The sequence below is a fragment of the Bacillus pacificus genome, assembly GCF_020861345.1.
GTDB lineage: Bacteria > Bacillota > Bacilli > Bacillales > Bacillaceae_G > Bacillus_A > Bacillus_A pacificus.
Window position 1 is genome coordinate 2,704,102 of record NZ_CP086328.1, and the last position, 115,343, is coordinate 2,819,444.

Annotated in this window: 110 protein-coding genes and 11 pseudogenes (2 of these 121 only partly in view); 28 read left to right on the plus strand and 93 right to left on the minus strand. The window is 33.0% G+C overall.

The genetic code is table 11. From position 1 onward, the window contains the following. On the minus strand, window positions 1-106 hold the beginning of the coding sequence (locus tag LMD38_RS14230) for a serine/threonine protein kinase (RefSeq protein ID WP_016717548.1). Its footprint begins 758 nt before the window's first position; only the first 106 of its 864 coding nucleotides appear in the window; its start codon is at window positions 104-106; its stop codon lies off the left edge, out of view. A 449-nt stretch (window positions 107-555) separates the two neighbouring features. Here LMD38_RS14230 and LMD38_RS14235 point away from each other — a divergent pair, with 449 nt between their 5' ends. Then, on the plus strand, window positions 556-1,782 hold the full coding sequence (locus LMD38_RS14235) for an MFS transporter (RefSeq protein ID WP_016717547.1): 1,227 nt from the start codon (window positions 556-558) through the stop codon (window positions 1,780-1,782). A 380-nt stretch (window positions 1,783-2,162) separates the two neighbouring features. Here the strand turns inward: LMD38_RS14235 and LMD38_RS14240 are convergent, their stop codons facing one another. From LMD38_RS14240 to yqeK, 11 genes and pseudogenes are all read right to left on the minus strand, one after another. Then, entirely contained in the window at window positions 2,163-5,333 is a 3,171-nt protein-coding gene (locus LMD38_RS14240) for an ATP-binding cassette domain-containing protein (protein ID WP_061182909.1), read from the minus strand. A gap of 79 nt (window positions 5,334-5,412) precedes the next feature. Beyond that, complete coding sequence (locus tag LMD38_RS14245) at window positions 5,413-5,892, minus strand: SRPBCC family protein (RefSeq protein WP_016717545.1); 480 nt, start codon at window positions 5,890-5,892, stop codon at window positions 5,413-5,415. Between the two features lie 93 nt (window positions 5,893-5,985). After that, window positions 5,986-6,723, minus strand: coding sequence for a hypothetical protein (locus LMD38_RS14250; protein WP_062822436.1), 738 nt, complete (start codon window positions 6,721-6,723; stop codon window positions 5,986-5,988). Between the two features lie 221 nt (window positions 6,724-6,944). Continuing rightward, entirely contained in the window at window positions 6,945-7,505 is a 561-nt protein-coding gene (locus tag LMD38_RS14255; protein ID WP_016717543.1) for a class I SAM-dependent methyltransferase, read from the minus strand. Window positions 7,506-7,687: 182 nt separating this feature from the next. Beyond that, window positions 7,688-10,354: a M4 family metallopeptidase gene (locus LMD38_RS14260; RefSeq protein ID WP_016717542.1), complete on the minus strand. Its 2,667-nt coding sequence runs from the start codon at window positions 10,352-10,354 to the stop codon at window positions 7,688-7,690. A 170-nt stretch (window positions 10,355-10,524) separates the two neighbouring features. Then, window positions 10,525-10,899 carry a hypothetical protein gene (locus LMD38_RS14265; protein WP_016717541.1) on the minus strand — a complete coding sequence of 125 codons (375 nt, stop codon included), beginning with the start codon at window positions 10,897-10,899 and terminating at the stop codon, window positions 10,525-10,527. Window positions 10,900-11,002: 103 nt separating this feature from the next. Further along, window positions 11,003-11,851 carry a GNAT family N-acetyltransferase gene (locus tag LMD38_RS14270; RefSeq protein WP_062822437.1) on the minus strand — a complete coding sequence of 283 codons (849 nt, stop codon included), beginning with the start codon at window positions 11,849-11,851 and terminating at the stop codon, window positions 11,003-11,005. A 102-nt stretch (window positions 11,852-11,953) separates the two neighbouring features. Beyond that, window positions 11,954-12,589: an SDR family oxidoreductase gene (locus tag LMD38_RS14275; RefSeq protein ID WP_062822438.1), complete on the minus strand. Its 636-nt coding sequence runs from the start codon at window positions 12,587-12,589 to the stop codon at window positions 11,954-11,956. 16 nt (window positions 12,590-12,605) lie between these two features. After that, on the minus strand, window positions 12,606-13,346 hold the full coding sequence (gene mtnN, locus LMD38_RS14280) for a 5'-methylthioadenosine/S-adenosylhomocysteine nucleosidase (RefSeq protein ID WP_153019397.1): 741 nt from the start codon (window positions 13,344-13,346) through the stop codon (window positions 12,606-12,608). Further along, window positions 13,343-13,999, minus strand: a pseudogene (locus tag LMD38_RS14285) (DUF3885 domain-containing protein). The gene mtnN and the pseudogene LMD38_RS14285 overlap by 4 nt, the downstream one beginning before the upstream one ends. Before the next feature lie 31 nt (window positions 14,000-14,030). After that, window positions 14,031-14,639, minus strand: a complete 609-nt coding sequence (gene yqeK / locus LMD38_RS14290) for a bis(5'-nucleosyl)-tetraphosphatase (symmetrical) YqeK (RefSeq protein ID WP_062822441.1) — start codon at window positions 14,637-14,639, stop codon at window positions 14,031-14,033. A 192-nt stretch (window positions 14,640-14,831) separates the two neighbouring features. Here yqeK and LMD38_RS14295 point away from each other — a divergent pair, with 192 nt between their 5' ends. From LMD38_RS14295 to LMD38_RS14305, 3 genes are all read left to right on the plus strand, one after another. After that, window positions 14,832-15,527 carry a response regulator transcription factor gene (locus LMD38_RS14295; protein WP_062822442.1) on the plus strand — a complete coding sequence of 232 codons (696 nt, stop codon included), beginning with the start codon at window positions 14,832-14,834 and terminating at the stop codon, window positions 15,525-15,527. Further along, entirely contained in the window at window positions 15,517-16,674 is a 1,158-nt protein-coding gene (locus LMD38_RS14300) for a sensor histidine kinase (RefSeq protein ID WP_001243301.1), read from the plus strand. The genes LMD38_RS14295 and LMD38_RS14300 overlap by 11 nt, the downstream gene beginning before the upstream one ends. A 181-nt stretch (window positions 16,675-16,855) precedes the next feature. After that, window positions 16,856-17,872, plus strand: coding sequence for a D-alanyl-D-alanine carboxypeptidase family protein (locus tag LMD38_RS14305; protein WP_016717536.1), 1,017 nt, complete (start codon window positions 16,856-16,858; stop codon window positions 17,870-17,872). A gap of 58 nt (window positions 17,873-17,930) precedes the next feature. Here LMD38_RS14305 and LMD38_RS14310 read toward each other — a convergent pair whose 3' ends face one another. The 13 genes from LMD38_RS14310 to LMD38_RS14370 all read right to left on the minus strand — a co-directional run bounded on the left by LMD38_RS14310 (window position 17,931) and on the right by LMD38_RS14370 (window position 30,065). Next, a complete protein-coding gene (locus LMD38_RS14310; protein WP_061182905.1) occupies window positions 17,931-18,389 on the minus strand; it encodes a DinB family protein in 459 nt (152 codons plus the stop codon). A 2-nt stretch (window positions 18,390-18,391) separates the two neighbouring features. After that, complete coding sequence (locus LMD38_RS14315) at window positions 18,392-19,132, minus strand: alpha/beta hydrolase (RefSeq protein ID WP_061182904.1); 741 nt, start codon at window positions 19,130-19,132, stop codon at window positions 18,392-18,394. After that, complete coding sequence (locus LMD38_RS14320) at window positions 19,125-19,685, minus strand: nucleoside/nucleotide kinase family protein (RefSeq protein WP_061182903.1); 561 nt, start codon at window positions 19,683-19,685, stop codon at window positions 19,125-19,127. The genes LMD38_RS14315 and LMD38_RS14320 overlap by 8 nt, the downstream gene beginning before the upstream one ends. Before the next feature lie 51 nt (window positions 19,686-19,736). Then, window positions 19,737-20,276 (minus strand): GNAT family N-acetyltransferase, encoded by a 540-nt coding sequence (locus LMD38_RS14325; RefSeq protein ID WP_062822443.1) that lies wholly within the window; start codon window positions 20,274-20,276, stop codon window positions 19,737-19,739. 119 nt (window positions 20,277-20,395) lie between these two features. Further along, complete coding sequence (gene exsK / locus LMD38_RS14330; RefSeq protein WP_000535567.1) at window positions 20,396-20,710, minus strand: exosporium protein ExsK; 315 nt, start codon at window positions 20,708-20,710, stop codon at window positions 20,396-20,398. Window positions 20,711-20,879: 169 nt separating this feature from the next. After that, complete coding sequence (locus LMD38_RS14335) at window positions 20,880-22,820, minus strand: AMP-binding protein (protein WP_000806485.1); 1,941 nt, start codon at window positions 22,818-22,820, stop codon at window positions 20,880-20,882. Window positions 22,821-22,869: 49 nt separating this feature from the next. Next, on the minus strand, window positions 22,870-24,411 hold the full coding sequence (locus LMD38_RS14340; RefSeq protein ID WP_000886752.1) for an acyl-CoA carboxylase subunit beta: 1,542 nt from the start codon (window positions 24,409-24,411) through the stop codon (window positions 22,870-22,872). Window positions 24,412-24,413: 2 nt separating this feature from the next. Further along, the gene (locus LMD38_RS14345; protein WP_000939803.1) at window positions 24,414-25,202 is read right to left on the minus strand and encodes an enoyl-CoA hydratase; all 789 of its coding nucleotides are present in this window, start codon (window positions 25,200-25,202) and stop codon (window positions 24,414-24,416) included. A 4-nt stretch (window positions 25,203-25,206) separates the two neighbouring features. After that, window positions 25,207-26,118 carry a hydroxymethylglutaryl-CoA lyase gene (mvaB, locus tag LMD38_RS14350; protein ID WP_016717531.1) on the minus strand — a complete coding sequence of 304 codons (912 nt, stop codon included), beginning with the start codon at window positions 26,116-26,118 and terminating at the stop codon, window positions 25,207-25,209. A gap of 21 nt (window positions 26,119-26,139) precedes the next feature. Further along, entirely contained in the window at window positions 26,140-26,355 is a 216-nt protein-coding gene (locus tag LMD38_RS14355; RefSeq protein ID WP_001985297.1) for an acetyl-CoA carboxylase biotin carboxyl carrier protein subunit, read from the minus strand. A gap of 26 nt (window positions 26,356-26,381) precedes the next feature. Further along, window positions 26,382-27,719, minus strand: a complete 1,338-nt coding sequence (locus LMD38_RS14360) for an acetyl-CoA carboxylase biotin carboxylase subunit (protein ID WP_016717530.1) — start codon at window positions 27,717-27,719, stop codon at window positions 26,382-26,384. 15 nt (window positions 27,720-27,734) lie between these two features. Then, the gene (locus LMD38_RS14365; protein WP_000397274.1) at window positions 27,735-28,880 is read right to left on the minus strand and encodes an acyl-CoA dehydrogenase; all 1,146 of its coding nucleotides are present in this window, start codon (window positions 28,878-28,880) and stop codon (window positions 27,735-27,737) included. Between the two features lie 216 nt (window positions 28,881-29,096). Beyond that, window positions 29,097-30,065: a YbgA family protein gene (locus tag LMD38_RS14370; protein WP_016717529.1), complete on the minus strand. Its 969-nt coding sequence runs from the start codon at window positions 30,063-30,065 to the stop codon at window positions 29,097-29,099. Window positions 30,066-30,297: 232 nt separating this feature from the next. Between LMD38_RS14370 and LMD38_RS14375 the strand changes: the two genes are divergently transcribed. After that, the gene (locus tag LMD38_RS14375) at window positions 30,298-30,597 is read left to right on the plus strand and encodes a WGxxGxxG family protein (RefSeq protein ID WP_016717528.1); all 300 of its coding nucleotides are present in this window, start codon (window positions 30,298-30,300) and stop codon (window positions 30,595-30,597) included. 135 nt (window positions 30,598-30,732) lie between these two features. Here LMD38_RS14375 and LMD38_RS14380 read toward each other — a convergent pair whose 3' ends face one another. From LMD38_RS14380 to LMD38_RS14410, 7 genes are all read right to left on the minus strand, one after another. Beyond that, the gene (locus LMD38_RS14380; protein ID WP_016717527.1) at window positions 30,733-31,386 is read right to left on the minus strand and encodes a TetR/AcrR family transcriptional regulator; all 654 of its coding nucleotides are present in this window, start codon (window positions 31,384-31,386) and stop codon (window positions 30,733-30,735) included. A 24-nt stretch (window positions 31,387-31,410) separates the two neighbouring features. Next, entirely contained in the window at window positions 31,411-32,430 is a 1,020-nt protein-coding gene (locus LMD38_RS14385; RefSeq protein ID WP_001266750.1) for an ABC transporter permease, read from the minus strand. Further along, a complete protein-coding gene (locus LMD38_RS14390) occupies window positions 32,427-33,152 on the minus strand; it encodes an ABC transporter ATP-binding protein (protein WP_001186989.1) in 726 nt (241 codons plus the stop codon). Before LMD38_RS14390 ends, LMD38_RS14385 begins: the two co-directional genes overlap by 4 nt. A 184-nt stretch (window positions 33,153-33,336) precedes the next feature. Further along, window positions 33,337-33,588, minus strand: coding sequence for a hypothetical protein (locus LMD38_RS14395; protein WP_000548621.1), 252 nt, complete (start codon window positions 33,586-33,588; stop codon window positions 33,337-33,339). Between the two features lie 217 nt (window positions 33,589-33,805). Continuing rightward, a complete protein-coding gene (locus LMD38_RS14400) occupies window positions 33,806-34,648 on the minus strand; it encodes a metallophosphoesterase (RefSeq protein ID WP_062822444.1) in 843 nt (280 codons plus the stop codon). Between the two features lie 247 nt (window positions 34,649-34,895). After that, entirely contained in the window at window positions 34,896-35,843 is a 948-nt protein-coding gene (gene bla, locus LMD38_RS14405) for a class A beta-lactamase Bla1 (RefSeq protein ID WP_373925895.1), read from the minus strand. A 212-nt stretch (window positions 35,844-36,055) separates the two neighbouring features. Then, entirely contained in the window at window positions 36,056-38,182 is a 2,127-nt protein-coding gene (locus LMD38_RS14410; RefSeq protein ID WP_016717524.1) for a peptidoglycan D,D-transpeptidase FtsI family protein, read from the minus strand. A 380-nt stretch (window positions 38,183-38,562) separates the two neighbouring features. Between LMD38_RS14410 and LMD38_RS14415 the strand changes: the two genes are divergently transcribed. Next, entirely contained in the window at window positions 38,563-40,326 is a 1,764-nt protein-coding gene (locus LMD38_RS14415) for a peptidoglycan D,D-transpeptidase FtsI family protein (RefSeq protein WP_062822445.1), read from the plus strand. 14 nt (window positions 40,327-40,340) lie between these two features. Here the strand turns inward: LMD38_RS14415 and LMD38_RS14420 are convergent, their stop codons facing one another. The 5 genes and pseudogenes from LMD38_RS14420 to pepD form a co-directional block, all read right to left on the minus strand. Continuing rightward, window positions 40,341-41,168, minus strand: a complete 828-nt coding sequence (locus tag LMD38_RS14420; RefSeq protein WP_016717522.1) for a hypothetical protein — start codon at window positions 41,166-41,168, stop codon at window positions 40,341-40,343. Further along, window positions 41,158-41,691: an RNA polymerase sigma factor gene (locus LMD38_RS14425; RefSeq protein ID WP_016717521.1), complete on the minus strand. Its 534-nt coding sequence runs from the start codon at window positions 41,689-41,691 to the stop codon at window positions 41,158-41,160. The genes LMD38_RS14420 and LMD38_RS14425 overlap by 11 nt, the downstream gene beginning before the upstream one ends. A gap of 590 nt (window positions 41,692-42,281) precedes the next feature. Then, a complete protein-coding gene (locus tag LMD38_RS14430) occupies window positions 42,282-44,249 on the minus strand; it encodes a penicillin-binding transpeptidase domain-containing protein (RefSeq protein WP_061182467.1) in 1,968 nt (655 codons plus the stop codon). Between the two features lie 295 nt (window positions 44,250-44,544). Then, window positions 44,545-45,150, minus strand: a pseudogene (locus LMD38_RS14435) (CatB-related O-acetyltransferase). Between the two features lie 200 nt (window positions 45,151-45,350). Beyond that, window positions 45,351-46,820 carry a beta-Ala-His dipeptidase gene (gene pepD / locus LMD38_RS14440; protein ID WP_016717520.1) on the minus strand — a complete coding sequence of 490 codons (1,470 nt, stop codon included), beginning with the start codon at window positions 46,818-46,820 and terminating at the stop codon, window positions 45,351-45,353. Between the two features lie 216 nt (window positions 46,821-47,036). Here pepD and LMD38_RS14445 point away from each other — a divergent pair, with 216 nt between their 5' ends. After that, complete coding sequence (locus LMD38_RS14445) at window positions 47,037-47,426, plus strand: YxeA family protein (RefSeq protein ID WP_016717519.1); 390 nt, start codon at window positions 47,037-47,039, stop codon at window positions 47,424-47,426. A gap of 18 nt (window positions 47,427-47,444) precedes the next feature. Here LMD38_RS14445 and spoIISB read toward each other — a convergent pair whose 3' ends face one another. The 5 genes from spoIISB to LMD38_RS14470 form a co-directional block, all read right to left on the minus strand. Further along, a complete protein-coding gene (spoIISB, locus tag LMD38_RS14450) occupies window positions 47,445-47,621 on the minus strand; it encodes a stage II sporulation protein SB (RefSeq protein ID WP_000852590.1) in 177 nt (58 codons plus the stop codon). Window positions 47,622-47,693: 72 nt separating this feature from the next. Further along, on the minus strand, window positions 47,694-47,822 hold the full coding sequence (locus LMD38_RS14455; RefSeq protein WP_000588714.1) for a hypothetical protein: 129 nt from the start codon (window positions 47,820-47,822) through the stop codon (window positions 47,694-47,696). A gap of 107 nt (window positions 47,823-47,929) precedes the next feature. Then, the gene (locus tag LMD38_RS14460) at window positions 47,930-48,667 is read right to left on the minus strand and encodes a type II toxin-antitoxin system SpoIISA family toxin (protein ID WP_014893739.1); all 738 of its coding nucleotides are present in this window, start codon (window positions 48,665-48,667) and stop codon (window positions 47,930-47,932) included. A gap of 337 nt (window positions 48,668-49,004) precedes the next feature. After that, on the minus strand, window positions 49,005-49,742 hold the full coding sequence (gpmA, locus tag LMD38_RS14465; RefSeq protein WP_000594137.1) for a 2,3-diphosphoglycerate-dependent phosphoglycerate mutase: 738 nt from the start codon (window positions 49,740-49,742) through the stop codon (window positions 49,005-49,007). Window positions 49,743-49,908: 166 nt separating this feature from the next. After that, window positions 49,909-50,391 (minus strand): MarR family winged helix-turn-helix transcriptional regulator, encoded by a 483-nt coding sequence (locus LMD38_RS14470; protein WP_016717517.1) that lies wholly within the window; start codon window positions 50,389-50,391, stop codon window positions 49,909-49,911. Between the two features lie 107 nt (window positions 50,392-50,498). Between LMD38_RS14470 and LMD38_RS14475 the strand changes: the two genes are divergently transcribed. After that, complete coding sequence (locus LMD38_RS14475) at window positions 50,499-52,184, plus strand: alpha-keto acid decarboxylase family protein (protein WP_062822446.1); 1,686 nt, start codon at window positions 50,499-50,501, stop codon at window positions 52,182-52,184. 177 nt (window positions 52,185-52,361) lie between these two features. Here the strand turns inward: LMD38_RS14475 and LMD38_RS14480 are convergent, their stop codons facing one another. The 9 genes from LMD38_RS14480 to LMD38_RS14520 form a co-directional block, all read right to left on the minus strand. Beyond that, entirely contained in the window at window positions 52,362-53,144 is a 783-nt protein-coding gene (locus LMD38_RS14480) for a class I SAM-dependent methyltransferase (protein ID WP_000381776.1), read from the minus strand. Window positions 53,145-53,432: 288 nt separating this feature from the next. Further along, a complete protein-coding gene (locus LMD38_RS14485; protein ID WP_000072497.1) occupies window positions 53,433-53,840 on the minus strand; it encodes a VOC family protein in 408 nt (135 codons plus the stop codon). 119 nt (window positions 53,841-53,959) lie between these two features. Continuing rightward, window positions 53,960-54,670, minus strand: coding sequence for a class I SAM-dependent methyltransferase (locus LMD38_RS14490; RefSeq protein WP_061182525.1), 711 nt, complete (start codon window positions 54,668-54,670; stop codon window positions 53,960-53,962). 100 nt (window positions 54,671-54,770) lie between these two features. Next, window positions 54,771-55,532: an ABC transporter ATP-binding protein gene (locus LMD38_RS14495; protein WP_000724598.1), complete on the minus strand. Its 762-nt coding sequence runs from the start codon at window positions 55,530-55,532 to the stop codon at window positions 54,771-54,773. 11 nt (window positions 55,533-55,543) lie between these two features. Next, on the minus strand, window positions 55,544-57,883 hold the full coding sequence (locus tag LMD38_RS14500; RefSeq protein WP_062822448.1) for an ABC transporter permease: 2,340 nt from the start codon (window positions 57,881-57,883) through the stop codon (window positions 55,544-55,546). 6 nt (window positions 57,884-57,889) lie between these two features. Further along, a complete protein-coding gene (locus LMD38_RS14505) occupies window positions 57,890-59,137 on the minus strand; it encodes an MFS transporter (protein WP_116733357.1) in 1,248 nt (415 codons plus the stop codon). A 61-nt stretch (window positions 59,138-59,198) separates the two neighbouring features. Continuing rightward, window positions 59,199-59,834, minus strand: a complete 636-nt coding sequence (locus LMD38_RS14510; protein WP_016717511.1) for a TetR/AcrR family transcriptional regulator — start codon at window positions 59,832-59,834, stop codon at window positions 59,199-59,201. A 253-nt stretch (window positions 59,835-60,087) separates the two neighbouring features. Then, on the minus strand, window positions 60,088-61,440 hold the full coding sequence (locus LMD38_RS14515; protein ID WP_016717510.1) for a DEAD/DEAH box helicase: 1,353 nt from the start codon (window positions 61,438-61,440) through the stop codon (window positions 60,088-60,090). A gap of 73 nt (window positions 61,441-61,513) precedes the next feature. Next, window positions 61,514-61,783, minus strand: a complete 270-nt coding sequence (locus LMD38_RS14520) for a hypothetical protein (RefSeq protein ID WP_000054532.1) — start codon at window positions 61,781-61,783, stop codon at window positions 61,514-61,516. Between the two features lie 29 nt (window positions 61,784-61,812). On the opposite strand from LMD38_RS14520, the pseudogene LMD38_RS14525 reads away from it, so the two are divergent. Next, a pseudogene (locus tag LMD38_RS14525) lies at window positions 61,813-62,025 on the plus strand (hypothetical protein); the annotation flags it as partial. Here the strand turns inward: LMD38_RS14525 and LMD38_RS14530 are convergent. Continuing rightward, a pseudogene (locus tag LMD38_RS14530) lies at window positions 62,026-62,313 on the minus strand (MBL fold metallo-hydrolase); the annotation flags it as partial. 244 nt (window positions 62,314-62,557) lie between these two features. On the opposite strand from LMD38_RS14530, the gene LMD38_RS14535 reads away from it, so the two are divergent. After that, window positions 62,558-62,875 carry a YkvA family protein gene (locus tag LMD38_RS14535; RefSeq protein ID WP_061182755.1) on the plus strand — a complete coding sequence of 106 codons (318 nt, stop codon included), beginning with the start codon at window positions 62,558-62,560 and terminating at the stop codon, window positions 62,873-62,875. 232 nt (window positions 62,876-63,107) lie between these two features. Here LMD38_RS14535 and LMD38_RS14540 read toward each other — a convergent pair whose 3' ends face one another. The 10 genes from LMD38_RS14540 to LMD38_RS14585 all read right to left on the minus strand — a co-directional run bounded on the left by LMD38_RS14540 (window position 63,108) and on the right by LMD38_RS14585 (window position 72,643). Continuing rightward, the gene (locus LMD38_RS14540) at window positions 63,108-64,343 is read right to left on the minus strand and encodes an MFS transporter (RefSeq protein ID WP_061182754.1); all 1,236 of its coding nucleotides are present in this window, start codon (window positions 64,341-64,343) and stop codon (window positions 63,108-63,110) included. Between the two features lie 138 nt (window positions 64,344-64,481). Then, complete coding sequence (locus tag LMD38_RS14545; protein ID WP_001030893.1) at window positions 64,482-64,952, minus strand: MarR family transcriptional regulator; 471 nt, start codon at window positions 64,950-64,952, stop codon at window positions 64,482-64,484. A gap of 232 nt (window positions 64,953-65,184) precedes the next feature. After that, window positions 65,185-66,186 carry a bifunctional threonine ammonia-lyase/L-serine ammonia-lyase TdcB gene (gene tdcB, locus LMD38_RS14550; RefSeq protein ID WP_000628902.1) on the minus strand — a complete coding sequence of 334 codons (1,002 nt, stop codon included), beginning with the start codon at window positions 66,184-66,186 and terminating at the stop codon, window positions 65,185-65,187. A gap of 86 nt (window positions 66,187-66,272) precedes the next feature. Then, a complete protein-coding gene (locus LMD38_RS14555; RefSeq protein ID WP_062822449.1) occupies window positions 66,273-67,856 on the minus strand; it encodes an aminotransferase class V-fold PLP-dependent enzyme in 1,584 nt (527 codons plus the stop codon). Between the two features lie 69 nt (window positions 67,857-67,925). Further along, window positions 67,926-68,474 carry a glycerol-3-phosphate 1-O-acyltransferase PlsY gene (gene plsY / locus LMD38_RS14560; protein ID WP_000610849.1) on the minus strand — a complete coding sequence of 183 codons (549 nt, stop codon included), beginning with the start codon at window positions 68,472-68,474 and terminating at the stop codon, window positions 67,926-67,928. 131 nt (window positions 68,475-68,605) lie between these two features. Beyond that, window positions 68,606-69,505, minus strand: coding sequence for a BadF/BadG/BcrA/BcrD ATPase family protein (locus LMD38_RS14565; RefSeq protein WP_061182752.1), 900 nt, complete (start codon window positions 69,503-69,505; stop codon window positions 68,606-68,608). Window positions 69,506-69,525: 20 nt separating this feature from the next. After that, window positions 69,526-70,674, minus strand: coding sequence for an anhydro-N-acetylmuramic acid kinase AnmK (gene anmK / locus LMD38_RS14570; RefSeq protein WP_061182751.1), 1,149 nt, complete (start codon window positions 70,672-70,674; stop codon window positions 69,526-69,528). A 22-nt stretch (window positions 70,675-70,696) separates the two neighbouring features. Beyond that, complete coding sequence (locus LMD38_RS14575) at window positions 70,697-70,963, minus strand: hypothetical protein (protein ID WP_016717502.1); 267 nt, start codon at window positions 70,961-70,963, stop codon at window positions 70,697-70,699. Window positions 70,964-71,042: 79 nt separating this feature from the next. Then, entirely contained in the window at window positions 71,043-72,326 is a 1,284-nt protein-coding gene (locus LMD38_RS14580) for a PTS sugar transporter subunit IIC (RefSeq protein WP_001032281.1), read from the minus strand. An 11-nt stretch (window positions 72,327-72,337) separates the two neighbouring features. Beyond that, window positions 72,338-72,643: a PTS sugar transporter subunit IIB gene (locus LMD38_RS14585; protein WP_000865885.1), complete on the minus strand. Its 306-nt coding sequence runs from the start codon at window positions 72,641-72,643 to the stop codon at window positions 72,338-72,340. Between the two features lie 227 nt (window positions 72,644-72,870). Here LMD38_RS14585 and LMD38_RS14590 point away from each other — a divergent pair, with 227 nt between their 5' ends. Then, a complete protein-coding gene (locus LMD38_RS14590; protein ID WP_061182750.1) occupies window positions 72,871-74,430 on the plus strand; it encodes a glycoside hydrolase family 10-like protein in 1,560 nt (519 codons plus the stop codon). 67 nt (window positions 74,431-74,497) lie between these two features. On the opposite strand, the gene LMD38_RS14595 is transcribed toward LMD38_RS14590, so the two are convergent. From LMD38_RS14595 to LMD38_RS14610, 4 genes are all read right to left on the minus strand, one after another. Beyond that, complete coding sequence (locus LMD38_RS14595) at window positions 74,498-75,460, minus strand: hypothetical protein (RefSeq protein WP_227585512.1); 963 nt, start codon at window positions 75,458-75,460, stop codon at window positions 74,498-74,500. A 278-nt stretch (window positions 75,461-75,738) separates the two neighbouring features. Further along, the gene (locus tag LMD38_RS14600) at window positions 75,739-76,572 is read right to left on the minus strand and encodes a DUF3974 domain-containing protein (RefSeq protein WP_016717498.1); all 834 of its coding nucleotides are present in this window, start codon (window positions 76,570-76,572) and stop codon (window positions 75,739-75,741) included. Between the two features lie 24 nt (window positions 76,573-76,596). After that, complete coding sequence (locus tag LMD38_RS14605; RefSeq protein ID WP_000137402.1) at window positions 76,597-77,709, minus strand: toxic anion resistance protein; 1,113 nt, start codon at window positions 77,707-77,709, stop codon at window positions 76,597-76,599. A gap of 313 nt (window positions 77,710-78,022) precedes the next feature. Beyond that, on the minus strand, window positions 78,023-78,616 hold the full coding sequence (locus tag LMD38_RS14610; protein WP_029141122.1) for an O-methyltransferase: 594 nt from the start codon (window positions 78,614-78,616) through the stop codon (window positions 78,023-78,025). A 303-nt stretch (window positions 78,617-78,919) separates the two neighbouring features. On the opposite strand from LMD38_RS14610, the gene LMD38_RS14615 reads away from it, so the two are divergent. From LMD38_RS14615 to LMD38_RS14625, 3 genes and pseudogenes are all read left to right on the plus strand, one after another. Further along, window positions 78,920-79,078 carry a hypothetical protein gene (locus tag LMD38_RS14615; protein ID WP_001100983.1) on the plus strand — a complete coding sequence of 53 codons (159 nt, stop codon included), beginning with the start codon at window positions 78,920-78,922 and terminating at the stop codon, window positions 79,076-79,078. Window positions 79,079-79,158: 80 nt separating this feature from the next. Further along, window positions 79,159-79,467 (plus strand): annotated as a pseudogene (locus tag LMD38_RS28725) (HD domain-containing protein); the annotation flags it as partial. Window positions 79,468-79,647: 180 nt separating this feature from the next. Next, on the plus strand, window positions 79,648-80,280 hold the full coding sequence (locus LMD38_RS14625) for a cupin domain-containing protein (RefSeq protein WP_016717495.1): 633 nt from the start codon (window positions 79,648-79,650) through the stop codon (window positions 80,278-80,280). Between the two features lie 580 nt (window positions 80,281-80,860). Here LMD38_RS14625 and LMD38_RS14630 read toward each other — a convergent pair. Beyond that, the gene (locus LMD38_RS14630; RefSeq protein ID WP_228919790.1) at window positions 80,861-82,297 is read right to left on the minus strand and encodes an exosporium glycoprotein BclB-related protein; all 1,437 of its coding nucleotides are present in this window, start codon (window positions 82,295-82,297) and stop codon (window positions 80,861-80,863) included. A 604-nt stretch (window positions 82,298-82,901) separates the two neighbouring features. Here LMD38_RS14630 and LMD38_RS14635 point away from each other — a divergent pair. Further along, a complete protein-coding gene (locus LMD38_RS14635; RefSeq protein ID WP_001121647.1) occupies window positions 82,902-83,192 on the plus strand; it encodes a DUF4183 domain-containing protein in 291 nt (96 codons plus the stop codon). A gap of 61 nt (window positions 83,193-83,253) precedes the next feature. On the opposite strand, the gene LMD38_RS14640 is transcribed toward LMD38_RS14635, so the two are convergent. Continuing rightward, window positions 83,254-83,733: a DUF4183 domain-containing protein gene (locus LMD38_RS14640; protein ID WP_228919792.1), complete on the minus strand. Its 480-nt coding sequence runs from the start codon at window positions 83,731-83,733 to the stop codon at window positions 83,254-83,256. Window positions 83,734-83,916: 183 nt separating this feature from the next. Here LMD38_RS14640 and LMD38_RS14645 point away from each other — a divergent pair. Then, window positions 83,917-84,117: pseudogene (locus tag LMD38_RS14645) on the plus strand (BclA C-terminal domain-containing protein); the annotation flags it as partial. A 403-nt stretch (window positions 84,118-84,520) separates the two neighbouring features. On the opposite strand, the gene LMD38_RS14650 reads toward LMD38_RS14645, so the two are convergent. Then, on the minus strand, window positions 84,521-85,135 hold the full coding sequence (locus tag LMD38_RS14650) for a helix-turn-helix domain-containing protein (RefSeq protein WP_141114937.1): 615 nt from the start codon (window positions 85,133-85,135) through the stop codon (window positions 84,521-84,523). Window positions 85,136-85,192: 57 nt separating this feature from the next. Between LMD38_RS14650 and LMD38_RS14655 the strand changes: the two genes are divergently transcribed. Next, complete coding sequence (locus LMD38_RS14655) at window positions 85,193-85,777, plus strand: LysE family translocator (protein WP_016717491.1); 585 nt, start codon at window positions 85,193-85,195, stop codon at window positions 85,775-85,777. A gap of 89 nt (window positions 85,778-85,866) precedes the next feature. Here the strand turns inward: LMD38_RS14655 and LMD38_RS28835 are convergent, their stop codons facing one another. Next, entirely contained in the window at window positions 85,867-85,914 is a 48-nt protein-coding gene (locus tag LMD38_RS28835) for an N-acetylmuramoyl-L-alanine amidase C-terminal domain-containing protein (protein WP_116777251.1), read from the minus strand. Between the two features lie 107 nt (window positions 85,915-86,021). Here LMD38_RS28835 and LMD38_RS14660 point away from each other — a divergent pair, with 107 nt between their 5' ends. Beyond that, complete coding sequence (locus LMD38_RS14660) at window positions 86,022-86,282, plus strand: hypothetical protein (RefSeq protein ID WP_016717490.1); 261 nt, start codon at window positions 86,022-86,024, stop codon at window positions 86,280-86,282. Between the two features lie 338 nt (window positions 86,283-86,620). Here LMD38_RS14660 and LMD38_RS14665 read toward each other — a convergent pair whose 3' ends face one another. The 7 genes and pseudogenes from LMD38_RS14665 to LMD38_RS14695 form a co-directional block, all read right to left on the minus strand. Beyond that, window positions 86,621-87,694 (minus strand): RNA-guided endonuclease TnpB family protein, encoded by a 1,074-nt coding sequence (locus tag LMD38_RS14665; protein WP_016717489.1) that lies wholly within the window; start codon window positions 87,692-87,694, stop codon window positions 86,621-86,623. 402 nt (window positions 87,695-88,096) lie between these two features. Further along, window positions 88,097-89,893, minus strand: a complete 1,797-nt coding sequence (locus tag LMD38_RS14670) for an ABC transporter ATP-binding protein (RefSeq protein WP_016717487.1) — start codon at window positions 89,891-89,893, stop codon at window positions 88,097-88,099. Next, a complete protein-coding gene (locus tag LMD38_RS14675; protein WP_016717486.1) occupies window positions 89,886-91,640 on the minus strand; it encodes an ABC transporter ATP-binding protein in 1,755 nt (584 codons plus the stop codon). Before LMD38_RS14675 ends, LMD38_RS14670 begins: the two co-directional genes overlap by 8 nt. Before the next feature lie 221 nt (window positions 91,641-91,861). Next, window positions 91,862-92,458 carry a DUF1349 domain-containing protein gene (locus LMD38_RS14680; protein ID WP_000703152.1) on the minus strand — a complete coding sequence of 199 codons (597 nt, stop codon included), beginning with the start codon at window positions 92,456-92,458 and terminating at the stop codon, window positions 91,862-91,864. Between the two features lie 33 nt (window positions 92,459-92,491). Continuing rightward, window positions 92,492-93,376, minus strand: a complete 885-nt coding sequence (locus LMD38_RS14685; RefSeq protein ID WP_016717485.1) for a GNAT family N-acetyltransferase — start codon at window positions 93,374-93,376, stop codon at window positions 92,492-92,494. Window positions 93,377-93,637: 261 nt separating this feature from the next. Continuing rightward, window positions 93,638-93,712: pseudogene (locus LMD38_RS14690) on the minus strand (MOSC domain-containing protein); the annotation flags it as partial. Between the two features lie 139 nt (window positions 93,713-93,851). After that, window positions 93,852-94,895: an aspartate-semialdehyde dehydrogenase gene (locus LMD38_RS14695; RefSeq protein WP_016717484.1), complete on the minus strand. Its 1,044-nt coding sequence runs from the start codon at window positions 94,893-94,895 to the stop codon at window positions 93,852-93,854. Window positions 94,896-95,024: 129 nt separating this feature from the next. Here LMD38_RS14695 and LMD38_RS14700 point away from each other — a divergent pair, with 129 nt between their 5' ends. Further along, the gene (locus tag LMD38_RS14700) at window positions 95,025-95,897 is read left to right on the plus strand and encodes a LysR family transcriptional regulator (protein WP_016717483.1); all 873 of its coding nucleotides are present in this window, start codon (window positions 95,025-95,027) and stop codon (window positions 95,895-95,897) included. Window positions 95,898-95,967: 70 nt separating this feature from the next. Here the strand turns inward: LMD38_RS14700 and LMD38_RS28730 are convergent. Both LMD38_RS28730 and LMD38_RS14705 read right to left on the minus strand, forming a co-directional pair. After that, window positions 95,968-96,090: pseudogene (locus LMD38_RS28730) on the minus strand (MFS transporter); the annotation flags it as partial. Between the two features lie 69 nt (window positions 96,091-96,159). After that, window positions 96,160-96,765, minus strand: coding sequence for a PRK06770 family protein (locus LMD38_RS14705; RefSeq protein ID WP_016717482.1), 606 nt, complete (start codon window positions 96,763-96,765; stop codon window positions 96,160-96,162). Between the two features lie 210 nt (window positions 96,766-96,975). Here LMD38_RS14705 and LMD38_RS14710 point away from each other — a divergent pair, with 210 nt between their 5' ends. Beyond that, window positions 96,976-97,758, plus strand: coding sequence for an arginase family protein (locus LMD38_RS14710; protein ID WP_016717481.1), 783 nt, complete (start codon window positions 96,976-96,978; stop codon window positions 97,756-97,758). 34 nt (window positions 97,759-97,792) lie between these two features. Here LMD38_RS14710 and LMD38_RS14715 read toward each other — a convergent pair whose 3' ends face one another. Both LMD38_RS14715 and LMD38_RS14720 read right to left on the minus strand, forming a co-directional pair. Further along, the gene (locus LMD38_RS14715) at window positions 97,793-98,452 is read right to left on the minus strand and encodes a nucleoside/nucleotide kinase family protein (RefSeq protein ID WP_141114919.1); all 660 of its coding nucleotides are present in this window, start codon (window positions 98,450-98,452) and stop codon (window positions 97,793-97,795) included. Further along, entirely contained in the window at window positions 98,452-99,348 is an 897-nt protein-coding gene (locus tag LMD38_RS14720; protein WP_061182555.1) for a CPBP family intramembrane glutamic endopeptidase, read from the minus strand. Before LMD38_RS14720 ends, LMD38_RS14715 begins: the two co-directional genes overlap by 1 nt. 375 nt (window positions 99,349-99,723) lie before the next feature. On the opposite strand from LMD38_RS14720, the gene cspD reads away from it, so the two are divergent. Then, a complete protein-coding gene (gene cspD, locus LMD38_RS14725) occupies window positions 99,724-99,927 on the plus strand; it encodes a cold-shock protein CspD (protein WP_000176368.1) in 204 nt (67 codons plus the stop codon). 86 nt (window positions 99,928-100,013) lie between these two features. Continuing rightward, window positions 100,014-100,199 (plus strand): cold-shock protein, encoded by a 186-nt coding sequence (locus LMD38_RS14730; protein ID WP_000286198.1) that lies wholly within the window; start codon window positions 100,014-100,016, stop codon window positions 100,197-100,199. Window positions 100,200-100,238: 39 nt separating this feature from the next. On the opposite strand, the gene LMD38_RS14735 is transcribed toward LMD38_RS14730, so the two are convergent. Then, window positions 100,239-100,790, minus strand: coding sequence for a GNAT family N-acetyltransferase (locus tag LMD38_RS14735; RefSeq protein ID WP_061182365.1), 552 nt, complete (start codon window positions 100,788-100,790; stop codon window positions 100,239-100,241). Between the two features lie 202 nt (window positions 100,791-100,992). Then, window positions 100,993-101,619 (minus strand): class I SAM-dependent methyltransferase, encoded by a 627-nt coding sequence (locus LMD38_RS14740; protein ID WP_000946614.1) that lies wholly within the window; start codon window positions 101,617-101,619, stop codon window positions 100,993-100,995. A 205-nt stretch (window positions 101,620-101,824) separates the two neighbouring features. Between LMD38_RS14740 and LMD38_RS14745 the strand changes: the two genes are divergently transcribed. Then, window positions 101,825-102,373 carry a hypothetical protein gene (locus tag LMD38_RS14745; protein ID WP_062822452.1) on the plus strand — a complete coding sequence of 183 codons (549 nt, stop codon included), beginning with the start codon at window positions 101,825-101,827 and terminating at the stop codon, window positions 102,371-102,373. A gap of 52 nt (window positions 102,374-102,425) precedes the next feature. On the opposite strand, the gene LMD38_RS14750 is transcribed toward LMD38_RS14745, so the two are convergent. The 4 genes from LMD38_RS14750 to LMD38_RS14765 form a co-directional block, all read right to left on the minus strand. Beyond that, window positions 102,426-103,826, minus strand: a complete 1,401-nt coding sequence (locus LMD38_RS14750; RefSeq protein WP_062822453.1) for a protoporphyrinogen oxidase — start codon at window positions 103,824-103,826, stop codon at window positions 102,426-102,428. Between the two features lie 60 nt (window positions 103,827-103,886). After that, window positions 103,887-104,615, minus strand: a complete 729-nt coding sequence (locus LMD38_RS14755; protein WP_062822454.1) for an alpha/beta fold hydrolase — start codon at window positions 104,613-104,615, stop codon at window positions 103,887-103,889. Window positions 104,616-104,727: 112 nt separating this feature from the next. Next, window positions 104,728-104,877, minus strand: a complete 150-nt coding sequence (locus tag LMD38_RS14760; RefSeq protein ID WP_000424361.1) for an aspartyl-phosphate phosphatase Spo0E family protein — start codon at window positions 104,875-104,877, stop codon at window positions 104,728-104,730. A 207-nt stretch (window positions 104,878-105,084) separates the two neighbouring features. Beyond that, window positions 105,085-105,645 (minus strand): helix-turn-helix domain-containing protein, encoded by a 561-nt coding sequence (locus LMD38_RS14765; RefSeq protein WP_000581029.1) that lies wholly within the window; start codon window positions 105,643-105,645, stop codon window positions 105,085-105,087. A gap of 170 nt (window positions 105,646-105,815) precedes the next feature. Between LMD38_RS14765 and LMD38_RS14770 the strand changes: the two genes are divergently transcribed. Next, the gene (locus LMD38_RS14770) at window positions 105,816-106,703 is read left to right on the plus strand and encodes a DMT family transporter (RefSeq protein WP_062822455.1); all 888 of its coding nucleotides are present in this window, start codon (window positions 105,816-105,818) and stop codon (window positions 106,701-106,703) included. 21 nt (window positions 106,704-106,724) lie between these two features. Here the strand turns inward: LMD38_RS14770 and LMD38_RS14775 are convergent, their stop codons facing one another. From LMD38_RS14775 to LMD38_RS14790, 4 genes and pseudogenes are all read right to left on the minus strand, one after another. Continuing rightward, window positions 106,725-107,237, minus strand: a complete 513-nt coding sequence (locus LMD38_RS14775) for a GNAT family N-acetyltransferase (protein WP_062822456.1) — start codon at window positions 107,235-107,237, stop codon at window positions 106,725-106,727. Between the two features lie 141 nt (window positions 107,238-107,378). Then, entirely contained in the window at window positions 107,379-108,323 is a 945-nt protein-coding gene (locus LMD38_RS14780; RefSeq protein ID WP_140168732.1) for a GNAT family N-acetyltransferase, read from the minus strand. 37 nt (window positions 108,324-108,360) lie between these two features. Beyond that, window positions 108,361-108,885, minus strand: a pseudogene (locus tag LMD38_RS14785) (GNAT family N-acetyltransferase). A 207-nt stretch (window positions 108,886-109,092) separates the two neighbouring features. Beyond that, window positions 109,093-109,615, minus strand: a pseudogene (locus tag LMD38_RS14790) (CatA-like O-acetyltransferase). Between the two features lie 200 nt (window positions 109,616-109,815). Here LMD38_RS14790 and LMD38_RS14795 point away from each other — a divergent pair. Continuing rightward, entirely contained in the window at window positions 109,816-109,998 is a 183-nt protein-coding gene (locus tag LMD38_RS14795) for a DUF4021 domain-containing protein (RefSeq protein WP_062822458.1), read from the plus strand. Between the two features lie 42 nt (window positions 109,999-110,040). Here the strand turns inward: LMD38_RS14795 and LMD38_RS14800 are convergent, their stop codons facing one another. Further along, window positions 110,041-112,272 carry an MMPL family transporter gene (locus LMD38_RS14800; protein ID WP_062822459.1) on the minus strand — a complete coding sequence of 744 codons (2,232 nt, stop codon included), beginning with the start codon at window positions 112,270-112,272 and terminating at the stop codon, window positions 110,041-110,043. 116 nt (window positions 112,273-112,388) lie between these two features. Here LMD38_RS14800 and LMD38_RS14805 point away from each other — a divergent pair, with 116 nt between their 5' ends. Beyond that, entirely contained in the window at window positions 112,389-113,012 is a 624-nt protein-coding gene (locus tag LMD38_RS14805; protein ID WP_080444053.1) for a TetR/AcrR family transcriptional regulator, read from the plus strand. A 187-nt stretch (window positions 113,013-113,199) separates the two neighbouring features. Here the strand turns inward: LMD38_RS14805 and LMD38_RS14810 are convergent. Further along, a pseudogene (locus LMD38_RS14810) lies at window positions 113,200-113,592 on the minus strand (GNAT family N-acetyltransferase). 662 nt (window positions 113,593-114,254) lie between these two features. Here LMD38_RS14810 and LMD38_RS14815 point away from each other — a divergent pair. Next, window positions 114,255-114,695, plus strand: a complete 441-nt coding sequence (locus tag LMD38_RS14815) for a MarR family winged helix-turn-helix transcriptional regulator (RefSeq protein ID WP_062822460.1) — start codon at window positions 114,255-114,257, stop codon at window positions 114,693-114,695. Window positions 114,696-114,728: 33 nt separating this feature from the next. After that, window positions 114,729-115,343: the 5' portion of a class I SAM-dependent methyltransferase gene (locus LMD38_RS14820; protein ID WP_061182508.1), read on the plus strand. 207 nt of this gene lie beyond the right edge of the window; 615 of the gene's 822 nt are visible here — the first part of the coding sequence; it begins with the start codon at window positions 114,729-114,731; its stop codon lies off the right edge, out of view.

Here is a 115,343-nt window from a genome sequence, read left to right on the forward strand (position 1 = left end):
GCTGATCAAAAACAGTAAATACTTCTACCCCCTTTAACCAATCAAAATTATGTTCCTCAGCTAATGTTATTGGGTATTGATTTTTTCCTATTGTAATTTTTATCATGCGCTGCTCCTAGCTTTGAGCGAACGTAGTTTATAGAGGTATGATACGCATACTCAAATTATTTTTACCTCATGCTTGATTTTCTTCTGTTTGTTCATAAAACATCACTCCTTTCAAATACAGGCTCTTAATTTCATTCAATAACTACCAAAATGTTCTTACTTTCTATTATATATTATAAAATACAAATTATAAGGAAAATATATTTCATATGCACAAATAGTTTACATAACATTTTTATGGTTTATTTACATGTATAATCTACATCTCTTCCCAACCATACATACTATATAAAACAGTACAGACTCCTTTTATATTCTTCATTTTTATTTCCTCCTTAAAATACATGCAAAAAATAGGATTCACCAAAAAATTACAGAATTATATATATAACAAGTATTGGACGGATGATTTTCAAATTCCTCTATCATAAAGGTGGTATAAACAGTGTGAAACCTATACAAGGACGTAGCCTTACCGTAAAGACAACTTTTTCTAAAGAATATAAGATTTTTATTTTTGGTTTACTCATTTCACGAATTGGGGACTCATTGTATACTTTTGCGTTACCTTGGATTGCCTATCAATTAACCGGTTCAGCTGTCATTATGAGTTCTTTATTTGCTATTAACGTATTGCCAATCGTTTTATTTGGTCCTTTAGTTGGTGTAATAATTGATCGTTATGATCGAAAAAAGTTACTTTTGGTAGCGGATATTACCAATATTATTTTAGTAAGTCTTGTTCCAATACTACATTCATTACATCTATTAGAAATTTGGCATTTATACATAATTACTTTTATGTTAGCAGTTATGTCCATGCTTTTTGATGTAACAACTGTTACAGTCATTCCGCAAATTGCTGGAGCATCCTTAACGAAGGCCAATTCTTTCTATCAAATGGTCAATCAATTGGCTAGTTTATTTGGTCCAATGATAGCTGGGGTCTTCATTTCTTTTATTGGCGGCTTTCAGTTGCTTTGGATTAATGTTCTTTCATTTATTGCAACATTAGTTGCTGTGATGTTATTACCGTCTATGAAAACCACAAATAAAAAATGTGAAGATAAAAATACACTTCAAAATATACTATCTGATTTGGTTAATGGATTTAAATGGCTCAAAAATGACCACTTAAATTTAGCTTTATCTTTTCAAGCTATGATAGGAAACTTTGGAGCAAGTGCAGTTTTAGGTATATTCATGTATTATTTATTATCCACATTACAACTTACCCCAGAACAAAGTGGGGTTAATTATTCATTAATTGGAATAGGTGGTCTTTTAGGAAGCTTTATTGCAGTTCCTTTAGAAAAAAGGTTGCAGCGCGGCATACTAATTCCTTTACTCCTATTTGTTGGAGCAATTGGCTTAACTTTTGCACTTTGGAATACATATTGGTTCGTTCCTGGAATTGCTTTCGGTATTGCAATGACTTGCAATATTGCATGGAATACAATTGTAGCCACAGTTCGCCAGGAAACCGTTCCATCAAATATGCAAGGAAGGGTTTTAGGGTTTTCACGTGTACTTACACGATTAGCTATGCCACTCGGGGCATTAGTAGGAGGTATTATTTCAGCCTATAATCCAGTACTTGTATTTGCTTTAGCTGCTTTCACGAAGCTAGTTGAAGTTTTTATTGCACTATATAGTCCAATACGAAAACTATAATAGAAGGAGAGATAATTATGTATGATTGGTTAATTGTAATTACGGATAAGTTGATAAAGAAAACAATATAACCTAAGAACTATTTTTATGCTTATTAATCGATTTTATAATATAATAATTACATAATTATATCACCTGTTTATTCTGTTTATTCTTTTTAGTTTTCCATCTCTCCTCCTTTCCCTTTCCATAATTCTTTTCTTAGTAAAAAACATTGTATGCGGAACATAAAAATAATAAAAGATCCAATTTCTTAATTTTAACATTAAGAAATTGAATCTTCTTTCATTACCTTGTATTAATCATACTGTGTTAATATATATTATAAAGAATATACATTTTATATAAGTTATGTTAATAACACATAAGCTAATAAAACTTTACTGATTACGCTCAAGACATTCATAAACCGCCATCATATCTCGTTTATCCAATTCACGAATACGATTAAAAATTGGTATTTGCTCAACAGCCTCTGTTAATAAGCTCTCATCCACAACATCACTAACTTTTCCAGTTAACCATGTTTGTACATCCACACCCTCAACAACTTTTTTTAGTCCTTCGTCATTAATACCACTTGCATTACAAGTTACACATGGAATTGTTAATTTAAAGACACCATCATGCAAATTATCTTCCGTTATAACTTTCTTTCCTTTACAGAATGGACATGGATAACCTTTTTTAATTTTATTAATTTGGGTAACTAACTTTTTATATCCAAATGCTTCGTATACATACGTAAGTTTTTTATATTTACCATTTGTGAAATACTTATCTATCATGTTTTCTCTCGTTTCATAAACATTAGGGAAATCACAAACAGTTACTTGATTATTACCACTAATGAATTCGATATTTCCTTTTATTTTATCCCAGAATGGTAAGACATTTTGTAACACTATTTCATAGTTTGAAAAGCTTGCCTGTTCTAATTCAAACATTTTCAATGCAACTTGTACTTTTCTTGGCAATAAAGAAACATCTTCTGTCAATCTCATATCGCCACCAACTATATCCTTCAATTTATGAAGTGCAGGTAAATCACCGACTATTTTCAACACTTCATCAACTGGCTGATTGATAATTTCACGAATATCTGAGTTGCCAAATTTAAGTGGTTTATGATGATTTAAAACCGTCCCTTCACAAATTGGACATGTCACCATTTCTTTAGAAGTCTTAATTTCTTCTTTAATAGGTGCTTTTGAAATAACAATATATCCACCAATAATCGTATTAAAACCTACCCATGTTCTGCGTGTCTTTCCTTTTTTATCATAAAATGATTTTTCAAAATACCCGTACCAAAACGTATGCTTTTCTTCTTCGGACATTTCATTATAGCTCTTTGACAAATCTTGACCAAGCTCATGTTTAATTTCATCAAATAGAAATTCTATTTTTTCATATTGATAAAATTTTAATACTTTCATGATTTCCGGATCGAATAAACCATCCCAAAATGGAACGTTTTTATTTTGAATTGTAATATCTTTATCGAAAACTTCAATTTGAAGACGTCCAGAGCAAGATGGACAATGGTTGTCCTGTGAATAGAAATCAAAACTTCTCGTATCTTTATTAGTTGGATGAGCAGCTACAATATGATTAATTAGTCCACCAACCTCATATAAAAAACTATATTGACTATATAAATGCCTCTCAAAATCAATAGCAATAACCGGTGCAATTGTATCAGATTCATATTCACCATAAATTAAACGCGCCATTGATGATAAGCTTTTTAAGATACCACCCTTATAAATGTTTTCAGCATTTTTAAAATAGTTAATATGATCTTCTTCTAAATAATGAACGCCTTCCTTCTGCTTAAGGGCTGAAGAAATATGTATTTGTTCAGCATTATTCACACTGCTTTTTTGACGATAATAATCTTCATGACTTACTACATCAAGATGATTGATAGATTCAAGCTGTCTTTTCCCAAAATCTACAATATAATCAGAGCTTTCTAACATGTAACTATTATGTTCAATCATGATGATAGAGACTGATTCATCTTGCAATATCCCTCTAACACTATCTATAAATTGATTTAAAATATTTTGTGATAAACCTTTTGAAGGCTCATCAAAAATAAATAATGTGTGTGGATTTCTAGTGTTTGCAAATAACTCCGAAACTAAATGAACACATTGAAACTCACCTGTTGATAATGTTTGTGTTTTTCGTTCTAACGTTAAATAACCAAGTCCTAATTTAATGAGTAGACTCAAGCGTTTATACGCAATATCTTCATTTGGAAGTTCACCAATAATATCTTCAATCGAACGCTCAAAAATATTATCAATTTCTTCACTATACTTTGTTAGTTTCTTTTTAATATCTAGAAAAGTTGCTACAGTTGATCGACTTGTAATGGATTGATTTCGATCTTGCCCTACCATAACTAGTTTATCTTTTGGATATCGTTTCAAGAAATCTGTAGCTAAACATTCATTGACAAGAGTAGATTTCCCACAACCAGATTCTCCTGTAACTGTTACAAGCCTATTTTTAGGAATCTGAAACTCCACCATTTGGATATTACGGCAATATAATTCTTGGAATGTATAATATTCTGTTGGTACTTCTTTATTTAGATCGCACAGTATTGATTTTGGTCTTGGTGATTCTTTCACAATTTGTCCACCATATTTTCCGCTACCAGGTCCAAAGAACAATTGCTCATCTGTTGTATCCAGTACTGTATCTGAATGATCTATAAGCCAAATTTGATTTTTACACCCTAATTTCTTGATCTCTTCTAATATTTGTAATAATGTTCCATGATCAAGTCCAACTGAAATCTCATCAATAATAATTACAGCATTTTCACTTACTGCCATGAATTCAGCTAAATATAGTCGTGTTAACTCTCCACCTGACAACGTACCCATTATTCGATTTAATGTTAAATAACCAATGTTCATATTTATTATGTTTTGTAATATATGTTGCTTTGCTTCACTAATATTTAACACTTCCGCTAGCGAAAGAATAGACTCAACACTTAAATCATTAATATTTGAAATGGTATGTGGTTTAGCAAATAAATCTATAGTATGTTGTTCAATTTCTTCACTATAACGTTTTCCCTTACATTTTTTACACTCAATATTTTTATTAGTACCTCGGCCTTTACAACCAGAACACCAACCTAACTGGTTATTAAATGAAAAAACCTCAGGGGAAAGATGAAATACGTCAGCAAGTTTTTCGCGAATTTCAGTGAAAACACCAGTATGAGTACCTAGCGTTGAACGTGGATTAGAAGAAATTGATGATTTCCCCAGAAAAAGTACTAAAGGCATATCCTCCATCTTAATAGCACTAAAATTCGTTTCCATGATATTAGGAAATAAATATTGATATTCAGCCTTTGGTAATAAAGAAACTAATCGTTTTTTTGATTCTTCACCAATTGTTTGACAAAAAGTTGTTTTACCTGATCCTGATAAACCAGCGATTCCAAAAGACTTATTAAATGGAATGACTGTATCTAATTTGTTTATGTTATTAGCAATTAATTGGTTTACCTTCATATTAACCTCTATTCTTATTTCTCATTAAAATCATATTTGCAATATAATAATTACACAATGAATATAACCTTTAAGTTGATTACACTCTTAATTCAAGAACCTTATCTTTATATATTTCAAACCACTGTTGCCATTCATCTTTAGAAAATTCTTTTTCTTTCCCTTCTAGTACGGAGGAAAAAAGATCTAAACAAATATGCCAACCCGCTATATCTTTCGGAGTATGATCTGTTAACTCATGAATGTATTCTTTAAGAAGTAAAAGAGTACCATTTTCCTCTTTATGTATTTCAAATCGTACACAGTCTTTATCCCAAGTAAATTCAAGCACTGCGTTTACTTGACACTCTAAAATATCGATATTTATAAATGAACCGTCCATCATATCAAACTTGATTATTCCACCTGTTTTAAGGCTTTCGATTTGTAAATTAGACATCCATTTTTTCAAATTACTGTTTTCTGTTAAAACAGACCAAACTTCTTCTATTGAATATGAAAAATAACGCTCAAATTGCACTACATATTCATTACCTTGTTTCTCTATTACTGCTAACATTATTAATTAACCCCCTTTTCGTCAAAACGAATGTATGTTCTTTATTTTACATGATTTCAATTAAAAAAGAAATCACTATTACACCCCATTAATTTAAGAGGTTTTTGTTAGCTCCAAAATGGATTGACTTATTATATATGAGAGCTCTAATCTAGTTGACCATGCTTTTATCGGATCAACTAGATTATCTTGGTTAAGCTTGTTCACGTATTTTAAACCTTCTACTGCAATGTAACCAATATTAAAATCTGTAAAAGTATTTATAATCATCGGCCATTCTCCATCAGTCATTCTGCATTTAGAATATTTTATTATGTAATCAATTGCTCGTTTTGATAACGCACATGAACCAGCTGTAATATCTACTTGTTTCTCTAATTGTAATGACATAATTTTATTTGATACTGATTCTGTAACTTGCCATTCTTCAGGATGTGTCTGAAAAGCTTTTTCTGTTCTGACAATGATTAAGTAATCTACATCTACTATATTCTGAATGAAGGAATTAAGTTCAGCTGGATATTCTTTAATCCAAGTTAGCAAACGATCAAAGTCACAATAGTGATAGTAATCATAATCATAGTTACTAACAAACTTTAAAGAATCCCTACGCGCATTCCCTACACCTAATTTTTCTACTATATTTATATGGAAGTTACTTTCCTCTAGTTCTTTTACAATCTCTTTTGGTGTTACATTACTAATTGTTATATATTTCTCATCATAATTTAAGTTTGACAATTCCTCTTTTAATTCTTTTATTGCAGATAATAAGCTCCCTGTTGGATCATGAGTAATACATGTTAATGCCACTTGTTTTATAGGTTGCATAGTATATTCATCCCCTTTGCAAAATAAAAAGCAGAAAGACTACTTTCTGCCAATTTTATAATTAGTATTATATTTCTTATGCTCAATTTAATTCATATTATGCAACTTTAAGGAATTCCCCTTATGTTGCGTTCTCATTTTCATCGAACATAGAATTACAGCATATAAAGAAACGCTATGACTCATGAAATTATTATACTAAATCTACTTACTTGAAAAACTTATCGTTTAATCGCATCAACAATTAACGATGGAAAACCAAGTTTATCACCTTTATTTCTAGAATCATACCTTTTCGAACGGAAAATAACACCGTCGTTTGCATCCCATTCATTATAATAAAACTGACCATTTTCATCACAATATTCAAGTAAAACTACCTCAAATCCAGCAGTTTCAAACATTTTCATTAGTGTTTTATAGGTATGGACAATTTTATGACTTGCTGCTGGGTGATCTTTTGGGCCAGGTCCACCTATTTGAACTATCTTTTGGTACGCCTCATCTCGGAAAAATGCATCAGGAACACCGCACCGAATATGCCCCTCTTGCTTTAAAAATTCATAGCAAATTTCAGCAGCTCTTACACCTTCTTCAAACGTAAGGTGTTCCCATACATGCTCAGCTAAGATAGCTGAAATAGAATTGTATTCAAATCTTTCTTCCCACGTAGCTTTATCTAGTAAATTAAGTTCATTTTCTTGCGTTTGTATCCATCCAGGATTATTATTAAACACCCCTGCTCCGACTACTACTTTAATTTCGTCTTGTTTTATTGCCATCACCTTCACCTCGTAAACATTTTAATTATTAATATATTCTATGTTTACTATTATTCTACCTTCTAAAATAAATTAAGAAAAAATGGTGATTGCTTTAACAAAAATGAGTTATGAAAACAGTTCATGATGCACAATTATTTTTGTACTCTATTCTTCAAACGAATAAGCTGTACTATCTACTTTTATATTTTTCTAAATTTGCGAACTAAAGTGAACACTATACCTGCAAAAACCATCCATAAGCCCATTGTTGTACTGTTAGTTGTACTGCCCCCCGTGTTTGGAAGCTCTTTATATGTAGATTCTTTTTTATCGAAATTACTGTTGTTTTGGATATTACCGTTATTAGTACTACCTTTAGCTTTGCTAGCGTCTGTATCCTTCACTAATACTTTTTGTATTGCATGTACCTTATTACCTACAGAATCTGTCACACTATATATTATTTCAAAAGTACCAGCTTTAGTGGTATCTCCAATATCTTTATATACTACTTTAGAAGTAAGATCACCGTCTTCTTTATCCGTAGCTGATACACCTACCATCGGATTGAATTCATCTCCCTTAGTAATTGTAGTTGTAGAAGGTACTTTTAGTATTGGTATGTCATTCTTAACTTCTTCTCTACCTGTGACTGTTACAGTTTGTTTCGCAATTTCTTCATGGCCTTTAGAATTTGTAACTATATACGTTACTATGTAAGTACCGACTTTAGAGGTATCTACTTCCCCCTCAACTTTTACTTTAGAAGTAAGATCGCCGTCTTCTTTATCAATAGCTTTTACTTTTGCCATCGGATCGAATGATTCTCCTACAGTAATTGTCGCTGCAATAGGAACTGTTAATGTAGGTTTTAGATCTGATGTTTCTCCATCTCCCTCTACAATTACAGTCCGTGTTACCGTTGCTTTCCCACCTTGAGAATCAACGACAGAGTACTCCACAATGTATTTGCCTGGTTTAGAAGTGTCTACATCACCTTTATGTTCTACTCGAGTTGTTAAATCACCATCTTCTTTATCAATAGCTTTTATATTGCTCATTGGGTCAAACTTATCACCGACACGTAGTGTAATTGTTGGCGGTACTGTTAGCTCTGGGACTTGGTTTGCCTCAGTTTTTTCGTTTTCTTTCACTGGTCCTTTAATTTTTGCTGCATCAAAAGCTTTTTGGACCGTTTCAACCTCAATGGAATTTGCCCCATATTTATTTGTTGCAACTTTAAGACACGCTAATCTTAATTCAGAGAAATTAGAAGTCATGTTCAATTCATCAGTATTTGCATAATAGAAAATATCAAACATTTTATCTTCACCAATACCATTTACAGTTACACCGTTATGAGTACCACCTTGTGCAATTAAATATGCGACTTTATTAATAATACTTGAATTAAAATGAACGCCCTCATTATCCTCTCCGTTTAAATCACTGAATTTACTATAATCATCCGGATACGGTACTCCATCAAAAAATTTGACTGAAGATGGATCTTTCATATTACGGAGAACGGATCCACTTTGTTCTCCTATTGTCCAATTAAATTCTCCATTATTTACATATTTCTCAATAGCCGTTCCCATAATATCAGATAATGCCTCGTTAATTGCCCCGGATTCTCCAAAAAATTCAAGATTAGATTCACTAGATGTAACCGCATGTGTAAATTCATGGCCCGCTATGTCAAACGCTCTAACCATTGGATCACCATATATAAGCATACTAACATTGTTAATATTAGCGCTAAATGCATTCCCCCAATTTTTAGGATCATTTGTTTCTCCTGAATCCCATGCATGTACAACTGAAACTACTTTTTTTCCGTTATTATCAAAACTATTACGCTTATATTTGTCTTTATAAAAATCATATACGTTTGTCGCTAAGAAATGAGCACTTACCGCTTTTGGGTCATTAAATGTTGTTGATGTGCTAGTTGCTAATATACCAGGATAATATTTATCTTCAAAAGTAATATCTCTATAATTTACATCGTACGTCTCAATTCCTTGCCCTCTTGTATAATCGGCAAGCGCATACTTCCCGTTACTTTGTTCAGAAATACCAAATGTACGAGTTATTCCTAAATCATCTTTTCCAGTCCCGGTTAATGATTTAAAATTACTTTTTTTACTCTCCTGAATAGCTTCAACACGCTCTTCACTTACTTTTAAATCTGACTCTTGCACCATATTTTTCAACATATCACCACTATGAGCATCCACTAAATAAGTTCCAGATACATAGTTTGGTGTGGCAGCTGCAAATGTAACTTGATATGCATTTGTAGCCTGCCCACGATTTTCATCAACAAAAATAACTTCCTTAACTTCTGCCTCAGAAATAAATTGAATATCCTTTCCATACTTCGTATAAATATATTGTTTTGCTTCTTCTTTTGATAAATTAATAGGATTCTTTAAATCTTCTTTTGCTAAATTTTGTGCGCTGTCTCCTGAAACACTTTTAATAACACCTTTTTTATCTACATGAGCAGTCAATTGATGTCCATATACTTCTTTTCCTTCATATATTTGTTGCATACGCAAAAGTGTCGTCCCATCATATGAACTACGTTTTTGAAGAACCTTGTAATCTACCCCTTTGTCTCCACTAACTTGTTTTGGAGACAAAGCATGCTCTGTCTTTTCCTTAAGTGCATCTTTCACTACATTCTCTGGCGTCTTTTGTGATGGTTGTGTAAGTTCACCGGTACGAAACGAATCCTCTTGAACATCAACTTGCATTTGAACCATTTCCTCTGCATAACCTACCCCATATGGTGTTACACTTGCTAAAGCTAATCCTGTTGTTAATGCAACTATAGCTATTTCTTTTTTATTTTTCATGTTATTTTCCTCGTATAATTTTCTAAAATATGAAACTGCTAAAATCCATACAATTTATTCCTATCATAAAAAGATGACTTTTGTAATCAACAAAAGTCATCCCTTCAATATGTAATATCCCTAATATATTTTTAATGCATAATTTCTATATAAACAGAAAAAAGCATTCATTAACGAGCATTTTGCAATACTTTTATTAGGTCATTTATATTTTCAACTTTCTGCTGAAACTGATCAAATCTACTATGTAACAATGAAGGATTCTTATCTTCAGTTGAAATAACTTTTTTTAACTCCTGTTCTAATATATCATATGTATGAAAGAAATTATCAAATTCTACACTTACAAGTTCTTCATTTTCACGATAAAATCTTCTTGCTTCTATATAAGTCATATATGATTTATTTAAAAATCCTAATGAAACTAAATATTTAGAAGTGTTTTCTTGATAAATAGCAATATCACATGCTATTTTCATATCAGAATAAGTCTTTTGAACGAAACAATGCAACTCAACAATCTTAAGCTTTAATCCGTTATTCATTTTATCCCCTCCTATCTATTCTACATAAAAAAAGAATATTATACAAAGTAAAATATCAGTATAGTACAAAAATAAAAAGCGAAAGAATAACTTCTTTCGCTTTTTACAGTAATACATACATTTCATATTGTGCTAAAGAATTCTTTTCAAATCCAGTTTTCTTTAAAAACCCTTCCAGTAAACTGTTGTTTGGAAAACTAATTAATAAGCTTTCTAAATTCAACTCATCTCTTGCTACTTGTAATAATTTTGATCCAATACCACGATTTCTATACTCTTTGTCTACGAAAATAAAACTAATTTTACCTTGTTCATTTATACATATAGAACCTTTTAAATCATTATCGACATATGCGCCATAAAATGTATGATTTGTTTTTTCGATATAATCCATATCATTTTGCCAGTTTATATGGAAGTGTAACCATTTCTGAATTTCAACTTTAAAAGCAGGGAATTCTAATTGTTTTACTTCAATTCCCTTACATTCTTTATGTATTATTTTAGTCATATCTTTTAAATTATAATAAGATAGATCGTACACTTTTTCATAGCCTAATTTATTATAAAAACGAATCGCCCGGTCATTGCCTACAATGACTTCAAGGAAAAGTTGCTTACACTCATTTTGAATCGCCTCTTCTTTATGTAATTCAAATAACTTTTGGCTCACACCAATACCACGGTAATTCGGATGAACTGCTAATGTTCCGCAGCGCATTGTTTTTATACTTTCATAAACCTTAATACCACTAAGTATTACACCAACTGGCTTGTCACCATCTAAAGCAAGAAACGAGTGTTCTAACGAATTCCCTTCTGCTCCAAAAAACCTTTTTATAAAATCTTCTTTTGAAACTTCCATCTTAATAATATAATCTGAAAACCCATCCCTAAAAGCCCCATACACTAAATCTATATTTACTTCACTGCATCTTTTGTATTGAATCATATAAAATTATCCCCCACTTACTCGTGTTAAACTTAACATACAAATACATAAAATGTACTAATTCCACTTTCCCCATCATTCTTTAACTTTTAATTCTATCCCTTAATTTGAAATGAACGGACACTTCCCTACATATCTATCACTATTAATTTGTTTTATAACAAACGGTGCAATATCGCCATTTTGTATTTTAATTCCTGGCATATCAAATAAACTCTCTTTTATACTTCCAATACCATTTCCCTCTATAACAAATGGTAATCTAACAATTGTCCAATCTACCTCACTATTTTGGATAATTTGTAATTCTTTATATTTATCTTGCATCATCTTTGGTAAAAACAATTTAAATAAGGTAGCTCCTATTTTATTTACCATTCCCTTCTGATCTCCCGTAACATTTAAAGAACCTCCGGAAATTAGAATATATCTTTTAATTTCAAACTCCTTCATCGCTTCTAAAACATGCTTCGTTACTGCACTAAAAATGTAAGGTTCATTTTTCGGTTGACCTACCGCATTAACTACAACTTGGCACCCTTTAAGTAATTCGCGTATTGAGGAAAAATCACGTGCATCCCCAGTAATAGGCTCTATACTTTCATTAGTTATCGTCATATTATTAGAATTTCTCGTTAATATTTTTACTTCATATCCCTTTTTTAAAGCTTCGTTTACAAGGTATTTCCCAGCTTTTCCGTTTGCACCCAAAATAGCTATTTTATTTGTACTTTCCAATATTAAACCCCTCTTACTATCTATGATTTACTACATTAATCTCATACACACGTAAAAAAGCAATTAAATGCTCGCAAGCCCGTTCACATGCTAACATTTTAAATATTTTTTGTTCCTCTTTTGTTTTATCATTTGCTTGATCTGAAGCAGCTTTTAAACATAAAAAAGGCTTCTTATTGATTTGACATACATAAGCAAAAGCTGCGACCTCTTGATCAACCGCCAATGCTCCGTATACAGTATGAAGTAAATATCTCATTTCTGAACTACGAATACGTTGATCTCCAGATAAAAATGTACCGAAATGGATTGAATCATAAGATCGTATTTTTTTTATTCTCCTTACAAGCGATTTTGTTGTTTCAATAGGTGCTGTTCTACCATTATATAAGTTAAAAACATCTTCGCCTGAACCAGCAGCAGTAACGTCGTGTTGTATTGCATTAAGGGCTACTACAATATGACCATTTTTCACCTTATTTGATAAACTTCCGCATATCCCTGTCATAAACAACTCATCAGGCTGAAACTCACTTATTAATAATTGTACACAACTTGCACAGCTTACTTTCCCAACTCCAGTTATAACTGAAATAATTTCCAGATCATTTATAGTATGAAAATGAAATTCCCAAGCTGCTCTTTTTTCAATACGTTTACTTGGATAATATTGATGCAAATACGTAAGTTCTGGTTCCCATGCGGATACGATTGCAATACGTTTCATTACACGTTTCACTTCCCCCATTGTTGTCATTTAAATAAGGTATCTATACTTTCTCGTTCATAATCTAGAATCCACTTTTTATATTTCTCATATAAATTTCATATTGTTTCTTTATTCTTCGCAATTACTTTACATCCTCTATCATCGTAAATACACATGATAATATCTTTTGTTGCATATATGAGAAATACATCTGAATAAGAAATTTCTTTTTTTGCGTCCAAACGAGGATAAAAACCTGGAAAATCTTCATGATTTGCAACTTGAATAAGCTGGTTATACTTTATATCGCTAGCAAAACATTTTAATGAAAATTGATATGTACAATATAAATCAGCTTCTTCATCTTCAAATAGAAAAGGTAATGTTTCTTGTCTTAACTTGAAATTTAAATCCCTCTTTTTAATAAAACTATTGTATACATTTATTTTCTGCAGATTTTTCACATTTTCCTTTTTAAATCGATAAACATTTGTTACTAAAAACACTTCATCTTCTTTTGAAAATATATTTTCAAATAAGTATTTATTATATGTATAAAGTTGAGTGAAGTATTTCATATTTACATCGTCGGTTCGTTCTACATATAGGCCTTTCCCTTTCCAAAAATAAAAATGTAAATGATTTTCCCACTGAATGTATATATGTGGTACTAATGTAACTCCAGGAAATATTTGATTCATATATTCTTTTAACTATATTTTTATATTCTTTCTACTTTACAATTTCTTTTAACTGCCAATATGCATCTTTTAGCCAAGGATGTATAACTTTCAACGTTTCTTTTCTTTCCCACAAAAATGAAATATATGCAAAAGCAGCATGTTCTAAAGATTTTTCTAATTCTTTTTTTACTTCTACTAAATAAGGTGGTGTCCCATTATGATCCCATTCTATTTTATCAGCAACAAATAACACTAAATCCATCTTCGTTGCATGTTTACGCAGTGTAGTATGACAACTAATGGCATTTAAAATTTCTTCATCTTCCACTTTAAATATCTCTTTTGCAATTATTCTCGACAGCTTTTGATGAATAATCATCGGGAATTCTCGTTCCTCTTGTAATATCTCTATTCCAAATTCTTCAGCAACTTCAACCCGCTCTTCATTCGGAAAGATTGCACTAATATCATGTAAATATGCTGCCATTGCTGCCTTTTCCTCGTTTTCATGATACTTAATCGCAATTTTTCGCGCTTCATTTGCCACCCGAATTGAATGTTTGTATGTAAGTTCTTTTTTGTATTTTAATAGAAAAACTTTTAAATCATTTTCAATTTTTCCAGTCGGAGTAAATGAATAAATATCTTTATATAACATCTTAAGTCCCCCCTTCTTCCAAACTTTCAATATAACGTTTCATTTAGATATCCTTTTTATTTGTATTCGTTATGAATGTTTTAATCCCTTTTTATACGTTACATGAAATTTTATGTGGAATCATTGCTACAAAACACATAAATGTTTGATATTATAGTAATGTTAATGATTTGTAAGGAAAGGAACTACATAATGAATAAAAATATATTAATTATTGATGATGATAAAGAGATTGTTGAATTACTTGCTGTTTATTTGCGAAATGAAGGCTATAACATTTATAAAGCATATGATGGCGATGAAGCATTACAAATGATTTCTACATATGAAGTTGACCTTATGATTTTGGATATTATGATGCCAAAACGAAATGGATTAGAAGTTTGCCAAGAAGTTCGTGAAAATAATACTGTACCTATTCTTATGCTGAGTGCAAAAGCAGAAGATATGGATAAAATATTAGGACTTATGACAGGCGCCGATGATTATATGATTAAACCATTTAATCCATTAGAATTAGTAGCTAGAGTGAAAGCTTTACTACGAAGATCATCTTTCCAAAATGCTACTTCTCCAAAAAATGAAGATGGTATGATTCGCATTCGTTCTGCTGAAATTCACAAACATAATCATACTGTTAAAGTAAATGGAGAATATATTAAACTTACATCTATTGAATTTGATATTTTATATTTACTTGCGAGTAATACAGGAAGAGTATTTAGTTCTGAAGAAATATTTGAACGTGTTTGGAATGAAGATGGTTATGGTTCAAATAAAACTGTAATGGTCCACATTAGTAATTTACGAGATAAGCTTGAAACAGGAATGAATGGAGAAAAATTTATTCATACTGTTTGGGGAGTAGGCTATAAAATTGAGAAATGAAGCATTTGATATATTAAAAGATATCCCGAAATGGAAACTTATTTTTTGGCTCTTATTAGCTATCACACTCACCCCTATTACTGAATTAATTATATATCGCCTCGTTACGAGTGTAATTGAGAGTTCGCTTACGTTAAGTGAACTTGGCAAAGAATTCATTAGAATTTTTGGTTATGAAAAATATAAGGGAATAAAAGAATCTCTATGGATGATGATTGTCTCTTATTTATTTTTATTTTCTATTTTCTCATCCTACCTATACATTTTTTATCGTCATGAAAGAAAGCTTTACTATGAAACTTGTATTAAAAAAATGATAGAAGAGATTCGCTATATTGCAAATGGAAACTTCAATCATAAAGTTTCTATCGTAAACCATAATTATCTAGAAGAGTTAGCAAGCGGGGTTAATCAAATTGTTGAACAATTGAAAGTCTCGATTGATGAAGAAAGACAGGCAGAACAAGCAAAAAGCGAACTTATTACAAATGTATCGCATGATTTACGCACTCCTCTAACCTCTATAGTTGGATACGTGAACTTAATCCACCATGATAATTATAGAGATGAAGTAGAATTACGACATTATATACAAGTCATTTACGATAAAGTAACTCGTCTTAATGCATTAATGAATGATTTGTTTGAATATACACGTGTTCAAAATAAAGAATTAAGTTTATATTCTGTCCCTATTGATATTGTAGAACTTCTTGGACAATTAACCGTTCAATTTCGAATACAGCTTCAAGAGGCTAATATTGATTGTCGCCCCTTTTTCCCATCAAAGAAGTTAATGGTATTAGCTGATGGAGACAAATTAGTGCGCGTATTTGAAAATCTAATTATTAATGCTATCGCTTACGGTAACGATGGTGATTATATTGATATTACTGCTTATGAAAGTAATAATATGATCGCAATCGATATAACCAATTACGGCCAACCTATTCCTAGTACCGATTTACCTCATATTTTTGAACGTTTTTATCGCGTTGAGAAATCGCGCTCTACAAACACTGGTGGATCTGGACTCGGATTGGCAATTGCAAAAAGTATTGTCGAATTGCATAAAGGAACAATTGAAGTGTATAGTGATGACAAAAAAACAACATTCACTGTAAAACTACAACCATATAAATGTTAATACAGCTTAATTTTAGGTCCAATTTCTTACGATATAAGAAATTGGACCTTTCATTTTCCAGCAACATCCAAATTTTAATAATCCTTTATAATTCTTTAGAAATTCTTTACCTTTTCTTTCTTCCTAATTAAGCATTCCTTTTTACAATATTATTATCGATGTCATAATAGGAGGATCGCTTATGCAATTCTTAAAAAAATTCGCTATTTTATTATTATCTTTTTTTATTACCGCACTTATCGTTTTATATTTTTACCTTTATGTAAATGGCCCAATTATTCAAGCTAAATCAGCTATTTTAATAGATGCTCATTCTGGTGAAGTTGTTTATAAAAAAAATGAAGAAACTCCTATACAATCAGCTACTTTATCTAAATTAATGACTGAATATATCACACTGGAACAACTAAATGAAGGAACTATACAGTTAGATGAAGTAGTAAAAATAAGTAACGAAGTTTTCCGAGCAGAAACGAGTCCTATACAAGTAACTTCGAAAGATAAAACGACGGTTCGTGATTTACTTCATACACTGTTATTGACAGGAAATAATCGTTCCGCACTTGCTCTTGCAGAACACATCGCTGGAAACGAAGATAAATTCACACAGTTAATGAATGAAAAAGCAAAACACCTAAAGTTATCACAATCATCTCCGTTTCTAAACGCTACTGGAATGAATAACGATACAAATAAACTTTCAACTACAACAGCAATTGAAGTTGCTAAACTAGCAACACAATTAGTAACAGACTTTCCAGATGTACTGAACGTTACAAAACTAACCTCTTACCAGTTCACCTTCAAAGATACGAAAGTTTTCAACACCAATAAAATGATTTATTCCCTTAATAAAAACATTAAACACCAAGGTGTTGATGGCTTACAAACTAGTTTTTCAACTAATGGTAATTATAGTTTTGTCAGTACAGCAAAACGAGGAGATACTAGACTTATTTCAGTAATATTAGACGCCGAAAATGAAAACAGTACTTTTATTGAAACAAAAAAGTTACTTCAGTACGGCTTTGATCCTTCTTCATACTCTGCACTCCAAGCGTTTAAAGATGCTGTTACATCTTGGGCAGTTTTGCTTCAGTTTAAAAATTTGATTATACAAACATTGTTAATTTTCTTCATTATAACAATTTTAATGTTCTTACATATACGTCAGAAAAAATCCGAGGATTTCAACTAGGAAATCTTCTTATATATATAAAACAGCTTGCATTTTCAGTGCAAGCTGTTTTATAAATCTATAGTCCTCTCCCAATTAAACTCGCTGAAACAGGCTGAAGATTTAACTCCCTCGCCCATATAGATAACTGACCGATATGGTGAATTTCATGTACAATTACGTGCCTTAAGACCTCACCATATGTATATGTTTTATCTGTCCATGAAGCTTTTAATATTTTACCTTCTAAGTTAGCTGACCATACTTGTAAAAAATCTTCTATTTCTCTTTTATATAAATCAGATAACGCTTTCACTTTTTGGATAGATTGATACTCTTTAAACTGCGGTGCCCGATCTTCTTTTTCTTGAAGCGCATTAATCCAGCTATACTCAACATCAACAATATGAAATAATGTTTCTAAAATACTTCCAACACCACCAACACGTTTGCGGAGTAATTCTTCCTCTGAAAGTTGCTCACACCACTTAAACCAATCATCTCTTACTTGCCAATTGTATCGAAATAAAGTGTACACGTTTATCCCTCCCCTACCTCAATTATCCACTTAATAGCATCTATCATATAATGTGGTTCATCTTTTTGAATATAATGACCACTTTGTTCTGCAATTATTAGTTTATTTTTGTTTGATAATCTTAATAATTCTTCTTGCAATTGTAACCATTTTATTTGTGCATCTTGCGAATAAAAAGCTTTTTTACCAGCAGCTAACACGACGAGTGGAATATCTCTCGTCGACTGACAATGTTTATCTGCTTCACCTAGACTAAACATAAACTCTTCATAAGAACTTTCATGTACAAATTGTTTATAGTAAGCTTCTTGAAATTCAGGAGACATGATCGGCAAAAAAGCTTCTTTATAATTTTCTGGTGTCGAATCAACTAAAACTACTCCCATCATATTCTCGGGATAAAAAGTCGTAAATAAACGTGCATTTATACCGCCAAAAGAATGTCCTATGAAAATATAAGGCGGTTTCAGTTGCAATTTCTCTAAGCAACTTCTTAATTCTTTTATCATTTCAGAACTAATACGTCGTTTGGAACTAACCCCACTTTTCCCCAATCCCGCTCGATCATATGTAAGTACAGTCCCAAATTCAGTCAGTTCTTCAGCAATATGCTCCCATGCCTTTGAATAATCGCCATAACCTGCATCCATTATAATAACTGGCTGCAACTTCTTTCCTTGAAATACTCTTGAATACATTCTAAAATCATCAACTTGTACATATTTTTCTATACTTTTAACCATCGACGATCACTTCTCTTCGATTAAGTTCCTCTTCAATTTGATTAATTATTTCATCTACAGATAAAGATCCATCCAAAACAATATCTGAATTTGGCTTTACAGTATGAAGCGCCTCCAAATAAGCTTTTCTAGCATATGTTATATAATGCTTTAAATCATTATGTATTTCACTCCTTGTATCTTCCTTAAAATCTCGCAAAATTCTTCTAGCCATCGCAATATCTAAAGGCGTATCTATAAATATAGTTACATCAATAAATTGCCGCATTTCACTATTTAAGTATGCAAAAGGATAATCTACAATAATATAATCTACATTACTATCTCGTATAAAATGCTGAATATCCTTAATTAATGGTTTGAGTACCCATTCATCATAATTTGCTCCATCATCAATCCATTTACAAATATCTGCAGGACAGTTATCAAAGTGGTAGCTATCAAAATATAGAGCTTTTGAATTTATTAACTTATAAGTTAATCTTTCTGTAACAGTAGTTTTACCTCCCCCTGAAACAGCTGCAATTGTAATGATTTTCGTCTTTTTATTCATAATTTTCCCCCAACCCTCTTTTAATTAACATAATATAATTATAGGAAATGATTATTTTTTAGCTCTCCATTCATATTCTAACATACTCATTTCCCATAAATTCCAATACGTTTCGCCTACTTTTTTCGACTCTCTTAATAAGCCTTCTTTTACAAATCCTATTTTTTCGTAACATGAAATGGCTGACGTATTAAAATCATAGACACCAAGCGTTACTCTATGTAGTTTTAATTCTTCAAATGCAATATGAAGTACTGCTTTCATCATATGCTTCCCCATAGAACGTCCTCTCATTTTCGTATCACCAACTAGTACTTTACCAATCCTTGCAGATTTATTTATATTGTCTATTTTCCCAAGTGAAATATGACCAACTACTTCTTGAGTCTCTTCATCTATTACTTTGAATGCAAGTGTATTTTCACTTTCTATATATTTTTCTAATTGCTGTTCATTTAAAGGATATGTAAATGCATTTCCCGACCATTGTATTAAAAAATCCTCGGAATCAATCCAGTTTATTAATTGTTTGAAATCGAATTGTTTAAAAGGTTCTAATTTAATCAACTTCATTCTCCTTTCATACACCATTCTATATATCCTCAAACTTATTTCTATATATAGAATATATTCTCCTTTTATACGAAATGAAAATAAAGCCATTCATAAGAATGGCTTTACAAAAACATAGCTCAGTTATGCCATGTTTCTTATGTTAGCAATGGTTCAATTGCTTCAATTTTACAAACTGAAATAATTACTGTAACTACCCCAGCACTATTAGCAAGCTTTACAACATCACAAGTGACAGAAGAAACAGTTCCTGCATAATTATTAGTTCCTGTTGTAATGCGCACTGATCTGTTTACTAACTTTCTCAGCTCATCTCTAATTCCTTGTACACAGCAACAATCGCATTTTTTATTTTGCTCTTCATGTTCTTTTTTACACTCTTCGAAAACATCCCAACAATCATCCTGTTTACATGTACACTTCTTTTTACAATTATTAAATCGAGAACCCAAAATCTCACCCCCTAATCATTTCTATTAATATAGTATGTCCACTAACTTTAAAGTGTACGAGGCAAAAACATAGAAAGGAAAAAACAAACACATGTACTAAATTATCCTGTATATATAAAAACTGACCTCTAACAATTAGAGGTCAGTTCACCTTATACATGCTTTAATTTTATAATTTACTAGACTGCAATCCCTGAATAAACGGAACTACCTCAGGATTTACAAGTGATGATAAATCGCCTAATTCTTTTCCTAAATAAGCGGCTTTAATGACGCGTCGCATTACTTTAGAATTACGTGTTTTCGGTAAATCTTCTACAACGTGAATATCTTTTGGACATAATGCTTTTCCAATATGAGAGTTTACTAAACTCATTAATTCTTTCTTTAATTCTTCAGTAAATGTTACATTATCTCTTAATACTACAAAACAATGACAGACTTCACCTTTTACATCATCTGGTACACCAATCGCGGCAGCTTCTATGACATCATTATGCTTTACAAGAATTGATTCATATTCAGCAGGTCCAATACGTTTCCCAGCAATGTTTAACGTATCATCCGAGCGTCCTGTAATAATATATTGCTCACCATCGTAAACAACCCAGTCACCATGAACCCATTTATTTTCAAAACGTGACCAATATGTGTTCACATAACGCTCATCGTCTTCCCAGAAACTTTTCGTCATACCAACCCAAGGTTTCTCTAAACATAATTCTCCAACTTCATCACGAATCGGATTGCCTTGATCATCGAGCACAACCGCTGCCATTCCTGGTAAAGAAGCGTTAAAGCTAATCGGTGCAATTGGTTTAATAAGGACGTTCCCGAAAATCCCACCAGAAATTTCAGTCCCGCCTGAATAGTTACAAATTGGTACATTACTTTTTCCAACTGTTTCAAATAGCCACATCCAAGGATCTGGATTCCAAGGCTCACCTGTTGAAGCAAATACTTCTAAACTCTTGAGTGAATGTTTATTTACATACTTATCACCTTTTGCCATTAACGCACGAATTAATGTTGGTGATATACCGAGATGTGTAATTTCATATTTATCAACTGTCTCCCATAAACGATCTGCTTCTGGAAAGTCCGGAACACCTTCATACATAACCATCGTTGCTCCATTAATGAGAGAGCCAAATAATAAAAATGGTCCCATCATCCATCCCATATCAGTTACCCATAATACGCGGTCACCTTGTTTGATATTCATTCCAAATCCCGCATCAAAAGCTGCTTTTAAAGGAAATCCAGCATGAGTGTGTACTGTCCCTTTCGGTTTTCCAGTAGTACCTGATGTATAAATGAGCATTAATGGATCATCACTATGCATTTCTTCAGCATGTACAAATGGTTTTTCTTTTTCTAACGTACTCCATGAGAAATCATAATTATGCGGTGTAAAATCATTTCCTGCATGACGCACGATAACAACTTTTTCAACAGTTGGACAATGCTCACAAGCTTTATCTACTTCATCTTTTAATGAAACAATTTTACCTCGGCGTGAAAAACCATCTGCAGTAATAATCATTTTAGACCCTGCCGCTTGTACACGTGTCATGACTGCATCAGATGCAAATCCTGAGAATATTGGTGAAATAATTGCTCCGATCTTCATAACCGCTAGCATCGCAACAACGGTTTCTGGAATCATCGGCATATAAATTGTGACACGATCACCTTTTTCAATACCCGCATGTTTCAAACCGTTTGCAACGCGACTTACCCAGCTATCAAGCTCCTCATATGTAAATGATTTTGAAGTTCCATTTTCCCCTTCATACTGAAGTGCTGGTTGTGTCCTCGTTTCATCATCTGCAAGCCAGCGTGATAAAACCGATTCTACAACATTACATGTTCCGCCATTATACCACTGTGCAAATGGCGTACCATTTTCTAAATCTAGCACTTCTGTATAAGGTTTCATCCATTGATAGCCAACTGCTTTCTCAGCTTCTCCCCAAAACCAAGCTGTTTCTTCAATTGACTTATTATAAAACGTTTCATAATCTTCATAGCCCAATGATTTCATCCAACCATATAAACGCGTTTTTTCTTTATACTCTTCTGTTGGAAACCAAACTGCTTGTTTCAATGTTTTCCCCTCCTTGACTTTTTGAGCAAGAAAGCCCTAAATAGGGCTTTTAAACTGGATAAACAGGATGTTTACGATCCGTAAACACTTGATATTTACTCATATACATTTCGAATCGTCCTTTTAACTCTTCTCTTAAATTGTTCGGATGAACAATACCATCAATGACCATCTCTGATGCTAAATGGTAAATATCAATATCTTTCTTATACTCTTCGCGTTTTTCAGCAATGAAGCTATCACGCTCTTCTTCAGGTAAAGCTGCAATCTTATTTGCATATACAGCATTGACCGCGGCTTCTGGACCCATTACCGCAATAGAAGCTGTTGGTAATGCTAGGCAGCAATCTGGTTCAAAAGCTGGACCTGCCATCGCATATAAACCAGCACCATATGCTTTACGAACAACGATAGAAATTTTCGGTACAGTTGCTTCACTCATTGCGGAAATCATTTTTGCACCGTGACGAATAATACCAGCACGTTCTACTTTTGTACCAATCATAAATCCAGGTACATCTGCAAGGAATAGTAACGGAATATGATATGCATCGCATAAATTAATAAATTTCGCTGCTTTATCAGCTGAATCGTGGAATAATACGCCGCCTTTCATACGCGGTTGATTTGCAATAATACCAACTGGCTTACCATCAATACGTGCTAAACCTGTAATGAGTTCTTGAGCAAATAATTTTTTCACTTCATAGAAAGAACCTTCATCAATAACTCTATTAATAAGATCTTTCATATTGAAAGGAGCATTTTGATTTTCTGGAATGATTTCTTCTAACGTTTTATCGAATTGTTTCGGTTCTTGAGGTGTAACTAATGGAGTCTTTTCTAAGTAGTTGTTTGGAAAATATGAAATGTATTGTCTTGCTTGTGTAATTGCATCTTCTTCTGTCTTACATAAAACATCTCCGCATCCTGATACAGAGCAATGCATACGAGCTCCGCCCATCTCTTCTAACGTTACCTTCTCACCGATAACCATCTCAGCCATACGAGGAGATCCTAAATACATAGATGCATTTCCCTCAACCATCATTACAACGTCACAAAAGGCTGGAATATAAGCACCACCAGCTGCAGAAGGTCCAAATAACAAGCATACTTGAGGAACTTTACCTGATAATTTCACTTGATTATAGAAGATTCTTCCTGCACCGCGGCGCCCTGGGAACATTTCAACTTGATCAGTAATACGTGCTCCAGCAGAGTCAACTAAATAAAATAACGGAACACGTAATTTTTCTGCCGTTTCTTGAATACGTAAAATCTTTTCGACTGTACGTGCACCCCATGATCCAGCCTTTACTGTTGAATCATTCGCCATTACGCATGCTGTACGACCATGTATTTTACCCGTTGCTGTTATAACACCATCAGCGGGTAACCCTGTTTGTTCACAATTTGCAAATAATGCATCTTCTACATATTCACCATTATCAAATAAAAGAGCTAAGCGATCTCGAACGAATAGTTTACCTTTCGCTTTGTTTTGTTCATGATATTTTGGTGCGCCGCCTTGTTTAATCGTTTCAACTCGTTCTTCAAATGTATTCGATTGTTGTTTTTGATCTAACATATTTACTCCCCCTTATACATTGGTGTGCGTTTTTCCTTGAATGCCTGTAATCCTTCTAATCTATCTTTCGTATGGATTACACCTTCATACGCTTGTTTTTCCATTTGTAATCCGGTATGTAAATCAACTTGAATACCGTTTGAAATTGCTTCTTTCGCTAATCGAACAGCAATAGGGCCATTACTAGCAATTTTCTCTGCTATTTCAATTGCTTTTTCTTCAAGTAAATGAGCTGGTACAACAAATTCTACTAGACCATATTCTTTCGCTTCTTTTGCTGAAATACGTCTTCCTGTATAAATTAATTCTTTCGCTCTACCAACACCAATTAATCTTGGCAATCGCTGCGTACCACCCGCTCCTGGTATAATTGCAAGTGTAGTTTCAGTAAGACCAAGACTTGCAGATTCAGCCGCAATTCTAAAATCACAAGCTAAACTTAATTCCGTACCACCACCAAGTGCGATGCCATTTATAGCAGCAATAACTGGCTGTGGTAATTGTTCAACCATTTCCATAGTAGTACGAATCATACTAACAGCATGGCGAACTTGTTCTTCATTCATACCAGCGCGTTCTTTTAAATCAGCACCAGCACAAAACGCTTTTTCACCAGCACCTGTTAGAATAACTACACGAGTATTTGCCTCTTCATTTATTTGAGTTAATATGTTTTGTAACTCTTCTAATAACGCTAAAGATAATGAGTTTGCTTGTCTTTCACGATTTAATGAAATCTTTACAACGTGCGGTGTTACATAATCAACTGAAATATTTTGTAATTGTAGCATCTTCTCACCTACTTATCGTTTTATGTTGAAGCGCTCTATACACATGACTCGGTAATTGGATATTTAATTTACTTTGAATAAATTGACTCGCTCTCAATAACTTCTCTTCATCAATATTCGTTTGGACCCCTAACTTATGGAGCATATGAACTAAGTCATCAGTTGCAACATTGCCCGATGCTCCTGGTGCATATGGACAGCCGCCAAGACCACCACAAGAACTATCAAATGTTGTAATACCATATTCTAAAGACTTTACTACATTCGCAAGAGCCATTCCGTACGTATTATGGAAGTGCATTGCAAACTGTGAAGCATTATATTTCTTTAATAAATGCTCTAATACTCGCTCTACTTGTAACGGATTCGCTACTCCGATTGTGTCACCAAGAGACACTTCATAAATGCCGTATGAAAATAGTTGATCACATAATTCGTCAACTGCTATGACGCTTATATCGCCTTCATAAGGACATCCAAATACAGTAGAAACATAGCCTCTTACTTTTTTCCCTTCGAATAATGCCTGTTTTGTTATATCTTCAATTACAACTAATGCTTCTTGAATTGATTTATTAATATTGCTTTTATTATGAGATTCACTTGCTGATAAAAAAACATTCACCTCATCTACATTTTGCAAAAAAGCTCGCTCCAAACCATTTTGATTTGGAACAAGCGCTGCATATGTAACATTTGGATCCCTTTTCAGCTCAGAAAACACATCATTTGCATCTGCTAATGCAGGGACCCATTTAGGGTGAACGAATGAGGAAACTTCAACGTACGATAATCCAGCCTCTGTAAGTAGTTGAATCCATTTTACTTTATCTTTTGTGCCAACAATCTTTTTTTCATTTTGTAAGCCATCACGTGGCCCGACTTCTTTAATGACAGCAAAATTAGGTAGTTTCAATTCGCTTCCCCCTATATCTCCCTATTCAATTTCTAGTAATACATCTCCTTCATTTACAAAATCGCCTTCTTGCACATTAATTTTCATAACTGTGCCAGCTTCTTCTGAAACGATTGGAATTTCCATTTTCATAGATTCCAAAATGACGACATCCTGTTCTTCCTCTACTGTATCCCCTACTCCTACAACAATCTTCCAAACGTTTCCTGCCATCGATGCATATACTTTCGTCATCATTTTTTCCCCCTTAGTATTGTTAAATCTTATTTTTTAACAAGTTGTTTCGTTACAAAACCTGTTGTATAAATGCCCTCTTTAAACACTTCGTCCTCTAATACTTGAAGTAGCATTGGCGTGTTCGTTTTAATACCTTCTACTTTTAATTCTTCTAATGCATCGTGTAATTTGGAAATTGCTTCTTCACGCGTTTCACCATGAGCAATGACTTTCGCAATCATTGGATCATAGAAAGGTGTAATCGTTACTTGATTCTCCAAAAAGTGATCAATACGTACATTTGTTGGAAGCGTTAAATCTGTAATTTTCCCAGGTGATGGGAAGAAGGTTTTCGGATCTTCTGCATAAATACGTGCCTCGATGGCATGACCACTACGTTTTACATCATTTTGTGTAAACGATAATTTTTCACCATATGCAATTAGAAGTTGTTGTTCTACAAGATCTAAACCAGTAATTTCTTCTGTAACTGGATGCTCTACTTGTAATCTCGTATTCATCTCTAAAAAATAGAAGTTTTTCTGATCATCTACAAGAAACTCAACTGTACCTGCATTTGTATAACCAAGTGCTTTAGCAGCTTGTACAGCAACTTCACCCATCGCTTTTCGTGTACCTTCATCTAAAAATGGTGAAGGTGCTTCTTCAATTACTTTCTGATTTCGGCGCTGTACTGAACATTCACGCTCCCATAAATACACTGTGTTACCATGTGTATCTGCTAAAAGCTGAATTTCAATATGATGTGCATCTGCAATATAGCGCTCTAAATACATTTCTCCGTTACCGAAGAAGTTTTGTGCTCTTGTTTTGTTGCTTTCAAATGCTTTGGTGAGCGTTTGCTCAGTTTCCATCAACTGCATTCCAATGCCTCCGCCGCCTGCGGATGCCTTCAACATTAATGGGTAACCAATTTGTTTAGCAATTTCAATTGCTTCTTCAGCAGTTTCAATATTTGTAGTAATACCTGGAACTACTGGGACATCTGCAGCTTGCATCGCAATACGTGATTCGATTTTACTTCCCATCTTCGTAATGATTTCTTCTGATGGACCGATAAATACGATTCCTTCTTCTTTACAACGAACCGGAAAAGATGGATTCTCAGATAATAATCCATACCCCGGATGGATTGCTTCAGCATTTGTCTTCTTAGCTATTTCAATAATTTTTTCAAGGTTTAAATAGCTTTCTTGGACACGCGGCCCACCTACTAAGTAAGCTTCATTTGCCATTTTTACATGCAAGGCATTTTCATCTGCCTCAGAATAAATAGCAACAGTGCGAATGCCAAGTTTTTGACAAGTTTTCATAATACGAACTGCGATTTCCCCGCGATTAGCAATTAATATTTTTTGAAACATAGTGATTCCTCCTTTTTATCTACATCCTAAATGTCTAGCAATTACAAGACGTTGAATTTCAGAAGTTCCTTCACCAATTTCTAATAGTTTTGCATCACGAATATGTCGTTCTACTTCATATTCACGCATATAGCCGTATCCACCGTGAATTTGTACCGCTTGATTGGCAATACGACTAGCAGCCTCAGATGCGAAAAGTTTTGCCATAGCCGCTTCTTTACCGAAAGGTTTATCGTTATCTTTTAACCAAGCTGCTTTATGTACTAAATTACGCGCTAGCTCTACTTCAGTCGCCATATCAGCTAATTTAAATTGAATCGCTTGGAAATTAGAAATTGACTTTCCAAATTGTTGACGTTCTTTCGCATATTGCAGTGCACGTTCAAATGCAGATTGCGCAATACCAACAGCTAATGCTGCGATTGAAATACGTCCTCCATCAAGTGTATATAAGAATTGTTTAAACCCTTTATTTACATCACCAAGTATATTTTCTTTCGGTACACGTACACCATCAAGTACGATTTCACATGTATTAGAAGCACGTACGCCCATCTTATCGTAAGGGCTTGAAATCGTTAACCCTTCACTAGTAGTCGGTACGATAAATGCAGAAATACGTTTTCTACCATTCTCTTCAACACCGTTGACAGCGGTTACAATAATTGTGTTTGCATACTCTGCATTTGTAATCCAACACTTCTCACCACTAATAACATACTCGTCTCCATCTAATATAGCTTTCGTTTGTGTACCGCCTGCATCAGATCCAGCATTCGGCTCAGTTAGTCCGAATGCACCTAACGTTTTGCCTGATGCCATTGGAACTAAATATTTCTGTTTTTGTTCTTCTGTACCGAAATAATAAATTGGAGAAGCACCTAATGAAATTGTTGCAGCGTAACTTAATCCTGTTCCACCACAAGCACGACCAATTTCTTCAACTGCTAACGCGTACGATACAGTATCGCCACCTGAACCTCCATACTCTTCTGGGAATGGGATACCTAATAATCCTAGTTCGCCCATTTTTTGAAATGTTTCATATGGAAATTCTGCAGTTTTGTCATAATATACAGCTTTCGGTGCGATTTCCTTTTCAGCAAAGTCACGTACCATTTCTTTAATCATTTGTTTTTCGCGAGTTAGAGTAAATTCCATTCCGCTACACACCCCTTATCGAATATTGAGTTTCGACAGCGTGCGAGTTTCTACTACAAACATTACGAATGAAAAGACAAGAATATTAGTTAGATAATTGTTATAATTCTGTCATAATTTAATTTTAAAACAGATTCTGTACTAATGCACAAAAAAATTCCTACATTGTTCTACAACAACATAGGAGTTTTATTGTCGAATTATGTAATTTTTTGTTTAATAATCTCTACCTTTACCTGAATCTGAAATCTCTACTAAAGCTTCAGGATATGGTTCGAAATATGTTTGTCTTAATAAATACTTTTCATCAAATCGAAGAGCCCATGATTTTAAAATTGCAAGTAAGCTACTAAGCGGAATTTTCTTTTCTTTATATTTTTGTATCAAATCTAAAAAATGATCTTTTTCTTGTTTTTTCAGCTTTGTTTTAAAGTATCCAAAAATATGCTCACATACATTTACATTCGATGTATAGCGGGGTGTGCGCATAAATAATTCATATAAAGTCTTCTCATAATTTTCAAATACAACTTCAATCTTTTCATTTTTGTGATTTGCAATAATACGCCCTAATTCCTTTTGTTTTACCTGATTATATGCCATAAATAAATATTTATTATCCGACTGAAACGATACGAGGTCTTTCATATTTTTATTCCGTTTCATCATCTTGTAATATGCGATTGTAAATAACCTTGTAAAGAAATGTTCTCTAATAATAAAATTCGACAATCTACCTTCTTCTTCAATTGGAAGATGCGAAAAATTTTTTATTACTGCTCCGCCAAATAAACCAGGTCCCTTTCCTTTTGCTGGTGCTTTTTCAAAACCAGAATAAATTTTCACATCACGCGTACCACAACTTGGCGAACGATTTTTTAAAATAAAACCATCCACATCTGATATCGTTTGTAAAAATTCATTTGAAAATTGCTCCATTTTTTCAGTGAGGTCTTCTCTTGTAGACGGTTGCACAAGTTTATTCACCCCTTTTTCTTCTACAATGCGTATCGTTTCACGAGGAGTCCCCAATCCAATCTCGACTTCTGGACAAACAGGTATAAATGTAACAAATGGCTGCAAATTTCGTATTGTTACATCGGGAATCATCTCTCCATTATAACGACAAGCATCAAACTCTAAACATTTACTTACAACGATTGTAGGTTTTGCAAATTGTCGCATTTCATTACCTCCTTAATGCTAGTCCGTATAATATAAATTGTACTAAGATTAACATTTTAAGCAAAGTTTGATTCATTTAATTTTATGATACATATATAGCCAATAATATATTAGCAATCATTCAACTCTATTTTCTATAAATGTGGCCTTTATAATGATGGTTTAGAAACTGTGAAACGAATAATACACACATGCTCTGGAGAAATTAATATGTAAGAAAGGAGGGAGCGTTATGAAGAAAAAATTATCATCTATTTTAAGTGTTTTAGCACTATCTATTATGTTTTTAGGTACATCTGTACAAGCTGAATACGATGGAACTAATATGAATAGAGTTAATAAAACTGATATTTCAACTCGAGTTAATGACAATAACTTAGACAGAGTTAATAATGATGTAAGAACTCGAAATGTAAATACAACAAATGATTTAAATGATAATCGTGATAGAAATAATAATTGGGCTTGGCTCGGTTTATTAGGACTAGCAGGATTATTAGGCCTTAGAAGAAGAGACAAAGAAACACGTTAATTTAGAACATTTTTAGTAAACCAGTACTTATTTATCAAAAATATATAATGGATATAAATCGCCTTTTTAAAGGCGATTTATTATTTTTTTAATGGAAAATATGTACTTCACACTGCCACACATTTTTGCCTGCGATTAAATTCGTGGCGTTAATCCGTACAATATGAATTGAATCGTATTTTCAATTTCCGCTTCATCATTCCATTTTTCTTCTGGCAATAATAAAAATCGTGTTAATAATAAACCTAATACAGCTGATAAAGTAAGTCGTAAAACAGTAACTGGGGGCATTTCAATAATTTCCCCTTTTTCTTGAAACTTTTCAATCAACTTTTTAAAATGTGAAAGTAATTCTGTTTCAACTAACTGCTGTATTTCATTTTTCAGTTCCGGCTGAAATGGCACTTCTTGAATTAATATTTTTATCATTGGAAAATGCTTTTTTGCAAATTCAAATCTATTATGAATAACAACTCTTAGAAGCCCTTCATATGATTCATACTCCGATTCAAATATTTCCTTTGCGAATGCTTGCACGAAAAATGGTGCAGCAAACTTCGTTAATGTCGGCATGACAACTGCTAACAATAAATCTTTTTTCGTTTTATAGTAGCGGAAGATTGTTCCTTCCGCTACACCAGCCCGTTTTGCAATTTCACTTGTTGAAGTTGAAGCATAGCCTTTTTCTCCAAACATATCAACAGCCGCCTCTAATATACGCATTTGACGTTCATTTCGTTGGTCTGTATTTGTTGCGGCAATTAATTCTTCCAGCCAATCCTTCTTCATTTATAATGCCCCTTTGTATCATCATTATATTTTTCGATGTTTCTTTAATGCAAACACATTCCCTACTGCAAATAATACTGAGAAAAATAGTAAAACAGTTAAATCTAATGCAATCTCTGTAAATCCTTGATTTCGAATCATCACCTGTCTCATTGCGTCAGCGCCGTATGTGAGCGGAAATAATTTCCCTAACATTTGGAGCCACTTATTCATCGATTCAATTGGAAACAAACCAGAAAAGAATATTTGCGGCACAATGACAAGCGGTATAAACTGAATCATTTGAAATTCATTATTTGCGTATGCTGATAAAAACGTCCCTAAAGTTAGTGCCGTTAAAGAAAGCATACATGTAATAAGTAGGGTTAGCCATATAGAGCCAGCTACATACAAATCTAAAATATAAACTGAAAAACTTACGATTATAATGGATTGTATAAATGCAAAGATTCCAAAACCAATAATATATCCTACAACTATTTCCCATCTTTTAATTGGAGTCGATAATAACCTTTCTAACGTACCGCTTAAACGTTCTCTTACGAAAGACACCCCTGATAAAATAAATACAAAGAAAAATGTAAAGAAACCGATCAATACAGGGCCAAGCCCATCAAACATTGTAAAGTCTTTAGAGCCATGTAAATAATTCACTTCAGGTTTCATTATCGATACATCGTTCTTCTCTGTACTTTTTTGTAATATTTGAAGTACAGCACGATTTTTTGACGAATCACTACCTTCTAATACAATATTCATTTTTCCATTTTCTAAACGAATTACTGCATCTACCTTTTGATTTTCTAGCTCAGACATTGCCTTTTCTTTACTATATTCATAAATTGACGCTTCCTGATTTTTCATCACTTTTACTACCTGAACCGGCATATCAACAACTGCGATATGCGGTACATAGTCTTTTTGTGTAAACACTAGCGATAATAACCAAAGTAATAACATAGGTGCTCCAAACATCATGGCTAACGAACGCTTATCTCGAAAAAATTGGCGAATAATACGAATAATTACACCAGTAACTCTCATGATAGGGCCACCTCTTCCAACAAAAAGACATCTTCAATCCGTCCTGATGATACCAGCTTTTTCAATTCTTCAGGCTCTCCAGTCGCAACTAGCTTTCCTTCTCTAATCAACCCTAGACGCTCACAAAACTCAGCTTCATCCATAATGTGTGTTGTTACAATAATGGTAGTTCCTTTCTTTTTCAAATCATAAAATTTTTCCCAAATCGTTTTTCTAAGAAGTGGATCTATCCCCACTGTTGGCTCATCTAAAATTAATATTTCAGGCTCATGAATGAGTGCTATCGCTAATGATAAACGCTTCTTCATACCTCCCGAAAAATGCTGTACTTGCTTTTTCATATGTTGTGATAATTGAACAAGATCAAAAACCTCTTCAATTCTTTCTTTTTTATGCTTTCCCTTTAATCCATACATTGTTGCCATAAAATCTGCATTTTCATATGCTGATAATTCTTCGTATAATGCATCAGCCTGAGCCATATAACCAATTCTTTTCATCTCATTTAAATTAGGCATGTTCGTGTTGTAAACAAGCACCTCACCTTTAGTCGGCTCATTAATACCAGCAATCAATTTAATAAGTGTCGTTTTCCCTGAACCAGAAGGCCCAACTAAACCAAATATCTCTGCTTTTTCAACTTGTAATGAAAGATTGTGTAAAACTTCTTTTTTTCCAAAACTTTTTGACACGGTTCGTAAAATAATTGCAGGTTGCTGCACGTTTTCTTCCCCCTTTTCAAAATGAGTGAGTACTCACTTTTATTTTACTCTTGCGTAATTATATGTCAAACTTCATTGATTAGTATATATTTTCAATCCACAATATTAAACAATGAAACAGAGTCAACATTAGAATTTCATTTCCTAAAGCCGACTCTGTTTCATTTAAATTATATATTTTATTTTACGTTTTTAAATTCATATATTTTCTAATTCTAGCAACATCTAAAGAATACTCGATAACTAACTGCTGTAACGGTAATATAACTGTATCAGGATATAAATGGGCATATTGTAATGTTTCTGCGTATTTTTCTAACCTTTTTTCTAAATACTTAATTATTTGATCAGGATGACTTACTAATAAACATTTACAATAATAATGTATTTGTTCCTCAATCGCCGTATATTCTTCAATTTCATATTCTTTATGCATGTGTACACCCCTTTAAGTTTTTTCACATGAGTTACTTATCACATTTTTCACTCGACTAATTTTTAAGTTTTTTGATTATTTACACTATAACAAACTCTTCGGGTCAAATTTTGTTACTTTATGTAACGTAGAAAATTTTTAACAAAATTGTAATGTTTACTCCTGCAAAATACAGAAAGCCCCTTTACTCATTTTTGTATAAAAAAAATCGTACAGCTTAATTTAGCTGCACGACTACAAGTTCTGGCCTATTAAAAATTCTTTGCGGAATGATACTATTACCTAATCCTCTACTTACTACCATAGACGTATTTTGTTCTTCATATAAACCAGCTGTATATGTAGGGAATACCCCTTGATTCGGAGCAACTAACCCGCCAATAAATGGCAATCTAACTTGCCCTCCATGAGCATGACCCGATAATACTAAATCTAGTTGCTCATCAGCGTATTCTGTCAAAAATTCAGGCCTATGGGATAGTAATACATTAAATGTATTTGGAGGCATTTCAAATTTCGCTTTTAAAATTGCATCTTTTACAATATTTCCTTCATCACGGTTTCCAGTTACAAACTCCGGATCATCAATACCTAGCAAATTTATTTCTTGCTCACCCTTTCGAATGCCTACATGTTCATTCCTTAAAACATTGACATCATATTTCTTCAACTCTTTTTCTAAACGGTTATACTTTCCAGACCATTGTTCATGGTTTCCTGTCACAAAATATACAGGATACTCCTTTACAATTTCTCGTATTAATTGCATACTAACTTCTGCATCGTATGATTTACTGTCAATTAAATCACCCGTAATCGCAATAATATCTGGGTCTATGCTTTCAATTTTTTGAATTAACACACCTTGCTTATTGCCAAATTGTTTATTGTGTAAGTCTGAAATTTGTAGAATTTTATACCCTTTAAAAGAGGAGGGTATTTTACTAGAGGTTATTTTAACCTCAGTTATACCTATTAAATTGTTCTGTAAATATAAAAAAGTAATAAAAGCTACTAATATGCCAATAAACAATATGATTCTATTAATATTTCTCTTCATATTCTCTCCTTTTATTTTTATAAAACACTTATTTTATGTTAACAGAATTATATGATACATTTTGGTTTTTATTGAATATAGTACAGTACATGAAATTTCATATCGAATACGTCATATATATTTATTTTACCTTTATCCTCTTAATAATAAAAATACAAAAACGATTCTTTTCATACGAAAAAGAATCGTTTTCTAATTTTATACATCCAATAACATATGGTAAAGAACTGAAATAACTAAGAAATTATTATTTAATAGCATCAATTACAACTTCAGCCGCCTCTTTAATTAGTTGATTATCATAGGTAGCCCCTTTCTCATCTTTACTAGATAAAATTGCGATAATAATTGGTGCTCTATTTGGTGGCCAAACGATAGCAATATCATTTCGTGTTCCATAACTTCCCGCTCCTGATTTATCTCCAACTTCCCAGTCAGTTGGTACGCCCGCACGAATAAGCTTGTCTCCAGTTGCATTCCCTTTCATCCAATCTGTAAGTACTTTACGTTTATCATCTGGAAGCGCATTTCCGACCGTAAAATCTTTAAGATTCGTAGCAATTGCTTTCGCTGTACTAGTATCACGAATGTCTCCTGGAATAGCTTCGTTTAATTCTGTTTCAAAGCGATCAGACATAGTAACCCGATCCCCCATCTGTCTAAGCGCTTTTTCATACCCTTTCGGTCCGCCTATTTTATGAAATAAAATGTTTCCTGCAGTATTATCACTATAACGAACTGCAGCCTCTGCAACTTCTCCTAGCGTCATTCCAGTATCTATATGTTTCTCTGTAATAGGTGAATAATCCACTAAGTCTTCTTTCGTAAATTTGATAACTTCATTTAATGTATCAATTGAGTTTTGCTGTAGCAATACTCCTGCCGCTAAAGCCTTGTAAGTTGATGCAAAGGCAAATCTTTCGTTAGGTCGATAAGCAATGGTTTCATTTGTACCAGTATCAATCGCATATACACCTAATTGTGCATCAAATTTCTTCTCAAGTTGAGAGAACTCTTTATGCGTCGCCTGATTTTTATGTTTCACTTTTCCAGTCTTTTCTTTCGCTTCAACTTGCAATGTCTCTCCTTTAAAAACTTCTAAGCTTGTAAGACTTATACCTAATATACCAACGCATATTCCTATTTTTAGCATCCTCTTGTTTTTCAAAATCATCATTCCTTTCAAATTCTTAATACCTCTTTATACGTACACATAATAGACAATCACCGAAACAAATTTGTTCCATAAACTAAAAAATTTATAATTAGTATGAGAGTTATTAACAAAATAAGAAATAGTAGCTATGATCGCCGCTATCTCTTATTTCACATCTCATTTTCCACTTATAAATACCTTTATATAAACAGGGTCTCTTCCCTGAGAAAAGCACTCGAATATTACTAATTTTACTTAGAACTATCTGTACTAGCAGCTTCACCATGTATACGTTTCTGTTTTAAATCAAAGTATGCATCTAAAACTTCCTTTCCAATTATAGAATTAATTCCACTTTTATCATTATGAAGCCACGGAACTACTACTGAGAACGCTACTTCTGGATTATCGTATGGAGCATATCCAACTAACGTTAAGTTGTAGCATTCCATACGTTCTCCTTTTGCATTTCTACCAATTGGATCATCTCCACCATATACAGTTTGAGCTGTTCCTGTCTTTCCTGCTGGTTTATATGGAGCATTTTTGAAATACTTCACGCCAGTTCCATCACCTTCTTGGAATACCCATCTAAAGCCTTCTTTTATCCGATTAATATGTTCTGTCTTCATATCAATTCGATTTAATACGACAGGCTCTATTGAGCGAATAACTTTTCCAACCTCTTCTTTTATTGATTGCTCTCGTATTTCTTGTACAATTTGAGGTTGCATTCTATAACCGCCATTAGCAATTGTTGAAATATATTGTGCTAATTGCAATGGCGTATACGTATCATACTGCCCGATAGAAAAATCTAGTAAAAACCCAGGCTGGCTATCTACTTTTCTAGTTTGTCCAATTATTTCATTCGGTAAATCAATACCCGTAGGAACTCCTAAACCAAATTGCTTAAAATAATAGCGCATCGTATTAAATGCTTCTTGTTTTATATCCAATGAACCATTTGGTACGTAATGAACGCCCGCAATTTTTAAAGCTGTTTGGAACATGTATACATTCGAAGATACTTGTAGAGCTCGTAAATCATTAATATTACCAAATCCGGATACATTCCACGATTTCTTAGCTTGTGTACCTTTAAATTTCATCGGCGCATCATAAAATTGATCTCCTGGTTGTATTGCCCCTGTCTCATATCCAGTTAATAAAGTTGCACCTTTTACAGCTGATCCTAGTTCATACGAAGTTGTCATATTACCTAATGCCAAATCCTCGATTTCCATTTTCCCTTCTTTTTCTACAATCCTTTTGCCTGCCATAGATAAAATCTGTCCGTTATTTGGATTCGTCATAACAACAAAAGCTCGGTCCAATAGTGGCTCTGAACTCTTAAAAGTTCTCAAATTTTTCTCTAAACTTTCTTCCACTTTCTGTTGTAATTCCATATCAATCGTTAATGTTAAACTATTACCACTTTTTCCTTTAGAAATTATTTCTGTGTTTATAATATTTCCTGATTTATCTGTAATATTTTTCACTTCTTCTTTTGTGCCATGTAACACATCTTCATATCGTTGTTCAATGTAACTTTTCCCTACACGATCATTACGGTTATATCCGCGTACTAAATAAGAATCTAAATTTTCTTTTGGCAAACCTTCTTCACTACTCGTAATATTACCTAACACGGAACGAAATAAATCACCATTTACATAATTGCGCTCCCAATCAACCGTTGCATCTACCCCTGGAAAATCCGCAAGATTTTCACTTATCCGCGCATACTCTTCATCTGTTACATCTTTTTTAATAATTTGTGGTGTTAGTTGATAACCTGAACTCATTTTACTTTTAATAGCTAACACCTTTAAATCTTGTTCTGTTAACTCACCCAATTCTACTTCTGTAACGCGACTTCGTCTTAAATCTTCTATTTTTTTATCTAACTCTTTTCCCTCTATTCCCTTTTCTTTAAACTTTTCTATATCTTTTTTCGTAATCATTGTTTCCGCACGCTTCGTATTCAACTGCATCCAAAAATCCTTTTTATCGATATCAGTTAATTTATTTATATCTTGTTCGGGCATTTCAAGTACTTCCGCCAAGTCTTTTGCTGTTTTTAAAATAGCTTCACTCGTAATCCCCTTTACCCTTGTATACGTAATTGTGCGAAGAGGTTTATTATTAACGACTGTTTTCCCTTCTCGATCTAAAATTTGTCCACGTGGAACTGAAATACTAGTTATTGCATTTTGACTGTTTTCCACTTGGTTCCTATAAGCCTCTCCTTCAACGATTTGTACTTTTCCTAGCTGCATAATAATAGCTGAAAATAATAAAAATATGCAAAGGAACATTATATTTAATCGAATATATATATATGTCTTCTGCTTCTTACCTTTTTGTTCTTTCATAAATCCTCCATTTAATCCTTTCAGAAATTGCTACAAATACCAAAAGCATTCCTTATATATTAGATAACAATAATCGGTTATAAATATCGCCACAATTTTTTGCTTAATGCTTGTAAGCATCTATTTCTTTTCGTTTAGCTACGTAATTAATAACTCTGCCTTCCTGTTCTCTCTCTATTTTTTCCGCTTGTATCAGAAGTGCTAAACTGTATAATGACTCTTATTAAACTTACATATAGGCTTGCTAGTAAATTTTCATGTTAATTATTCCTTTCTTCATGCTGTAATACTTAATAGACAATCTAAATAATAAAGTTGTTCCACATTTACAAAAAAAATAATTAACTATAATATGGAATAGGCTAAAAAGGGAGGATTTTATGTTACATACAAAAATAAAAAGATGGAGATTTATAGCGGTTATTTCTATTGTAGGTGTTATTTTAATCATTTTATTAAAAAGCCATTTCGTTTCAATTACTACCGAAACTTCTTCAGCTGAAAGAGGAGAAATACTTGATCAAAATGGTGTAATACTAGCTACAAATAAGAAAGTTAAGTCTTTATATTGCACTTCTAATGAGGACAAGCTATCAAAACAAGATACAGCAAACACATTAGCTTTTTTCAATCAATTTTCAAACGAGTTTCAACATCATATTTCTACAGAGAATATAAAATCTCAATTACAACAATCTTGTAAAAAGCAAACTATGAATGATATACCGTTATACTCTGACATAACTGAGAACGAACTTGCATTCATAAACAAAAACAAACCCAAAAATGTAATAATTAAAGATGAAGTAATACGTTATTATCCTAAACACGAAATTGGTTCACAGGTAATTGGGTATGTAGAACATGACCTTAATTCAAAGTATATGGTTGTTGGAAAAAGCGGGATTGAGTTGCAATATGAAAATGATTTAAAAGGAAAACCAGGTAAAACTCTTATTTTTAAATTGAATAATAAAAAGTTCTTATGGAACATTCAAAAAGTACAAAAAGGAAAAGATGTCCGGCTATCTTTAGACTCTGAGTTGCAGCAAAAAACAGAGGAAGCATTAAGATCTCAAATTAAGAAAACACCTGATGCTAAAGCTGGTTATGCTGTAGTGAGCGATGCAAAAACTGGCGCAATTTTAACTATGGCCAACTCGGCAGTTTTTGACCCAAATATATTACATACACATGTATCAACTAAAATAAATAACATAAAATCACTTTCGCAAAATAAAGCAATTCAAAAATTAAAGTATGGTGAATCTTATGTAAATATGGCTTCTACTATAAAGCCACTTACTATTTTAATTGGATTAAACGAAAAACTTTTTCAACCTGAAGATACTTACTTAGATAAGGGTACTTTTCAGTATGATAATCAAAATAATATTACGAATGCACCTGGAACACCAACAGGTGAGATTACACCGAGGCAGGCTATCATTAATTCATCTAACACATTTATGACAGCAAAAGTAGCTTTGCCCTTATTTAACCAAAATAATGGAAATATAGAAAAAGTGGCACATATATGGACAGATTATTTAATGCAATTCGGCCTACGTTCTAAAACCGGGATTGATTTACCCTTTGAAGAAGACGGACAATATGAATTCCATCCCTCTAATAAGTTTGAAAATGGAATTTCCGCTTTATTAAATGCCTCTTGGGGAGGAAATGAAGTGCATACTCCTCTTCAACTTGCTCAATATGCAGCAACTTTAGCAAGTAAAGGTGATAAATATAAACCACAAATGGCAAGTGCTATTATTGTTCAAGATGGTAAAGAAACAAAAAAGTTTAAACCAATTTTAGAAAGTTCAAATCGTTACCCAATGAACTTTTGGAGTGTCGTACAAGGTGGAATGAGTCAAAATATAGAGGAGATTAAAAAGTTGCCCTTCGACGTCGCTGGTAAAACAGGTATTACAGGTTTTCCGAATGAGCAAGCAAGAATGATCAATCATTCTCTATTCATTGCATATGCTCCTACCGAAGATCCACAAGTTGCCGTTTCTGTCGTTATTCCTGGTAGTAATTCAGAAAAAAACATTGCTGCTCTCGTTACATCAGAAATTTTAGAGTCCTGGAATACTCTTCAAAAAGAGAATAAAAACAAAAAGGAAGGTTCACTTTAATGAACCTTCCTTTTTTACCAAATAGAATCTATATTTATTATTTTCCATTCACCTTCATTATTCTTTTCAAACATAAATGAGTATTTAATGTCAGTTAAAACATACTCTTTTTGTACATATCCAGTATTACCGTTAATTGTCGATATTTTTATATATTCATCCTTCTGCACTTTTTCTGGAATCCAAGCTTTTACCATTTCATTCGATACTTCATATAAAACTTGTGATTCTCGCTTTGGTTCAGCTAAAATTTTCGTTTTATTCCCAGTAACAGTCGCATATATAAAATGAGGTTGCTTTGGTTGGTTATTTTCTGTCAATCCACTTGGTACTTTATATACATGTTTTGTATCATTTGCAAATTCTCCCCCCATTGTAAGTGCGACTTGCAACTCATGAAAAATATCTTCATCAAAATTCAATTCATCCTTCTTATAACTCTTCCCTTTAAATTGAACTTCATCGTTTAACGCTTTATACAATTCATTTTTATTTTTTACATTTGTACTTTGATATAACTCATTCATGAATTGTTTTAATGTTGGATCTTGAGCAGACTCATCTTTTGTTTTAGGCTTAATTTGTGTACTACTTTGTACCGGTGATTTATTATCATCAAGCCAAGGTTGTTGAACAATAAAAAATAAAAATGTACAAGCTAAAACCACAACAATTGGCAATACTTTTTTACGAAATCGTCTTGTTTGTTTTAGAGAGCCTCCCTCATTACTTTCATATATAGATTGCTTTATTTTATAAATATATTCTTCTTCGTTTTTACGGTGTTCCATTGGGCCTTTTTTTAATTTTCTATACCAGTCAGGATTTTGTTTATTGTTCATCACTACTACCCTCCCCTATTAATTTTGAAACCTTACTTCTTGCTCTACTTAATCTAGATTTTACAGTTCCAATGGATACTCCTAGTGTTTCAGCCATTTCTTCATAAGATAATTCATATTTTGCATCCAATATTATTATTTCACGGTGCTTTTTAGGTAGTTTTAATACAACTTTCCACACATCATTCATTTCTTCTTGCTTAAAAAATTCTTGTTCTGCCGACACAGTTTGCTTATCGTCACTAAAAAAACCTACTAAAGATATTTTTTTAAAATAAGATGATTTCAAATAGTTTATTGCCGTATTTCTTGTGATTTTTAATATCCACGTTTTAATAGATGACTCCTTTCGAAATGAATTCCAATTTTTAAATACCTTTATAAATACGTCTTGCGTGATATCATCTGATAAGTGTGGATCTTTCGTAATAATAAATGAATAATTCCATACATCTTGCCAATAGTCTTTTATAACATAGTCCAGCTCATCATGATTACACTTTTCAATAAACGTCTGTTCCATTTCCACACCTCAAACTTATTTGAATAAACATAAAACTGCCCTCACTTTTATTATGGTTTCAATATATAGACAAGATACAAGTTTCATTTGTTCCATTGTTTATCTTTTTTTGATAGAAAAATCCTCTTGAGAATGTAAAGGTGTGCAATTACTTTCATAAAATAATCCCCTATACATTCTCTTACATGACAGGCTCCTAAAAAACAAGTAAAGCATACAATGTTAAAAATACACTCATAAAAATTTGATTATTATTTGTGAATTTCATACAACACTCCACTTATATCACATTTTTTCTTAGAGCATGCTTATTTGTGTGCTCTATTTATGTTTTACTAAATAACTGTTTTGTTTAATTTTAAAACTTGTCCATTTCATTTTGTTTTACTCTTCTATTTACTATTTACAATATCAACCTTTCAAAAATGAAGATGAGTTATCAACTTTCTGTAGCCACAGTAAAAAAGCATTCTCGACTAGCAAGAATGCTTTTTCAAAATATATTTGTTCTATATCTCACGCAATTTATACCTTTGAGTTAAGCAAACATATAGTGAATTTACTAGAAGATTTCACCTTATGATAAGCTATTATTTCTGAAAAACATGTTTTACTTTTTCGCCTGGAACATTGCTCCCTCCTCTTCCTTTTACATCTTCAATCATCATGGTTACAATCATGTCTGGCTCATTTGCATCAAAAGCTGCAAACCATCCGAGTTCTTTTCCGTCTGCCTCTTTCGATTCTTTCAATTCTGCTGTACCTGTTTTACCAGCAAGAGTTACACCATCAATCTTAGCAATTCTCCCCGCGCCATCAGCGTCATTAATGACTTTGATTAATGCACTCTTTAATATGTCTTGATTCTTTTTAGAAATCACATTTTCTTTCCAATTCCCCGTAACTTTTGCTTCTTTTAAAAGATGAGGCGACGGAATATTCCCTTCATTCACAATCGGTGCATATGTTAATGCTAAATGAAGTGGTGTCATTAATACTTGTCCTTGTCCGTATCCCGTGTCTGCTAGTTGAATATCATTTTTTATCCCATCTCTTGCAATGATTGAAATAGGAAATTCGTATTCAATTGGTAATTTTTCATGAAATCCGTATTTCTTAAATTCATTTACATACTGATCTTTTCCCATTTTCAAAGCTTGTTGAGCAAAATAAATATTATCAGAATACTTCATTGCCTTGTCAAAATCAATTGGACTTGCATCCTTCACACGTGTTACATAATAATTTCCCCAAGAGGAATCTTTTGTCCACTTTAATCCTTGAATATTAAATTCTTCCTTAGGTTTTATTGCGTTTGTTTCCAAACCAATTGCACCTGTAATCGTTTTAAATACGGAACCTGGTACAAATGCTTGTGTGAAGCGATTCATCATTGGTAGTTTCGAGTCGTTATTCCATGCTTCTCGTTGGGCCTTTGATGCTCCTCTAACTATTGTATTTGGATTATACGCAGGGCTACTTACAAGCGCGATTGTTTCACCTGTTTTAGGATTGATAGCTGCACTAGAGCCGGCTTCATTTTTCATCTCATTATAGATTTTTTCTTGAATTGCAGCATCAATTGTTAACGTAACATTTTCCCCTGCTTTCGCTTCTTTTTTGGCTACGTTTTTAATTTCTTTCCCGTTTTCATCTTCTATAAATACGCGTCCACCCTTTTCACCACGCAATTTATTCTCCAGTACTTTCTCTAAACCTGTCTTACCTATTAAATCATCAGCTTGATAACCTCTTTTTTGAAGCGATTTTAATTCCTCTGCATTCACCTTTCCTATATATCCAATTAAATGTGCAGCTGCTTCACCTAATAGATACGTACGAATATTGACTGGACGAGATGATACTCCTTCTAATTCAATATAATCATTCTGTCTAGTTCCCTCTTTTAAAATACCAATTGGTACAAAGGAATCCGGCTTTATCCATTTCGCTGTAAGCTTCTGATCGACCTCTTCTATAGACATATCCAGTAACTGTGCTACTATTTCTTTTGTTTGCGCCGCCGTTTCGCCTAGTTTCTCTGGAATAATTCCAACTTCAGTCGCTTTACCATTCGTTGCTAGACCTTTCCCATTTCGATCGTATATTTCCCCACGTTTTCCTTGTTCTATTTGCATACGTACTTTGTAATCTTTTTTCATACCTGGAAAAATAAAATCTGGTGTCCAATCTATTTTCCAAGATTCTTTCTCTTTTACAAGTTTTGCCTCATGGATAAATGAAGCTGTTCCTCCACCTGTATCCATCTTAACTTCAAAAAGTAAAAGTTCTTTATCTTTTGCATTCTCTCCTTTCGTTTTAACTTTTAAATTCTTAACGCCAATACCTTCATAAATTTTTTGATATTTCTCTGTGAATTCCTTTTTAGAAATCGTTTTTTGGGCATGTTCTGATAAATGATCATACATATTTGCAAATTTTTTATCATTCCATAAATTTATATATTCTTCAAATGCTTGTTTTGGCGATTCGTTTTTATTACATCCTACCAATATAACTACGGAACAAAAGAAAAGCAGCATCCATAATTTTTTCAATTCAATCTTCTCCCTTAGTTAAAAATATTTATTTCTTTCTTGATATATTGAATAAAAAATGTTGTAACACTTAATAGACAGTGCAAGTAATGAAATTGTTCCACATTTACAAAAAATAAAACCAGTGTGTTCGATTAAATATCGAGACACACTGGTTTTATTAACTATAAAGGTTTAATTATTCAATTCAGTTATTTGCTAGACTCATACCAGAGATAAATTCTCCTTAGTCTAGACTATTAATCTCTTATAATAAAAAACTACATCCTATATAGAATGTAGTTTTTTCACAGACTTATCTATTTTTTACTTCCTTTTTATAAAAATCATATAATAGATTGATAGATGAGCTAGATAATATAGGCATTGCCTTCTCAACTAATTCTCTATCCCAATCAAACCAACGCATTTCCATCAGCAAATTTATTTCTGTATCAGTGAATCGTTTCTTTATTTCTTTAGCTGGAGTTCCCCCACTATTGTATACGGCGGAACATCTTTACTTACGACAGATCCTGCTGCAATGATTGCGCCTTCACCGATTGTAACGCCAGGCATTATAATTGATATGACTGTTCAATTTGCTCAGCGAATGGATATACTGTAATCCATTCTGAGTGATGATTATGATTACCACCCATTAAAATGACTACTCCACTGGCAATACAAACATAATTCCCAATAATGAGTTTATCAAGATGCCATCCCATCTGTTCAATTGGATTGAAAAGTGCTCGGGACTTAGCATCCCCCACAAATACCTTACACAGCCATCTTCAAAATTTTGATGACCATAATACCCTGAATAATAGGAGTACTCTCCTACTTCAATGAGTGGATTTGTTACTATATCTTTTATATACTTTGTTTCCGACCAATGATTACATAATGGATGCTTCATAACTTTATTCCTCGCTTCTAAGTAGTGTAGGTTTTTACAATTTACTTAGAAGCTTACTATGACTGCTACATTTTTTAGCTTTCTCAAACGACGAATCATTGTCTTCAAGCCTTTCTTTTATTACAAAGGAATCTCTAATAAAACTCTATACAAAAAAATAGCCTATAAATTTTTATAGGCTACTTTTCATTTCATCATTATTACTTAGCTAATTCTTTCGTACCCTTCATTACATCAACAAAGAATCCCCAGTTATTCACAACAGAAGAAATACTAATATGTTCATCTGGAGTGTGAACATTAAATATATCTGGACCGAATGAAATTGCATCTAATTCAGGCATCTTTTGAACGAATACACTACATTCGATTCCTGCATGTACAGCAAAGATTTCAACATCTTTATTGTATTTTTCTTGATGCACTTTTTCAAACAAATTACGAATTTGTGAATTCGGATTGTATGGCCATTCTGGATACTCTGACTCGATTTCAAATGTTGCACCAACTAAATCGGCGATACATTTAATCTCATCTGCAACATGTTGTTTTAAACTACTTACAGAACTTCTCACTTCGTTACGTAATTTAATTTCATCTTGCAACGTTTCAATAACACCTAAATTTGTTGAACTTTCTACAAGACCTTTAATATCCATGCTCATACTTTGAATGCCGTTTGGGATTAAGAATAATGATGAAATAAGTTGTTTTTGCGTCTCTTTAGCAAATACTTTTTCTACTTTCTCATCCAATTTTGTAAGTGTAACATGAACATCTGGATCAACAGCACGCATTTCTTCTTGTAATACTCGTGTCCATGACTCTAGCTTTTCTTCTACCTTCTCTACATCTTCTTGACGTAATAAAATTGTAGCTACACTTTCACGCGGAATTGCATTTGTTTTTAACCCGCCGTGAACTTCACTTATATCAAATTGAATATTTGCTGATAAATCGCGTAATACTCGTCCTAATACTTTGTTTGCATTACCACGTTGTTTATCAATTTCCATACCAGAGTGTCCGCCTTTTAAACCACCAACATGTAGACGATATGCATCCGTATTCGCTGACGCTTCATCCCAAATTACTGGAATTGTTTCAACAGCTTTCGCACCACCTGCGCTACTTACAAGTAATTTATGATCTTCTTCAGAATCAATATTTATAAAAATCTTTCCTTCAAAATGATTTGAATCAACAGCAAAAGCACCGCCCATTGTTGTTTCTTCTTCAGTAGTAATAACTACTTCAAGTGCTGGATGCGGAATGTCTTTCGAATCTAATAAAGCCATCGCATACGCCACTGCAATACCATTATCAGCGCCTAAAGTTGTTTGATTTGCATATAACATGTCCCCAATGATTCGCAATTCAATTGGATCTTTTTCAAAATCATGTACGGTTGCTTGATTTTTTTCACATACCATATCCATATGACCTTGAATGATAATAGCTGGTACATTTTCATAGCCAGCAGTTGCTTCTTTTTTAATAATGACATTCATTGCTTCATCTTGAATTACTTCTAAATTACGCTCTTTTGCAAAACCAACTAAATAATCACTAATTTCCTTTTCATTACCCGATCCTCTAGGAATCTTTGAAATTTCTGCAAAATGATAAAATACAGGGTGCTTTGTTAATTGTTCTAAAGTAGAATACATTTTTAAGCTCCTCTCAAAATGACAAAATAATATGTAAGTCTTTTATCATTATACCATGATTCGTTATTTTACTTTTCTTTTAACTTTTTAATATATTATTCATTTTATGTACAACACTCTTACAACATTGTAAGGATGTTGTAATCTATATCGATTTTTCTCACTTCATAATAGCCGTATACTGTGTAAAGAAAGAAATTGAAGGAGATAAAGAAAATGAAAAAGTTTTTAACAATTATTACACTATGTTTATTATTTTCTAGTTTTACTATTGGCTGTGAGAGAGCATCGCTCAATCGAATTGGTAAAGATGTATATTACGTGCAGATAAAAGGCGAAGGAACTATCGAAAAAGTAGAAGGTAGAAACTTACGTAACTACACACTCCCTGCTTATGATGAAAACGGAGTAAAAAAACAAATTACATTTAGAAGTACAAAAAAAGAAAACGACCATAAATTAAATGAAGACGCACTTTTACGCCTATTTGTAAATCAAGATGATAATAACAAAAATGAAATATCATCAATTGAAGTAAAATCCTATGAAGAGATTCAGAAAGCAGATTTACCTGAAAAAATAAAAGAAAAGTTTAATATTAAATAAAAAACAAAAGAAAATGCACTATGCATTTTCTTTTGTTTTTTTCACTCGTATATATTTTGAACTGCTATTATTCATCAGTTTCTCTAAGCGATTTATATTTTCCGTTAACGCACCTTTCACAAGAGAGAAATCTGTATTTGGTTCTTCTTTTTTTTCTTTAAAAAATGAAGACTTTTGTATATTTACTTCAGCCATCTCTTCTCCCCCTCTTCAAAAAGATACAATCTTCTATTTATATTATATAGCAAATGCAGAAAGAGTGTACACTTATGATTTTCTTTTTAATTCTTCTTCTAGCTCTTCTACTTGCTGTAATGTATCTCCTTTTATTAACGAGAAATCTGTTGTATCTTCATTATCTTTTTTAAAAAAATCATTGTCATAATCTTTTATCACTACAATCACCTCTACGTGCTAGTGTAGGGATGATTGTCCGATTTTATTCAACTTTTTCCGATTTATTCCGAATTTATGTATAAAAGAGTAGGACAGAAAGTTCTGTCCTACTTACTAAAATAACTATGATGTATTGTTAAATTATATACATTTTCAAAATCTCGATCTTGCAGGTTATTTTTCTTACCATCAATAACAATGAAAACATCACTCACTATTTTTGCTGGTATAATTCCGACATTTTCTACTTGCACCGCTTTCTGCTCATTCAATTGCTCAATATGTTCAAACGGAACGATGATACTAAATTGAGAACGGATACCGCGAAAGTTGGTATTTAATTCCTTTGCCGCTTCAAATACAACAATTTTTGCCCCAATCTTTTCACCATACGAATCTAAAAATACGTTTAAGCTTTTTGTATATTCTTCTTCCGTATGCCATTCCATCGTACCGAATACTGCCGGATTGACATTTTGAATAATTGTTGTGTATATTTCTCCTCTTGCTTTAGAAGCAATTAATGACCGTTTTATCGATTGAACAGTCTTGCCGATATCGCTAAATTTTGCTCCCCATATTTCTGAAATATTAGGTGTTAAAATAAATGCAATATCAACGAAAATAACCATTGCAGTGAACATTAAAAGATTTTTCCAGAGGGTTAAATCAATTCCTTTTACCATGAAATACACGGTGACTGATATTATAAACAACCCATACCAAGTCTTTCTAATTCGTTGCTTCTTCTCCTCGTACAACTCTTCGTTTTTCCAATAAAAGAAAACAAGTACTAGAAAAACGATTGCTAAAATAAATAAGCCGATTCGAATGTTAGAGATCACCAATGACATCACCCTCCATTCAAAAACTACTCACGATATCATTACATGCACAAGCAGCTCTCTTTATGACAAAAGACGTGGACAAGCTTCTAAATTGAGCTACATTGCATATACATTAGAAGGTGCCACGTCTTTTACCCCGCTATTTGTGGGCAGTAAGCTCCCCATCTCAACATTCTGCAAAAGCGAAGAAAATAGGTGGGGGATCAACTGCCCATAAAAGCCCGATTGGTTCAACTAATAATCAGTGGGACGAACACCCCCCACTGATTAAAGTTTCACTTTATCCTGAATCTACATTGTATATGTAGACAAGCACGCGTTTCAAATTTTCATGTTAAAAAGAAATATGTTTCGGAATTTCCCCTTCTGGTACTTCTCCGTCCATACTTAAGTAATAATGACGAATTGGTCGTAAATTATCGTCTAATTCATAAACGAGTGGTATACTCGTTGGAATATTTAATGAAACAACACCATCACTTGAAAGGTTATCTAAGTATTTCACTAGCGAACGAATCGTATTACCGTGTGATGAAATAATTACCTTTTCACCACTTTTTAATGATGGCGCGATTTCTGAATGCCAATAAGCAAGTACTCTTTTCTCCGTATCCACTAAACATTCAGTCAATGGAAGCTCACCTTTTTTAAGTGCTTTATATCTTGGATCATTCATTTCATACCTAGGATCATCTTCAGTAAGAGCAGGTGGTCTTACATCAATACTTCTTCTCCAAATATGAACTTGCTCCTCACCATATTTTTTCGCCGTTTCATCTTTATTCAATCCTTGCAATGCACCGTAATGTCTTTCATTTAGTTTCCAACATTTATGTACTGGGATCCATGCAAGGTCCATCTCATGAAGTACAATCCATAACGTCCGAATTGCTCGTTTTAATACAGATGTATAAGCAACATCAAAAGTATATCCATTTTTCTTTAATATTGCTCCTGCTTCTCTCGCTTCACTTAATCCATTCTCTGATAAATCTACATCAGTCCAACCAGTAAAACGATTTTCAAGATTCCATAAACTTTGTCCGTGACGAATAAGTACAAGTTTTATCATAATAATTCCCCTTTCGGAAATGTGAATTTTATTGTTCCATCGCGTACACGTATAAAGTATCTAGTAATGTATCTTTTTATCCATTCACTCTATGACCAAATCATAGTTGCCAAATGTATGGATAAAATTTGTTCTTTTTCAAACTATAAAACAGATATATTTCTTATTATTTTTGATCGATTACAACTTCTCGCTTCGACATCCAAGCATCAAAACCTGATCGGCTATTTGCCATTTCATTCATAACTTGATGCCAATTTTCTTCACACGATTCACCAAATTTTGAAAAAATAGTACCCATTTGTTGCCTTTGTACATCGCTCAATTTTTTCTCTAATTCGGTACCTTTTTCTGTTAAAGATAACTGTTTCACACGACGGTCATGTGTAGCTTCATTACTCTCAATTAAACCCTTTTCCACAAGTTGTCGTAATGGTCCGTGTAGAGCCTGTTTACTTATTTCTAACAGTGATAATAACTCATTTACGCTTAGACCTGGAAAGCGTGCGATAAAAAATAAAATTCGGTGGTGTACTCGTTGTATGCCATACTCTTTTATAATTTCATCTGGCTTTTCAGTAAATGTTTTATATGCAAAGTAAAATAATGCTAATGCTTCATTCATCTGTTCTTCTTTATGTTGTGTCATCTACTTTCCCCCTGTATGTAAATTATACCACAATCCAGTAATCAATATTTTAATGAACGCATTTGAACTTCTTTCGTCTATTGAAATATTCATTGCACAATTAGGAGATGATTCATTTGAAAACGCAATATACTGTAAGTACATATTTATTAGACAGACTAAGCGAATTAGGAATTGAGCATATTTTTGGTGTCCCTGGTGATTATAATTTGGCTTTTTTAGATGATGTAGTAGCACATGAAAAGTTAGAGTGGGTTGGCAATTGTAATGAATTAAATGCAGCATATGCTGCTGATGGATATGCTCGTATAAAAGGAATCGCTGCTCTTATTACCACTTTCGGTGTTGGAGAATTAAGCGCCATTAACGGTGTTGCTGGCTCATACGCAGAAAATGTACCTGTTATAAAAATCACGGGGACACCACCTACAACAGTAATGGAGAATGGAGCACTCGTTCATCATACGTTAGGTGATGGAAAGTTCGATCACTTTTCCAATATGTATCGAGAAATTACTGTAGCGCAAACAAATTTAACCCCCGAACATGCTGCTGAGGAAATTGATCGTGTGTTACGTGCATGTTGGAGTGAGAAACGCCCTGTTCATATTCAATTACCGATTGATGTGTATAATAAACCAATTAATAAACCTACGGAATCCATTTTACATAAACCAGTTGTAAGTAATAAAGATGCGCTGGATAAAATGCTTTTACATGCAACTTCGAAAATAAACAGTGCCAGAAAACCTGTTATTTTAGCTGATTTTGAAGTGGCTCGTTTTCATGCTGAAGAATATTTGCATCAATTCGTAGAAAAAACTGGATTTCCTATCGCGACATTAAGTATGGGGAAAGGAATATTCCCTGAAAAACACCCCCAATTTATAGGAATTTATACTGGTGACGTTAGTCCTTCATACTTACGAAAAAGAATTGATGAATCTGACTGTATTATTAGTATTGGCGTGAAATTAACTGATACTATTACCGGTGGCTTTACACAAGGATTTAAAAAAGAGCAAGTAATAGAAATCCATCCCTATACTGTGAAAATTATGGATAAAAAATATGGACCCGTTGTAATGAAAGATGTTTTAAAACAATTAAATGATTTAATCGAACATCGCAAAGAAGACACACTTGAAATTAAGCCGTTTATTTCAGAATCACTACCTATAACAGAAGAGTTCAATCCAAAAGCACAAATGATTACACAAAAACGATTTTGGCAACAAATATATCATTTCTTACAAGAAAACGATGTTTTAATTGCAGAGCAAGGAACGCCTTTCTTCGGTAGTGCCACTATCCCTTTACCAAATAACACCACTTATGTAGCACAACCATTATGGGGATCAATTGGTTATACATTACCTGCTCTACTTGGTACACAGCTCGCTAATTTATCGCGGCGTAACATTTTAATTATTGGTGATGGTTCTTTCCAATTAACTGTTCAAGAGTTATCAACTATACTTCGGCAAAATTTAAAACCGATTATATTTTTAATTAATAACAATGGATACACTGTTGAACGTGCAATTCACGGTCAAAATGAAACGTATAATGACATACAAATGTGGGATTACACAAAACTAGCGAACGTATTCGGAACAGAAGAAAAAAGTCTAACATGGAAAGTGGAAAATGAAACAGAGTTAGCAGAAGTTTTAACGAATATAACTGTAAATAACAATCAACTTATCTTTATTGAAGTTGTAATGAGCCAAGGGGATCAGCCTGAATTGTTAGCTAAACTTGGGAAAAGATTCGGCATGCAAAATTCTTAATAAGGCAACGTGTAGCAAAAAATAATAACAGGTTCAGCTGAGAGTTGTAAAATTTGTTTATATACTCAAAATACACAAGAAAAAGGATGGCCATTGCCATCCTTTTTGACATATATTGAACTTTCCCTATTTTGAAGACCATTCTTCAACTAATCCCGGTATAACAAGTAATAATTTTTAATCCATCTTTAACTTTATAGCTTTTGTGGCAATAAAAGTTTTAATATGCTTATCTAATATTCTAGTTCCACCAAAATCATCCTCATAAAAACCACTTATAACTAAACCAGCTTCAATTTGACCTTGAATTTGGTCTTCAAGAGTATGTGCATATTCTATTGTTTGATTGGAATTTACATAATCTTGAACTTCATCCTCTGGTAAGTAGTCTAGTGTTGATGAAGGTATAGAATGTTTAACATCAAGTATACCCTTTTGCTCTTGATTGTCATCAAAAATCCATAGTAACGGATTTGTAAATCCTGAAATAAGAATTCCTCTATTCTTTAGTACCCTTGATATCTCATTCCATACAAGGTTAACATCTTTTACAAACAAATTAGAAACGGGATTTACGACAATATCAAAATATTCATCTTCAAAATCACTAAGGTCTGACATATCCCCTTGAACTGTTTTTAAAGTTAACCCGTCCCGTTCTGCTACCTTTTTATCTTGTTCCAACTGCTTCCTTGATATATCAGTAACTGTTACATCTGCTCCAGCAGCAGCTAGAACAGGTGCTTGTTGCCCTCCACCTGACGCTAAGCAAAGTATCTTTAATCCATCTAATGATTTTGGAAACCACTCTCTAGGAACTGATTTTTCTGTGGTAACTGTGATTTCCCATTCACCTGATTTACTTCTTTCAATAACCTCGCGACTTACAGGTTGTGTATATCTAGAACCTTCTTCAACCTTTTTATCCCATGCATTACTGTTTTGTTGAGTTGTATCCATTATAACTATTCCCCCTAGCTATCTTATTATATTTTAAATGTAAGATCATTTACTATAAAAGCTTTCCTTTTTCTATTAACGTAACCAATAATTAATACATATTTTTCTATATTTATATTAACAGATAAAAATCAGCAATAAAAACAAAATATTCTAAATAGGAAAAATACAAATTCGTTTAAACAAATAAAAAGGCATTCCAAACCTGTTGATGGTTGGAACACCTTTTTATTTGTTATTTAAATTTTTAACCTCTTAACTACACTCATTAAACAAATCAATTACAATTTATTCCGCAAGCGTTAACTGCCAAGACACACCATACTTATCATTTAACCAACCAAATTTTTTACTAAACGGATAGGCACCTAAAGGCATAAGTACTGCTCCATCCTCCGCTAGTTTATTAAAAGCCGTTTCAATTTCTTCTTCCGTATTACAAGTTACATAAAGAGACATAGCTGGTGTAAATGTAAAATTATGATTTACATAACTATCTATGCACATGAATTCTTGCCCGTGTAACGTAAATGTTGCCTGAATTACAGTACCCTCTTTACCAGGTCCATTTTCATCGTAGCGAGAGATACTTACAATTTCTGATTGATCAAATAGTGATGTGTAAAAATTCATCGCTTCTTCAGCTTTGCCTTCAAACATTAAAAATGTAGTGATTTTTTGATTTGTGTTACTCATACAGAGACAACCCCTTGTTATGTATTTATGCAAAATATACATCGGCCAGCAAAACCGAACGTATTTTCCCGTAAGTGTATTGTCTATAAAAACGATGAGTTTGTCAATTATCTACTTCCTTATTTCTTCTTAAATAATGCTGTCCAAAGAAATGATTCTCCAAACATAATATTCGGTTGTTCAATTTGCTTCATTTTTCTAATTTCAATCACTTCAAATCCCTTAAATACCTCTCTTAATTTCTCTTCCGAATAAGCCAGACCACCTTGCAGACTCCATCCTCTATATACGTCCCAATCTGTTATTTCTGAGCCATTTCGCTCATCTAAATCGCCTGCCGCAAAACATGTTAATCCGAAATAACCACCTGATTTCAATGAGTTTTTAATTAAATCCACATAATTTATTCTTCTATGTGGTGGAATATGATGTAAACAACCCGAATCGTATACAAAATCAAATTCATTTTGGACCTCTAAATTAAAAATTGAATCACAAATAAATTCAATTTCTATCCCTTTTGCTAAAGCCCGCTCTTTCGCCCATTTAATGCCTTCTATAGATAAATCCACTGCCGTTACATCAAACCCTTCATTTGCTAGATAAATTGCGTTTCTACCCGGACCACATCCAAGTTCTAGTACTTTTCCTTTTGAAACCCAATTTTTATTTATATACGAAACTAGGTTCTCATCTGGAACGTTTTCAAAAAACGGAACATCTTTTTCTCTATTCGCATAAAATTCATTCCAAAATGGTTCTGCTGGTCTTAATAATGAATCAAGCATTTTAATAATATCTTCTTGATTATGCAACGTTTCATTTTTCACTTGTATCCCTCCAAATTTAAATAGTCAGAAAATCATTATACATCTTTTAGAACTTTCAGACAAAAAGAAAAACTCCTACATTCAATAGGAGTTTTTCTTTTTAAAATCCAAGTATAGCTAACCATTTTAACAACTTCTCTTCTCGCGCTTTTAAATCATCGTTCCTAAGCTTACCTAACTGTATTTCACTCACAATTTCTCCGTCCGCCATAAAAAGAACTCTTTCTGTTTTCGCTGCTACCTTTACATCATGAGTCACTAACATAATAGTCGTTCCATCACGGTTAATATTTAATAAAATTTGCATTACCTCTTCTGTTGATTTTAAATTTAGAGCACCCGTTGGCTCATCAGCAAAAATAATATTTGGATTATTAATGAGCGCTCTACAAATAGAAACTCTTTGTAATTGCCCTCCAGATGCTTCGGTTATATAATGAGACGCTATATCACTTATCCCCATTTTCCCCATTAGCGCTAGAGCACGTTTATTTACTATTTTCTTACTCTCACACTTCGCTAAATATGCTGACAAAATGATATTATCAAATAGATTCAAGTTTCTAAGAAGGTTACTCTGCTGAAAAATAAATCCTATTTCAGTAAGGCGCAACTTGGCTAACGCTTCTTCTTTCATACAAGATATTTCTTTACCACCAATTTTCACACTTCCTGATGACATTTGATCCATTCCACTAATATTATATAGTAACGTCGATTTCCCAGAACCAGAAGGCCCCATAACCGATACAAATTCTCCCTCATAAACCTCTAAATCTATATTTTTTAGCACGTGATAATTTGCATTTCCATCTATTGAATATGTTTTGTTTACTTGCTTTACTTCTACAATTTTTTTCAAGTTTTACACCCCTACTCCCCATTTGGCTTTACATCGTTTGTGTGCTTTATAGTAAAACTACTGAAAAGTGTTGGTGCAGTCACACATATAAATAATATCGCTGGGCATATTATATAAGAAACGATAGGATTTACGACAAACTTTATATGAGCTGCTCCCATAAATGAGCCTAACCGACTTACTAACATTTCACCAAACGTAGCAGCTATACATGTCCCTATCACAATGCCTAATAATACAATGACGATAGAACGTGTTATATACTGTATACGAATATCTTTACTAGAAAAACCGATATTTTTCATAATTAAAATTTGCGAAGAATCTTTTGCTAATAACATTTTAAAAAGCATTGCAGTAATTAAAACTGATATCAATATCGCAATCAAAATAGCCACCTGAGTCACGAGTCTTAATTGTTTAATTGTCTCTCCTAAAGTTTGCGTTAAATAATCATCCGTATCTGTTATTTTTGCAGAACTAAAATTTTGTTTATACTCCTTCACTTTTTCTTGCAAATCAACATTAGACTTTAAATCTACATTTACTACATACCATAATATGTTTTCGTTATTATAAGAAAAGTTCGCTTTAGCTGTTTTCCCGCCATTTGTTACATCTTGATACATACCACTAATCGTAAGTGTTTTCTCTTTCCCATCAACAAATAAAACGATAGAATCCCCTACATTCTTTTTTAATTCATTTGTGTTCATATAAGAAAGAGCAATTTCATTTTCATTTTTTGGTGCCCTACCTTGCATATAGTCTAATGGAAATGTAGTGAAGTCTCCCACTTCTACATGTAAGTTTTCATGTGTACCATCAGCGCTTACCATTTTAAATGTACTCGTTACAAATGTTGCATATTTTTCTACTTCATCATCATTTCGTAAATATGATATAACGTCCTTAAATCGTTTCTCTATATTTTCAGTTTGCTGTAAATCTATTCGAATATCACTTTTTCCTGTTCCCATATAATTAACAAACTTCGGTGACTGAATCGTATACAAAAAGTTAACAGGTACAACAATCATAAACACAGCTATTATTAATACGATACTTAATACGCGATATAACTTAAATCTTTTTATAACATCTTGTATACCAATAAATATATTTACATTTTTAAATTTAGATCGATTGAGTGAAAAAGAGTTTCTAATCTTTCTTTTCCCTATTTTATCTCTTGATTGTAAAGCATCTATTGCTGTAATTCCCCTAAATTTCCGTAAAATGATACGACAGAACAAGATAACGACTAAAAATAACAGTGTTGTAATTATGAATGGCACAACATTGTGTAAAATACTTTTATCTGCTGCCCCCATATAAAGAGTGATATTCGAAGTGAATATCTTTGTAACAAATAGGGAAAGTATATATCCACATATACACCCACCAGCTGAAATAACAACATATTTTGTTACATATAGTTTTTGAATATCTTTACTTGTAATGCCAATAGCTTTCATAACACCAATTTCCCGATAATCTTCTTCCATCGAAGTAGTAATCGTAAATCTAATACATAACATTGCAATTAACATTAATAATGCACTTATTATGATAAGTACCGCAGCTATTATTCCATCTGTTAATGAATTGAGTGTTTTAAATAGTGAATACGTAATAGAGGGACCTTTTTGGGGTAAGTTCGATGACTCGTATAGATTTTCAAATTCATTTATTTTATTTACATCAGTTAGCTGGAATTCAATAAGATATTCGCTTTCTCCAAAATTCCTTTTTATTCTTTTGAAATCTTCATTGCTTATTACGAATCGTTTTGAACTAACAATTGATGGATTCATTTGAACATCACGAACAAATGCTGAAATAGTAAATTCTAGTTCATTCTTATTTTTATCAACCCATATTTTATCTCCAATACGCAAATTATATTTTTGCATATAATAAATGGGTACACCTATTTCCCCTTTCCTAACATCAACCACTTCATTATTTAAATTTAATAAAAAATCAAACTTACTATTTTGTTTAACGAAGCTTATGTCCATTACACTATTATGTTCCGCTTCATTTTTCTTCTTTATAAAAATGTTAGATCCGTTTATTTGGACCATCTCAGCCGTTTGTTGTTTTTTTACAAACGGAGTTTTTTCTACAAAGGAATCAATTGACTTTTGATTTACTTCTCCGGCATGCATTTGTACGAAATGCGGTGCGTTTGATACTTTAACCAATTGCTCCATTGAGTTCAATAGATTTATAACGTTACTTGAAGCACTAGCCATTAAAAGACTTGATAACATGATAAACATAAATAAAATGGTAATTATCATTTTATTTTGAGAGAAATCTCTTTTTAACATTCTCCTAATCATATTAAGCTAGTTCCCTTCATTGGATAGTATTTTCTTCGTCACAACCGCTATTAATAACATTATGAAACTAATAACTAATATAGGTAAATAAATTTTCATACTGAATTCTTCAAACATAAAACCATAAACGACTTGCCCAATCGGTGCCATACATTGGGATACCGCTGTTATAATTGCCATTACTTTTCCTAAGTTTTCATTTGGTGTTTTCTTTTGAACTACAGTAATCACATAGATGGATACAATTGTCATGATCATTGCAATTAGAATAGAAGAAAGTATAAAGAGGATAAATGGTGGATAGTATCCTAAATTAAGAATAAATGGTGTAACTGATAGTGCCATTGGTATTACTAATAAAGCTATTAAAATCATCCAATAATACAATGTTTTCATCTGTAGCTTTTTCGCAAAAAAACCTATTGATAATGCACCTATTATAGTAGCAAAATCGATCAATCCCATTCCAATTCCATATAACGTGTGGCTACTTTCCATTGTGACTCGTATAATAATTGGAGCACCAACAACAAATAGCGGCGTCAGTATTAAATTTAGTAATGCGGCTAGAAGCATAGATTTCAAAATAAATGGCTGTTTTAAAACGTATATAAACCCTTCTTTCATATCCTTTACAATTGTCGGTATGATATGACTTTCTTGCACTCTCTTTATAAAAGGTATTGTAATAAACATTTCTAAAATCGCAGATAAAAAGAAAGCAAGACAGCTTATTATGACGAGCATTTTCAAACCAATTATGCCGTACAATATTCCTCCTAATACAGGAGCAACTATATTAGATAACGCTTGCACACCATTTACGATACCGTTCGCTTGTTCTAACTTTTTCTCTGGAACTAATTGCGGAATACTGGCCATTACTACCGGTGCGTACATTGCACTAATGATCGCTAGTAAAAACATAATTGTTCCAATCGATAAAATAGATACAGATCCAGTAAATAACAAAACTATAAAACTTAATACAATCGCAGCGTTTATAAAATCAAATATAACCATTACATTACGGCGATTGAAACGATCTGCTATCGCACCGCCAAGAGGAGCTAGCAAAAACGGAATACTCGTTACCGCATATAATCCTGCGAATATATCAGCACGCCCTGTTATATCTAGCACATATAATGACAGAGCAAAACGTAAAAGTGTTGAACCTAAAATAGTAATAATTTGTCCACTCACCATTAAATAAAAATCTTTCATCGAAGGTTTTATACTAATAGACATTATAATCACACCCTTCCCTTAATTTAGACCGACTGTCGGTCTATAATAAACAAACAAAAAAGCATTATTTCTGCTTCATTAAAACCTCCATCATATAATCAAAGGATCCTTCTTTCGCTCCAACAGATACTTCCATCATTTTAATATAAGCTTTCGCTCTTCTCATCATTTCTTCCGGTTTCCATTGGAATAACCCATCATCAAATATGACTTGCGCGGAGGATAGTAATAGTTCAATCGTTTCTTGTGGGTATGGTGTAGAAAATACACCTTCATCGATTCCTTGTTCTAAAATCTCTGCTAAAACAGGAGATAAATGAATAATGGATTGCACTATACTTTTTTGATGCATTTCCGCATTATTTGGTTGATGAAATTGCTCAATCATTTTATCTTTTACATCCCCTGATTTTGGCGATTGCTCCATTAAAACTCGAAATAACTTTTCTAACACTGGGATATTGGGATTAGAGACAATTACTTTCGCTTTAGCAACATCTTCTTTAATGATCCTCATAATGATTTCATCCATTACTTCTTCTTTCGACTTAAAATAGTGATAAAACGTCCCCTTTGCTATCCCTATCTCTTTTAAAATGTCATTTACTGTTGTTTTCGTATAACCTTTCGTAACAAACAAGCGTTCAGCCGTTTCTAAAATTTCTTTTCTACGCTCCTCATACTCCTTTACTATTCGCATTCAAGTTCTCCTTCCCGCTAGACCGACTGTTGGTCTATTTAAATTATATGCTTAGTTAGTAAAAAGTTTCCTGTTATTGTACATATACACCATCTTACTTTCTATTTCCTTTATGAATTTTAAATTTATTAATACGGTAAATGAAATTTCAAAGATTATTTCTATGCAATCACTCTTGTGCTTATATCGACTTCGTTGCATAGAAGCAAAAAATAGCCGCAACGCTTTGCGACTATTTTTGAATACTAACTATTTAACGGCCACGTCTTTGCTGACCTTGCTTTGCACTACTTTTCTTATTACTTGGCTTATTAAATGATCGGTTACTATCATTTCTCGAACTATTTCTTGAATCGTTTCTTCGGCCACCTTTAGAACCACTTCTTGAACCTTCACGGCTATCTCTTTGACGATATTGATCTGATTTTTTTGGAGCCGGCTTTGGTACCGGTTTTCCATTTTCATCAACATGTTTTATCTTCGGTTGTTCGATTATTTCTCTTTGCAGTGGTGCACCAAGCGTTTTTTCAATTTCTTCTAAATGTTTTTCATCTTTCGCTGCAACGAACGTAATTGCAAGACCTGATCCACCTGCACGTCCTGTTCGGCCAATGCGGTGAATATAGCTTTCTACATCTTCAGGGATATCATAGTTAAATACGTGTGTTACACCATCTACATCAAGTCCACGAGCTGCTACATCAGTCGCAATTAAGTACTGAATTTTAGCTTCGCGGAAACTCTTCATAACTCTTTCACGTTTCGCTTGAGGTATATCACCATGAAGTTCAGCACAATTATAACCTCTCCCTTTTAAATCATCATATAGCTTACTTGCTCTAACCTTTGTACGACAGAAAATAACTGCTAAAAATGGCTGATCACGATCCATAACAAAACGAAGTGCATCCGGCTTTGCACGATCTGTCGTCTCAATGACACGCTGCTCAATTGTATTTACCGTTACTTCTTCACTTTGTATTTGAATCATTTGCGGCTCATCCATATAACGTTTCGCCAATTTTTTAATATCTTTTGGCATCGTTGCTGAGAATAACATCGTTTGTTTACTACCAGGTGTCTCATCTAAAATATCTTCAATATCATATAAGAAACCGAAATAAAGCATTTGATCCGCTTCGTCTAATACAATCGTTGAAAGATTACTTAAATCAATTGTTTCACGTCGTATATGATCTAATAATCGTCCTGGTGTCGCAACAACAATATGTGTATTGCCTTTTAATTTCCTCAATTGCTGTGCTACATCTTGACCACCATAAATCGCTAGAACATTAATATCATCTCTTTGAACAAGCATTTTTTTAATTTCATTCGTAATTTGCAGTGCTAGTTCCCTTGTTGGTGCAACAATTAAAGCCTGAACATCACTACACTCTGGATCGATTTTTTCTAAAATCGGTAACACAAATGCTAATGTTTTACCCGTGCCTGTTTTTGCCTGCCCAATAATATCCTTACCAGACATAATAACAGGAATTGCCTTCTCCTGAATTGGTGTTGCTTCTGTAATTCCATTTTCACGTAATGTATGATTAAACGTTTCACTAATTCCTAATTCTAAAAAGTTTTTCAAATAGACCACTTCTTTTCCTTATTTTTCACATTAGCTTTCATTGTACCATTTGTTTCGCTAAATATGAAAAATAAAAAAATTCTTATCTTCTTTTTTTATATTCATCGTGTACTAGGTGGACAAATTCTTTTTGTTTTTTCTCGGAATTAATTAATGCCTCCATATTAGTAGTAGACAAAATAAACTTCTTAATTTTTCTATTACTCCAAATTAATTTTGTATACTTTGTATCTTCGTGTAGCTTTCGAAACCACTCTAATTCACTTAATTTTGCAATATTATGTTTTAATTTCATGTCATTTCGAGGGTAAAATAAAATGATATCTGCAATTACATCAAACAATAAACTCATTTTCTCCCCTCCTATACATATATATTTCAATGTTATGGAAATATAGTTACAGGGTGATGAAATTGACCAATACATGCATAAAGATTTTTTGCGTATTTTTCTTACTATATTTTCAATCGACCTCAATTATTATGGCAAAAGCTCAAACAAATGTGATAAGTGAATTTAAACAAGCTTTACTGAAAAATGATAAAAAATTAATGAGGTCATATGTAACAGATGGAGTTGAACTACCTACTTTCAATGTAGTGGGATTCAATTTCACTAGCAATAATATTAACGTGAGGATATTTCACTTTCAAATCATATAAAGCCCCTATATGATCGTCATCATAATGAGTAATAATTATATTTTTTAAGTTTTTCATCTCATATTCATGTTTTAAAATTGCATTTTCAATTAAAGGTAAAAAACTTGGATATCCTGTATCGACTAATGTTAATTCATTATGTAATATAATTAAACTTGGATAAATACATTGTTTTTGTCCATTAAATTCGAATTCAATTGGTAGTTCTATTATTTTCATTTTTCCTCCCCCATACCCATTATTTAATGTTTAATAATTAATAAATCATCCACATACATTTTACTGTACATACTTATGTAACAAAACACTGTGAGTCGTTACATAACCAACATTCTATTATTTTGAACAGGTAATTCCTTATTTTTATGGAAATATACAATAAGAAAACCAATACAATTGATTATTTCCTCACTTCTTTGTCTATCCTTTTAAAAAATCTATTTTTTGTAAAAGGAGTGTTTATATGGAGAAACAAACACTTTGGAAAAAATTCAAGAAAAGCTCAGCAGATCTCGGTAAATCTAGCGTATATGAAAGTATTATTTTATACTACACAATGAGAAAAAAAGAGCTACCTACTAAAGCGAAATTTATCATATTAGTCGCTTTATCCTATTACGTGCTAACAATCGACTTCATTCCAGATATAGCTGCTATTATTGGGATTGGCTTATTAGATGATGTTTTAGCAATTGCTATTGCGCATAAATTTGTAATGCGCCATGCCGACGCTGAAATTCGAGAAAAGAGTAAAATAAAAATGGAGTCATTATTTACTTGAGCTCAGGCGTGACTTAAAATAGTTAGTCATTTACCCTAACTTTTCTAGTTTCAACGACAACCAATCTTTAATTAAGGTAAACTCTTTGCAGCCACTAAATATTATCCTGCATGAATTGCACTTTTACAGGATAAATCGTGTCAGAAACAACAGAAATTCTCTTAGCTCTTTACCCTTAGAAAATTAGGGTGCCAGCACTTATTCTTAAGTTCCGACACCCTATCATTCGTTTTTATGCAGTTACATGCGTCCCCCTATATAAAACTACTATTGCCGCTACTATAAGAATCATCCCCATAAAAGCAGGTGCTGCATGGCCGAGTGATACATAGATTTGTCCCCCAATAATTGGACCAATCATTCTTGCTAAAGCTTGAATAGATTGACTACCACCTTGTATCCTTCCTTGTTCACTAGAACTGACAGACTTTGAGAGCATCCCATTGAATGAAGGCCCGAAAATTGAATCACCAAAACCAAACAGTAACATCCCAACGATTAAAAGTGGATATAAGGAAAACAAAGCAGACACTGCAATAAAACTGTAGCCAATAATCTCCGATACCATTCCAAGTATCGCTATTTGTTTATCACTAAGCTTGATCAAAAGTTTTGGCATTATAAAAGCTTGTGAAATAATGTCTTGAAAGCCCATAATTGAAAACATAATTCCGATTAGTGCAGGCTGCCAATTAAAAGTATCCATCGTAAATTGAGTGAAAATTGCTTGTAAAGATCCGTTAGGTATCCATAGTAAAAACGCTGAGACAAGTAACCATTTTAAATTTTTCATGGAAAGTATGTTTGCTAGCTGTGCAAAAGGATTCAACCTTACAAAAGTAATCTCTGTTAACCTATTATTTTTATCAAGACTCTCAGGCATATATTTCATGCCATATAAAACATTTAATAAAGTTATGAGCGCTCCAAAGTATAAAGGTACAGAATGACCAAACTTTGCAAGTACCCCCCCAAGAGTTGGTCCAATAATAGTCCCCGCACCTACAACTGCACTCACCCATCCAAAGTATTTCGTTCTCTGCTCTGGGGGGATAATGTCTGCAAAATATGCGAAGATCGTACTTATGCTCCCGCCTGTTATTCCTTCTATTATGCGTCCAGCAAATAGTACCCATAAAGCTCCTCCTATTCCAAAAACTAAGTACCCAATTGCAGAACCGAACAGGCATATTAAAAGTAAGGGGCGACGGCCATATTTATCGCTCAAAGCTCCAAGTACAGGAGCAGCAAAAAATACGCAGACCGCATAAACAGAGGTCAGTAGTGTAACAAATAAAGCCTGTTCTTCCGTACTATTTATATAAGGTTGCACTAAGAATGGCACTACAGGCATGATGATACTGAAACCTATACCACAAAGAAATACAGAAATAAGTCCGAATAGTAAAGCATGTTTATCTATGCTTTTTTCAGTTTTCCTTTCATTTTGTGATCTAAATATAGACATTTAATTTCTCTCCTTAAAAATTTTGTTGCTTTGTCAACAAAATAATAACTCTGTTTTGTTGATTAGTCAACAAAAACACAATAATAAAAAGGCAGCCTATTCTCAGGAGTAAGGCTACCTTTTTATTATTTAAATTTATTACGACTTAATATGTATACCCTGTTTCTTTATTTCTGCATCCAAATGTCTACTATACTTTTCCACAAAGCTAATTATACTGTCGAATTCTTTTTCAGTTACTTGCTCAAATACGACTTTATCCCGCTCTTGAAACTCTTTGTGCAAGTCTTCATGTATTTTATAAATTTCTTTCCCTTGTTCAGTAAGCTTAAAATAGATCTCTTTTTTATTCTCTGACTTTTGATAGCTTTCAATAAGGCCTTTTTTCATGAGCTTCTTAGTCATCCTACTTATAGCACCACGAGTTACATAAAAAGCCTCTGCGAGTTGTGTCACGTTAGAATCTGCATTGTTTTCAATATATTCAATGCAGTGGACTTCAGAAGATTTAAAACCTTTAAGACCGTCTTCCATCTTATCTTTATTAAGCCAAACCAGCTTATTATATAATTCCCTAAAACCGTTCATGACCTGTTCTTCTTTATTCATGACCTGCCCTCCTCACCGCTCATTAGCACGTTACAACTATTATATTAAATTTCTGCTTACGTTTCGACAATATTGAAATAATTATTGTGACATTAAAGATATGTGTAAAAATAGGGGCTTAAATAAAACAATTCATTAAAAAGCAAATTCTGCAAGGTTATTGCTACTTACAGTAAACGGTAGACAAAAAGTAAGAGCTAAGACTATTTCTCTTAGCTCTTCTTTTATAAAACTATTTCACTTCATTAGCGACAAAAAAGTGCTCACATACACTTGATATGCGCTGTAAGTCCACGTTCCCACCAGATATAACAGCTACTACTTTTTTCCCTTTTATATAACTATCAACTTTCCCTGCAAGTAGAGCAGCAGTAGCTAATGCGCCAGCCCCTTCTACAACAGCTTTACCACGTTGTAATAAGTCTTTCATCGCTACTTCTAATTCACCTTCTGATACTGTTACAATATCATCTACTAATTCTTTTACTACTTCAAAAGTTAAGTTACCAGGTATTTTAACTGCGCAACCATCTGCTATTGTAGGTGCCTCATAATGCTCTACAATCGTACCTTTGTCATAAGAAGCCTTCATCCCATGAACATTTTCTGCTTGTACACCAATTATATTGATTGATGGATTAAAAGATTTCAATGCTACAGCAATACCAGAAATAATTCCGCCTCCACCTATTGGTACAATGACAGTATCTACATCCCACATATCATCAAGAATGTCTAATCCAATTGTACCTTGACCAGCCATTACCTCTACATCATCATATGGATGTAAATATGTTTCACCTGTTTCTCTTATTATCTCTTCACATTTTGCCTTTGCATCATCAAAGGTTTCACCATGTAAAATCACTTCAGATCCATATCCTTTTGTTGCTTCAACTTTCGCCTGAGGTGCAGAAATTGGCATAATAATTTTACTTTTAATACCGAGTAAATGAGCTGATAAAGCAATTCCTTGCGCATGATTACCAGCAGAACAAGCAATTACTCCCCTCTCTTTTTCTTGATCTGTCAGCTGTGACATTTTGTTAAACGCACCACGGAATTTAAACGAACCTGTTAATTGCATATTTTCTAATTTCAAGTGAATTTCTCCGCCTGTTTTACTAGTCAAGTAAAATGATTTTACTAATGGAGTTTTACGAGCATTTCTATCCAAAATGTTTTGCGCTTTTTTAATATCGTCTATATGTAATGGTAGTTTTTTAGTTATCATACTAACACCTCTTCCAATGTTCTATTCCTAAGTTTTCGTAAGTCGTAGCCCCTTTATACGAAACCCTCTATATTAAGAAAAAGTCTTTAAATATGTACCTCACTCTGTAATACACACAGTTGTAAACAATTCAACATCCTTTTCATATCACGTTCTTTATAATGATTCAGGCATGCAATTTGGATCCAGTTATTATTTTGTAAGTACGCTGATTCATAATGGACGATATATCCTTGTAACGCTAACGCATCACCGACCGCTTTAGAAGAAAGATCTCCATTTAATTGAATCGTAAGTATAATTGGTGCGGCATGTTCTTTAGGTGAAACAAGTTTTAAGCCTATACTAGTAATAGCTTCTTCCATATAATCATATGTCTCTTTAATTTTTACAAATGCTTTTTCATCTTCAAATCTCTTCAACGCTTCTTGCAATGCATAAATTAAATTCCATGAATGTGAATATGGAATACTTTCATTTTCTTCATACATACCAATGTCCATATAGGCCGGTAAAGTCTCGTTTACTTTCACATTATGATTATGAAAAACGAAAGATAATCCAGTAAACGATTTAATTGCCTTTCCGCTAACGCCGCTCGCAAAATATACACTCTTTAAATCTATCGGTATCGCTCCAATTGAGCTAATACAATCTACACATAGTTTCACTTTATACTTTTCACATAATGCATTTAACTCGTCTAAATCATTTAACATTCCGGTAGATGTTTCATGGTGAACAAACCAAAGCCACTCATAATTTCCAGCTTCCATTATTTGTTCTAATTCTGTAGAAATAAATGGTTGTCCCATTTCCTTTTTATACGTATCAAAATGTAATTGCGCGCGTGTTGCGTGTCTAACTAATCTATTGCCAAATTCCCCATTCGTTAATACTAGTCCATTTCCTTTTAAAGAGCGTAACTGTAAAGCAATGGCATCATTTGCTAACGTCCCTGTTCCTAACATGATTTGCACACGTTTTGCTTTTGTCATTTGTAGTAAACGTTTTTTTACATTTTCCATCGTCACATGAAATGACTTAGAACGATGTGAAATCGGCTTAGTAGAAAAAGCCTTTCGAACATTCTCTTCAATATCTACTGGACCAGGTAAAAATGTATATTCTTTCGTCATAATCCCCCCAACACTCGACTCTTCAAACATAGCAGGAGTAACATACATTGGCTGAAAGGCTGCTTCTTCTGTACCAACTAACGTATGGAAAGATTTGAACCCCATTTGCTCATATAAAGGTAGTTCACGTGTTGTCGCAGAAATGAGTGCCAATTCATATCCGTTTAGAAGCAAATAACGATGTAAAAAGCGAATTAATCCTAACAATGCTCTTCCATTTCGATATTCACGTTCTACTGAAAGTAAACGAATTTCATACATGTTTTCTCCATGTTCTTGCAAATAAAAATCTAAATTTGAAATTTTATAATCTAACGAGAATGGTCGTTTTCCTCGCAATGCAACCATACCTACTAACTTATCTTCATCTAAACAAATTAAATATGTATTTTCATCATGAAACCGATCTATACGAACACGATCTTTCGTTTCTTCATGTTGCGGAATTTCTTCTACAAATGTTTTATAATTCAATTTATGTATACGTTCAAATTCCCAATCTTGATCAGCAACTTTATAAATTAACCCCATGCCTTATCTCCTTTATGTGTTTGATAAAAATTATAAGTGGAGATTTCCTCCACTTATTAAAAGTTCGTTTCAGTCTCGATTTACATATAAAATAAGCACAATGATAAGAGCACTTAAAATAGTCGTAACAATAGAATAAGAATACAAAATCATGCAAACTGGTAAACAAGCAATTGTAATTAACCCTGGCTTAGTAAATCCTTTAAAGATTAAATAAAATATAATGAAAACAGCAACAAGGGTAAGCGCTATCAAGTAATCAAATGCGATTAATCCTCCAATAAAAGTTGATATGCCTTTTCCACCCTTGCCTTTAAATACAATTGGATAAATATGTCCAAGTAAAACAGCTAGTAAAGCTAACATTACAAATGTAGAATCTCCAAAAAGGTATTCTGCAATAGAAACTACGATTGCCCCTTTAATTGCATCACCTAAAAATGTAACGATAAAATACCCTTTTCCATATACACGTCCCATATTTCTTGCGCCGGGATTTCCGCTTCCTTCATTCCGAATATCAACGTCATGTCTCCATTTCGTTACTATATAAGCAGTCAATATGTTTCCAAATAAATAAGAAGCGACCAAATACAAAAACTGCATACTATTAATCATATAATCATTCACTTTCTACGTAGGAGTACTTATACAATATTCAAAAACTATGTATATTGTACTTTTTATCCACATCCCTTTATACATTTTAACATCATATATTTACAATTCATACAAAAATTCTCATACAGCTATTTTTTAAAATACATATTTTTCATTAAATAATATGTTCCTTTCACTGCTGGTTCGGATTGTAATACAAATGTAACTTCTCCTACACTTTTCTCACAGCATTTCTTAAATTCATCATATATTTCAGGAACGAAACGCAATATGCTGCCACTTACCGCAATTGAAACTAATAAATCAAGCTGCATCTTGTTATAAACATCTATCGTAATCCTTGCTAATTCCTTTCCAGCTTGCATCATAATTTCATGTGCAGCATCATTTCCATTTCTAGCTTCTCGAATAACGAATGGTGTGATTGCTGCAACTTTATCTTTTGAAGATCTATATACTAGCCTTTTTATATGAGACGCTGTCAAAAGTTGAAACTCGTCTTGAATTCTTATGCTTAATGGACAGAGTCTAATTCCTTGATCCAATTGATTTGCCATTCTCTTTAAAGCTTGTAATCCAATCCAATATCCGCTTCCTTCATCTCCTAAAATATGTCCCCATCCGCCGCTATACTCATACACTTCTCCTTTCTTTCCAATACAAATTGCACCTGTACCGCCAATCGTTAAAATTCCATCTTTGCCTTTTAAAGTAGCTGCATGTGCGATCATTGCGTCATTAAAAACTTCAATTTGTATTCCATACTTCTTTTTTAGACGTAATGTTAATTCATTTGTATTTACTCCGCTTATACCTGCTAATCCTAAACAAATACAAACGCAACGCTCTTTCACTACACTTTTCTGGCATTGATCAATTGCTTCCATAATATGCACAAGAGCTTCTTCAAAATCTATTAATATGTTCCCAAATCCACTAGTAGCTCTTACAAGTTCATTTCCGTCTTTATCAAATGCAATTGCTTCTGTCTTCGTTCCCCCGCCATCTATTCCAATCATATACTTCATATACGTTCTCCTCATTTTCTTCATATTGAAGGGTACGTTACATTCCCTAAAACTACAGATTTCTTTGCACCTGTTGCACTCGGCACGTTACTCGGATTACGATGATACGTTTCGTTTGCTAAAATGGCAAAGGCGATTGCTTCTTTCGCCTCTGAAGAATAGCCTATATCTTCTTGAATGAATATTGTACATTTTTCATCCTTCAATCCATACCGTATCATTTCAACAAGTGTGTCATTATAACTGCCGCCACCGCCTAAAATTACCTCATCAATTTCATAATATGGCAGAATAAACTCCTTATAATGATGAACAATTGAACTTGCTGTAAACATCGTGACAGTCGTTAATATATTTTCTTTACTATGCTTTTCATACCGCTTCAATAACTGACTTACAAACTCTTCACCAAACTGTTCTCTACCAGTTGATTTCGGTGGATTCATTTTCAAAAATGAATGATTCATACAATATGTCAAAATTTCATCTACAACTTCACCCTGTTCTGCAATTTTACCATTTTGATCATATGGCAACTGAAATAACCTTTGACATACTTCATCAATTATCATATTACCCGGACCAGTATCAAAAGCTATAACATTCTGATCACTTTTTTGACTTGGTATTACGGTAACATTACCAATCCCACCGATATTTTGTAGTAGTCTATTTTTAGTTGGATGACGATATAAAATAATCTCTGAATATGGTACAAGTGGTGCACCTTGTCCCCCAGCTGCCATGTCCATCGTTCGAAAATTAGAAATAACCGTCGTATTCGTTTCATATGCTATTACTGCAGGTTCCCCAATTTGCAATGTGGAAGATATCATATTACCTTCTGGCTTTGGCTGATGGTAAATCGTTTGTCCGTGAGAACCTATCAAATCTAATTGTTCCAAAGAAAAATTGGCCTCTTTACAAACTTCCTTTACGGCTTTAGCGAAACATAAACCTAACTTAAAATTCAAACTACATATGAGTTGGACATTTGAATTTTTTATTGATAATACTTGCTGAATCTCATTTTTTATATCATTACGAAATGGCACAGTAGTAAAATGGATGAGTTCAACTTTAGAACCTACACCGCTTCCTTCTATATGAACGAGTGCTACATCTATACCATCTAACGAAGTACCAGACATTACCCCTGCAACATACATAACATGTATGACCTCCTCTTTATTAAAAAACAATCATGTAAGTTACAAACGTACAGCCAATTGAAAATAATATAAATCTAAAAAACAACTGAGCTTTCGATGCAAACGATCCATCAATAAAAGAAACAACTATTGTAAGCAAAATGCTTGCCGCAATGCTTGTAACGAGCCATATACTATACATTTGTGATAAATGTAGCATTCTTAATAAAGGCACAAAAAGTAAATTCGCACATATCACTCCAAATAATAATAAAAATACACCTTTATAACTAAATTTTATATTCATTCCATTTCATCCTCTCTGGACTTCATGTGAAAGAAGTGATAGGCAAAATACCTATCACTCATAAATTAAAGCATAAAGATTATGGATTAACAGATTCCCCTTCACCATTCTTCTCAATTTCAAGCATATTTTTGTCGTACATTTTAAAGAATGGTAAATATATAAGGAACGATATTGCTATATTTATAAAAACTAATACAATCGCACGCCAATCCCCACCTGTTGCTAAATAAGCACCAATTGGAGCAGGTAATGTCCACGGTGGCATAATATGCGTTGGTGTTACAAATCCCATTGCAGTTGCAGAATATGCAACAGTTGCCGTTACAAGTGGTGTAATGATAAATGGGATAATTAAAATTGGATTTAGTACAATCGGTAATCCGAATATGACTGGCTCATTTATATTAAAAATCCCCGGAACAATACAAGTTCTTGATAATGCTTTCGAATATTTTGATCGACCAAATACAATCATAGCTAATACAAGCCCTAATGTCGCACCAGAACCACCAATCCATATAAACCATTGATATAACGGCTCTGGTGAAATAAATGGCAATTGATCTGCTCCACTAGCAACAGCTTCTCCATTTTTCCCTAGGTATACTTCCCATAATGGCCGAGCAACAGTTCCAACAACCGACACACCATGGATTCCGAATGACCAAAAAAACGTAATTAAAAACACTGGAATCATTACACCAAAGTAACTATCCCCAGCTTTTACTAATGGTGCTGCTAATTTATCAACAACATGGTGTAAATCAATGCTAAAAACGACAGTTACTAGACTCATAATAATAATAACGAATGCAGCAGGTATAAGTGCTTCAAATGAACGCGACACAGATGGCGGTACTTGTTCTGGCATTTTAATCATTACATTTTTCTTCTTACAAAACCTTAAAATCTCTACGGATAAAATAGAAACAATCATCGTCACGAATAATCCATGACCTCCGAGATTTGTCATCGGAAGCATAAATCCTTTTTTATCAATTAATTCAGGAGTTAATGTTAATAGCAGTGAACATACTGCAAGCTGTGCTCCTGATAAAGCATCTAGTTTATAACTTTTCGCCAAATTATATCCTATTCCAAATGCTATATATAAAGACATAATAAACATAGTTAACCGATATGGTATTAATATACTTGTTTGATTCTTTAATGCCCAAACGGATATGAAGCTATCTTTCGGTAATGGTGGAAATGCTACGATTAAAAAGAAACTTCCTACGATGATAAACGGTAATGCTGAAATAACTCCATCACGGATTGCTTGTAAATGTCTCTGTTCAGAAAGTCTTGCCATCGGTCCAGATAAGTTTTTATCAAGAAACGTGACAAACTTATTCATAACGGTTCCCCCTAACGAATTAAATCATTTACAGTCTTTAATAAAGTCGGTCCACCAAGAGGCGTATATGCTTGCGGCGGTATAATACCGCACGGGATAGCTTCCTCTTCTGCGAATTTTTTAACAGAATCAAATCGATGTCTAACTTGAGGTGCAACCATTACAACGTCCCAGCCATTCTTTACTTCTTCCTCTACCTCATTTGTTCCAATCGCATGCACTTCCATGTTCATACCCTTTTTCTCCGCCTCTTTTTTTAAAGCGTTTACAACAATTGCACTGGACATTCCTCCAGAACAAACGAACAAAACCTTCATTTATGAATCCTCCTATACTTATAATTTACTACCCTTCAAATGAAAGGAAGTTTCACTTTACTAACAAGCATATGAAGAAGTAAAAGAATTTAGTTATACTGAAAGTAAATTTCATTAAAAATATTTTTCCTATTAAATTAATGTTTCAATATACAATTTTCTCTATTGCAAGGCCAACCTTGCCTCGTATATTATCTTAGATAATCATATGATAGGGAGGCGTATACATGATCGTTAAACGTTTATTTATGATATGTTGCATCGTCATCTTGTTCATCCCTTTCTCTTTCATTTCCCCTCACTTTACTTATGCTGAAGTAACTACTACGTACAAAAAACACGAATTACGTGCTGTATGGATTGCATCTGTTCTTAATATTGATTGGCCCTCAAAAACTGGTTTACCAATTGAAAATCAAAAACAAGAATTTATTAAATTATTAGACGATGTAAAAAACACTGGTATGAATGCAGTCATTGTACAAATAAAACCAACTGCTGATGCCTTTTATCCTTCCAATTACGGCCCTTGGTCTGAATATATTACCGGTACACAAGGAAAAGATCCCGGATACGACCCACTAGCATTTATGATTGAAGAAGCACATAAAAGAAATATAGAATTCCACGCATGGATTAATCCATACCGAATAACGATGAATCACACTGATATAAATCGATTATCAAATAATCACCCTGCAAGACAGCACCCGGATTGGGTTGTACCTTATGGCGGAAAATTATATTACAACCCCGGTATTCCAGAAGTAAAAAAGTTTATAACTGAAGGTGCTTTAGAAATCGTACAAAATTACGATGTTGATGCATTACATATGGATGATTATTTTTATCCATATAAAGTGGCGGGTGAACAATTCCCCGATCAAAAAACGTACGAATTATATAATAACGGTAGATTTACAAATATAGAAGATTGGCGACGTGACAATGTAAATGAACTTGTAAGAGATTTAAATACTGCTATTAAACAAGAAAAGTCATATGTGAAATTTGGCATTAGCCCATTTGGCGTATGGCGAAATATAGCTGATGATCCGACTGGCTCTAACACAACTGCCGGCCAAAGAAACTTTGATGATCTTTATGCTGATACACGTGAGTGGATACAAAAAGGTTACATTGACTACATCACACCGCAAATATATTGGAATATAGGTTTCACTCCTGCTGCGTATGACATATTAGTAGATTGGTGGGTAAAAGAAACAAATAATAAACCGATCCACCTATACATTGGTCAGGCAGCCTATAAAATTAATAATAATTCTGTCCCCGCTTGGTCTGATCCTGAAGAATATCCAAGACAGATTGCATTAAACCGGCTATTCCCTCAAATTAAAGGTAGTATGCATTTTAGCTTAAAAGACATTAATAATAATCCACTTGGAGTGAAAGATAGACTCTCAAAAGACATATATAAACATCCTGCATTAGTCCCACCTATGCCTTGGCTTGATCATGAACCACCAAAACAACCTACTTTAAAAGGTGCCATTCCAAGAGATGAAGGGGTTGCTGTAGGTATCATTGATAATAGAGAGAATGATTCTGCTTATTACGCTATTTACCGCGTGAATGGAAAAAGTGAAGTGGATATACAAAATCCGAAAAATTTACTTACTACTGTAAGAAAGACAAAGCCTGGAGAAATTTATGTAGATAAAACGGCTATTCCTGGAGAAACATATACGTATGTAGTAACTGCGGTTGATCGATTGCATAATGAAAGTGTTGCTTCTAGTAAGGCCATTGTAAAAGCAAAATAGTATACAACAAAAAACTACCTATTCATAAAAGAATAGGTAGTTTTCATACTATCATTTAAATACTAAACTACATAATTTCTTTTAATAAAGTGTTAGCACTTTTAAGTATTTCTCCGCCATCATTCATTAAATTCGTAGCTTTTTGCATTTTATTTGTGTTTCCTTCATCTAAAGCTTCTGGAGTTAATTTCGCAGATTGATTAAATTTCTCTAAAGCCTGCATATATAAACTATTAACTTCTTTAAATTTATCAGGCACCTGAACATTCGGTGGATTTTCAGTTACATCTTGTAACATGATTAAGCTAGCAGCTAATTTAATCGTCCATTCTTCATTCCCGATCTTATTATTAATTAATAGATTCCCCGTCTGATTTAAAGAATCTGTAAGCTTTTTACTATGAGTAGCATATGCTGATCTATAATTTGATTCCAACACTTTTTGTTGTGTTTCTGCCTTGCGTGCCTCCGCTTCAGCTTTCTTTTTCACTTCCTCTTCTTGCTTACGTTGCTCTTCTTCTGCTTTTTTCTTTGCTTCCTCTTCTTGCTTACGTTGCTCTTCTTCTGCCTTTTTCTTTGCTTCCTCTGCTTTTAACCTATCTGTTTCTTCCTTTTGTTTAATCTTCTTTTCTTCCTCTGCTTTTTCGGCTGCTTCTTTTTCAGCTTTTTCTTTTTCCTTTGCCTCAACTGCTAATTTTTTCTCTTGTTCTTTTTTCGTCTTTTCAGCATTTTTTTCTTCTTCTAGTTTTTCTTTTTCCGATTTCTTTTCCTCTTCTTTTTTAGCTGCTAATTGCTTCTTTTCTTCTGCTTTCTTATCCATTTCAGCTTGTTGTTCCGCAGTTATTGGATAAAAGATATGACTTAAGGTTAATGAAACTATAAATACCGATAAACATGAACCAAAAATAATAGCAAATTTTTTCAAGCGTGAACGATATTTCTTTATAACTAACGTCCCTATCATCCCAATAAAAAACACTATTGCTCCAATTAAAGCAATCATCCCAATAAACATTAACAAAGTATCCACTATTTAAATATACTCCTCTACCTATGTATTTCATAAGATCCAAACTAGTTATCTATACATGTTTTTTGGATATTTTTATATAAAAACACTTGCTTTTGGAATCTTACATTTTCAACATTTGTCAGTATAGCAATAATAATATCATAATAAAAGCTTTTTACTTACTTATTAATACTTCAACTAATTCCGCAATTTCTGATTAAACTATAATTTTTATCAAAATAAAAAGAGATCCCTCAAAAAAGCTATATTTATCAGCTTTTTTAAGGAAATCTCTCTTACTTATTTTTAAACTTCTCTGTCGCTGCTCTCATCTTCACATTCAAATCGTGATCAATCGAGTCACGAATATCTCGCTCTACTTCTTCCATTTCTTTTTGGAAATTTTGCAAGTAGATTTTTAACTCTTCTTCTTTTTCTGGTCGTTGTGAAGGTGGTAATTGTACGACTAACGATAGCATCGCCGTTAAATCTTTCATTAAGAACGTTTCAAGTTTATGTTGCTGTTCAAACATACGCTGCTCTTGATAATATGGCAAAGCATTTAATACTGAAATTGTAATATCATCAACCGTTCGTTGTAATGAAGGATTTATTGAGCGTTTATACGCTTGAATTGTATTTAATGCATCTGGATATCGATCATAAAAATACAATTTATAAAACGATAAATCTGTCGGTTTTACTGTTTGCTGCGTTTCTTGTCTTAAAAAATCTTTTACTTTCATCGCTGCTACATCAATATCTTCATTAGTAAGCTTTTTCGTCGTTTTTGCCATTACATGTACTTTTTTCTGTTTTTCTTTCGGTAACATTGAGAATACTTGCTCTCTCGTACGTTGACCCGATGCACAGAAAAGCGTGTTTAATATATGTTGTTCTTTCTTTCCTTCCGTACGAATCCAACGATAAAAGAGTGGATGTTGTGTAAATTCTTGTAGAAACGGTAATGATTTATTCGATAACTTATCTAAAGAATCGTGTGCTCTTTTATATGGCTTCGTCCACGAAAAATACAGTTTACGTCCGAAATATACAACTAAAACAACGACAGTAAATGCGATTAAAAACAATGTACCGAGTAGTAATAATACAGTTTGAATAAAACTCATTTTTTCACCTCCTCTAAAAGTCTGCTATTTTCTTGGGCGCTGAATGAGTTTTTGTTTCATTTCATCATTAAATGTGTCTAGTTCAATAACAAACTTCTTACTTGACTCGATAATACGTTCTGACGATTTTTCAGAAGCTTCAATTGCAGCGAATACGTTTTGGAATGATTCACGTAATTTATCCATGCTAATTGCAGGATTTTCAAGTAATTTCGTTGTTTCTTCTGTATTTTGTTTTAATGCCTGAGAATTACTTAATACCATAGACTCAATTGCTTCATTTGTTGCATTCACTGCATCAATTGTTTTACGTTGATTTGTTAATGCTAACTGGATAGCAGCAGAAACTGTTACAACGTTTTGCGTCATCGTAATTGCATTACGAATTGCCTCTGTTAACTTTTCATTATTTTTCTTAATAATGTCTACAGATGCAATGGATTGTAATAACACACTTTTCGCTTGCTGCATATTGCGCGTACGCACTAAAATCTTTTCTAATGCATCATTAATTAATGGAATATCCCTTTGACGTTCTGGATTTTGTTTCTCAGCTTCCAGCATGCCAGCAAGTTTTTTCCCTAAGTATACTTGCTTATCAAGCGCGTGAATTTTATCGTGTGATTGCTCTTTAAGCATTTCAAGACCAACTGTATCTTCTTGTAAATTATCACGACCAATTAGAAGTGATCTTATAATCTCCTCAATTTGCTTATCTATAGATTGATATTTATGCACGTATGTTTCAAGTGGATTTTTCTTGAATACTTTAAACATAATTTTCTTCATACCACTTGCTTTTAGTGAATTTGGATCAAGCTCTGATACTACTTTGCGTAATTCTAACAACGTATTTGGAATTTCTTCATTCTTTCCATTCATCATCGCTGTGACAGGACGTTTTAATGCTGATAGCGTTTGTCCTGCTGCTTGCTGTTCTTTATCCCCTAAATCTCCTAGCTGAGACAATACTTTCGATAAATCTGTATTTTGCTCGCTATTCAACTTTTGTACATAAAGATCGGCTTCTTTGTTTAATTCATCAAGTTCTTCATCTTTTATAACTGTATCAACTACTACTTCTACATTATTATCTTTCACAATTGATACGGGTTCTTTTTTCTCGAGTTCAGTCAACAAAATCGCTCCTTTATTTATATGTGCGAATTTATGTGCACTATATTTCATCTAATATATTGTATTTCATTTGCAAACAGCCTATATGAAATCAATTTTCAAGAAATACCTGCTTATGCAGTCATTCCCTGTTTCTTACTATAAGTATACCTGTAAACAACATAATTTTCCTCAGACTTAAGACCTAGAGACCGACATGCTGAAGGCGGATTCTTCGTATGTTACGTATATAAATTACGTCCTTCCCATACTACTGCACTCAATCTTTTGACATACACCCTTTTTCAATGTGATAATTATATTACGCTAAAATCTATTTCTTCTTACGCGCTACAAATGCACCATTTTGAAATGCCAATAATACTGTTTCAAACATTTCATCTTCTTCAATCATTTTTATAAACTCAACTAATTCACTCGCATGAGAAGTAGCATTATCGACAACAAGAAGACCTTTTGGTTGTAAAATGCGTTTTATATGCTCCAGCCACCACATGTATTGCGTACGCTCTGAATCTAGGAAAATAAAATCAAATGAATGATCTAGTTGTGAATCTAAAAATGCCCCTGCTTCTTGATTGTGAACATCAATCCTTTGTAAAAGATTTGCCTTTTCAAAATTGGCAAGTGCCTCTCCCACTCGTTCTGAAGAAAGTTCTACAGTTGTTACATTTCCATTTGTTTCTTCTACTGCATTAGCTAACCACAATGTAGAATAACCATTAGAAGTTCCAATTTCCAAAATGTTTTTTGCACTACACCCTTTTACTAAAATTGATAAAAATTGCCCCATCTCACGAGAAATATTCCGTAATTTTTCTTCCCGTGTTTTTTTATTTCGATCATGCTCTTCTCCATATTGTTCAAGTTGAAATAATAATGAATCTAACGTATCCATTCTTTTCATCGCCTTTCCACAGCAATATGATGAAAAAGCTCTCGTTGCCCGTCTACTTTCATTATATGCGAAACGAAAACCTTTTTCTCGTTATATGATAAAGATTTGAAATTTTTTATAGCATATTGTTTCGTTTTTTGGTAAAGTTAATTTCTACGTGCAATTATTCCATTCATACTATTTTTAATTCAATTGCAGTTGTTAAATCATATAACCCTCATTTAAATGAATCGGTATTTCAAATTCAATTAAGCGCCCTTTCCGGACGCATTTTCTTTTGTTTATATATTTTTAGAAGAAAGGATGCTTATAATGAACGTGATTAGCTTAGATGCCGCTCGAAAGCGAAAGCAGCATAAAAAATTAATGATTACTATACCGATTATTTCACGTATTTATGAAGAAGACGGGGAAATTAAATTTGAGGTAGCTGGCGAAAAAGACGTACCTCTTGAAATGTTAGAGAAATAATGAAAAAGACGCACTTCTAAAGAAATGCGTCTTTTTTTATACTATTATATTTAAGCGTATAAGTTTTTCCGGATTAACCATCATATAAAATAATGAATGATACAATTGTGAATAACAGTTTATTAACTACAGATCCAATTGCGTTCCAAAATCTAGTATCGTATGAACTATTTGAAAATACCATAACGGCTTATACTTCAGATTTACACCCTATTTATTTACCAGATGGTGCTACAATTAGTGATTTTACTTTCTCTGCATTTCCAAACATTGCACATAACATGAAAAAAGCAAAATAAATGGTATACCTGTTCCACTTAAAAAAGGTATCTCATTTTGATGTCATAGAAATCCATTTTGATTTAAAACAAAACTTGGTATTAGAGTGACCCAATTATGCCAATACCGCTAAAGCACAATTAATTATTCAGCAAAAAATATCTTAAATAACCCATATTTCGTATGGAATAGGCAAATTTATTATGATACCAACAACTGCACATAACAAACACTAGACACATATCCTAATTTTGTAACCTTACTTACTAATAGAAAGGCGGGTAATACAAATGACCTCTAATATCGATTACACTTCCCCCTCAACTAACTTCACTCATGATTTAAATAGAAGTAATTTTTTTCAGAAAGATGCTCAAAATTATATAAACGTACTTGGCGTGAATCAATTAAATACGTTAGAAAATACTTCTTTATTAGATATCTATTTAAGTACAGGAAATGTTGTAGAGCCGCACATACATCAAAATGCAGCTGAACTTGTTTACTGTATTTCAGGATCTGCTGTTGTTTCTTTACTGAATCCTTTTACAAATCAAATATTAAACTTACCGATAAAACCAGGGCAAGTTGCCAACATTCCAAAAGCTTGGTGGCATTATGAAATTGCGACAGCAGATGGTACCCATTTATTAGCTATTTTCGACGCCCCAACGCCAGAAGTTATTTTTGGTTCTGATATTTTACGATTAACTCCTGCTAATATAATGGCTCATACTTACTGTCTCGATGAACAACAATGGAAACAAGCGGTATCCCCTATTCAATCCACTACAGTAATTGGCCCTCCAGCAAATTGTAATAAAAACCGCGGAACGACAAACCCTGCAACTCAACCTCCTAATCTACAACAAGATTTATATTACCAAGATTCATACTATTTCCCTCTTTACTGGGGATATTAATTTATATCATTAATAGACAATTATTTATCTCCTCGGAAAATACGTAGGAGATTTTTTATTGAATAATCCTCATTCCTATTTATTATCGTAACAATTAATAGAGTTCATACATATAATATTTATATATTTAATTGGAGGTGATAGTACTATGAGTAATTATAATTACCGAAAAAACTACTCTCATAATAAAAATAGTAGTTCATCAGCATCCTCTCAGTCTTCGAATTCTCAATCTTCCAATTCCCAATCGCAAAGAGATTTAACCAATCAAGGCTATGTAAAGAAAAAAGGATGTAACTGTAATAAAAACAAATAGTTATTTTGGCAATGAAATTTCATCACTCACAATAAACTGTTTACTCCCCTAGTATAAGGCTGAATTCTATTTTTAATAGAGTTCAGCCGTTCTTATGTATGTGGAATATTGAAAGCTCATTAACTTATTTCATAAAATTATAAAGCATATTTGTTCAATTGATTTATTACCCATTTCCCGCAAAAAAATATAGCCCTTCCTAATAAAATTAGGAAGGGCTATATACAAATGTCAGTTCAAATTTCAAACAGACATTGTTACAAGTTAGACGATATTAATACCTGCACTTACAAATCCAGCTACTGCTGCTATTGGACTAGCTGCTGTTAAGGAAACATATACTAATATTTTATCCCCAGCTGCTACTGGAATAGCTTCAGGTATGATCCCTGATGCTGTAGAACCAATTGCTATCGTAGCAAATGCTGGTGTTAATAATAATGGTGCGCCTTGTACTGTAAACGTATTACTTGCTGCAGGTGCAATTAATATTTGTATCTGTACTTGAACAGGTGCTAATGGAGCTAATGCAGCTGTTGCACTAAAGAAGCCTGCTAACGACGTAATAGTTCCTGCACGTGGTGCTACAAATGCATAATCACCTACACCTAATGCTAATGTGATATCAGTTCCACCTGTTAATGCTGCGCCAGGCTGACTAAATCCAAATCCAAGGAGGGTTCCTGTATTAGCTACTGCCGCGTTAACTAGCGCAGCTGGTGTTGTACCTGAAGCGAATGGAATAATAGCTCCGCCACCTGTTGCACCAGTTGAACCTGTTGCTCCTGTCGGGCCTGTTGCTCCCGTTGGGCCTGTTGCTCCTGTCGGGCCTGTTGCTCCCGTTGCTCCCGTTGGACCTGTTGCTCCTGCTAGACCTGTGTCTCCCGTTGGACCTGTTGGGCCTGTCGGGCCTGTTGCTCCTGTCGGGCCTGTTGCTCCTGTTGCTCCTGTTGCTCCTGTTGCTCCCGTTGCTCCTGCTAGACCTGTGTCTCCCGTTGGACCTGTTGGGCCTGCTGCTCCTGTTGCTCCTGTTGGACCTGTTGCTCCCGTTGCTCCTGCTAGACCTGTGTCTCCCGTTGGACCTGTTGGGCCTGCTGCTCCCGTTGCTCCTGTTGGGCCTGTTGCTCCCGTTGCTCCTGTTGCTCCTGTTGCTCCTGTTGCTCCTGTTGCTCCTCCTCCAGTCCCTGCTGGACCCGTTGCTCCTGTCGCTCCTGTTGCTCCTGTTGCTCCTGTTGGACCTGTTGCCCCTCCTCCTGGAGTAGCCCCAATTAATTGAGTTAATAAATTTAATAGAAGTTGTAAACTTGCAGGATCAATAATTAAAGAGAAGAAGAATGGTGCAAGAGCACTGTAGAATTGTTGTAATAAAGATTGTAATTCACTTAAATTTGGATTAGGAGATTGTAGTAAATTAATGATACTTTGAATTAATTGTTTTAAATAATTACCTTCTGGAGATGGTGCTAATCCATTTAGTAAATTTAATAGCTGAGTAAACAAATTGAGTAAATTTAATCTGTTTGCATCACTTGGATTTGCAAAAAACGCTGCAATAGCCGATATTAAAGAATTTAGTAAAGTGATTAACTGTCCTAATTGAGTGCTAGTAATTGGAACAGTTTGTGGATTGTTACAACATTCTGGAGTGAAAACAATCGGATTATTGCAGTTGTTATGACCAAAACAATCATTATGTTTCATTTATTTCCTCCTTACTTGTCTTATAGTTGAGTGTTCTCCTATTATAAGTACAATAAAATTATGCAAAGATTTCATTTACTTAAAATAGGAAACATGAAATATAATTAAACTAAAAAACGCTATTTAATTATGTTCATGACTCACATATTAATTATATGTTTTTAATAATTGACTGCTTAGATTAAACACCTAAACTTAAGAGTTTATTTTATTTTTCCACGTTTACCTCTTAGGTCCAAAAGCACATTTTAATCTAAATATAAAAACTAAACATTAGCATGTAACCACCAAGTAACAATGCCACCTTTTCAGATAAAGTTAAACTTTAATCAGTGGGGGTTTTGTTCATCCCCACTGATTATCCGCCCTCACCAATCGGGCTTTTACGGGCAGTTGATCCCCCACCTAACTTCTTTTCTTCACCTGAATTTTGAGATGGGTCTTACTGCCCGTTAATGCGGGATAAATAACAACAATACCTTTACTAAAATTGTGTTCCTTCTATTATCATGAAGCCGTTTCTATTATCAAAAACTTTCATACAATATATTGGACAAGTTATCCCATACTTTGTTCAAAAAATAATTTAGGGAGTGAAAATTAATTGCCAATTATTCAACCATTTATGGCATCCAGAAGATTCACATCTACACTAGGAGCTGGAACCGGAACTGGTGCAGCTTTTGCAATTGCTGCTACAGCTTGTTTAAACGATGCTGGTACTACTGCAACTGCTTTTCCGACTTTTACGTATTATAACTTATATGTAAACGGCATTCTTCAACCTAGTGTGAACTCCAGTGTTACTACTGGACCTACTGGTGCTATTACAATTCCTGGCGGAGATGCATTAGACGGCGGAATTCCAATTACAATCGAATTTATCGTCACTTAGTTTTAACTACTTTAATGTAGAGCAAAAAGACAGATCCCTTTTATTTAAGAATCTGTCTTTTTTAATTAATAATGATAAATTGTAAAATAATTGAAGAACCTTGTGATGGTGGTTGATTATCTAATAAAGTTAGCTGACCAGTACTAACCTGATATAATGGTTGTGGTTGAAGTATTCCATTAATAAACAGATTAATGTACGAAACCTCATCAGGGGATAATATGTGAGTTGTACCATATTGAGCTAGCCCATCTGAATCTGTATATATAAGTTTTTCTCCATCTGAAAAAGTGTAAAATAATAAATTAGTTGTTGTTATGGGGCCAATAACTCCAGGTGGACCTGTGTCTCCCGTTACTCCCGTTGCTCCTGTTGCCCCTGTTATGCCTGTTATGCCTGTTGCTCCTGTTGCTCCTGTTGCTCCTGTTGCTCCTGTTGCTCCTGTTGGAATATAAATTGGCGGAAGAACCGGAAAAGTAGGTCCAATATTCTCTGGTCTTACCATCCCTTTATTCAAAGATAATTTTTCATTACTGTTCAATTTACTACCTCATTCCACATTTTGTTTACTGATTAACAAAATAAAACCTCTATCATTTTAGTACAATTCCATAACTACTTTTTCATACTCAAATGATTTTACACAAAGTAAACTTTTTATCGTTACTATAACTAGTAGTATTAATATAATAAAATGATAGTTCCATTCCAAAATACTAAATCGCTACTATTAAACTCTTCGACTCCACTTTCCGGATCTATCTTTTCACCCGCAATATCAACTTCAAATTATAATAATAATTTAATAATCAATTTAATTGCTGGTAATACAATTTCACTTCAACTATTCGGCGTATTATCCATAGTTAATTTAGTTTGGGGTGGTTTAACAGGTGCCTCTTTAACAATTATACGAATCGATTAAAAAATGATTCGTTCTTTTTTATAATAATCATTCTTAAATGCTAAAATAGTAACTGTTACATCATTCCTTAAGCTTATATATTAATAACTTCACGACAGTGATTTTGCAATAAGAAACACTTTGTACTATATTCATAGTACAAAGTATCTATACTAAATTTTCCGTATATACATTATCAATTTACACTGCTCTCTGCCAATGTTACATTAAAGGTGAAGGTAGTTTCTCAAATGCGAACCATCTCAATACGTATATGAGAAACAAACTCCAATCCTATACGCGAGAGCAATACTATGTTGACACTCAAACGAGTGTCCTTTTTTATGAATTTCAAAAATAAAACCATCTTTTATAGATGGTTTATCAACGCACTTTTCTTTATATTCTTCATGCAATAGTAAATTTATATAACCGAATAATATATGGTCATACTTAACCTAGTTAGCGTTCTTCCGAAATTATGATAAGAGTGTGGTCTATCCGCCTTAAAGCGAATTGAATCCCCACTATTTAATTTATATTGACAATCATTTATTTCAATTGTCAATTCCCCTTCAAACACCGTTATAAATTCTTCAGTCCCTTCTTTATGACCTTCCGAATTTAATTTTCCTTCTGTTTCAATTTCAACCGTATAGATTTCAAAGTTCCTATCATCTTGAAAAGGAAACGAAGGATACACTTTATATCTTCCATTGTCTTCTGATAATACTTGAACATCATTTCGTAAAACAACTTTCGTATCTGATTGCGGATTATTGATTAAAGAAGTAAAAGACACTTTCAAACCATTCGCAATTTTCCATATCGTTGTTAATGTTGGACTTGATTCTCCACGTTCAATTTGTCCAATCATTGTTTTACTCACCCCTGTTAATTGGGAAGCCTTTTCTAAACTTAATTTTTCTTTTTCTCGAATTGTTTTTAAATTTTTCGCCAGAATAAGTTGAATTTCTTCCATAAGAAACACTCCTACACTATATACAATATAACGACCGTTATGTATAATAAAAAGCACACGTTATATTGTTCTTTTCAGTCATTATAACATACAAAATAATTAGGGGGTTTTGAAATGCCTATATTTTCTTTTTTGTTATTTGTTTTTATAAGTAGCTTCACACCCGGACCTAACAATTTTTTAGCTATGACATACGCTAATCAACATGGTTTAAAAAGGAGTATGCCATTTTGCTTCGGAGTAGCTTTCGGTTTTTTCATCCTAACTTCCTTATGTAGTTTCTTTAATATTGTACTAATTAAAATCCTACCCATAATCGAATTTCCTTTAAAAATCTTAGGTGTAGCATATATGCTATATTTAGCTCTTAAAATACTCACAAGTAAAACTAGCACAAATCCCGATGAAAAATATAATAAAAATTTATTTACAGTTGGGATTTTCCTTCAGTTTATTAACCCTAAAGGAATACTATTCGGACTAACTGTAGTATCAATTTTTATTCTTCCTTACTACAATTCATATTCAAGTTATCTACTTTTTTCATTATTTCTAGGTGTAGTTGGATTAATGAGCACATTTAGTTGGACATTATTCGGTTCCATGTTTCAAAAACTTTTGTTGAAGCATACTAAATCATTTAACATCATTATGGCCGTTTTATTAGTTTTCAGTGCGCTTTCCATTATAACCAATTAAATTTCCTTTATTAAAAAAAGAGGATTACTCAATAAAAGTATCCTCTTTTTTAGGCCGAGTGATTTTTCTGTTTCACTAAAATAAAATCTTTACTTAACTTCATACCACCAGCCTCTACGCTCAAGGTAATCCGTCATTCCTTTAAGTTGCGGCCTCTACTTTTTATCATTCATTTTAAAATCTCTTTATAATAATGCAGAAAAATACGCTATAATATAAATTATTGTTCTTTAGGAGGGGTTTAATGGCTGATAAGTATAAATTTTTAATTCTTGTTATTACAGCATTTTTTTCTTTCTTTTCCTTAATAAAAGATTTCCGTAACACTTCAAAAAGTTTCTTTTGGGGAAGCTTTGCAATCCTAACAAGCTTTATATTATTATTAACACACGCTTTAGAGTTAACTCCAATACTTCTCCATTCAGCCCAGATGGCTCTTGAGATTATTACAATACCTCGTAAATTATTGTTCCCGTCTGGCACTGAAGTTGCTAGTCTTTGCTAGCAATTCGTGTATCTAAAAAAATTCAAGTCTATATTTCTAATTATCTTTGTCAACTACCCCCACTGAGATAAAGCCTTTCAGTGGGAGCTTGAGTTCGAACACTAGGTCTTTTCGTCTATCGCTAGACAGGTTGACGCTCTAGCATTCATGCTACCTTATGGTAACACCCCAAGTCTGTTTTTGGTTGGTACTGACAACGAACGATTGTTTCCCCACTTGCCCCCCCCTTTCGAAAAAGAGCAGTTCTTCCTTTTGGAAGAAGAGCCACCACTCAGATGAATCTGGCGTGTGCTACAAGCCCCGACAAGTCGCGTACACATGGATGGTTGACACACCCACTAAGCTATGCGTGAGGCAATAGCCTTACGTTTTTGCACTTCTAATAGAATCGGCGTTTTCACTTTGAGATTGTCATCCAATTCTACAACTCCTGATTTTTTCAATGTATTCAGCGCACCATTCATATCAGCATGGATACATGTTCCTGCTTTACTTTGGTACAAACCACGAGTAATTCGTTTGCCGCTAAAGCGATACGCCGTCTTATCATCCTTAGACCAAACTGGAACCGGATCTTTATCAAGAAAACTAGCTTTTGAAGTATAGCTTTCTTCTTGTTTTAAAAAACGAATGCCTTCTTTTACACATTTATTCTCAATCGCTGCAATCAATTTCTGAAATGGGATTTGAACAAACTTTTGATTATTCTTTTTCCCCATATGAGAGTTTTGTTTCCAACCAGCGTTATACCCTACAATAATCGTATCTATATCGAATTCTTTCACTTTTTTGAACAACAGACCTACTGTTTGTGCAATGTAACCGTTTATTTGTCTTTCTCGTTTATGCCAAAGTGCGGCCATTTTATTCGTTACAATACGTTTTGAAATTCCATTGTCCATATTTTTCTGTTGGAGGTTACATATCATTTTGTTGAAGTATTGATTTATGGATTTTAGTTTTTTTCCATCAATTAAGAAAGTATCACCTGTATTGGTTACGCAACTTAACAATCTGTCTACACCTAAATCGCAACTCAAAGCGTTACTCGTAGTCGTGGATGGTTTCTTCATTTGTTCCAATACCTTAAAAAAGCTCTTCACTTCTGTAAATAAGGATCTACGAATCGCTTGAACAGAGTTTGATTGAATGCCCGAGTAGTTCATATCATTTTGCATGGCAGTGTCCACTTCTTTGACAGTAGCCATCCTGTTATGATTCAAGTAACTTTGTTTCATCGTGTACAAGCCAACATTTCGCAACGCTTTTGAACTATGCGACATACGTTGCAGTAAACGAAATTCTTTTGTAGTCAGACAAGCTCGTCCAATATTCTGTTTCTGCGTGAATCGTTGCATGTTTTCTCTTTTCTTTTGTTTCCGTAATACTTTCACTGCTTTCTTTCTAGCCATTGTTTTCACCACCTTTCTTAGAGAGTTCATTACTTTTGATAAATCAATATTGGGAACGAAATGAAACAACATGCGAACATGTTCTTCATCGTAATTCCTTTTGACTCAAGCAGCCGAATGATAATGATAATCATAATTATTATTTAATTTCGTTGTCTTACAATCCATTCCCTCCTTATCTACGCAGATTATATCGTAAAACGAAAAAAACATTAGCGCTGGGAAAATTACTATGAGCGAAACAACAGAGTTCAGCCTACCTTCTGACGGCAATTCATCTCCACCTGAATTGTTGGGTTTCACCCGTAACACAAATCAGATGGAGTTTTCTTGCCGAAAAGGATAAATATAAAAATGCGGTTTCTCCTTTCTAGAGAAACCGCACCCTATCAAAAATTCTTATTAAATTTTAAACTGACTCGTATACAGATCAAAGTAAAATCCTCTATCTTCCATGAGAGATTCATGGTTCCCTTTTTCCAAAATACTTCCATCTTTTATAACAAGGATTTGATCTGCTTTTTCAATCGTTTTCAGTCGATGAGCGATTACGAAACTTGTTCGACCTCTCATTAAATTGTTTAGTCCTTCTTGTATTTGTAATTCTGTTCTCGTATCAATATTAGATGTTGCTTCGTCGAGAATTAATATATCTGCATCTGCTAAAATTGCCCGTGCAATCGCAAGAAGTTGTTTTTGTCCTTGACTTAAATTCGATCCTTCTGAAGCAATTTTCGTTTCATATTGATTCGGTAAATGTTTTATAAAAGAATGTGCAGATGCTGCCTTAGCTGCATTGATTACCTCTTCATCACTAGCATCTAATCGACCATAACGTATATTATCCATAATCGTCCCAGCAAATAAATACGTATCTTGTAAAACTACTCCTATTTTACTTCGCAACGAATTCATATCATATTCTTTTATGTTTTTTCCATCAATATGAATTTGCCCTTGCTGTATATCGTAAAAGCGCGTTAGCAAATTAATGATTGTTGTTTTGCCCGATCCAGTTGGACCTACTAAAGCAATTGTCTCCCCTGGCCGCGCTTTAAAACTCACTTCTTTTAAAATCGTTTTATTTTCCTCATACCCAAATGAAACATTCTCGAGTGCAACATGTCCTTGTAAATTTTGTACAACGAATGCATCTTTTTTATTTTTGATTTCCGGTACTTCATCCATAATTTCAAAGACACGTTCCCCACCAGCCACTGCCGCTTGAATCGTATTCATTAAAGTTGCGAATTGACTGAGTGGTCTTGAGAATTGACGAGAATAATTAATAAATGCTGCAATGACACCTACTGTTGTCATTCCATTTAAAACCATTACTGACCCAGTCCCAATTACAAGTCCCATACCTAAGTTGTTAATAAAGTTCATACTCGGAAAAATAAAAGCTGAAAATGTATCCGCCTTCGTTGCAGAAACTCTTAGCTGTTCATTAATTTTATTGAAATTTTGTACGGTTTCTTTTTCTTTCCCATATAACGTTGTAACATCCGCACCTGTTATAGCTTCCTCAATAAATCCATTTAACTCTCCTAAATCTTTTTGACGCTTTGCAAAGTTTTTACCACTATAAGCAACTAGTTTTTTTGTAACGAAAAACATAATAGGTACTGTAATTAAAGTAACAATCGCTAAAATCCAATCTAATGCGAACATCGCAATCGTCACACCTATAAAAGTTAGCGCTGATGAAATAATTTGTACAACACTTTGTGTCAACGCTTGATTCAAATTATCTATATCATTTGTTACACGACTCATTAAATCCCCTTGAGAACGTACATCAAAGAACCGTAAAGAAAGCGTTTGGATTTTCTCAAAAATATCTTGTCGTATTTTTTGTATCGTTTTTAATGCAACATTAACCATTACAAATGTTTGTAACCAAGTTAATAATACTGTTACACCATAAATCGCGATAAGTACCAAACACATTCTCGCCGTACCGCTTAAATCTTTCGGTACAATATATTGATCGATAATTACTCCCATTAAATACGGACCTAATAACCCAAGTAACGTCGTAACAAACACTAAGAATATAACGAACGTAAGGGCAGCCTTTTGGTAGCCCATATAGTTCCATACTCTCATCACAGTTCCTTTCGTATTTTTAGCCTTCCCCATCTTTGATGCGTTACGCCCACCTTTATTAGCAAATTGTCCTTGAAAATTACGCATGTTCTTTCCCACCTTTTTTATATAAATTACCACCTTGGGAAAGATAGATTTCTTTATATACCTCACATTGTTCTAACAGTTCTTCATGTGTACCATCACCAACTAATTCACCGTTATCTAAAACGAGAATTTTATCAGCATCTATTATAGATGAGATTTTAGAAGCGATTAATAAGGTTGTTGTTCCTTTATATTGTGTTCTTAATGCCGATTGAATGTTAGATTCTGATTTTGCATCCACTGCTGATGTAGAATCATCTAATATAAGAATAGATGGCTTTCTCACAAGCGCCCTTGCAATTGATACACGTTGTTTTTGGCCACCTGACAAATTCGTCGCACCTTGTGTTAAATGATATTGATATGAATCTTCCAGCTTGTTAATAAACTCAGTCGCACAAGCTGATGAAGCTGCTACTTCTAATTCGTCATTTGATGCATCTTCTTTACCGTAACGTAAGTTCTCTTCTATGCTACCAGAAAACAACAATGCCTTTTGAGGTACAAAACCGATTGACGCACGAAGTTTTTGTAAATCATACGCCTTAACATTTATTCCATCAATGCATATTTCCCCTTGATCAACATCATATAAGCGTGGTAATAATTTTGCTAAAGTAGATTTACCACTCCCTGTAGAACCAATAATCCCGATTTTTTCACCTTTACTTATGCGAAATGAAATATCTTTTAAAACATATTCATTATTTTTCGTGTAACTATAACTAACATTTTTAAATTCAATTTGTCCCTCAATTTGCTTAGGTGCAAGCGCATTTTTTGGGGTCATAATATCAACGTCAGTATTTAAAACTTGCTGTACACGATCCGCTGACGGAAATGCTCGCGCGATTTGCATAAATACCATACTTATAGACATAAGTGACATTAAAATAATATTCAAATAGTTTATAAACGCTAATATAGCCCCTACTTGAAGGGTTCCATTAAATACTTTCTCTCCACCAACCCATAATGTTGCGACAATTCCGCCACTTACAACTAACATAATGATTGGCATCATTAAGGAAATAAGCTGCACCGCTCGAATATTTATCTTCGTTAAATTTGTATTAACATTTCCAAACTGATTAATTTCATATTTTTGTCTTACATACGCTTTAATCACACGTACTCCAGATAAATTTTCTTGTAACTTTGTATTCACTTTATCTAATGCTTCTTGCACTTTTCTGAACGTCCCGCTTGCTTTACTCGCAATGAATATAATTGCAAGTAATAAAATTGGAACGACTACGAGTAATATAGGAAATAACTCACGCGCTGTCATAAAAACAATGATTATACTTCCGATAAATAACAAAGGTCCACGAACAAGAACACGTAATGTCATCGTCATCGCCGATTGAATAGAAGTAATATCATTTGTAACAATTGTTAATAACTTTCCCGTTCCAAACGAATCACGATTTTCACTAGAAAATGTTTCTATTTTCGCAAACACATCTTTTCGTATGTCAGTAGCGAAATTAACAGCTGCTTTTGTAGAATACATCATACACCCAAGTCCTCCAACTAAACCGAGTGCTGCAGCTCCTATCATAAGAAGTCCCATTTTTATTACATAATTCATATCCCGATTTGCTATCCCAACATCAATAATATGTTGCATAATAGTCGGTTGAATTAAGTCCATCGCAACCTCAAGTACCATAAATAGTGGTCCAATAATAGCGAAGAACATGTATGGTTTTAAATACTGTAATAATTTGCGAAATGATTTCATACATAATCTCCTTTTTCTATGAAATTACCAATGAATAATTCATATCCCCCCTTATTTAAGTGATATAGTTTGTAATTTCTTTCTTACTTTTATTATATTATGTAAATTAATATTTAACATTATTAAATGATAAGCATTAATGACTTTTCGGTCAATAAATGTGCTTTGTATTATATAAAAATAAAAACCGCATTCTCAATGAAAAGAATACGGTTTTTCATCTATATTTTTTCAGTTGTGAAATCTAAAAACTCAGTCTCAAATCCATTATTTTTAGAAGGACTACACGTGTAAAAACCTATTTTAATAGGCTTATCCCCTATATCTTCCATCAAATGAGCGATTCTGATTTGTTCCCATTGGTGGATTTTCTTTACATATATTGTATAATCACCACGTTTACGAACAATTCGAAAACGAAGTTGCTCGTTAGCTAATTCTGTCGGAAAGTCTTGCGTGGACCAATCGGAATATCCATTATTCGTTACGACAGCTCCTAAATGAGATGGACCATCTGGAATATATTCTAATGAAGTTTTCAGCCAACACTTTTCCGAAACCATAACAAAAAGACCAGCTTGATCGAATTTTGAATTTGGATTCATACGCAATTGAACTTCAGCTTGAAAGTCTGTCATCGTCTCTGTATAAAATACATGACCATTCATTACTTCGAATCCATAATGTGTTTTAAGCCAAAAATCTGTTTCGGCTTTCGAGCGGACAATAAGCGCATGATTGTTATTAAGCTTATAATACTCAGGTACATTCATTATAGTAAGTTGCTCAATATGTTCTGGTATATGTGATATTTTCATAGTTCCTCCATAATAAAGCATCTATATGCACATTTAAAATTCTACTAATACTGGGAATTTATAACCTTTCAAATCCAACTCTCTATTACTTCGAACCATTAAATACTTACTTGATTGTAATTCTGTAAACTGTACATCCTCAACCCCTAATTGATCTGGAGAGAAGTAAAATTTGATTTCTGTAAATCTTTCAGCGATCTCCCCACATATTTCATCTAAAACTGGAATTACTGGTGCAAACACTCCATATAATTTCAACTTTTCATTATCTACTTCATACACAATTAGAGCATCTAGCTTCTCTGAATAATACAATTTTCCATTCCATTCCGAATCATACATATTCAAATAAAACGAAGGACGGAAGTTTAATGTTGAAAAATTATTTGAAAGTCTTTGGCTACTATCTATAGTTTCATGTATTAGCTTTCTATCCTCTTCCATATAATAATCTAGCTCTCTAAGTGAGAAATCATTATTATTCTTTTTATCATATCGAATAGTCATTAAATATTCCTGCACAACTTTAAAACCAAATGATACATATAATTCAGGTTTTTCCGTAAACAATAATGTACATTCACATGTCTTATCGATCTCTTCTATCATTTTACTCATTAATTGCGTCATGAGTCCTTGTCCACGAAAATTAGGGTGTGTCATTACCGATTGAATGCCCGCTGCATTTATTCTTTCACCATTTACTAGCAATGGTAGCGAGAATGCCGCAACATTTGCAACCGCTTTATCGTCATGTAAAAATGATAAAGCTTTGTATGTATCATCCCAATAACCTCTCTCTGAGAAATCATTCAATGTTTGAATTGTAATTCCAAACACTTCTTCAAATAAAGGAAATAACTGCTCTCTTTTCGGTTCTTCTAAAAGAAGTTTTTCAAAATTTTCAACATTCCCCATGTTGTCCCTCCATACGTTAATTCCATCCAATTAGATATAGTTGTAGAACCTGCCCTTAAAGTAATAGGTCTTACCAATCAATATACTATCATAAAATATAAAAAAAGAGTCTAATTAATTTTATGTTTTGACTATTCGAAAATAAGTCGAATAAAACAATATTAGGATTTTTGAATATTAATGAGTTTATTATAGAAAAATAGTGCTTTCTACTTCGTTTTTACTCATAGAAATACACCATTTATAAAAAAATATTTTTTATTATTTTTTCCCTTCAAGTCTTTCCTTCGTATTCATTTCTTCTCCACTTATACGCTTTTCAAAAGACTTTCTCCAACAACAGTCGAATTACTGCAAAACATTGTAAACCACTTACTACTGGCTTTCAAATCAAATGCGATTGGAATAAAGCGAACAGTTATAAAATAAAAACTAGGAAACTGTAATCTTTAACAGTTCCCTAGTTTCCTTAATACTAAATGATTCCCTCTTCCACCATCGTTTCTGCAATTTGAACCGAGTTCCACGCCGCACCTTTTAATAAATTATCGGAAACGATCCAAAGATGGAATCCGTTTGGTGTATCAGGATCTTTTCTAATCCTACCGACAAATGTATCTATTTTTCCTTCTGCATATAATGGCATTGGATACAGCTGTTCACTAGGGTTATCTTGCAAAATAACACCTGGTGCATCAAGCAGTACTTCTTTAATTTCTGCAACAGTTACTTCTTTTTCAAGTTCTATATAAACCGCTTCTGAATGACCTGATACAACCGGAACGCGCACACAAGTAGCTGCCATTTTCAAGTTGGGGTCTTCTAAAATCTTCTTTGTTTCTTGAATCATCTTTACTTCTTCAAAGGTGAAATCATTATCCGTAAATATATCTACTTGAGGAAGTACATTAAATGCAATTGGATAATGTTTTTTATCTTTTTTCGCTGGTAATATGGTACTCTCCACTTCTTCACCTGCAAGTATTGACCTAGCCTGTTCTTTTAATTCTTGAATCGCATGAATACCAGAACCCGATACAGCTTGATAAGTTGAAACGATAATTCGTTCTAATCCGAATACTTTTCGTATTGGCTGAAGAGCTGTTACCATCTGTAATGCTGAACAATTCGGAACTGCTATTATACCTTTATGTTCCTTTAAAGTGTGCGCATTTACTTCCGGAACAACAAGCGGTACATCAGGTGCCATTCGGTATTCACTAGTGTTGTCAATTACGATTGCACCGCTAGAGACAGCTTGATTTACAAATTGTCTAGAAACTTCTCCTCCAGCGCTAAAAAAGGCAATATCTACCCCTTCAAAGCTATTTATTTTTGCTTCTTGTATAATGATCTCTCGCCCTTTAAATTGTACTGTCTTACCAGCCGATCTTTTTGACGAAAGTAACGTAACTTCAGCTATATTAAACTTTGTTTCTTTTTCTAACAGTTCAATAATTTTCTGACCTACTGCACCCGTAGCCCCAACAACAGCTACATGATAGCCCTTTTCACTCATCTTTTCTCCTCCAATGTTAAATGAATAAATATTTCTACAATTTCATTTTATAAGGAATTTAATCATTTGGAAAATTGAAATACGTGATATAATCATTCACAAATCATGATAATAAAAGAGGGATTTTTTATGGAAATGAGACATGTTAAAACTTTTTGTGCCATCGTTAAGTATGGTAGCTTTTCTAAAGCTGCTCACGCGTTAGGTTATGCGCAATCTACTGTAACAGCGCATATGAAAGCATTAGAAAACGATTTACACCTCCCTCTTTTTGATCGATTAGGGAAAAAAATACTTCTTACAAAAGCAGGTCATCAATTTCATCCTTATGCTTTAGAATTACTTGCAATTTATGAAAAAGCGCAAGAAATCCCTCAAAATACCGATCAATTAGAAGGTACATTAAGTATTACATCAAACGAATCATTAGCAGTGTACCGTTTACCACAATTATTACGTACTTACAAACAGAAAAATCCGAAAGTAAATATCGTACTTGAAACAAATACAAATGAACAAGCATTACAAAAATTACGTGAAGGAGAAACAGACATTGTCTTCATAATTGGAGAATGTATAGAACATAATGATTTTATTACGCGTACATTTAGTAATGAAACATTTGGATGGATTTTACCACCTCATTATTCTACACAATCTAATCCGTTTTGTTTATTAAAGGATACTCAGTTTATTTTTACTGAACAAAGCTGCGGTTATAGACCAATGGTAGATCGTTTTTTACGTCAAAGCGGGAATATTCCAGCTAAAACATTTGAAACTTCCAACGTTGAAGTTATTAAACAATCCGTTATGTGTGAGTTAGGAATTTCAATTCTTCCTTACATCGTTGTACAAGAAAGTTGTCAAAAAGAGCAACTCTGTTTTCAGCCTATCGAAACGTCAACTGTTATTCAAAGTCATATAATCTATCATAAATCTAGATGGATTTCCCCTGTAGTACAGTCGTTTCTTTCACTCTTAAAAGTGATGAAAGTATAAAAAGAATATGAAAGAAAACATGAATTGAAATCCTTTGAAGAATATCAATCCACGTTTTCTTTCATACTACTTATATAGTCACCTTCTTTTTATTAGATAATGCTTTTCCTTTAACTAGAACAAATATAATTGGAAGGACGAGTAAACTAGCAATTGCACACATTATTCCTAAAGAAGAAAACGGAAAGCCATTTATTTCTTGTGTCAACAAAAACACCTTTGTATGTATAACAACAAAGGTGTTTCAAAATCAACATACTTCTTATTTATTAGTCTGTTCTCCACCTGCAATTAATTTACTACCTGAATATGTACCTTTTTGCATAAACACTTGATTAATTAACTCTTTTTGTTCCGCTTCTGACATTACTCCTTTTCCTTCTCCTAAATTCCCGCTTTGTAATTTCCAAATCTTATTATGATCCTCATCCATCTTTTCATATTTTCCTTGTTTCCATCTCTCTAAAATGTCTGCATATGTAGTTCCTTGTACTAGATCATTACTTTTTACAATATCAAGCAAACTTTCAATTCGTTCTTGTGTAATAAAAATATAACCCCATTTTTGATCAGCCTTCGTTTTTTGATGTGCCATTTCATGTAACGCTGTCTGTATGTTCTCATCTGTCCATTTAAAATTTTTATTAAAACCGCTATTCGGTAATGAATGATTGCCATTTTCTAAAAGCTTTGCATCTTCAGCTTTTACATTACTATCAGCCAGCACTTCTGCTGCTGGAGCAGCTGGTGATGCCTTTTTCGCAGCTGGTTTACTATTATTCAAATAATACAGCATACCATATGTTAAACCTACTCCGATTACCGCCATGCCAGCTATAATTCCAATTATTTTAAAGAATGTTTTCATCTTGCTTGTTTCCTCCCGCATATCTCATTTCATATTTTCTATTCCCTAAACCACATATGTATTTCCTTATATTATATTTCTTTCTTTTACAAATTGAAAGATTATTCTGTCAAAAAAACCATCTTTTTCAAATGCAACTTCACCTCTAAGCATTTCATTTTAATTTTATAAAAATATGTGCTAGCCTACCTATAAAGGAGATGAATAAATATGAGTTTATTGCATAACGGTTTAACTTTTTTAAACTTTGATGATACGTATTTATTACAAAATAAACTACATTCTTATTCACATGAAGATATTGATTTTACTCATTTAACACACACAAATCTATATTGCGAAAACACTTCTTTAATGCAAATAAAAAGAGCATTAAATCGTAGAAAAAATAAGGGGATTACTTTTATAGGTTCTGGGAATTATCATTATGTATCTTATTTACTATTAGAAGAAATGGACAAGCCTTTTACCCTTATACTATTTGATCATCATACTGATATGAACTTACAGGGAGCGAATGAACAGACTCTTATTTCCTGTGGATCTTGGGTATCATTTTCTCTTCGAAATAATGATAATTTAAAGAAGGTAATCATTATTGGGCCTTCTTCTCTTACAATTCATTCTAATGATTGTCCATACGTAGAAATTTTTCCAATTGATATATCACATGAAGTATCCATACATACAATACTTTCACATATTCATACAGAAACAATATATGTAAGCATTGATAAAGATGTGTTAGATCCAAAAGTTACTATTACCAATTGGGATCAAGGGCACATGAAATTATCTAGACTTTTACAATTTATTCATTCTCTAATTATGAATAAATCTATCTATGGTATTGATATTTGCGGTGAACTCCCAGTTTATCCTTCTCAACTTTTCTTACCTAAATATAAAAATGCTATCCATAAAAATGAACAAGCAAACTTACAAATTTTAAAAACAATTTATGAAACGAACTTACATATTCAATATGCATAAAAAGAACGAGTACCTTATAAGGTACTCGTTCTTTTTATGCGCGATTTTCTTTTAACCACTTCGTAATCGCATCTAATCTCGAAACATCAAAACGACTCTCTTCACACACATGTAAACTGTTTAAGTTATTTACAATTTCTAGTTCATTCGTTTTCACACTTTTCGCTTCAATTATTTTACAATACCCGTCTGTAACGTTATTTAAATTTTCATAATAACGTTGAAACGATTTTGATATATATAAATGTTTTTCAAAGTTTCTTCTTCTTTTAGTCTCGTCAGATTCTTTCCGTTTTCTAAGTTCTTCATCATTTGTATATAAATAAAAATATTGATCTGGAAAACCAATTTCCCTATTAACCAGCTTATCTTTATAAAAGTTTTCTATTAAAGATAATGGCTGATCAAATATTTCAAAATGGAAACACCAATTATAGCTAAGTGGCTGATAAATGTCTCCATCAAGTATTATTAATTTATATTGCTCTGACTTCTGCACTGCTATTTTCCAGCGCTCTACTTGCTTTTCAAAATACCATGTTCTATGTTCATTTTTTGGTCTTTCAAATAATAAATTCACTTCAGGTATAATATAAGCACCATAATTCTTTTCTAACTCACGACACGTTGTGCTCTTACCAACCGCACTCGCTCCCTCAAACGCTATAATCCCCATAGTTTCTCCCTCTTTCATTAACTAAAATCTCTTTGTTTCGTTTTTCTCCCCCATAACTGTTTCCATAAAACAATTGAAGCGATGGAGAGCATTATAGTTGTAATGATACTCCCTTCAATTCCGAACGAGCCTCCATGAAGGAATTCCGATCCACTTGTTACAGGTTTAAAAAGTGGTGTAGAATACATTGTCATTCCACTAACCGCAAAACCAAATACGTTATATTGTGCCCAATTCCAAATGGAATGCCATGCGCATATCCCCCAAAGACTACTGTCTTTCAAAACGTAAAAAGCTGCAAACACACCAACTAATATTATATTCGATATTGAAAGAATTGTAATACCTGGATTTAGTAAATGAAGAAAACCAAATAAAAATGAAGTTACAACAATACCGATCCATATACGGCTTCTAACAGAAAGAACTGGAAATAACCAACCCCGAACAACAATTTCTTCTGTTGCACCTTGTACCAAAAAAGCAACTAAAGATCCCAAAATTCCAAGTATAGCGGTTGGTGTAATGTGTTGCATTTGTAGTTGTACATTTCCATTTAATAAAAGTAGCATGACTGGTATTGAAATAAAAACAAAACCTATTAATGCACCTCTTAAATATTTTCTTATCCACTGATTTCTCCAAAACCCAATGGATGAAATTGATCTTTTCTCTACAAATCTAATCCATAAAAAAACAAAAAATATAGCTCCGCCAAACGTCAATATCATTTCAATATCACTATAAATTGCTTTCATTAAAAGCGTTTCTGCTTTCGGTAAAAACAACATAAATAACATGAACAATTCACCTAAAGTTAAAAATACAATTGCAAGTATAACAGCGAATACTGGATGAACTTTTCTTCTTCCTTCTTTGGCTGCTTCAATTATTTTAAATTGATTAGACTGCAATATTCTCGCCTCCTTAACAAATACATCAACACTATTCTTATACTATATATCGATTTACTAATACAAATTCCTAATAAAAATGTTCTTAGTTTAGCATAAACCAAAATTAGGAATAATATATAAATAAAAGAGATGTTTTTGTGTCTTTTACCATCCTATTTCACACTGGTATTACCAGCACTTGCTATTTCCCACCATTTGTTGTAAGATAGTAATTAAGGTCAATTTAACAGTATATTTTCTTTGCATATTATCAAGTATCAATGAGGAACATTTTATATTCCTTATGGGTTTTTGATAATATGTGAAATTTTATTTTTCATTCAAATAAGGCCGAACATATTGTAATCTTTTTAATTTTTAGGAGGCATTACCATGACATTAACAGGTAAAGTAAAATGGTTTAACAGCGAAAAAGGTTTCGGTTTCATCGAAGTTGAAGGTGGCAACGACGTATTCGTTCACTTCTCAGCTATCACTGGCGACGGCTTCAAATCTCTTGACGAAGGTCAAGAAGTTAGCTTCGAAGTTGAAGACGGTAACCGTGGACCTCAAGCTAAAAACGTTGTAAAGCTATAATTCAAACAATAAAAAGGTTGTTACCAGCACGGTTAACAACCTTTTTAATATATAACTAAAATTTTTTACATAAAAGGAGTGGTTACATGTATCGCAATCGAAAGAACGATGTAGCAGAAGTACCACCAGAACAAACCCCTGTCTGGGAATGTGAAGCAGAGGATTGTTTAGGATGGATGAGAAAGAACTTTTCATTTGAAGAAGAGCCTAAATGCCCTTTATGTAAAAGTAGCATGAAAAGCGGAGAACGTTTATTACCTAAGTTAGGTTAATTTTTAGCTTAACCCCTCTTATTTAAGAGGGGTTTTTTATTATAAATTTATATGTTCAACATCCGTTCGAACTATAGAATACAATAATGCATCATGTTGCTTATTTCCTTGATGAATATATCCACGTAATAATCCTTCTTTATGAAAGCCTATTTTAGATAACATTTTACAAGAAGTAACATTTTCAGGGTATGTAATAGCACCAATTCTAAATAAACCTAAATCTTGAAATCCATAATGAATAATTTCCCTAGCCGCTTCTGACGCATAACCATTCCCCCAATAACGAGGATGTAAGTCATATCCAATTTCAGATCGTTTACTCCATAATTGTAAATTATTTAATCCAATTGTACCTATTAAAGTATTCGTTTCTTTTAATACAATCCCCCATCGTATTGCCTTTTTCTCAAAGTAATTTTTTGAAAAAGATTCAATCATACGTGAAGCTTGTCCAAACTCCGTAAAAGAATTCATACCGTAATAACATGTTACCTCATCCAATGAAAAGATTTCATATATTTTTTGACAATAAGATTGTTCTATTTCAACTAAACGCAAACGTTCTGTTTCTAATATAGGAAATGCCATAGGATCACTCCTTTCTTTCTACATATTCATTATAGCAGAAAAAATATTTATAATTAGGAAAGTCCTCAATGTCCCATTAATCAAATATTTCAAGAGTAGCCTACCCTCTTAATTCAATACGAACTAAGAGTAACCCTTCTTGCATTTACATGATGCGAAAAATAAAGAGATGATCATAGTACACTGATCATCTCTTTATTCCCTATTTATTTGCAACTAATGCCCAATGACATGGAGCTGTTTGTCTCCAATTTATACTTGAAAAACCAGTTTCTCTAAGAAGTGTATCTAACTCATTCACAAATGGATATACTTCTGTACTATCCCACTTCCTCCCAATTCGTTCTCGCGCTTCATTTAATGCAAAATCAGATATGAACATAATATCTAAAAGAAGAAATTTCCCTTCTTTCTTCACTATTCTATAAACCTCTTCACAAGCTTTTTTCCTCTCTGAAGGTAACACCTCATGAAAACAAAAACTGGAAATAACTATATCAAAAGCTTCATCTGCTTGATTCGTATTTGTAAATGATCCTACCTCTAAATGATACATTGGATATTTCTCTTTACATGTTTCTAACATCTTTTCTGATACATCCACCCCTACTACACTCTCATTATTTTCACTCACTAATGAAGCGAATGCACCTGTTCCAATTCCAATATCAATAATTTTTTCTTTCTTATATAGTTGAATCATTTCTTCCGCTTCAATCAAACTATTGTTATATCCATATAATGGACCTGTTGCTTCTTGTAAATTTTCATCGTAAGTTTTTGCCCATTCGTCAAATAATTTTTGCGTTGCTTCAACAGTACGTAACAATCACATTCCCTCCTATTATCCTGTTCTTATCTTCATTTTTAAAAAGTAATTGTATTATTCTCATTGCCATCACTCCGTTCGAATTGATATACCTTACCATTTCGATTCCATACTCACTTTTCCCTTCTAAAACAACACCCTACCCCATACATTTATGGTAAAATATAGTCAATACATTATTTTATTGTGGAGGTGTAAATTTCCTTTGTATATATTCATCAGCTTATCCCTCTTACTCATATTACTCATATTTTTATTTGCAAAAAAGTTCGCCCCAAACTCATTCATGATCACTAGTTTTAAAGGTAATAGCTTTAAGACATTTTCAATCAGCATTTTAATCGCCGCTACTCTTTCTCTTTCATATGGAATCTATCACGCAGCAACATATCAACCTAAACATTTAGACATCACATTACAAAATCAAAACTTTACGGTTTTCGGTAACGTTGGAGAGCTTGGATATTTCTCAGAAGAATTACTAAAAAAAGATACAGAAGTTAAGCTACATTTTGCCTCTTGGAAACCAATGCAATTAAATAATCCAGAAATAATAGTAAGCTATCCTTCCGGTAAACAGGAAACATGGAAACCGAACATAACATTACTTCCTGTCAATAAATTAAAAGAGAAACATGGTATAAAAGAGCTTTATCAACTCTCATCATATTCATTTAAAGAATCCGGTAACATAACATTAACGATTACTGAAAATCATACAACGAATAAAAAGATCTCAATTCAAGTAAAATAAATAAAATGTCCCTCCAATATAACGGAGGGACATTTTATTTATATATGCTATATTAATTTGCCGGTTCATTTAATGTTGCAATGATTTCATCCGCAGTGTTCTTTCCATTTCCAATACACGCACCAATTCCGACACCGTAATATGAGGCACCCGCTAAGTATACATTAGGATATAGATCCGTCATTTTTTCTTGTAATGTTTGAACTGCTTGATTATGTTCTAAATGATATTTCGGCATTAAATCTTTCCAATTTGTCACTTCAACTACTTCTGGTTCACCTTTAATTCCGAGACTCTTTTCAATATCATATAAAGCGACTCGTACTAATTCTTCTTCATTATAATTTTTAATCGTTTCATATACCGGATTCGTACTCTTATAAAACATTCTCACTAATAGCTTTTGGTTTCCAGATGTATGTTTCCACTTCCGGCTTGTCCATGTACAAGCATCACAATGTAAATCACTGTTTTCTGTTACGATAAATCCTGTGCCGTCCGCTGGTAATTGTTCATCTAGTATGTCAAATCCTAAGTAAATACTTATAAGTGATGAATTTTTAAATGTATGAAACTGCTCGTTTAACTCATTAGACTGTAATAAACTTTCTGCGATATCATGCGGAGTTGCTAAAACAACATAATCAGCTTGGATTGATTCGTGATTTGCAAAGGAGACTTCATAGCGATTACCTTGTTTGCTTACAGCGGTCGTTACAGCCCCCTTCTTAATAACAGTCTCAGTCAGCACTTTTTCTAAACGATCAATAATCGTAGATAATCCACCTTTAAATGATACGAACTTTTTATTTCCTGCTGATTGAAACTGTTTTTTATTCTCTTCAAAACCTTTAATAATACTTCCATATTTATTTTTATAATCCAGTAAATACGGTAGTGTAGACGCCATAGTAAGCTCATTCAATTTACCAGAATATACACCTGAAAGCACCGGAGCAATTTGTCTTTCTACTAACTCTTTCCCTAAAAAGCTTTCTAAAAATACAGCAAGAGAAGTATCTTTTGTAAACTCTTTATTTTTCGTTATGAAATCTTTTAAAGCAACAATTTTCCCTTTCGTTGATACTAGCGTACTGCTAAACAACGACTGGACACTCATCGGTATCCCAAATATAGTATCAGAAGGAATTGGATGTAAAGTATTATCAGAATATATGTAAGAAATACCCGTTTCGTTATACACCATTTCTTCTTCTAAATTTAAATCCTTTATAAGCGGCATGACATGTTCATTACGAGCAACGATAGAATCTGCTCCGGATTCCATAATAAAATCCTTTTCTTCTACACTATGGATTTTCCCACCTAAGTACTCTTCTTTTTCTACAAGGATTAAATTTAAATCTATATTATAATCCTTTTTTAATTTTTCTAAATAAAACATAGTAGAAAGTCCTGTTATACCTCCACCGATGACAACAACTGTTTTCATATGTATTGCGCTCCTAACCGATACAATTAATAATTCCTTTATTATTATACCCAAAAGTCCTTATATTCGACTAGCAACTTGCGCGTTCTGTAAGAAATTAGACAATATATTCGAATAAATTTTTGGTTGATCACTATGCACTAAGTGACCAGCAAACGGAATAACGGCAATATGAATATTTTTGTTTAATTGTTTGAACGTTGTTGCAGCTGTAACTTCATCTTCTGAATCTCCCCCAGCAATACAAAGTGTAGGTATTTGAAGATTCGCTACTTCACCAGTTTCATCGTAAGGGTACCAATCTTTAACTTGCCACGATTCAAGCAATGCTTTCCAATCACTTTTTTCATGAATTTGATTCATATAAGTTACAACTTCTTCATTTTCCATCAATTGCTGATGACACTTCGCTTCATACTCCAACGACTCTTCCCAATTATCCCTCTTAACCGGAAATATACCTGAAAAAGTTAATGTTCTCACTTTCTCTGGATACTTTTTTGCAAATAATAAAGCGACTAATCCTCCTAGTGAAACACCAGCGATATGACATCTATCAATTTGTAAATGCTCTAACGTATCACGCAAATCCTTAACAGAACGTAGGAAATAATTCTCCAATGTCCCCCCTGATCTTCCATGCCCTCTTAAATCAGGGCGAATGACTTGATAATTTTGTTCTCGAAAGAATGCTACCTGCTCTTCATATTCAACTAAACCTATCATACCACCAGAATGTAAAAGTACGATTTGTTCCCCTTCGCCTGAAATGTGCGTAAATAATATCATAGTTCCCCCACCTTTAAAACGGAATATTCTATCAATTATTAGTATATAGTATACATTTGAATTTCCAAATAAAAAAGAACTATAACATTTTCACATCATGTCATAGTTCTTCCTATTTTAAAAACATAAAGTAATTAATTAATTTGTCTATTTCTTGACTTAATGCCAATACTTTTTCATGTTGAATTCCGTAATCTGATACTAAATATAAAAGTTCTTCTTTCTTTATTTCAATTACTTTTTCCAATTTCACTAATTCCATGTCGTTTTACTTCTCTCTCCAATACTAAAATGTATGTATTTTAGTATAGCCTATTTACATAATTAGTAAAAGCAAAATACGGATGTAAAATCTTACATATTTGAAAAAATAATATACTACTAACAAAAAAAGAAACTAGATTAAGCCGCCTTTTAAAATACTTTTGTTTTCCATTTTCTTTCTCACCTAGTTAAAATCACTATATTTTCATCCTAAAGATGGTGTCAGTACAAATAAAATGTGATTCGATTCATCACTTTTATTCAAAAACCGATGCTTCACATTCGGTGGAATACGTACAACATCGCCTTCTTCTAAAAAATATTCTTTTCCCTCCAATTCCACATACACTTCCCCTTTCATAATAACAGCAATCTCTTCCTTATCTTCATGGGAATAATGGCTTTCTGTTGTATTTGCTTGTTTATTTAAATCCATCATTAACATTTCAATACGTGCTTTCATAAAATCAGGTGTTAATACATCATATACAATGTGATCATTGTTTTCCCGATATACTTTTTTTCGATCTTTTTTCTTAGAAATGAGCGAATCTGTATCAATATCGTTAATAAAAAGTGTAAACAGCGGTACATTCAATGCTTTTGCAATTAACTCCAAAACATTTAAAGAAGGATTAGCATGTCCTCTTTCAATTTGGCTAATTAGTGATGTACTAATCCCTGCATAATCAGCGAATTCACGAATTGTCATATTATTTTTCTTACGATAACTTAATACTGTTTGTCCAAGCCTATCATGTATCATAGTAAAACTTCCTTCCGTCCATCATAATGCATATTTCATTGTCTATGTGCTTACATACTAAACAAAGGCAAATAATCCTTTCCTATTATCTCCGGGACTTATATACTTACCCTTGTACATTATATCGTATTAAGTTTATTATAATAAACATTCTATCGGAGGGACAAACTTTGAAATCACCTATTCTTTCATATTTCATCTTATTTTTTGGTGTATTCGCCTTATCAACTTCAGCAATTTTTGTAAAATTGGCAGATGCTCCTGCGACAATCATTGCTTTTTACCGATTATTCTTTGCCACACTAATTCTGTTACCGTTATTACTATTTAATAAAAATAGTCGAAATGAGCTAAAAACTTTAACGAAAAAACAATGGACATTTGGATTCATATCTGGGCTATTTTTAGCTGCACATTATGTACTATGGTTTGAATCATTACAATTTACTTCTGTAGCAAGCTCTACAGTTATCGTAACGTTACAACCTTTGTTCTCAATGATTGGTGGTTATTTTTTATTTAAGGAAAGATTTACGAAAGGAGCGGTTATTGGTTGCCTCATCGCTATTTCAGGTAGTATCATCATTGGCTGGCAAGATTTCCAAATTAGTGGAGAAGCTTTATATGGAGATATTTTAGCAATTATCGCTGCCGGTATTATTACTGCTTATTTTTTCATTAGCCAACACGTTCGTAAAGATTTGTCACTTATACCATATTCGGTAATTAGTTATGGAAGTAGTGCTGGCTTTCTTGGCATATTTGCTTTCACACAACAAGAATCTTTCATCCATTACTCTACACAAACTTGGTTGTGCTTTATTGGATTAGCTTTCATTGCTACAATTTTAGGACAAACCATTTTTAATTGGTTGTTAAAATGGATGAGTGCTACTGTAATCTCCATGAGCATTTTAGGAGAAACGATTGGGACTTGTATACTAGCGTACTTTATATTAAATGAGACTATTTCTTTACAACAAGGACTAGGTATTTCAGTTATTTTTATTGGTTTAGCATTATTTTTATTACAAGCAAATTCTAATAAAAAAGCATGACATTATACTGTCATGCTTTCACTATGCATTATGTACGATTAAACCGTCAGGTCTAAAACGACTCATCATAATTTCATTAATAAACTTTCCGTGAGCTTTCAAATTCCCTATCTTTACTCCCTCTTCTACAAATCCGAATTTTTCATATAAAGATTTCGCTTTCGGATTCGTTTCTAAAACACCTAGTTCTACTCTCTCTAGCATTAACCAATTATCAGCCAAATCAAGCATTTTTGTAAGAAGAGCTTTTCCAATGCCTTTATTATGATATTCACTATCCACCCCGATAAACAAGTCACCCGAATGAGATCTACGTCCTGGACTTTGGGTTAATCCAACAAATCCTACAACTTCCCCATCATACTCTGCAACAAATTCAAATTGATTTGAAGTTAAATTTCGAATTCTATTTTCCATCGCATCTACACGCATGCTAGGTAAGAAAACCATATAAGGTAAAACGTCATCTTGTATGCATATACGGTGAATCGCTCTAGCATCTTGTATTTCTACTGCTCTTACTTTGATCGCCATATTTTCTCTCCTCCATATTCATAACAATATATTCTACCTTCCTGCATGAAACCCCTTCTCTCCTGGATTTCTTTATGTTATTTTTACATAATTATTCCGGAATAATATTAGATTTACAAACTTCTTATCTACAATTAAGGGTTAACTTTTCACTTTATTATATAACGCAAGCAGTTTTTCAATTGGAATACCATTTATTTTCATACCGGTTATATCACAATTTTCTATTTCAATATTTTTCAAATTACTATTATGTATTACAGTACCTTCCAAATCACAATTATCGAATAAAATAGATTCCTTCTCATCTCCAAGACTTGTATTTTTGAATTGCACTCCACCTAATGTCACCAAATTAAATTTACTACCGGAAAGATTTAAATCTGCAAATAAAGATCTTTTAAAATTTATATTTCTAAACTTAGATTGACTTACATTACAATTACTCATATTTATATGCATTATATTACTACCAACAAATGCACTGTTTTTTAAATTCACTTGATAATACTCTGTATTTGCTAAGTTACAGTTTTCATATTGGCTATTTTTTATATTTTTATTTTTTATTAGGTTTTCTTCAGCTGACTCTACAGTGATTCTTTTTACATAACAATACTCATCATCAGATTTAAAAGTTATTTCATAGCCCATTTTTTTATAAAAATGATGATTATTAAGTTGTCTACTTGATGTTTCAAGATCCCAAATCCTTATGCTTGGATATTCCTCTTCTATTAATTTAATAACATTTGATCCAATTCCTTTCCCTTGATAAACAGGCTCTACAAAAATACGATCAATTCGGCCATATGACTTACCTGAGATCGTAACTATAATTCCCCCAATTATTTTCCCATCCAACATCACTTTGAAAGAATCCAACTCATCAATCGAATATCTCATCATTTCAACTGAAGAATACCCTGGTGGTTGGATGTTATAGTCAATAACATCACCTTGACCACATAACCATCGTTTTGCTTCTTCATCAAATGTTCTTGTCATTATTTCTGTTAACTTTTCTGCATCTAAAATTGTAGCTTTTTCTATAGATATTATTGTCATCTTTGTTTTCCCCTTTATCGTTACAAGCAAATAACCTTTGCGAACGAAATAATTATCAATTCACTTTTGGTTTTAAAGTTTTTCCCATTATTATATATGGAACATCATTTGTACTTGGATGAAATGGCTCTAATATATTTACCCACTCTAATCTTTCATATAACGAACGCGCTTTTTCATTGTTTATTTGTGTTGTTAAAACACTCGTTCTATTTGAAATTCCTTTTAGTAATTTATTATGTAATTTTGTTCAAAGACCTTCATTTTGATATTGTGGATGAACTGCTAACTCTACAAATTCAAAACAATCTTGTAACCACTCTTCTACTTGCTCTAAATTTAACGCTTCTCTCATTAATCGATTATAGTACTGTCCTTCTAATGAGCGATAACCATAAGTAAAACCAACCACTTCATTTTCATCATTTATTGCTACTATACCTTTAAAATCTGCATATTCTACATGTCTTTTCATTCGCTCAATCATCTCATTGAAATTTGTTTTTTCAAATGCTTTACAATACAGTTTTGCCATATTCTCAATTAGGATCTCTTCTTTTTCAATACTTACGAATTTCACTTTACTACCCCCTATTAAATCATTTTAAATTTTAGATGATTGAAAATAAAAAAAATTAAAACAATCCCTCTCTTTACTATTAAACTATAAATAAACCTATATTTTCCACTGTTGCTTAGTATTAATGAATAAAAGAAGAGACCATGCAATATAAACATGGTCTCTTCTTTTATTCATTTTCAATTGCACATAATTAAAAATTAGATATTACTTAAGCCACTCGTTGCAAGTATTACTTAACTCCTGTAAATCCTCTATAAATCGACTCGCATGATATCCATCACAAACCGAATGATGAACTTGTAATGAAACTGGTAGCATTAGGTGGAATATTTTCTTTCGTGAAAAGACCATGAACACTAGCATAGTTTCTCATATCGTCTTCATAATTTTTATAGAAGATGTGGAAATCACTTGAATAATCCGTACATATACTTGAAAAAGACTTATCATCTTTATGAAAGATTGTATAACTCGGTATCATTTCCTCCCAATAGCCTAAAACTCCTTCATCGTTAAAACATGTTCGAAATTCTTTATGTTTATTTATTATTCTCGAAATTATATAAATAAAAGTCGGATAAAATTTAATTCCCTTTTGATGTACTTTCTCTATTAGAAGCGTAATATCAACATTCCCTGTCATACTAAACGTACATTTTAATTCTAAATAATGTTCAAAATACTGCTCTCTATTCCAATTTTCTCTATCAATTACGTGAAACTTCATTTTAATATCCTCCTAAAATTTTCTATTTATTTTAGAAGGCTAATTTCCTTGCTTTCACCATAAATGTTCACTCCTAACAGTTTACATTTCACTCTAATTGTTTATTTAATTATATAACATCTATAAGAATCCATTCACATATTTCTGGAAAGCCATCCACATACTATAAATAAATCAAATGAAATTTGGAGGATTCATACATGAATAACAAAAATGTAAATAAAAAAGAAAATGTTATCGAAAACGCTACACCTATTCAAAATAATACTACTGCAAATCTTAATATCGAAGAGCAAGCAATGAACGGCTTATATGGAATGCCAGAAACCGCTATTGAAGATGCTGATCATGCTACATCTGATGATTTGACTTCAAAAAATTAATTACATTGAAAGAGCCAAGGAAAGTATCCTTGGCTCTTTCAACTACGCATCCACTTTTTGTATCTCTTCACTCTTCCTTGAAAGTTTTCCTGGCCAAAAAGCAGAGCGGCCTAAAACGACTGTGATTGCCGGTACAAGTAATGGTCTAACAATAAATGTATCTAATAATACACCAATTGCTGTTACGATACCAAATTGAACAAGCACTTGAATTGGAAGTGTTCCTAACACAGCAAAAGTTCCAGCTAAAATTAAACCTGCTGATGTAATGACACTACCTGTTTGTATAACGCCATTTTTTACTGCATCCAAATGATTTTGTGTCTTTCTGTTTTTCCATATTTCTGAAACCATAAAGATATTATAATCTTCACCTAAAGCAACTAAAAATACGAATGCGTATAACGGTATCGCACCTTGAATGGCCGGCGCTCCCATACCATAATGAAGTAATAGCCACCCTGCTCCTAATGCAGAGAAAAATGATAATACAACAGTTACAATTAAATAAATCATTGCAACAATTGATCGTAAGTAAACAAGTAATAATAAAGCTATAATACTAATCATTACTGGAATAATAACTGCTTCATCACGTTCCGTAATTTGCTTAGTATCATATAATGAAGCTGTTTCTCCGCCAATCCATAGTTGATCTTCTGCATTACTAATCCCAGCATCTTTTAATACTTTTTCTACACTGTTTTTCAATTTAGGGATTTGATCTAACGCTTCAATGGAGTATGGATTTTCAGCTAAAGAAACCTCATACATTTGTATTTGCTTATTTTCTTTCCCCTCTTTTGGATCTTTCACTGTTTTTACGAAAGAAAACTTCTCGAGTTCTTGTTTAATAGGAAGATCTTTTCCTTTCGTATCAACAACAACTTTTACTGGCGCTAGTTCACCAGCTGAAAAATGATCACTAATTAACGTAAATCCTTCGCGTGAAGGCATATCCTTTGGAAACGATTCTAATAGGTCATATGTGTATTGAATACGTGGTACAAATGAAGCCAATCCACCTAATACAAATACAGTGAGCATAATTATTGTCCACGGTCTTCGTACTACTACATCTCCAAGTTTTTTACTAAAGGCGCCTTTTGATTTTTTTACTTTTACTACTTTCTTTTTCCTTCTTGCTAATTCCTCATCCATCGAAGTTGTTCTCGGTATAAATGGGAAGAATGCAGCTCTACCGAAAATTAATAATAACGCTGGTAAAATTGTTAAAGCAGCGATTCCCATAATGAATACAGCAACACTAAATGGTACTGCAAATCGATGAAAGGCACCATACTGAGCAAGTAATAATGTTCCTAATCCAAGTACAACAGTTAACGCACTCATTATTATTGCCCCGCCAGAAGCTTTAATTGCAAGTTGCAATGCCTTATATTTACTTTCTTCTTCTAGCAAGTATTCTCGATATCTCGAAATTAAAAATAGACAATAATCCGTCCCAGCACCAAACAATAACACTGTCATGATTGATATCGCTTGGGCATCGACTTTAATCCATCCGTGATCAGCTAAAAAACCGAGTGTAGGACTAATAATACCGTATGCAAAGCCAACAACAAGTAAAGGTAAAATTGCTAAAATTGGTGAACGGTATAGCAAAATTAATAGGACTAATACGAGTAATACAGTAGCAACTAATAATTTTACATCTGCTTGACTAAATAAACTAACTGCATCTGTTTGAATACCTACTGGTCCAGATAATCGAACATGTAATCCAGAATCACTTATTTTTTGTTTAAATGGATCTTCATCGACCCTACTATTCACTAGCTTTCTTAAATCTTCAAGATTTCCTTTTAATATATCTGTTCCAGCCGACTTGTTGAAGAATACTGGTGTAACAAATGATGTACCATCTTTTGATGCACTTTTTGATAATACTTGTTCCGGGATTGTATCAAATGGTGGTAATGTTGATTGCTCCTTTAAAGGACTAGCTTTTAACTCTTTATAAACGTCTTGTATGAGTTTATAATCCTGCGACTGTAATCCACCATCCCTATACCATACTACTAACAAAGGATTCCCCGCATTATTCGGAAACTCTTTTTTCAAAAGTGCTTCCGCTTGCTGCGACATAGCTGTTTCGGGTAAATTTTTCGGGTTCGGTTCTTTCGTACTATTTACTTGTGGTAACGTAAATGAAAGTAATAATGTAATAAGAATCCATACCGATAAAGTGATCCATTGCGTATTTTTCCCTGCTACAAGCCTCCCTAACATATGTAACGGGTGCTTTTTCATAAAAAACCCACCTTCCTTTTTTCCTCCACTATTAATTATATATACTGGTTGGTTAATTAATCAAGAATGAATAAAAATTATGTTATAATTATCTCAATCATACATGTCAGGAGCGAATAGATTTGGAACAAAAACAACGTCCTCTCGGAAGGCCTCGTCAAAATAAAAATACAAAATCTACAAAAGAAACCATTTTAGAAGTGGCAACTCGGTTATTTCTTACTCAAAATTATCAAGTCGTTTCCATGGATGAAGTCGCAAAAGTTTGTGGTGTTACGAAAGCAACCGTCTACTATTACTATTCAACAAAAGCAGATTTATTTACCGCTACCATGATTCAAATGATGGTACGTATACGCGAGAATATGTCTCAAATCCTTTCTACAAATAAGACTTTAAAAGAAAGATTATTGGACTTCGCTAAAGTATACTTACACGCAACGATGGATATTGATATGAAGAATTTTATGAAAGATGCAAAACTATCTTTATCTGAAGAACAATTAAAACAATTAAAACATGCTGAAGACAACATGTATGAAGTATTAGAAAAAGCACTCGATAATGCAATGCAACTTGGAGAAATACCGAAAAGAAATGCTAAATTCACTGCTCATGCATTCGTATCTTTATTATCAATTGGAAATTTTAAAGATGAAAATGACAATCCTATTATTGTAAATATAGATGAATTAGCAGAAGAAATCGTTTCGTTTTATTGGAACGGTCTAGTTCACTAATATTAAACTGCTTTCCTTTAATAAAAGGGCATGTTTGAATTTTTTCAAACATGCTTTTTTATCATTTAAGTGTTTTATTTATATGTCAACAATTAGACTACACCTTAGCATCTATTATCAAACAAATATTATCTTCAACTTTTACAAATTTTTAAGTTGAATCTTTATATTCTCCTTTCTAATACCGCTATCGTTTAATATGTTTTGTCATCCCAATCGAGAATGCCTCAAATCCTATAGATTCATAGTAAGATTGTAACGATTCTACACAGATAAGTTGAGGAATAACTTTTCTTTGTTCACACCGCTGGATTAACCGCCCTACCATTTTAGATTGATACTCTGGCAACACGCAAACACCACAAATAACGCCTGTTATTACACCATCTGATATAATACGCCCCATTCCTACTAACTTTTTATCATCAAATACATAAATTGCATACCAACTTTGTTTACACATTTGTTCTAATTCATTCACTGTTAATTTAAGAGAATTTCATCCTAAAGATTCATATAAAGCTAATAATTCAGTAAAATTTGTAGGATGTTCACTTGTATAGTGTATACTATTTTTCATGTAAACACTCCCTTATTCTATATTTTGTTAATATTCAGTAAAATTCCTCTTATGAAAATTGCGATTGGCGTGAAAATAACTAGAACAAACTTCAATAAGAAAGATAGAATTCCTTCTCAACATATAGTGAAACTTTAATCAACCCTCAACAATCGGACTTTTACGGGCAGCCCCACCCCCACCTAACTTCTTTGCTTTCGCTAAATTTTGAGGGGGGTCTTACTGCCCATTAAAGCGTGATAAAATAAAAAGAAGTTATCTCACTAGAGATAACTTCTTTTATATAAGACTCTCATTATATTATTAACCAAAAATTATACAACTGCATACGATTAGCACAAACAAAACCAATAAACCATTTGAGAAATAACCCATTGAATACTACCCCTTTATTAAATTATGTAAAAGATTTTATCATAAAATGATTTACAACATAATAACTGAAAAAGACATTGGATTCATTAGTTATATGTATTTAGTAATATTTTGTTTCCGTTCATATTCTCCTCCCCTAAAAGCATCCCTTATGCTCTTTTATTTTAATTCATTTAGTTTCAAAAATAAAAATAGTAAAAAATAATTTACTATTTTTAATTAAAACATTTGATTAGCAATAAAAATAGTAATAAAATATTTACTAAACGCATAAAGGAAGTGAAACAATGACCCAAAATGAATTATTAAATGAATACATGAATTTATTATTAAATATGTCGGGTACTTTCAAATTACTATCGGAGAAATCCTCTGAATTTACACATTTAGAGCAACACGTAGTAGAGTATATCGCCCAGCAAAAGGTGCCTGTAAATTTAAAAATGATTGCTAGTTATTTAAACATACCTAAACAGCAATTAAGTGTAACAGTACGTAACTTAGAACAAAACGGGTACATTGTAAAAAAGCAAGATTCGGTAGACAAAAGAGCCATATTAATTTCTCTGACAGAAAAAGCTAAAAAAGTACATTATGAGAGATGGAAACAAATATATAATAATTTCACTCACAATCTTGAAAAACTAAGTGAAGAAGATCAGCGGGATTTAACTTACGGACTATATAAAACAAATATGCTGCTATCAAAAATGTTAAATAACGACTAAATATATTGTTTATTATTAAACGGAGGATGTTTTATGATTAAAAAATTAAATTTACAATCAGTACAAGGTACGATGCTTATTCCCTTATGGGGACGGGCATACGGTAGTGAGAAAAATAAGAATATTTTAGATGATACAGAAGCAATTCGAATTATTAAAGAATTTGATTTTGACTTTTCAACAATAGAAAATACATTTGGCGAATACGGATGTATTACTTACATTACCCGTGCACGAAAAATTGACGATACGATAAAACAATTCATAACAAAACACCCTAATGCTACTATAGTAAATATCGGTTCCGGACTAGACACTACTTTTTCTAGAATTGATAATGGAACGATACATTGGTATAATCTAGATTTGCCCGATGCCATTTCCTTTCGCAAAACTTTAATTGAAGATACATCGAGGAATACTAGTATAGCTAAATCATTTTTTGATACTTCTTGGTTTGACGATATAAAATATGATCCAAATGACGGTATTCTGTTCATATCAGCAGGCGTGTTTTATTACTTTAAAGAAGAAGATTTAAAAAAGATTGTAGTTGCTATGTCAAAACGTTTTCCTGGAGGCGAGTTATACTTTGACGCTGAATCAAAATTTGCCCTAAATCTTTCAAATGCTACAGTAAAAAAATCT

What these genes read in the sequence shown, in the direction of transcription:
- LMD38_RS14240 (WP_061182909.1), bottom strand. Translation starts at nt 5,333, where the DNA reads ATGAAGGTAAACCAATTAATTGCTAATAACATAAACAAATTAGATACA.
- LMD38_RS14245 (WP_016717545.1), bottom strand. Translation starts at nt 5,892, where the DNA reads ATGTTAGCAGTAATAGAGAAACAAGGTAATGAATATGTAGTGCAATTT.
- LMD38_RS14250 (WP_062822436.1), bottom strand. Translation starts at nt 6,723, where the DNA reads ATGCAACCTATAAAACAAGTGGCATTAACATGTATTACTCATGATCCA.
- LMD38_RS14255 (WP_016717543.1), bottom strand. Translation starts at nt 7,505, where the DNA reads ATGGCAATAAAACAAGACGAAATTAAAGTAGTAGTCGGAGCAGGGGTG.
- LMD38_RS14260 (WP_016717542.1), bottom strand. Translation starts at nt 10,354, where the DNA reads ATGAAAAATAAAAAAGAAATAGCTATAGTTGCATTAACAACAGGATTA.
- LMD38_RS14265 (WP_016717541.1), bottom strand. Translation starts at nt 10,899, where the DNA reads ATGAATAACGGATTAAAGCTTAAGATTGTTGAGTTGCATTGTTTCGTT.
- LMD38_RS14270 (WP_062822437.1), bottom strand. Translation starts at nt 11,851, where the DNA reads ATGATTCAATACAAAAGATGCAGTGAAGTAAATATAGATTTAGTGTAT.
- mtnN (WP_153019397.1), bottom strand. Translation starts at nt 13,346, where the DNA reads ATGACAACAATGGGGGAAGTGAAACGTGTAATGAAACGTATTGCAATC.
- yqeK (WP_062822441.1), bottom strand. Translation starts at nt 14,639, where the DNA reads ATGTTATATAAAGATATTTATTCATTTACTCCGACTGGAAAAATTGAA.
- LMD38_RS14295 (WP_062822442.1), top strand. Translation starts at nt 14,832, where the DNA reads ATGAATAAAAATATATTAATTATTGATGATGATAAAGAGATTGTTGAA.
- LMD38_RS14305 (WP_016717536.1), top strand. Translation starts at nt 16,856, where the DNA reads ATGCAATTCTTAAAAAAATTCGCTATTTTATTATTATCTTTTTTTATT.
- LMD38_RS14315 (WP_061182904.1), bottom strand. Translation starts at nt 19,132, where the DNA reads ATGGTTAAAAGTATAGAAAAATATGTACAAGTTGATGATTTTAGAATG.
- LMD38_RS14320 (WP_061182903.1), bottom strand. Translation starts at nt 19,685, where the DNA reads ATGAATAAAAAGACGAAAATCATTACAATTGCAGCTGTTTCAGGGGGA.
- LMD38_RS14325 (WP_062822443.1), bottom strand. Translation starts at nt 20,276, where the DNA reads ATGGTGTATGAAAGGAGAATGAAGTTGATTAAATTAGAACCTTTTAAA.
- LMD38_RS14340 (WP_000886752.1), bottom strand. Translation starts at nt 24,411, where the DNA reads ATGTTAGATCAAAAACAACAATCGAATACATTTGAAGAACGAGTTGAA.
- LMD38_RS14345 (WP_000939803.1), bottom strand. Translation starts at nt 25,202, where the DNA reads ATGCTACAATTACAAAATATTTCAGTTGATTATGTAACACCGCACGTT.
- LMD38_RS14355 (WP_001985297.1), bottom strand. Translation starts at nt 26,355, where the DNA reads ATGATGACGAAAGTATATGCATCGATGGCAGGAAACGTTTGGAAGATT.
- LMD38_RS14360 (WP_016717530.1), bottom strand. Translation starts at nt 27,719, where the DNA reads ATGTTTCAAAAAATATTAATTGCTAATCGCGGGGAAATCGCAGTTCGT.
- LMD38_RS14365 (WP_000397274.1), bottom strand. Translation starts at nt 28,880, where the DNA reads ATGGAATTTACTCTAACTCGCGAAAAACAAATGATTAAAGAAATGGTA.
- LMD38_RS14370 (WP_016717529.1), bottom strand. Translation starts at nt 30,065, where the DNA reads ATGCGACAATTTGCAAAACCTACAATCGTTGTAAGTAAATGTTTAGAG.
- LMD38_RS14375 (WP_016717528.1), top strand. Translation starts at nt 30,298, where the DNA reads ATGAAGAAAAAATTATCATCTATTTTAAGTGTTTTAGCACTATCTATT.
- LMD38_RS14380 (WP_016717527.1), bottom strand. Translation starts at nt 31,386, where the DNA reads ATGAAGAAGGATTGGCTGGAAGAATTAATTGCCGCAACAAATACAGAC.
- LMD38_RS14385 (WP_001266750.1), bottom strand. Translation starts at nt 32,430, where the DNA reads ATGAGAGTTACTGGTGTAATTATTCGTATTATTCGCCAATTTTTTCGA.
- LMD38_RS14395 (WP_000548621.1), bottom strand. Translation starts at nt 33,588, where the DNA reads ATGCATAAAGAATATGAAATTGAAGAATATACGGCGATTGAGGAACAA.
- LMD38_RS14400 (WP_062822444.1), bottom strand. Translation starts at nt 34,648, where the DNA reads ATGAAGAGAAATATTAATAGAATCATATTGTTTATTGGCATATTAGTA.
- LMD38_RS14410 (WP_016717524.1), bottom strand. Translation starts at nt 38,182, where the DNA reads ATGAAAGAACAAAAAGGTAAGAAGCAGAAGACATATATATATATTCGA.
- LMD38_RS14415 (WP_062822445.1), top strand. Translation starts at nt 38,563, where the DNA reads ATGTTACATACAAAAATAAAAAGATGGAGATTTATAGCGGTTATTTCT.
- LMD38_RS14420 (WP_016717522.1), bottom strand. Translation starts at nt 41,168, where the DNA reads ATGAACAATAAACAAAATCCTGACTGGTATAGAAAATTAAAAAAAGGC.
- LMD38_RS14425 (WP_016717521.1), bottom strand. Translation starts at nt 41,691, where the DNA reads ATGGAACAGACGTTTATTGAAAAGTGTAATCATGATGAGCTGGACTAT.
- pepD (WP_016717520.1), bottom strand. Translation starts at nt 46,820, where the DNA reads ATGTATTCTACTTTAGAACAATTAACAAAGCACCCTGTATTTTATCAT.
- LMD38_RS14445 (WP_016717519.1), top strand. Translation starts at nt 47,037, where the DNA reads ATGAAAAAGTTTTTAACAATTATTACACTATGTTTATTATTTTCTAGT.
- spoIISB (WP_000852590.1), bottom strand. Translation starts at nt 47,621, where the DNA reads ATGGCTGAAGTAAATATACAAAAGTCTTCATTTTTTAAAGAAAAAAAA.
- gpmA (WP_000594137.1), bottom strand. Translation starts at nt 49,742, where the DNA reads ATGATAAAACTTGTACTTATTCGTCACGGACAAAGTTTATGGAATCTT.
- LMD38_RS14470 (WP_016717517.1), bottom strand. Translation starts at nt 50,391, where the DNA reads ATGACACAACATAAAGAAGAACAGATGAATGAAGCATTAGCATTATTT.
- LMD38_RS14475 (WP_062822446.1), top strand. Translation starts at nt 50,499, where the DNA reads ATGATTCATTTGAAAACGCAATATACTGTAAGTACATATTTATTAGAC.
- LMD38_RS14480 (WP_000381776.1), bottom strand. Translation starts at nt 53,144, where the DNA reads ATGGATACAACTCAACAAAACAGTAATGCATGGGATAAAAAGGTTGAA.
- LMD38_RS14485 (WP_000072497.1), bottom strand. Translation starts at nt 53,840, where the DNA reads ATGAGTAACACAAATCAAAAAATCACTACATTTTTAATGTTTGAAGGC.
- LMD38_RS14500 (WP_062822448.1), bottom strand. Translation starts at nt 57,883, where the DNA reads ATGATTAGGAGAATGTTAAAAAGAGATTTCTCTCAAAATAAAATGATA.
- LMD38_RS14510 (WP_016717511.1), bottom strand. Translation starts at nt 59,834, where the DNA reads ATGCGAATAGTAAAGGAGTATGAGGAGCGTAGAAAAGAAATTTTAGAA.
- LMD38_RS14520 (WP_000054532.1), bottom strand. Translation starts at nt 61,783, where the DNA reads ATGAGTTTATTGTTTGATGTAATTGCAGATATCATTTTATTTTACCCT.
- LMD38_RS14535 (WP_061182755.1), top strand. Translation starts at nt 62,558, where the DNA reads ATGGAGAAACAAACACTTTGGAAAAAATTCAAGAAAAGCTCAGCAGAT.
- LMD38_RS14540 (WP_061182754.1), bottom strand. Translation starts at nt 64,343, where the DNA reads ATGTCTATATTTAGATCACAAAATGAAAGGAAAACTGAAAAAAGCATA.
- LMD38_RS14545 (WP_001030893.1), bottom strand. Translation starts at nt 64,952, where the DNA reads ATGAATAAAGAAGAACAGGTCATGAACGGTTTTAGGGAATTATATAAT.
- tdcB (WP_000628902.1), bottom strand. Translation starts at nt 66,186, where the DNA reads ATGATAACTAAAAAACTACCATTACATATAGACGATATTAAAAAAGCG.
- LMD38_RS14555 (WP_062822449.1), bottom strand. Translation starts at nt 67,856, where the DNA reads ATGGGGTTAATTTATAAAGTTGCTGATCAAGATTGGGAATTTGAACGT.
- plsY (WP_000610849.1), bottom strand. Translation starts at nt 68,474, where the DNA reads ATGATTAATAGTATGCAGTTTTTGTATTTGGTCGCTTCTTATTTATTT.
- LMD38_RS14565 (WP_061182752.1), bottom strand. Translation starts at nt 69,505, where the DNA reads ATGAAGTATATGATTGGAATAGATGGCGGGGGAACGAAGACAGAAGCA.
- anmK (WP_061182751.1), bottom strand. Translation starts at nt 70,674, where the DNA reads ATGTATGTTGCAGGGGTAATGTCTGGTACTTCGTTAGATGGTATAGAT.
- LMD38_RS14575 (WP_016717502.1), bottom strand. Translation starts at nt 70,963, where the DNA reads ATGAATATAAAATTTAGTTATAAAGGTGTATTTTTATTATTATTTGGA.
- LMD38_RS14580 (WP_001032281.1), bottom strand. Translation starts at nt 72,326, where the DNA reads ATGAATAAGTTTGTCACGTTTCTTGATAAAAACTTATCTGGACCGATG.
- LMD38_RS14585 (WP_000865885.1), bottom strand. Translation starts at nt 72,643, where the DNA reads ATGAAGGTTTTGTTCGTTTGTTCTGGAGGAATGTCCAGTGCAATTGTT.
- LMD38_RS14590 (WP_061182750.1), top strand. Translation starts at nt 72,871, where the DNA reads ATGATCGTTAAACGTTTATTTATGATATGTTGCATCGTCATCTTGTTC.
- LMD38_RS14600 (WP_016717498.1), bottom strand. Translation starts at nt 76,572, where the DNA reads ATGAGTTTTATTCAAACTGTATTATTACTACTCGGTACATTGTTTTTA.
- LMD38_RS14610 (WP_029141122.1), bottom strand. Translation starts at nt 78,616, where the DNA reads ATGAAAAGAATGGATACGTTAGATTCATTATTATTTCAACTTGAACAA.
- LMD38_RS14615 (WP_001100983.1), top strand. Translation starts at nt 78,920, where the DNA reads ATGAACGTGATTAGCTTAGATGCCGCTCGAAAGCGAAAGCAGCATAAA.
- LMD38_RS14625 (WP_016717495.1), top strand. Translation starts at nt 79,648, where the DNA reads ATGACCTCTAATATCGATTACACTTCCCCCTCAACTAACTTCACTCAT.
- LMD38_RS14630 (WP_228919790.1), bottom strand. Translation starts at nt 82,297, where the DNA reads ATGAAACATAATGATTGTTTTGGTCATAACAACTGCAATAATCCGATT.
- LMD38_RS14655 (WP_016717491.1), top strand. Translation starts at nt 85,193, where the DNA reads ATGCCTATATTTTCTTTTTTGTTATTTGTTTTTATAAGTAGCTTCACA.
- LMD38_RS14660 (WP_016717490.1), top strand. Translation starts at nt 86,022, where the DNA reads ATGGCTGATAAGTATAAATTTTTAATTCTTGTTATTACAGCATTTTTT.
- LMD38_RS14665 (WP_016717489.1), bottom strand. Translation starts at nt 87,694, where the DNA reads ATGGCTAGAAAGAAAGCAGTGAAAGTATTACGGAAACAAAAGAAAAGA.
- LMD38_RS14670 (WP_016717487.1), bottom strand. Translation starts at nt 89,893, where the DNA reads ATGCGTAATTTTCAAGGACAATTTGCTAATAAAGGTGGGCGTAACGCA.
- LMD38_RS14675 (WP_016717486.1), bottom strand. Translation starts at nt 91,640, where the DNA reads ATGAAATCATTTCGCAAATTATTACAGTATTTAAAACCATACATGTTC.
- LMD38_RS14680 (WP_000703152.1), bottom strand. Translation starts at nt 92,458, where the DNA reads ATGAAAATATCACATATACCAGAACATATTGAGCAACTTACTATAATG.
- LMD38_RS14685 (WP_016717485.1), bottom strand. Translation starts at nt 93,376, where the DNA reads ATGGGGAATGTTGAAAATTTTGAAAAACTTCTTTTAGAAGAACCGAAA.
- LMD38_RS14695 (WP_016717484.1), bottom strand. Translation starts at nt 94,895, where the DNA reads ATGAGTGAAAAGGGCTATCATGTAGCTGTTGTTGGGGCTACGGGTGCA.
- LMD38_RS14700 (WP_016717483.1), top strand. Translation starts at nt 95,025, where the DNA reads ATGGAAATGAGACATGTTAAAACTTTTTGTGCCATCGTTAAGTATGGT.
- LMD38_RS14705 (WP_016717482.1), bottom strand. Translation starts at nt 96,765, where the DNA reads ATGAAAACATTCTTTAAAATAATTGGAATTATAGCTGGCATGGCGGTA.
- LMD38_RS14710 (WP_016717481.1), top strand. Translation starts at nt 96,976, where the DNA reads ATGAGTTTATTGCATAACGGTTTAACTTTTTTAAACTTTGATGATACG.
- LMD38_RS14715 (WP_141114919.1), bottom strand. Translation starts at nt 98,452, where the DNA reads ATGAAAGAGGGAGAAACTATGGGGATTATAGCGTTTGAGGGAGCGAGT.
- cspD (WP_000176368.1), top strand. Translation starts at nt 99,724, where the DNA reads ATGACATTAACAGGTAAAGTAAAATGGTTTAACAGCGAAAAAGGTTTC.
- LMD38_RS14730 (WP_000286198.1), top strand. Translation starts at nt 100,014, where the DNA reads ATGTATCGCAATCGAAAGAACGATGTAGCAGAAGTACCACCAGAACAA.
- LMD38_RS14735 (WP_061182365.1), bottom strand. Translation starts at nt 100,790, where the DNA reads ATGGCATTTCCTATATTAGAAACAGAACGTTTGCGTTTAGTTGAAATA.
- LMD38_RS14750 (WP_062822453.1), bottom strand. Translation starts at nt 103,826, where the DNA reads ATGAAAACAGTTGTTGTCATCGGTGGAGGTATAACAGGACTTTCTACT.
- LMD38_RS14755 (WP_062822454.1), bottom strand. Translation starts at nt 104,615, where the DNA reads ATGATATTATTTACGCACATTTCAGGCGAAGGGGAACAAATCGTACTT.
- LMD38_RS14760 (WP_000424361.1), bottom strand. Translation starts at nt 104,877, where the DNA reads ATGGAATTAGTGAAATTGGAAAAAGTAATTGAAATAAAGAAAGAAGAA.
- LMD38_RS14765 (WP_000581029.1), bottom strand. Translation starts at nt 105,645, where the DNA reads ATGATACATGATAGGCTTGGACAAACAGTATTAAGTTATCGTAAGAAA.
- LMD38_RS14775 (WP_062822456.1), bottom strand. Translation starts at nt 107,237, where the DNA reads ATGGCGATCAAAGTAAGAGCAGTAGAAATACAAGATGCTAGAGCGATT.
- LMD38_RS14795 (WP_062822458.1), top strand. Translation starts at nt 109,816, where the DNA reads ATGAATAACAAAAATGTAAATAAAAAAGAAAATGTTATCGAAAACGCT.
- LMD38_RS14800 (WP_062822459.1), bottom strand. Translation starts at nt 112,272, where the DNA reads ATGAAAAAGCACCCGTTACATATGTTAGGGAGGCTTGTAGCAGGGAAA.
- LMD38_RS14815 (WP_062822460.1), top strand. Translation starts at nt 114,255, where the DNA reads ATGACCCAAAATGAATTATTAAATGAATACATGAATTTATTATTAAAT.